The organism is Colwellia sp. BRX10-4 (genome assembly GCF_014077465.1).
GTDB lineage: Bacteria > Pseudomonadota > Gammaproteobacteria > Enterobacterales > Alteromonadaceae > Colwellia_A.
The window spans coordinates 1-88,463 of record NZ_JACGVZ010000018.1; the positions used below are offsets into that span (position 1 = coordinate 1).

General features: G+C 37.6%; 82 protein-coding genes and 1 pseudogene. 52 read left to right on the forward strand and 31 right to left on the reverse strand.

What is annotated here, in order from left to right:
• From infB to H4J67_RS13820, 7 genes are all read left to right on the forward strand, one after another.
• Positions 1-2,115: translation initiation factor IF-2 (gene infB / locus H4J67_RS13790; protein WP_182204049.1), on the forward strand; the 2,115-nt coding region annotated here is incomplete at its 5' end.
• A gap of 169 nt (positions 2,116-2,284) precedes the next feature.
• A complete protein-coding gene (rbfA, locus tag H4J67_RS13795) occupies positions 2,285-2,719 on the forward strand; it encodes a 30S ribosome-binding factor RbfA (RefSeq protein WP_182173304.1) in 435 nt (144 codons plus the stop codon).
• A gap of 11 nt (positions 2,720-2,730) precedes the next feature.
• Positions 2,731-3,693, forward strand: coding sequence for a tRNA pseudouridine(55) synthase TruB (gene truB / locus H4J67_RS13800; protein ID WP_182173301.1), 963 nt, complete (start codon positions 2,731-2,733; stop codon positions 3,691-3,693).
• A 244-nt stretch (positions 3,694-3,937) separates the two neighbouring features.
• Entirely contained in the window at positions 3,938-4,207 is a 270-nt protein-coding gene (gene rpsO / locus H4J67_RS13805) for a 30S ribosomal protein S15 (RefSeq protein WP_070376186.1), read from the forward strand.
• Positions 4,208-4,554: 347 nt separating this feature from the next.
• Positions 4,555-6,672 carry a polyribonucleotide nucleotidyltransferase gene (gene pnp / locus H4J67_RS13810; RefSeq protein ID WP_182173298.1) on the forward strand — a complete coding sequence of 706 codons (2,118 nt, stop codon included), beginning with the start codon at positions 4,555-4,557 and terminating at the stop codon, positions 6,670-6,672.
• A 96-nt stretch (positions 6,673-6,768) separates the two neighbouring features.
• Positions 6,769-7,665, forward strand: coding sequence for a lipoprotein NlpI (gene nlpI / locus H4J67_RS13815; protein ID WP_182173295.1), 897 nt, complete (start codon positions 6,769-6,771; stop codon positions 7,663-7,665).
• 30 nt (positions 7,666-7,695) lie between these two features.
• Positions 7,696-9,078, forward strand: a complete 1,383-nt coding sequence (locus H4J67_RS13820) for a hypothetical protein (RefSeq protein ID WP_182173292.1) — start codon at positions 7,696-7,698, stop codon at positions 9,076-9,078.
• A gap of 48 nt (positions 9,079-9,126) precedes the next feature.
• Here H4J67_RS13820 and H4J67_RS13825 read toward each other — a convergent pair whose 3' ends face one another.
• Positions 9,127-9,390 carry a hypothetical protein gene (locus tag H4J67_RS13825; protein WP_182173290.1) on the reverse strand — a complete coding sequence of 88 codons (264 nt, stop codon included), beginning with the start codon at positions 9,388-9,390 and terminating at the stop codon, positions 9,127-9,129.
• Positions 9,391-9,569: 179 nt separating this feature from the next.
• Here H4J67_RS13825 and H4J67_RS13830 point away from each other — a divergent pair, with 179 nt between their 5' ends.
• Positions 9,570-11,249, forward strand: a complete 1,680-nt coding sequence (locus H4J67_RS13830) for a SufS family cysteine desulfurase (protein WP_182173287.1) — start codon at positions 9,570-9,572, stop codon at positions 11,247-11,249.
• On the opposite strand, the gene tcdA is transcribed toward H4J67_RS13830, so the two are convergent.
• Together tcdA and H4J67_RS13840 are read right to left on the reverse strand one after the other, a co-directional pair.
• A complete protein-coding gene (tcdA, locus tag H4J67_RS13835) occupies positions 11,246-12,046 on the reverse strand; it encodes a tRNA cyclic N6-threonylcarbamoyladenosine(37) synthase TcdA (RefSeq protein ID WP_182173284.1) in 801 nt (266 codons plus the stop codon). The genes H4J67_RS13830 and tcdA overlap by 4 nt on opposite strands.
• 676 nt (positions 12,047-12,722) lie before the next feature.
• A complete protein-coding gene (locus tag H4J67_RS13840) occupies positions 12,723-14,009 on the reverse strand; it encodes a citrate synthase (protein ID WP_182173281.1) in 1,287 nt (428 codons plus the stop codon).
• A gap of 409 nt (positions 14,010-14,418) precedes the next feature.
• Between H4J67_RS13840 and sdhC the strand changes: the two genes are divergently transcribed.
• The 13 genes from sdhC (at position 14,419) to H4J67_RS13905 (ending at position 31,755) form a co-directional block, all read left to right on the forward strand.
• A complete protein-coding gene (gene sdhC, locus H4J67_RS13845; protein WP_182173278.1) occupies positions 14,419-14,793 on the forward strand; it encodes a succinate dehydrogenase, cytochrome b556 subunit in 375 nt (124 codons plus the stop codon).
• Positions 14,787-15,134: a succinate dehydrogenase, hydrophobic membrane anchor protein gene (gene sdhD / locus H4J67_RS13850; protein WP_182173275.1), complete on the forward strand. Its 348-nt coding sequence runs from the start codon at positions 14,787-14,789 to the stop codon at positions 15,132-15,134. The genes sdhC and sdhD overlap by 7 nt, the downstream gene beginning before the upstream one ends.
• On the forward strand, positions 15,135-16,907 hold the full coding sequence (gene sdhA / locus H4J67_RS13855) for a succinate dehydrogenase flavoprotein subunit (RefSeq protein WP_182173272.1): 1,773 nt from the start codon (positions 15,135-15,137) through the stop codon (positions 16,905-16,907).
• Positions 16,908-16,920: 13 nt separating this feature from the next.
• On the forward strand, positions 16,921-17,631 hold the full coding sequence (locus H4J67_RS13860) for a succinate dehydrogenase iron-sulfur subunit (protein WP_182173269.1): 711 nt from the start codon (positions 16,921-16,923) through the stop codon (positions 17,629-17,631).
• A gap of 159 nt (positions 17,632-17,790) precedes the next feature.
• Positions 17,791-20,598 (forward strand): 2-oxoglutarate dehydrogenase E1 component, encoded by a 2,808-nt coding sequence (locus H4J67_RS13865; protein WP_182173266.1) that lies wholly within the window; start codon positions 17,791-17,793, stop codon positions 20,596-20,598.
• A 19-nt stretch (positions 20,599-20,617) separates the two neighbouring features.
• Positions 20,618-22,093, forward strand: coding sequence for a 2-oxoglutarate dehydrogenase complex dihydrolipoyllysine-residue succinyltransferase (gene odhB / locus H4J67_RS13870; protein WP_182173263.1), 1,476 nt, complete (start codon positions 20,618-20,620; stop codon positions 22,091-22,093).
• Between the two features lie 200 nt (positions 22,094-22,293).
• Complete coding sequence (gene sucC / locus H4J67_RS13875) at positions 22,294-23,460, forward strand: ADP-forming succinate--CoA ligase subunit beta (RefSeq protein ID WP_182173260.1); 1,167 nt, start codon at positions 22,294-22,296, stop codon at positions 23,458-23,460.
• On the forward strand, positions 23,460-24,332 hold the full coding sequence (sucD, locus tag H4J67_RS13880; protein ID WP_182173257.1) for a succinate--CoA ligase subunit alpha: 873 nt from the start codon (positions 23,460-23,462) through the stop codon (positions 24,330-24,332). The genes sucC and sucD overlap by 1 nt, the downstream gene beginning before the upstream one ends.
• A 1,234-nt stretch (positions 24,333-25,566) precedes the next feature.
• Complete coding sequence (locus tag H4J67_RS13885; RefSeq protein WP_182204050.1) at positions 25,567-27,558, forward strand: hypothetical protein; 1,992 nt, start codon at positions 25,567-25,569, stop codon at positions 27,556-27,558.
• 658 nt (positions 27,559-28,216) lie between these two features.
• Positions 28,217-28,984 (forward strand): ABC transporter substrate-binding protein, encoded by a 768-nt coding sequence (locus H4J67_RS13890; RefSeq protein ID WP_182204086.1) that lies wholly within the window; start codon positions 28,217-28,219, stop codon positions 28,982-28,984.
• Positions 28,985-29,342: 358 nt separating this feature from the next.
• Complete coding sequence (locus H4J67_RS13895; protein ID WP_182204051.1) at positions 29,343-30,077, forward strand: DUF2785 domain-containing protein; 735 nt, start codon at positions 29,343-29,345, stop codon at positions 30,075-30,077.
• Between the two features lie 114 nt (positions 30,078-30,191).
• Positions 30,192-30,779, forward strand: coding sequence for an LURP-one-related/scramblase family protein (locus H4J67_RS13900; protein WP_182204052.1), 588 nt, complete (start codon positions 30,192-30,194; stop codon positions 30,777-30,779).
• A gap of 22 nt (positions 30,780-30,801) precedes the next feature.
• Positions 30,802-31,755: a glyoxylate/hydroxypyruvate reductase A gene (locus H4J67_RS13905; protein WP_182173239.1), complete on the forward strand. Its 954-nt coding sequence runs from the start codon at positions 30,802-30,804 to the stop codon at positions 31,753-31,755.
• An 85-nt stretch (positions 31,756-31,840) separates the two neighbouring features.
• Here the strand turns inward: H4J67_RS13905 and H4J67_RS13910 are convergent, their stop codons facing one another.
• The 4 genes from H4J67_RS13910 to lgt form a co-directional block, all read right to left on the reverse strand.
• Positions 31,841-32,773 (reverse strand): exopolyphosphatase, encoded by a 933-nt coding sequence (locus tag H4J67_RS13910; protein ID WP_182173236.1) that lies wholly within the window; start codon positions 32,771-32,773, stop codon positions 31,841-31,843.
• A gap of 312 nt (positions 32,774-33,085) precedes the next feature.
• Positions 33,086-33,190 carry a DUF2789 family protein gene (locus tag H4J67_RS21275; protein WP_404842798.1) on the reverse strand — a complete coding sequence of 35 codons (105 nt, stop codon included), beginning with the start codon at positions 33,188-33,190 and terminating at the stop codon, positions 33,086-33,088.
• A 204-nt stretch (positions 33,191-33,394) separates the two neighbouring features.
• Entirely contained in the window at positions 33,395-34,231 is an 837-nt protein-coding gene (locus H4J67_RS13920) for a ribonuclease H family protein (protein WP_182204053.1), read from the reverse strand.
• A 13-nt stretch (positions 34,232-34,244) separates the two neighbouring features.
• On the reverse strand, positions 34,245-35,033 hold the full coding sequence (gene lgt / locus H4J67_RS13925; RefSeq protein ID WP_182204054.1) for a prolipoprotein diacylglyceryl transferase: 789 nt from the start codon (positions 35,031-35,033) through the stop codon (positions 34,245-34,247).
• Positions 35,034-35,142: 109 nt separating this feature from the next.
• Here lgt and H4J67_RS13930 point away from each other — a divergent pair, with 109 nt between their 5' ends.
• From H4J67_RS13930 to H4J67_RS13945, 4 genes are all read left to right on the forward strand, one after another.
• A complete protein-coding gene (locus H4J67_RS13930; protein ID WP_182204055.1) occupies positions 35,143-36,060 on the forward strand; it encodes an aldo/keto reductase family oxidoreductase in 918 nt (305 codons plus the stop codon).
• 160 nt (positions 36,061-36,220) lie between these two features.
• Positions 36,221-36,802: a DUF2975 domain-containing protein gene (locus H4J67_RS13935; protein WP_182173224.1), complete on the forward strand. Its 582-nt coding sequence runs from the start codon at positions 36,221-36,223 to the stop codon at positions 36,800-36,802.
• Positions 36,802-37,011 carry a helix-turn-helix transcriptional regulator gene (locus tag H4J67_RS13940; protein ID WP_070376211.1) on the forward strand — a complete coding sequence of 70 codons (210 nt, stop codon included), beginning with the start codon at positions 36,802-36,804 and terminating at the stop codon, positions 37,009-37,011. The genes H4J67_RS13935 and H4J67_RS13940 overlap by 1 nt, the downstream gene beginning before the upstream one ends.
• Entirely contained in the window at positions 36,995-37,597 is a 603-nt protein-coding gene (locus H4J67_RS13945; protein ID WP_182173221.1) for a hypothetical protein, read from the forward strand. Before H4J67_RS13940 ends, H4J67_RS13945 begins: the two co-directional genes overlap by 17 nt.
• Positions 37,598-37,623: 26 nt before the next feature.
• On the opposite strand, the gene H4J67_RS13950 is transcribed toward H4J67_RS13945, so the two are convergent.
• Positions 37,624-38,892: an MFS transporter gene (locus H4J67_RS13950; protein WP_182204057.1), complete on the reverse strand. Its 1,269-nt coding sequence runs from the start codon at positions 38,890-38,892 to the stop codon at positions 37,624-37,626.
• A 141-nt stretch (positions 38,893-39,033) separates the two neighbouring features.
• Between H4J67_RS13950 and recR the strand changes: the two genes are divergently transcribed.
• Positions 39,034-39,639, forward strand: a complete 606-nt coding sequence (gene recR, locus H4J67_RS13955; protein ID WP_182173215.1) for a recombination mediator RecR — start codon at positions 39,034-39,036, stop codon at positions 39,637-39,639.
• Positions 39,640-39,817: 178 nt separating this feature from the next.
• Positions 39,818-41,779 (forward strand): molecular chaperone HtpG, encoded by a 1,962-nt coding sequence (htpG, locus tag H4J67_RS13960; RefSeq protein WP_182204058.1) that lies wholly within the window; start codon positions 39,818-39,820, stop codon positions 41,777-41,779.
• Between the two features lie 64 nt (positions 41,780-41,843).
• Here the strand turns inward: htpG and H4J67_RS13965 are convergent, their stop codons facing one another.
• Both H4J67_RS13965 and H4J67_RS13970 read right to left on the reverse strand, forming a co-directional pair.
• Positions 41,844-42,290, reverse strand: a complete 447-nt coding sequence (locus H4J67_RS13965; RefSeq protein WP_182173209.1) for a DUF255 domain-containing protein — start codon at positions 42,288-42,290, stop codon at positions 41,844-41,846.
• Positions 42,291-42,606: 316 nt separating this feature from the next.
• Positions 42,607-45,156, reverse strand: a complete 2,550-nt coding sequence (locus H4J67_RS13970; protein WP_182173206.1) for an ATP-binding protein — start codon at positions 45,154-45,156, stop codon at positions 42,607-42,609.
• Positions 45,157-45,797: 641 nt separating this feature from the next.
• Here H4J67_RS13970 and adk point away from each other — a divergent pair.
• Both adk and H4J67_RS13980 read left to right on the forward strand, forming a co-directional pair.
• Complete coding sequence (gene adk / locus H4J67_RS13975; RefSeq protein WP_182204060.1) at positions 45,798-46,442, forward strand: adenylate kinase; 645 nt, start codon at positions 45,798-45,800, stop codon at positions 46,440-46,442.
• A 211-nt stretch (positions 46,443-46,653) separates the two neighbouring features.
• Positions 46,654-47,055 carry an MAPEG family protein gene (locus tag H4J67_RS13980; protein ID WP_182173200.1) on the forward strand — a complete coding sequence of 134 codons (402 nt, stop codon included), beginning with the start codon at positions 46,654-46,656 and terminating at the stop codon, positions 47,053-47,055.
• Between the two features lie 117 nt (positions 47,056-47,172).
• Here H4J67_RS13980 and H4J67_RS13985 read toward each other — a convergent pair whose 3' ends face one another.
• From H4J67_RS13985 to hisG, 11 genes are all read right to left on the reverse strand, one after another.
• Complete coding sequence (locus H4J67_RS13985) at positions 47,173-47,634, reverse strand: GNAT family N-acetyltransferase (protein ID WP_070376220.1); 462 nt, start codon at positions 47,632-47,634, stop codon at positions 47,173-47,175.
• 244 nt (positions 47,635-47,878) lie between these two features.
• Positions 47,879-48,175: a hypothetical protein gene (locus tag H4J67_RS13990; RefSeq protein ID WP_182173197.1), complete on the reverse strand. Its 297-nt coding sequence runs from the start codon at positions 48,173-48,175 to the stop codon at positions 47,879-47,881.
• A gap of 147 nt (positions 48,176-48,322) precedes the next feature.
• Entirely contained in the window at positions 48,323-49,207 is an 885-nt protein-coding gene (locus tag H4J67_RS13995; protein WP_182173194.1) for a hypothetical protein, read from the reverse strand.
• A gap of 150 nt (positions 49,208-49,357) precedes the next feature.
• Entirely contained in the window at positions 49,358-49,978 is a 621-nt protein-coding gene (gene hisIE / locus H4J67_RS14000; protein WP_182173191.1) for a bifunctional phosphoribosyl-AMP cyclohydrolase/phosphoribosyl-ATP diphosphatase HisIE, read from the reverse strand.
• Positions 49,972-50,748 (reverse strand): imidazole glycerol phosphate synthase subunit HisF, encoded by a 777-nt coding sequence (gene hisF / locus H4J67_RS14005; RefSeq protein ID WP_182173188.1) that lies wholly within the window; start codon positions 50,746-50,748, stop codon positions 49,972-49,974. Before hisF ends, hisIE begins: the two co-directional genes overlap by 7 nt.
• Positions 50,749-50,809: 61 nt before the next feature.
• On the reverse strand, positions 50,810-51,547 hold the full coding sequence (gene hisA / locus H4J67_RS14010; protein ID WP_182204062.1) for a 1-(5-phosphoribosyl)-5-[(5-phosphoribosylamino)methylideneamino]imidazole-4-carboxamide isomerase: 738 nt from the start codon (positions 51,545-51,547) through the stop codon (positions 50,810-50,812).
• Complete coding sequence (hisH, locus tag H4J67_RS14015) at positions 51,544-52,167, reverse strand: imidazole glycerol phosphate synthase subunit HisH (protein ID WP_259368611.1); 624 nt, start codon at positions 52,165-52,167, stop codon at positions 51,544-51,546. Before hisH ends, hisA begins: the two co-directional genes overlap by 4 nt.
• Positions 52,167-53,249, reverse strand: coding sequence for a bifunctional histidinol-phosphatase/imidazoleglycerol-phosphate dehydratase HisB (hisB, locus tag H4J67_RS14020; RefSeq protein ID WP_182204064.1), 1,083 nt, complete (start codon positions 53,247-53,249; stop codon positions 52,167-52,169). The genes hisH and hisB overlap by 1 nt, the downstream gene beginning before the upstream one ends.
• A 1-nt stretch (position 53,250) precedes the next feature.
• Positions 53,251-54,357, reverse strand: a complete 1,107-nt coding sequence (gene hisC, locus H4J67_RS14025) for a histidinol-phosphate transaminase (protein WP_182204066.1) — start codon at positions 54,355-54,357, stop codon at positions 53,251-53,253.
• Positions 54,358-54,359: 2 nt separating this feature from the next.
• Complete coding sequence (gene hisD, locus H4J67_RS14030) at positions 54,360-55,658, reverse strand: histidinol dehydrogenase (protein WP_182173176.1); 1,299 nt, start codon at positions 55,656-55,658, stop codon at positions 54,360-54,362.
• A gap of 92 nt (positions 55,659-55,750) precedes the next feature.
• A complete protein-coding gene (gene hisG / locus H4J67_RS14035) occupies positions 55,751-56,650 on the reverse strand; it encodes an ATP phosphoribosyltransferase (protein ID WP_182204068.1) in 900 nt (299 codons plus the stop codon).
• Between the two features lie 476 nt (positions 56,651-57,126).
• On the opposite strand from hisG, the gene H4J67_RS14040 reads away from it, so the two are divergent.
• From H4J67_RS14040 to fadD, 8 genes are all read left to right on the forward strand, one after another.
• On the forward strand, positions 57,127-57,471 hold the full coding sequence (locus H4J67_RS14040; protein WP_182204070.1) for a hypothetical protein: 345 nt from the start codon (positions 57,127-57,129) through the stop codon (positions 57,469-57,471).
• Between the two features lie 97 nt (positions 57,472-57,568).
• Positions 57,569-59,497 carry an ATP-dependent DNA helicase gene (locus H4J67_RS14045; RefSeq protein ID WP_182173167.1) on the forward strand — a complete coding sequence of 643 codons (1,929 nt, stop codon included), beginning with the start codon at positions 57,569-57,571 and terminating at the stop codon, positions 59,495-59,497.
• Between the two features lie 45 nt (positions 59,498-59,542).
• Positions 59,543-60,244: a tRNA (adenosine(37)-N6)-threonylcarbamoyltransferase complex dimerization subunit type 1 TsaB gene (gene tsaB / locus H4J67_RS14050; protein ID WP_220471655.1), complete on the forward strand. Its 702-nt coding sequence runs from the start codon at positions 59,543-59,545 to the stop codon at positions 60,242-60,244.
• Between the two features lie 66 nt (positions 60,245-60,310).
• Positions 60,311-60,790 carry a hypothetical protein gene (locus H4J67_RS14055; protein ID WP_182173161.1) on the forward strand — a complete coding sequence of 160 codons (480 nt, stop codon included), beginning with the start codon at positions 60,311-60,313 and terminating at the stop codon, positions 60,788-60,790.
• 57 nt (positions 60,791-60,847) lie between these two features.
• Positions 60,848-61,528, forward strand: coding sequence for a M50 family metallopeptidase (locus H4J67_RS14060; RefSeq protein ID WP_182173158.1), 681 nt, complete (start codon positions 60,848-60,850; stop codon positions 61,526-61,528).
• Positions 61,515-62,093, forward strand: a complete 579-nt coding sequence (locus H4J67_RS14065; RefSeq protein ID WP_182204073.1) for a Slp family lipoprotein — start codon at positions 61,515-61,517, stop codon at positions 62,091-62,093. The genes H4J67_RS14060 and H4J67_RS14065 overlap by 14 nt, the downstream gene beginning before the upstream one ends.
• Before the next feature lie 5 nt (positions 62,094-62,098).
• A complete protein-coding gene (locus tag H4J67_RS14070) occupies positions 62,099-62,971 on the forward strand; it encodes an alpha/beta fold hydrolase (RefSeq protein ID WP_182204074.1) in 873 nt (290 codons plus the stop codon).
• Between the two features lie 237 nt (positions 62,972-63,208).
• Positions 63,209-64,873, forward strand: a complete 1,665-nt coding sequence (fadD, locus tag H4J67_RS14075; protein WP_070376238.1) for a long-chain-fatty-acid--CoA ligase FadD — start codon at positions 63,209-63,211, stop codon at positions 64,871-64,873.
• Positions 64,874-64,933: 60 nt separating this feature from the next.
• On the opposite strand, the gene H4J67_RS14080 is transcribed toward fadD, so the two are convergent.
• Positions 64,934-65,680 carry a YciK family oxidoreductase gene (locus H4J67_RS14080; RefSeq protein WP_070376239.1) on the reverse strand — a complete coding sequence of 249 codons (747 nt, stop codon included), beginning with the start codon at positions 65,678-65,680 and terminating at the stop codon, positions 64,934-64,936.
• 270 nt (positions 65,681-65,950) lie between these two features.
• On the opposite strand from H4J67_RS14080, the gene H4J67_RS14085 reads away from it, so the two are divergent.
• A complete protein-coding gene (locus H4J67_RS14085; protein ID WP_182204076.1) occupies positions 65,951-68,371 on the forward strand; it encodes a VolA/Pla-1 family phospholipase in 2,421 nt (806 codons plus the stop codon).
• A gap of 179 nt (positions 68,372-68,550) precedes the next feature.
• The gene (gene sohB, locus H4J67_RS14090) at positions 68,551-69,612 is read left to right on the forward strand and encodes a protease SohB (RefSeq protein ID WP_182204077.1); all 1,062 of its coding nucleotides are present in this window, start codon (positions 68,551-68,553) and stop codon (positions 69,610-69,612) included.
• 167 nt (positions 69,613-69,779) lie between these two features.
• On the opposite strand, the gene H4J67_RS14095 is transcribed toward sohB, so the two are convergent.
• Positions 69,780-70,049, reverse strand: coding sequence for a hypothetical protein (locus H4J67_RS14095; RefSeq protein ID WP_182173141.1), 270 nt, complete (start codon positions 70,047-70,049; stop codon positions 69,780-69,782).
• A 296-nt stretch (positions 70,050-70,345) separates the two neighbouring features.
• On the opposite strand from H4J67_RS14095, the gene H4J67_RS14100 reads away from it, so the two are divergent.
• The 4 genes from H4J67_RS14100 to rlmM are packed head-to-tail and all read left to right on the forward strand — an operon-like array spanning position 70,346 to position 73,454.
• Positions 70,346-71,254 (forward strand): transcriptional regulator GcvA, encoded by a 909-nt coding sequence (locus H4J67_RS14100; RefSeq protein WP_182204079.1) that lies wholly within the window; start codon positions 70,346-70,348, stop codon positions 71,252-71,254.
• The gene (locus H4J67_RS14105) at positions 71,244-71,912 is read left to right on the forward strand and encodes an alpha/beta family hydrolase (protein WP_220471656.1); all 669 of its coding nucleotides are present in this window, start codon (positions 71,244-71,246) and stop codon (positions 71,910-71,912) included. The genes H4J67_RS14100 and H4J67_RS14105 overlap by 11 nt, the downstream gene beginning before the upstream one ends.
• 19 nt (positions 71,913-71,931) lie before the next feature.
• Complete coding sequence (locus H4J67_RS14110; RefSeq protein ID WP_259368612.1) at positions 71,932-72,354, forward strand: DUF423 domain-containing protein; 423 nt, start codon at positions 71,932-71,934, stop codon at positions 72,352-72,354.
• An 11-nt stretch (positions 72,355-72,365) separates the two neighbouring features.
• Positions 72,366-73,454, forward strand: a complete 1,089-nt coding sequence (gene rlmM, locus H4J67_RS14115) for a 23S rRNA (cytidine(2498)-2'-O)-methyltransferase RlmM (RefSeq protein ID WP_070376245.1) — start codon at positions 72,366-72,368, stop codon at positions 73,452-73,454.
• A gap of 93 nt (positions 73,455-73,547) precedes the next feature.
• Here the strand turns inward: rlmM and H4J67_RS14120 are convergent, their stop codons facing one another.
• The 6 genes from H4J67_RS14120 to queF form a co-directional block, all read right to left on the reverse strand.
• The gene (locus H4J67_RS14120; protein ID WP_182204082.1) at positions 73,548-74,555 is read right to left on the reverse strand and encodes an isocitrate dehydrogenase; all 1,008 of its coding nucleotides are present in this window, start codon (positions 74,553-74,555) and stop codon (positions 73,548-73,550) included.
• Positions 74,556-74,759: 204 nt separating this feature from the next.
• Positions 74,760-75,137, reverse strand: a complete 378-nt coding sequence (locus H4J67_RS14125; protein WP_070376247.1) for a DUF3192 domain-containing protein — start codon at positions 75,135-75,137, stop codon at positions 74,760-74,762.
• 112 nt (positions 75,138-75,249) lie between these two features.
• Positions 75,250-76,050, reverse strand: a complete 801-nt coding sequence (gene xni, locus H4J67_RS14130) for a flap endonuclease Xni (protein WP_182173123.1) — start codon at positions 76,048-76,050, stop codon at positions 75,250-75,252.
• Between the two features lie 10 nt (positions 76,051-76,060).
• Positions 76,061-77,401, reverse strand: coding sequence for a nucleotide 5'-monophosphate nucleosidase PpnN (gene ppnN / locus H4J67_RS14135; RefSeq protein WP_182173319.1), 1,341 nt, complete (start codon positions 77,399-77,401; stop codon positions 76,061-76,063).
• 105 nt (positions 77,402-77,506) lie between these two features.
• A complete protein-coding gene (locus H4J67_RS14140) occupies positions 77,507-79,105 on the reverse strand; it encodes a GGDEF domain-containing protein (RefSeq protein WP_182204083.1) in 1,599 nt (532 codons plus the stop codon).
• A 206-nt stretch (positions 79,106-79,311) separates the two neighbouring features.
• Entirely contained in the window at positions 79,312-80,175 is an 864-nt protein-coding gene (gene queF / locus H4J67_RS14145; protein ID WP_182173116.1) for an NADPH-dependent 7-cyano-7-deazaguanine reductase QueF, read from the reverse strand.
• 61 nt (positions 80,176-80,236) lie between these two features.
• Here queF and syd point away from each other — a divergent pair, with 61 nt between their 5' ends.
• Positions 80,237-80,797, forward strand: a complete 561-nt coding sequence (gene syd, locus H4J67_RS14150) for a SecY-interacting protein (protein ID WP_182173113.1) — start codon at positions 80,237-80,239, stop codon at positions 80,795-80,797.
• A gap of 7 nt (positions 80,798-80,804) precedes the next feature.
• Here syd and H4J67_RS14155 read toward each other — a convergent pair whose 3' ends face one another.
• Positions 80,805-81,125 (reverse strand): hypothetical protein, encoded by a 321-nt coding sequence (locus H4J67_RS14155; protein ID WP_182173110.1) that lies wholly within the window; start codon positions 81,123-81,125, stop codon positions 80,805-80,807.
• Between the two features lie 207 nt (positions 81,126-81,332).
• On the opposite strand from H4J67_RS14155, the gene H4J67_RS14160 reads away from it, so the two are divergent.
• From H4J67_RS14160 to ybaK, 8 genes are all read left to right on the forward strand, one after another.
• Positions 81,333-81,716, forward strand: coding sequence for a DUF3192 domain-containing protein (locus H4J67_RS14160; protein WP_182204084.1), 384 nt, complete (start codon positions 81,333-81,335; stop codon positions 81,714-81,716).
• A gap of 213 nt (positions 81,717-81,929) precedes the next feature.
• Positions 81,930-82,574, forward strand: coding sequence for a GNAT family N-acetyltransferase (locus H4J67_RS14165; protein ID WP_182173105.1), 645 nt, complete (start codon positions 81,930-81,932; stop codon positions 82,572-82,574).
• A 296-nt stretch (positions 82,575-82,870) separates the two neighbouring features.
• The gene (locus tag H4J67_RS14170; protein WP_182173102.1) at positions 82,871-83,416 is read left to right on the forward strand and encodes a DUF7010 family protein; all 546 of its coding nucleotides are present in this window, start codon (positions 82,871-82,873) and stop codon (positions 83,414-83,416) included.
• Between the two features lie 125 nt (positions 83,417-83,541).
• A complete protein-coding gene (locus H4J67_RS14175; protein WP_182173099.1) occupies positions 83,542-84,135 on the forward strand; it encodes an HD family hydrolase in 594 nt (197 codons plus the stop codon).
• Between the two features lie 116 nt (positions 84,136-84,251).
• A complete protein-coding gene (locus H4J67_RS14180; RefSeq protein WP_182204085.1) occupies positions 84,252-84,848 on the forward strand; it encodes a glutathione S-transferase family protein in 597 nt (198 codons plus the stop codon).
• Positions 84,849-84,956: 108 nt separating this feature from the next.
• Positions 84,957-85,334, forward strand: coding sequence for a PH domain-containing protein (locus tag H4J67_RS14185; RefSeq protein WP_182173093.1), 378 nt, complete (start codon positions 84,957-84,959; stop codon positions 85,332-85,334).
• A gap of 95 nt (positions 85,335-85,429) precedes the next feature.
• Positions 85,430-85,744: a DUF2007 domain-containing protein gene (locus H4J67_RS14190; RefSeq protein WP_182173090.1), complete on the forward strand. Its 315-nt coding sequence runs from the start codon at positions 85,430-85,432 to the stop codon at positions 85,742-85,744.
• 93 nt (positions 85,745-85,837) lie between these two features.
• Positions 85,838-86,305, forward strand: a complete 468-nt coding sequence (ybaK, locus tag H4J67_RS14195) for a Cys-tRNA(Pro) deacylase (RefSeq protein WP_182173087.1) — start codon at positions 85,838-85,840, stop codon at positions 86,303-86,305.
• 57 nt (positions 86,306-86,362) lie between these two features.
• Here ybaK and H4J67_RS14200 read toward each other — a convergent pair.
• Positions 86,363-88,330, reverse strand: a pseudogene (locus H4J67_RS14200) (LTA synthase family protein).
• Between the last annotated feature and the right edge of the window lie 133 nt (positions 88,331-88,463).

Consider the following 88,463-nt stretch of genomic DNA (forward strand, 5'->3'; position numbering starts at 1 on the left):
GAAGAAGCTAAAAAAGTTCGTCTTGCTTTAGAAGCTGAAACAAAAGCTAAGCTTGAAGAAGAAGCTAAAGAAGCAACAGCCGCCGCTAAAAAATTAGCAGAAGAAAATGAAGCGCGCTGGAAAGAACAAGAAGCTGAGCGTAAAGCTAAAGAGAAAGAGGTTGTTCATTTAACTTCTTCTAAATATGCTCAAGAAGCTGAAGATAAAAGTGACTCTGCTGATGAAAGTGGCCGTCGCCGTAAGAAGAAAAAAGCACCTGCAGACCGTAATGCTCGTGGCCGTAACAATGGCCGCGGTAAAGGTAAAACTTTATCTTCACCTGATAGCTTAAAACATGGTTTCACTAAACCAGTAGAAACAAAAGTACAAGATATTCGCATTGGCGAAACTATTTCGGTTGCTGAACTTGCCAATAAAATGGCTAAGAAAGGCGCGGAAGTTGTTAAAGCTATGTTCAAACTAGGCGCAATGGCAACGATTAACCAAGTTATTGACCAAGAAACAGCCGCGCTTGTTGCTGAAGATATGGGTTTTGAGGTTGTACTTGTTAAAGAAAATGCCTTGGAAGAAGCCGTACTTGCTGACCGTCATCATACGGGCATAGAGATTACTCGTGCACCTGTTGTTACTATTATGGGTCACGTTGATCACGGTAAAACATCATTACTTGATTACATTCGTAAAGCGAAAGTAGCAGACGGTGAAGCCGGTGGTATTACTCAGCATATTGGTGCTTATCACGTAGAAACTGGTCATGGTATGATCACATTCTTAGATACTCCTGGTCATGCTGCCTTCACTTCTATGCGTTCTCGTGGTGCTAAAGCAACGGATATCGTTATCATTGTTGTTGCTGCAGATGATGGTGTTATGCCACAGACTGTTGAAGCAATTCAACATGCTAAAGCCTCTGATGCGCCTATTATCATCGCCGTAAACAAGATGGATAAAGAAGGTGTTGATATCGAACGTGTTAAGAGTGAATTATCTCAACACGGTGTTTTATCTGAAGAGTGGGGCGGTGAAGTTCAATTTTGTCATGTCTCAGCTAAAACAGGTTTAGGTATTGATGACTTACTTGATTCAATATTGTTACAGTCTGAAGTTTTAGAGCTAACTGCTGTTGTCGATAAAATGGCAAGTGGTGTTGTTATTGAATCTAAATTAGATAAAGGCCGCGGCCCAGTAGCAACTATCTTGGTTCAAGAAGGTACTTTAAAGCAAGGTGATATTGTACTTTGTGGTTTAGAATATGGCCGTGTTCGTGCAATGCGCGATGAAAATGGTAAAGATATTCAATCAGCAGGTCCATCTATCCCAGTTGAAATTATTGGTTTAAGTGGTGTTCCACAATCTGGTGATGAAGCGACTGTTGTTAAAGATGAGAAGAAAGCACGTGAAGTTGCTTTATTCCGTCAAGGCAAATTCCGTGATGTGAAACTTGCTCGTCAACAAAAAGCTAAACTTGAAAATATGTTTGCAAGTATGGCTGAAGGCGAAATTTCTGAAGTAAATGTTGTAATTAAGTCAGATGTTCAAGGTTCACTTGAAGCTATTAGTGACTCATTACTCAAGTTATCTACTGATGAAGTTAAAGTCAGAATCATAGGTTCAGGTGTTGGTGCTATCACTGAAACTGATGCAACATTAGCGGCGGCTTCAAATGCCATCGTGGTTGGTTTTAATGTTCGTGCTGATGCATCTGCGCGTAAAGTGATTGAATCTGAAAACATTGATTTACGCTACTATAGTGTTATTTACGCATTAATTGATGAAGTTAAGCAAGCCATGAGCGGCATGTTAGCGCCAGAATTCAAGCAAGAAATCATTGGTCTTGCACAAGTTCGTGACGTGTTTAAGTCGCCTAAAATCGGCGCTATTGCTGGTTGTATGGTTACTGAAGGTATCATTAAACGTAGTGCTCCAATTCGCGTATTACGTGACTTGGTTGTTATATACGAAGGTGAGCTTGAATCACTTCGTCGTTTCAAAGATGATGTTGCAGAAGTTCGTAACGGTACTGAATGTGGTATCGGTGTTAAGAACTACAATGATGTTCGCGTTGGTGACCAAATTGAAGTATTCGAAACAATAGAAATTAAGCGTACGCTATAACTTTAGATTATTGCTGATTGACTGCTTTTTAGGTTAATCGGCTTCAATGTAATGAGATAGCTCACTTACTGTTGTACAAATATTAAATGGGGGCTTTGCCTCCATTTTTGTTTATATATTAAAAGTTATCAGGTAAAAGTCCTCGATAATTTTATTAGGAGAATTTCCTATGGCAAGAGAATTTGCTCGTACCGACCGTGTCGGACAAGAAATACAAAAAGAAATCGCGACTATTTTAATGCGCGAAGTTAAAGATCCACGCTTAGTCATGACAACAGTTTCTGCTGTCGAATTGACACGTGATCTAGCTTACGCAAAAATATTCGTAACTTTTTTTACTAATGAAGTTTCAGAAATAAAAAGCTCTATTGAAGTCTTAAATGAAGCTGCTGGTTTTATTCGCTCGTTATTAGCGAAGAAATTACGTGCCCGTATTATGCCGCACTTACGTTTTGTTTATGACAGCTCTATGGCTGAAGGTGTTCGAATGAGTTCATTGGTTGATGAAGCTGTCGCTAGCGATAAGCATATTGCTGAAAGCTCAGAGCGAGATGCTACTGCTTCTAACGAAGCAACTGATATCAACAACGAAGAAAATTCATAGGGTACAGCTAGATGGCTAAACGCAGAAAAGGTCGCCCAATTAATGGGGTGATCCTACTTGATAAACCGTATGACATGTCATCGAACAGTGCTTTACAAAAAGTTAAGCGTATCTTCTTTGCACAGAAAGCCGGGCATACTGGGGCATTAGATCCACTTGCTACCGGTATGTTGCCGATTTGTTTAGGTGAAGGGACTAAGTTTTCTCAATTTTTACTGGATACCGATAAAACCTATCAAGTAACAGCAAAATTGGGTGTGCGTACTACAACCAGTGACGCTGACGGTGAAGTTGTTGCGGAAAAACGGGTTGATGTTTCAAGTGAGCAATTAGCAATAGCACTTGAGTCTTTTCGCGGTACCACACAGCAAATTCCTTCCATGTACTCAGCGTTAAAATACAAAGGCCAGCCTTTATATAAATATGCGCGAGAAGGTGTTGAAGTCCCTCGTGAATCACGAGACATTACGGTTTTTCGTTTAGACTTATTACGCTTTGAAGGTGACGAAGTTGATTTAGATATTCATGTATCTAAAGGCACCTATATTCGTACTATTATCGACGATTTAGGTGAACTGCTTGGTTGTGGCGCACATGTTGCTAATTTACGCAGAAGTGCCGTGGGAAATTATCCCACAGATAAAATGGTAACACTGGAACAATTACAAGCATTAGTTACACAAGCAGAAGAACAAGAGATAGCGCCATCTACGTTGCTTGACCCTTTATTATTACCGATGACGACAGCCTGTGATGGTATCCCTGAGGTTTTTATCGATGATATGTCTGCTAACTTTTTGCGCCATGGTAATCCAGTACAAGCAGCTAATGTTCCGGCTGAAGGTTTAGTGCAGGTTTTTGTTGGAGACAATATCAATGATGGGGAGTTTATTGGTGTTGGTCATATAGACGACAACGGTTTAATTGCACCAAAACGCATTATTGTTTTAGACGAATTTTTGAAAACGCTGTAATAAATTATTTAACATTTGAGGATATTGGCTGGTTATCGCCTATATCCGTAAAATAAAACAGCGTTTACTCCGGGTTAAATGTTATTGAGTCTAACGGCAAGTTAATAATGGCCTGACACAAATATCAGTTGCAATTTCGTCTGTCGCTGATACAATGCGCGCTCTTTTGTCACCTTAGCTGAATTAGTGTTTGGCGAGGTGCGAATTTTAAGTACTTTCGGGTACATCACACTAAGGATTTATTATGTCTTTAAATGCTACAGAAAAAGCTGCAATCGTTGCAGAATATGCTCAAAAAGAAGGTGATACTGGTTCACCTGAAGTACAAGTTGCTTTGTTAACTACACAAATCAACCATCTACAAGGTCACTTCAAAGAGCACATCCATGATCATCACTCACGTCGTGGTTTATTACGCATGGTTGCACAACGTCGTAAGTTACTTGATTACTTAAAAGGCAAAAATGTTGAGCGTTACACAACGGTAATCGCTAAATTAGGTCTACGTCGTTAATATGTGACTTATTTGTTACCTTTTCTCAAAGGTAATATCAAAAAAAAGGAGCTTTATAGCTCCTTTTTTTATTGCTCATTTACCGGGTCACTTGCCCAAACTTAGTCAAAGTACGCTTTTTTGTCTTTTCTTAATAACAATTCCCCTTTCTGGCTAGTAAATAGCGCGTTTGATAGTATAATGTGCCTGCAAATTTTTAGAAAATTTAAGCTTTTGCAAAACTAATCAATCCAAACTGTATAATTTTTTGTTCAACTTAAGCTGTTAAAATTTTGCTCTAAGTGAATAAATAATTGTACAGATTGGTTAATCAATGAAAATTTATATCTAGCTAAAAAGGAACATTTATGTTCAATACTGTTACAAAAACATTTGAATTCGGTCAACATACCGTTACTTTAGAAACGGGTGCTATCGCACGTCAGGCAACTTGTGCTGTTATGGCAAGCATGGACGATACGTGTGTATTAGTGTCTGTTGTTGGTAAGAAAGAAGCAAAACCAGGACAAGATTTTTTTCCATTAACGGTTAACTACCAAGAGCGTACATACGCAGCGGGTAAAATCCCAGGTGGTTTCTTTAAACGTGAAGGCCGTCCTTCTGAAGAAGAAACATTAATCTGTCGTTTGATTGACCGTCCGATTCGTCCACTTTTCCCAGATGGCTTTACTAACGAAGTTCAAGTTGTTATTACGGTTGTTTCTGCTAACCCAGAAATTGCCCCTGACATCATTTCTTTATTAGGTACATCTGCAGCTTTAGCTATTTCAGGTATGCCATTTAGTGGTCCTGTTGGCGCAGCACGTGTTGGTTATACTGACGGCAAATACATTCTTAACCCATTACAATCTGAATTAGAAACGTCTAAGTTAAACTTAGTTGTTTCAGGTACTGATTCTGCGGTACTAATGGTTGAGTCTGAAGCTGATATTTTATCTGAAGAAGTTATGCTTGGCGCTGTTATGTATGGCCATGAGCAAATGCAAACGGCTATCACAGCAATTAAAGAAATGGCTGCTGAAGTTAACAATCCTAAGTGGGATTGGGTTGCACCAGTTAAAAATGCTGACCTTATTGCTAAAATTGCAGAATTGAGTGAAGCACAAGTTAACGAAGCTTACCAAATCACTGAAAAAGCTGTTCGTTACGAAAAAATCAAAGAAATCCGCGATGTTGTTGTTGAAACATTATTAGCAAGTGACGCAGATCTTAACGTTCAAGAAGCGAAAGATTTATTCCATGACTTAGAAAAAACTGTTGTTCGTGGTCGTATTACTAAAGGCATGCCTCGCATCGATGGCCGTGATCCTGAAATGATCCGTGCCCTAGACGTAATGACAGGCGTATTACCAAGAACTCACGGTTCTGCGGTATTTACTCGTGGTGAAACACAAGCATTAGTTACGGCTACTTTAGGTACACAACGTGATGCACAGCGTCTTGATACGATTATGGGTGAGAAGACTGACGCATTTATGCTTCATTATAACTTTCCTCCATACTGTGTTGGTGAAACAGGTTTTGTCGGTTCTCCAAAGCGTCGTGAAATTGGCCATGGCCGTTTAGCAAAACGCGGTATGTTAGCGGTTATGCCTTCACTTGAAGAATTCCCATATGCGGTACGTATTGTTTCTGAAATTACAGAATCAAATGGTTCATCTTCAATGGCTTCTGTTTGTGGTGCTTCATTAGCATTAATGGATGCTGGTGTGCCAATTAAAGCTTCTGTTGCTGGTATTGCAATGGGCTTAGTTAAAGAAGGCGACGATTTTGTTGTTCTTTCAGACATTTTAGGTGATGAAGATCACTTAGGTGACATGGACTTTAAAGTAGCGGGTACTACCGGTGGTATTACTGCACTTCAAATGGACATTAAAATTGAAGGTATCACTAAAGAAATCATGCAACTTGCTTTAAACCAAGCAAAAGCTGCACGTACTCATATCTTATCTGTAATGGATGAAGCTATCTCTGGTCACCGTGATGATATTTCACAGTTTGCACCGCGCATTCATACCATCAAAGTTAGCCAAGATAAAATTCGTGACATCATTGGTAAAGGTGGTGCTACTATCCGCATGCTTACCGAAGAAACAGGTACAACTATCGAGATTGATGACGATGGTACTGTTAAAATTGCTGCAACTAATGGTGAGCAAGCTGAAGATGCGATTAATCGTATTAAAGCATTAACGGCTGAAATTGAAGTAGGTACAATTTACCAAGGTAAAGTAGTACGTATCGTTGATTTTGGTGCCTTTGTTAACGTACTTCCGGGTAAAGATGGTTTAGTTCACATCTCTCAAATCTCTGACGAACGTGTTAATGCTGTAAGTGACGTATTAACTGAAGGCCAGGAAGTTACGGTTAAAGTACTTGAAGTCGACCGTCAAGGCCGTGTACGTTTAAGTATTAAAGAAGCTACTGAGAAAAAAGAAGCACCAGCAACTGACGCTGCTGAATAGCTTACTTAAAAAGTTAGATAAAAAGGGAGCCTGATGGCTCCCTTTTTTATATACTAAAATGAGTCAATACAAAATTTCATTAGGTACATTATTTCTGTGAATAAATTATTTAAAGTAGCGCTTGTCATCGTCATCTCATCTTTACAAGGTTGTGCAAGCAACCCAGAAAATGACGCATCGCTCGCCATGAATCAACTTATTATTGTTGAACCATTAGCCATAAATTATAAAAGTGAAATAGCGATAGCCCGTCTAACTGATGTTATTCAAAGAGCTGAAATAACCGATGCACAACGAGCTGAACTTTATTATGACCGCGGTGTTGTTTACGACAGTGTTGGTTTACGTTCATTAGCCCGTCTTGATTTCAATCGAGCTTTGCGTTTAAAGCCAGACTTTGTCGATGCGTATAATTTTTTAGGGATCCATTTCACCCAATTGCAAGAGTTCAACCAAGCTTATGAGGCTTTTGATTCGGCCATAGATTTAGCGCCTGAACATGAATATGCCTATTTAAATAGAGGGATTGCTTTATATTATGGTGGTCGTGCTGAACTATCTATTGATGATTTTAGTACTTTTCAGCAACGAAAAAGCAATGATCCTTACCGTATTCTATGGATGTATTTAGCCGAGTCAGCGGCAAATAATCTTGATGCGCAAACATCATTAAAGCTCGCTGCAGAGCAAGTTGAAGAGAGTGTTTGGGCTAAAAATATCATTGAACTTTATCTTGGTGAGATCACAGAACAAAAGTTTATTAGCCAATTATCAATAGGCGTAAATTCTAATAAGGCCTTAAGTGAACGTTTGTGCGAGGCATATTTCTACTTAGGTAAATACTATCAACTCAAAGACAATAATGAACTTGCAGCAAACTTTTTTAAATTAGCCTTGAGTACTAATGTCTATGAATTTGTTGAACACAGATATGCCAAACTTGAATTAGACTTAATGCGACAAGAGATTGTTAAAGCCGCTAAATCGTCTTAATGTGATGATGGATGTTATTTACACCTGCAAATGAAATATAAAGCCAGCTTAATCATCATCAGCTTATTGACCGTTATATCAATAAGCGCTTTTTTATCGGTAAACTCATTAATTAAAGCCGTAGAAAATGGTTATGCTAACCACTCACAATTAACGGTTATAAAAGCGCTTAGCTTAAATACTCTTTTGTATAAGCATTTGAATACATATGTTGATAACGACCCAAGATGGCAAAATATTGCTAAATCACTGGCTAAAAGCGATGGTGAAGTGGCAATTAAATTAGCCAATTATTATAAAAATAAGCAAGGTGACAATAATCAAAATATCGAGCTCTGGCTTGCACAAGCCATTCGATTAGGTCATCAGCAAGCGAGAATAGACTTAGCAAAAATTTATTTTGCCCATAACAAACGACTCCTAGCTAAAAAATTATTACTACCAATAACCTCTAATGGATCTGCCTTAACGCTTTTACTTGAGATTTTAATTTCAATAGGAGAAAAACAAGAGATAGACCGATATTTTAAGCAGTTTGAGATGATGAGCGCTGAAAAGCCATCTGAAGAACTTGAGTCTTTTTCGAAAAAACTATTTCGTTATAAGGTCTTAAATCCCCCTAATATATCGTCACAAGCAAATTGTCTGGCAAGCATTGCCCCCTTTGCAACGAATCTACGCGACTTAGCATATTTTGAAGAACTGATATCTTCATCGACGTTAGCAACATTACAACCTTATCTGTGTTTTTCACCGGTACAATACATCAGCAAAATAACACTCGCTTGTCAGCAAAATACTAATGAAGCGATCCGATGTGACGAATCTATCTGGCCAAACAATAAGCGAGTGTTAGCAGACAGGTTCATTGCTGTGCTTGTTGAAAAAGGTGGCGCTAACGTAAACGCGGGTATTTTATATATTGATCGTCATGATAATGCAGAAGTCTTTTATCATGAACTGGCTCATTTGCTTGGTTTTATTGATGAGTACGCGCTACCAAAAAATCATTCTCGTTGCTTGGCTGTGCAAAACGCTATGTTCTCCCATAATGTTGCAATTTTGCCACGCTTTTATCAAGGCTCTCGTGAGAAAGTCCGTGCGATAATTCTCAGCGAATTACCTTGGGCTAAATATATTTCAAGGGAAACATCGTTAGTGACTCATACTGCGCAAGGTTGGAAGTTAGGGACTGTTTCTAAAGAAGGTGATAGCGTAGGTGCTTTTATTGCTGAAAGCTGTAATGAAAAAGACTTTGTTGCAATAAAGCCTTTAAAGCAAAGAACTAGGATGCGTTATTATCAAACAGGCTTTCCAGTTTTATACTTAAAATTGCTAGCCGATAACCCCGAAAAGTTTTTAATGCCACACTATTTACATAATGTGAATCTAGCATTAAAAGCAAAAAAATAACGCTTTCGCGCTATTTTGATCAGCCAGGTTAGTTGAGAAAAGCTCTGCCTAACCTAAAGGAATAGGGCCAATAAATGCCTTACTCGCTTTAGTGGTCTCGTATTTATGGGGACTTTGAGACGTATTCATTTTCTTCTTTGGCTTCTTAATAATCATAGTCGCGGTTTTAACTTTTGCTATTGGCCACATAGTATTGTGATTAAGTGCACTTATCTCTTCATCTGTGATGTTATTTGAAACGGCTGTTGTAAAACCTTCTTGTGCTGGTTTTGGATGCTTATTTACTTTAATGAACCATGAAAATAACTTCATACTTTTCACCCTTTATTTTCTTTACTGTTTAACTTTAGTTTAAAATAGACAAATTCACCCATTATTTTGGACTTTTGTCTAAATAAATTAGCGAGACCGTTGATTGTTTAAATGATCAATTTTTATCGTATTATCAGGTATAATTGTGTCAGTAATATTATCTTTGCATGTAATCTCTTATGAATAAATTCGATGTCAGCACATTTCGCCAGCATTTTCCTTTGCTCAGTAATACCGTCAACGACTTGGCGTTAGTTTATTTCGACAATGGTGCTACCACTCAAAAGCCTCATGTGGTTATCGATACCGAAGCTGAGGTATATCAGCAATATAATGCTAATGTTCATCGTGCCTCACATGCTCTGAGTGCTAAAGCTACTTTGGCTTTTGAGCAAGCTAGAGCTAAGGTGCAACAGTTTATTCAAGCCAAATACTTAGAAGAAATCATTTGGACTCCAGGTACAACGGGAGGAATTAATTTAATTGCTCAGAGTTGGGGGCAGAAAAATTTACAAGTGGGCGATGAAATATTATTAAGCCATGCTGAGCATCACGCTAACATAGTGCCTTGGCAGATGATTGCCGAAAAAACTGGCGCTATTATTAAAGTTTTACCTTTAGATGCTAGCGGCCGGATCGATGAAAATGGCTTAGCGGATTATTTTAATGAAAAAACTAAGGTGGTCAGTTTTACGCATATTTCTAACGTGATTGGTAAAGTGAATCCCGTTAAAAAAATCATCACCTTAGCAAAAAAATATAAAGCCATAACCGTTATTGACGGTGCTCAAGCTTGTGCCCACTTAACACTAAATATGCAAACCCTAGACTGTGACTTCTACGTTTTTTCAGCACACAAAATGTTTGGACCAACCGGCGTTGGTGTTTTATACGGTCGACGTGACTTATTAACGGCTATGCCTCCTTATCAGGGCGGTGGTGAAATGATTAAAAAAGTCAGTTTCCAAGGAACATCATTTAACCAACTCCCCTTTAAATTTGAAGCTGGGACACCGAACTATGCTGGTGTTATTGCTTTCTCTGCCAGTATTGAATTCATTAATTCATTTGGAGTAACTCAGTTAGCAAAATATGAAAGTTTGCTGACATCCTACTGTTATGAAAAATTAACACAAATTAAAGCGGTTAAATTTGTTGTTGAGGAAAGACCTGATATTAGCGTACTTTCATTTACCGTCTGTGGTGCACACAATTACGATATTGCCAGCGGGCTAGATGCATATGGTATTGCCATTAGAAGTGGACACCATTGTGCGATGCCCTTAATGGATTATTTAAAATTAAGTGGCTGTATTAGAGTTTCATTAGCGGCTTATAATACTTATGCAGAAATTGATTTTTTTATTGAAAAACTAAACTTACTGATCCAAGGCGCGGATGACAATGTTGATAAAATTATTATTGAGCCACTTCACTTAGCACAGCCGGTCAATAAAACTAATCACTCAGCTATGATAGCAAGATTTAGTTTATTAAAAGGCTGGGACTCTCGTCATCGAGAAATAATGATGCTGGGTAAGTCTTTAGTTAGAATGGATAAAAGCTTCCGTAACAACACGACTTTAATTGTAGGATGCGAAAGCCATGCTTGGTTAATGGCAACTAAAAATACTCAAGATGAGTTTATTTTTAGTTGCGACAGTGACGCTAAAGTCATTCGAGGTTTAATGGTGATTATATTAGCTGCTTTTCAGCAGCTTACATCAGCACAGATATTAGCGTTTGACGACCAATCTTATTTTTCAACGTTGGGTTTGTTACAGCACTTGAGCCCATCACGTAGTAATGGCGTTAAAGCCATTGTTGAAAAAATTAAAATGATGGCAAGGCAACATTAAAGCTGACGCTTAGCTAAATATTTCTTAATCGCACGGCTGGTTGCAAAGAAAGCAAATGTGGCTGTAACGTGAGTAACCGCGCCAAAACCTGAGCTGCAATCTAACCGAACCGAACCATTTTGTGTTTGCTTTGCGTGACAAACATTGCCATTTTCGTCAGGATAAACCAGTTGTTCTGTAGAAAAAACAGCATCAATTGAAAACTTTCGCTTATTGCTTGTTTTCGCATCGGCTTTCGGGAAGTTAAATTCACGGCGCAGTTGATTTTTTACCTTAGCGAGCAATGGATCTTGATAAGTTTGGCTTAAGTCACACAGTTGAATCTTGCTTGGATCTGTTTGCCCTCCTGCGCCACCAATAGTAATTACCGGTATTTTATTACGTTTACAATGAGCAATAATAGCCGTTTTTATTTTCACTGAGTCAATAGCATCGATGACATAATCAAAATCGTTAGTTAATAGTTCACGCAAATTATCAAAAGTGACAAAATCTTCAATAACATTGACCTGACAGCTTGGATTAATTTGCTTAATACGTTCAGCCATCACATCGACCTTACTTTCTCCAATCGTTTCAGTAAGGGCATGAATTTGTCTATTGATATTGGTTGTACAGATATCATCTAAATCAATTAATGTTATCGAACCAATCCCTGTTCTTGCTAAAGATTCAGCAGCCCAAGAACCAACACCACCAATGCCTATTACACAGAAGTGCGCTTTTTCTAATAAAGCAGCACCTGCAACGCCGTAAAGACGTGCAATCCCACCAAATCTCATTTGATATTCAGACATACCGTTATCATTAACTCATAAAATTTTTAACATTATAAGGGTGAATTAACAGTGAATACAGCAAATCCCGTAAGCAATTAACTTTTTTCGTTATCTCGCTATTTTTACCCTGACCAATGACGACTTTATCCGCTGGCTGCAGTTTAATTTAAAGTGTTGAGGTACCGGAATTATCATGGCTTGGATGATCTATTAATAAATTAATGATTGAGAAGGGTAAGGTGATACTTAAAGTTGATTTAGCTGGGTATAGTGTTGAAAAATAAATATGCAGTGGCAAGGTATTAATTATTTTGCTTATAATTGATAAATCATCAGTATTTAAGAAAAAATATTGTAGTAATTTTTCGCTATTATTGGTACAGATATAACCCAGTATTAAGCTAAACCATCAGTTTTTGTTTTTTTAACTCTTTATTTATTAACACTATTTTTTATGTGTATAGTTGATATTTTTTATTTTTATAACGTGCAATTATTGAGCTTTCTATGTTTTTATCAAGGTAATGTTGGTTTTATTACAGCAAAGGGAACATTTATATTAGGTTGATGCAAAAAATCTCCTAATAGTGGAAGAAAAAAGGGTTATTAACTGTTTTTATTTTGTGACTAAAATTGAAGAAATAAAAAAGGTAGCGTGAGCTACCTTTCAAAGAGTGATTTATAAAATAAATAATTATCTTTTATTTAATGGGATAAATTCACGGTCAATTTCACCAATATAGTTTTGACGAGGACGACCAATTTTTTGACCCGCTTGACCCAACATTTCATCCCAGTGAGAAATCCAACCCACGGTACGAGACATAGCAAATACTACTGTGAACATGTTGGTAGGAATACCGATAGCTTTCAATATGATACCTGAGTAAAAATCTACATTCGGGTAAAGTTTTTTCTCAATAAAGTATGGGTCTTCAAGGGCTACTTTTTCAAGAGCCATTGCCACGTCTAAAAGAGGATCTTTTATGCCTAACTCTTTTAATACTTCATGGCATGTTTCACGCATTACTGTCGCGCGTGGATCAAAGTTTTTGTAAACACGATGTCCGAAACCCATTAAGCGGAACGAATCACTCTTATCTTTAGCACGAGCAACAAATTCGTCAACACGATCTAATGTACCAATTTGCTCAAGCATTTTTAAACAGGCTTCGTTAGCGCCACCATGTGCAGGGCCCCACAAAGATGCCACGCCTGCAGCAATACATGCATAAGGGTTAGCACCAGAAGAGCCGGCTAAACGGACTGTTGAAGTTGAAGCGTTTTGCTCGTGATCTGCATGTAATGTAAATATTCTATCCATGGCACGGGCAACAGTAGGGCTAACAACATACTCTTCTGCAGGTACAGAGAACATCATATGCAGGAAGTTTTCCGCATAGCTCAATTCATTACGTGGATAAACGAATGGCTGACCAATGCTGTATTTGTAAGCCATCGCTGAAATAGTTGGCATTTTAGCAATTAAGCGATGCGCACTACGCATACGTTGCACAGGATCTTCAATGTCTAAATCGCTATGATAAAATGAAGACATAGCACCAACAACACCACAAAGCATTGCCATTGGGTGTGCATCAGGTAAGAAACCTTGGAAAAAATGAGCCAGTTTCTCGTGAACCATAGTATGGTTGGTAATAATATTAACAAACTCATCATATTGAGTCATTGTTGGTGCATCACCATTTAACAAAATATAACAAACTTCTAGATAATTAGCTTGTTTAGCTAAACTGTCAATTGGATAACCACGATGTTGTAAAATACCTTTCCCACCATCGATATAAGTAATAGCTGATTCACATGAAGCGGTTGCTAAGAAACCCGGATCATAAGTGAAATAACCATACTTACCCAAAGTTCTGATGTCTATTACGTCGTTACCGGCGCTACCTGAAAGTATTGGTAAATCTGCAACTACGTTACCATCAATACTGAGAGTGGCTTTAGATTCAGCCATATGTTTAATCCCCTATAAATTATTTAATTCGCTTTGCTGAACTTACTTTTGAAAAGTTAGTCAGTTTTTATGAATATAAAACTAACCGTATTCTACTTCATTATACCCCCTTAAAGTCAAACCAATTGTTTCTACCTTAGACTAAAGTTAGATAATTGCTAAAGTAGCTCAAATAATAGTCTAATATCTTTAAAATAAAGGTGAAATTCTCGCGTAAGAAAATTGTAATTAAAAATGTTCAGCTATATAATCAAGCTGATTTAATTTTTTATTTGTAGGCTATTCCATTAACAGACAAATATTAACTAAGATCACTAGGGGATTGTTCAATTAATGGTAAATATGTTTAGTTATCTCATTGGGCAATAGTAAAAAAGTTGAAGACTCAAAAAACTCTTTAGGCGAAATTGTGAAAAAACAACGTCCTGTAAACCTAGATCTGACTACAATCAAAATGCATCCTTCGGCAAACGCCTCGATATTGCACCGTATTTCTGGTGTCATTATGGTATTTGCTATTGGTATTTTATTGTGGACACTTTCATTATCTCTATCTTCCGCTGAAGGATTTGCTCAAATTCAAGCATTTCTTGATGGCTTCCTATTCAAATTCATTTTGTTTGGCATAATCTCTGCGTTAACCTTCCATATATTAATGGGTGTTCGTCACTTATTCATGGATTCAGGCTATTTTGAAGAATTAGCTTCAGGTAATTCCAGTGCTAAATTTGCTATGGCTCTTTGGTTTGTGTTAACTGTAGTAGTAGGAGTATGGTTATGGTAAGTAACATTGCTACTGTAGGCCGAAATGGCGTACATGATTATATGCTGGTAAGAGCGAGCGCTATAATCTTAACAATATATACATTAATAATTGCTGGCTTTTTTGTGGTTACCCCAGAAGTTACTTTTGAAACATGGCATGGGTTTTTTAGCCTAATGTCAGTGAAAATTGCAACACTGCTTGCTCTTTTATCACTTGTTGTACATGCATGGATTGGTATTTGGCAAGTATTGTCGGATTACATCAAACCAGTATTTTTACGTGGGTCATTACAATTTCTCTTTTCTGTTACTTTGTTAGTCTACCTTGCGGCAGGCTTTTTAATTGTGTGGGGTGTATAAGTGGGCGTTCCAATTCGTGAATTTGACGCTATAGTTATTGGCGCCGGTGGTGCAGGTATGCGCGCTGCATTAGCTATTTCTGAATCAGGTAAATCTTGTGCCTTGATTTCTAAAGTTTTTCCTACTCGTTCTCATACAGTATCTGCCCAAGGTGGTATCACTGTTGCGCTAGGTAATGCGCATGAAGATCATTGGGAACAACATATGTACGATACCGTTAAAGGCTCTGATTATATCGGAGATCAAGACGCAATCGAATACATGTGTAAAACGGGTCCTGAATCTATTATTGAGCTAGAGAAAATGGGTTTACCTTTTTCTCGTACTGAAGAAGGTAAGATTTATCAACGTCCTTTCGGTGGTCAATCTAAAAACTTTGGTGGCGAACAAGCGGCACGTACAGCAGCCGCAGCCGATCGTACTGGCCATGCTTTATTACATTGCTTGTACCAACAAAACGTTAAAAATAAAACTAATGTCTACTCTGAATGGTATGCACTAGATTTAGTTAAAAATAGTGACGGTGCTATCGTTGGTACAACCGCTATTTGTATCGAAACAGGCGAGATTGTTTACTTTAAAGCTCGTGCTACGGTATTAGCTACCGGTGGTGCTGGTCGTATCTATGCATCAACAACTAATGCTCACATCAATACTGGTGACGGTGTTGGCATGGCAGTTCGTGCTGGCATACAGATGCAAGACATGGAAATGTGGCAGTTTCATCCAACAGGAATCGCTGGTGCAGGTACGCTTGTTACTGAAGGTTGTCGTGGAGAAGGTGGTTACCTGCTTAACAAAGACGGCGAACGTTTCATGGAACGTTACGCACCAAATGCTAAAGATTTAGCCGGTCGTGACGTAGTTGCTCGTTCTATGATGACAGAGATCCGCGAAGGTCGTGGTTTTGACGGTCCTATGGGTCCTCATCTTAAACTAAAACTTGATCATTTAGGCCGTGAAACGCTTGAAAAACGTTTACCAGGTGTTTGTGATTTATCTAAAACATTTGCACACGTAGATCCAGCAGTAGAACCTATTCCAGTTATACCAACTTGTCATTATCAGATGGGTGGTGTTCCTTGTAATGTGAATGGCCAAGCGATTAACTTTAACCCAGAAACGGGTAAAGAAACTATCGTTGAAGGGTTGTTTGCCGTTGGTGAAATCGCTTGTGTATCTGTTCATGGTGCAAACCGTTTAGGTGGTAATTCTCTTCTTGATTTAGTGGTCTTTGGCCGTGCAGCGGGTAATTTCTTAGGCACTTACCTAAATGATACGCAAAGCGGAAAAGATGCCTCTGAGTCTGACTTAGAAGCTTCATTAGCACGTAATAATCGTTGGGAGTCATCTGTGAAAGGTGGAGAAAGTCCAACTGAAATACGTAAAGATTTGCAAAAATGTATGCAATTTAACTTCTCGGTATTCCGTGAAGGTGATGCTATGGCTGAAGGCATGAAAGAGTTGACTGATATCCGTGAACGTCTTCAGCATGCGAGCCTCGATGATAAGTCTTCAGAATTTAATACGCAACGTATCGCGTGTTTAGAATTAGATAACTTGATGGAAACAGCTTATTGTACAGCTAAAGCGTCTAATTTCCGTACTGAATCACGTGGTGCTCATGCGCGCGCAGATTTTGCTGTTCGTGATGATGAAAACTGGTTATGCCATAGTATTTATACGCCAGAGACACAAGCTATGTCTAAGCGTAAAGTAAATATGGAACCCGTTCACCGTGAAGCTTTCCCACCGAAAGCCCGCGTATATTAATAGGAGCATTGCAATGAAACAAATTTTTTCGATTTATCGTTACAACCCTGATGTTGATAATGCACCTTATATGAAAGATTATGAGCTGGATATTCCAGAAGGCTCAGATATGATGGTACTTGATGCACTTATTTTATTAAAAGAGCAAGATACTACTATATCTTTCCGTCGTTCATGTCGTGAGGGTGTATGTGGCTCTGATGGTATGAATATTAACGGTAAGAATGGTTTAGGTTGTATTACACCATTATCGGCTGTTCCAGCAAAGAAAATAGTGTTACGCCCTTTACCTGGTTTACCGGTAGTACGTGATTTAGTTATTGATATGACGCAGTTCTATAATCAATATGAAAAAATCAAGCCGTTCTTAATTAATGATGGTAAAAACCCTCCAGCACGTGAGCATCTTCAGTCTATTGAAGAGCGTGAAAAGCTTGATGGTTTATATGAGTGTATTTTATGTGCTTGTTGTTCAACTTCTTGTCCGTCTTTCTGGTGGAACCCAGATAAGTTTATTGGACCAGCAGGTTTGTTGCATGCTTATCGCTTTTTAATTGATAGCCGTGATACTGCAACTGAAGAACGTTTAGATGGTTTGCAAGATGCCTACAGCGTATTCCGTTGTCATGGTATTATGAACTGTGTTGATGTTTGTCCAAAAGGATTAAACCCAACGAAAGCTATCGGCCATATTAAGTCGATGTTGATTTCACGCGCAGTATAAAATTAAATAGCAGAGTGTTAGATGAAATTATCTAGCACTTTGGTGTTTTAAAACAGGAATAGTCATCATTAGCAGATGACAATTAGCCATTAGTCTAGTTGACTTGCTAACGATAATTGTTTATTTTTTTATTGCTTTTATCCCATAAAGGAACAGGCAATGCCCGAAGGTACAATGAAGGCTTGGTTAGAGTCTTCTCATTTAAGTGGTGCTAACGCTACTTACATTGAAGAATTATACGAATCTTATTTGGATAACTCCCAATCTGTTTCTGCAGAATGGCGAACGTTATTCCAACAACTTCCAAAAATTGAAGGTGCTGACTTAGAATTCAGGCACTCTGAAATCCGCAATGAATTTAAAGAATTAGCTAAGCAATCCCATAAAACTGTTGTTGTTTCTGGTAGCAGTGATGCCAAACAAGTTAAAGTTTTACAACTAATTAATGCTTTTCGTTTTCGTGGACATCAAAATGCCAACCTTGACCCATTAGGTTTGTGGAAGCGAGATAAGGTACGCGATTTACAACTGTCGCATCATGAACTTTCAGAAAACGACTTTGATACAGAGTTCAATGTCGGATCATTTGCTACTTCCCAAGATGCGATGAAGTTAGGTGACTTATACAATGCCCTTAAAACTACTTACTGTGGTTCTATCGGTGCTGAATATATGCACATTACTGACACCGATGAAAAACGTTGGATCCAACAACGTTTAGAGTCTGTTCAGTCGCAAGCAAAATTTTCTGTCGAGCAAAAAGAAGAAATTCTTAAAGGCCTTATCGCTGCTGATGGTATTTGTAAATACCTTGGTGCAAAGTTTCCAGGCGCTAAACGTTTCTCCCTTGAAGGTGGTGATGCGTTAATACCTATGCTGAAAGAACTTATTTCTCGTGCTGGCACACAAGGCACTAAAGAAGTTGTTATTGGTATGGCTCACCGTGGCCGATTAAATGTCTTAGTTAACGTGATGGGTAAAAATCCATCAAAGCTATTTGATGAGTTTGGCGGTAAACACGATGAAATTTTATCTTCAGGTGATGTTAAATATCACCAAGGTTACTCATCAGATTTTGTAACGCCTGGTGGCAATGTTCATTTAGCTTTGGCCTTTAACCCATCGCATCTAGAAATTGTTAACCCCGTTGTTATTGGCTCAGTCCGTGCGCGTCAAGACAGACGTGGTGATAAAGTCGGTGATACGGTTCTTCCTGTTACTATTCATGGTGATGCTGCAATTGCCGGTCAGGGTGTTGTTCAAGAAACTTTTAATATGTCACAAGCGCGTGCATTTAAAGTTGGCGGAACGATACGTATCGTTGTTAATAATCAGGTCGGTTTTACAACGTCTAATCCTGCAGATACGCGCAGTGGTGAATATTGTACTGAAATTGCAAAAATGGTTTCAGCACCGATTCTTCATGTTAATGGCGATGACCCAGAAGCTGTTATCTTGGCAACACAAATTGCCCTTGATTATCGCAACGAATTTAAGCGTGATGTCGTTATCGACCTTGTTTGTTACCGTCGTCATGGTCACAATGAAGCTGATGAGCCTAGTGCAACGCAGCCATTGATGTACAAAAAAATTAAGAAACACCCGACACCTCGTCAATTATATGCACAGCAACTTGATACAGAGGGTTCAATCAATTTAGATAAGTCGAATGAATTAACCCTTTATTATCGTAAATTGCTAGACGAAGGTCAGTGTACGGTTGAACAATGGCGACCTATGACAGAACATTCTGTCGATTGGACTCCATACCTTGGCCATGAGTGGGACGATGATTACGATAAAGAAATTTCTGTTGAAAAGCTGAAAGAACTTGCCAGTAAATTGTCAACATATCCTGAGACTCATCCTGTACAAGGTCGTGTTAAGAAGATATATGATGATCGTGTTAAAATGGCATCGGGTGAAAAATTACTCGATTGGGGTATGGCAGAAAACTTAGCTTATGCCTCGATTGTTGATTTAGGTAAACGTGTTCGTATTACTGGGCAAGACTCTGGTCGCGGTACTTTTTTCCATCGTCATGCTGTTTTACATAACCAAGATGATGCGAGCAAATACTTACCTTTGCAAAATATTCGCGAAGGACAAGGTCCATTCGATATTCATGACTCAGTGTTGTCAGAAGTATCAGTAGTTGCCTTTGAATATGGCTATACCACAGCAGAGCCTGCAGGGCTTACTATTTGGGAAGCGCAATTTGGTGATTTTGCTAACTGTGCACAAGTAGTCTTTGACCAATTTATTAGTTCGGGTGAGCAAAAGTGGGGCCGTTTATGTGGTTTAACTATGTTGTTGCCTCATGGCTATGAAGGTCAAGGTCCTGAGCATTCATCTGCACGATTAGAGCGCTTCTTACAACTTTGTGCCGATCATAATATGCAAGTTTGTGTGCCATCAACACCTGCGCAAGTATTTAACATGCTACGCCGTCAAGTTGTTCGTCCTATGCGTCGTCCATTGATTGTTATGTCGCCTAAGTCATTATTAAGACATCCTTTAGCGGTCTCTTCATTAGAAGAGTTATCGACAGGTGTGTTTCATAATGTCATTGGTGAAGTTGATGATATCGACCCGAAAAAAGTCACACGCGTCGTTTTTTGTAGTGGTAAAGTTTACTATGAATTACTTGATCAGCGTCGCAAGAGTGAGCAAGAAAATGTTGTTATCATTCGAATCGAGCAGCTATATCCATTTCCAGAAGAAGAGCTTCAAGCAGAGTTGGCCAAATACCAGCATGTTAAGCAATTCGTTTGGTGTCAGGAAGAACCGCAAAACCAAGGTGCATGGTATTGTTCACAGCATCACTTTAGAGCGGCAATACCTGAAGGTACTTATTTGACATATGCTGGTCGTAAGGCCTCTGCAGCACCAGCTGTAGGTTATATGTCTGTCCATGTAAAAGAACAACAAGCGCTAGTCAATGACGCGCTATCTGTTGAAGACTAGTGAGTAAGGAATAAAATAAATGACCACCGAAATTAAGGTTCCCGTTTTACCTGAATCTGTTGCTGATGCAACCGTAGCTACTTGGCATGTTCAAGTAGGTGATAAAGTTTCACGTGACCAAGTATTAGTAGATATTGAAACTGACAAAGTTGTGCTTGAAGTACAAGCTGTCGTTGACGGAGTGATCACTGAGATTTCTCAAGCCGAAGGCGCAACAGTATTAGGCGAGCAAGTCATTGCAATCCTCACTGAAGGCGATGCATCAGCTGATGTTTCAGCTCCTGCAGCGGCAAAATCAGCTCCAGCGACAACAGCAGTGAAAGTTATCGACATCATAGTACCGGTTTTACCTGAGTCTGTTGCAGATGCAACAGTTGCTACTTGGCATGTTGCTGAGGGTGATACAGTTTCTGTTGACCAAAACTTGGTTGATATCGAAACGGATAAAGTTGTTCTAGAAGTTGTTGCTCAAGATAATGGTGTGATTGGTAAGATAATCCACGTTGAAGGTGACACGGTATTAGGTTCACAAGTTATTGGCCAACTTAATGCGGGCGCAACAACAAGTGCTCCTGCAGCTACTTCAGAAGATGCGATTAGCTCTGATGAATTAGCTAGCCCTTCTGTTCGTCGTTTAATGACAGAAAAAGGCTTAACAGCCGCTAATGTTAGAGGTACAGGTAAAGGTGGACGTATTTCTAAAGAAGATGTTGAAGCAGCGGCTAATAAACCTGCAACAGCAGCTCCAGCGGCAAAAACTGCTGCTGCGACACCTGTTGCACAAGATTTAGGCGAACGTACGCAAAAACGTGTACCTATGACACGTTTACGCAAGACAATTGCCAAACGTTTATTAGAAGCTAAAAATTCAACGGCAATGCTAACAACGTTTAACGAAGTTAACATGAAGCCAATTATGGATCTTCGTAAGCAATATAAAGATCTTTTTGAGAAGACGCATGATACGCGCTTAGGCTTTATGTCATTTTATGTTAAAGCGGTTACTGAAGCATTGAAACGCTTTCCAGCGGTTAATGCATCAATAGATGGTGACGATATTGTTTATCATAACTTTTTTGACATCTCAATTGCTGTTTCCACGCCACGTGGCTTAGTAACACCAGTATTACGTGATGCAGATCAATTAGGTATGGCAGCGATTGAAAATGGTATTCGTGACTTAGCAATAAAAGGTCGCGACGGAAAGCTTTCAATTGAAGATATGACCGGCGGTAATTTCACTATTACTAACGGTGGTGTTTTTGGTTCATTACTTTCAACACCTATTTTAAACTTACCGCAAGCGGCTATTTTAGGTATGCATAAAATCCAAGACAGACCTATGGCTGTTGATGGAAAAGTTGAAATACTTCCTATGATGTACTTAGCACTTTCTTATGATCATCGCTTAATCGATGGTAAAGAATCTGTTGGCTTTTTAGTGGCAATTAAAGACTTGTTAGAAGATCCAACACGTCTACTTCTTGATATATAATCGAGAATATTAAATCTTTTGATTTAGACTATAGTATTAGCTCTGGGGACTTTGTTCCTTAGAGCTTTTATACTATAATCGATCAAATTTTTTCGATGATAGCGAATTTTATTTATATTTATGATTAAAATTAAGATTTTACTTATATTTATAACTAAGAACAGCTGTCATCATCATTCACAGATAAATGGAAATACACCATGAATTTGCATGAGTATCAAGCGAAACAATTATTCGCTGAATATGGTTTACCAGTTTCTGAAGGTTTCGCTTGCGATACACCTCAGGAAGCTGCAGAAGCGGCTGATAAAATCGGCGGCACTATGTGGGTTGTTAAAACTCAAGTTCACGCAGGCGGTCGCGGTAAAGCGGGCGGCGTTAAGCTAGTTAAATCTAAGCAAGAAATCAAAGATTTTGCTCAAAACTGGTTAGGTAAGAACTTAGTGACTTACCAAACTGACGCGAACGGTCAACCAGTTGCTAAAATTTTAGTAGAAAGCTGTACTGATATTGCTAACGAATTATACCTTGGTGCTGTTGTTGACCGCGCAAGTCGTAAAGTCGTATTCATGGCCTCTACTGAAGGCGGTGTTGATATTGAGAAGATTGCTGAAGAGACTCCTGAGTTAATTCATCAAGCTGAAATCGATCCACTTGTTGGCGCTCAACCTTACCAAGCTCGTGAATTAGGCTTTAAGTTAGGTTTAAACCCAACGCAAATGAAGCAATTTGTTAAGATCTTTTTAGGTCTTGCAAAAATGTTTGAAGATTTTGATTTCGCCTTATTAGAAATCAACCCGTTAGTTATTACTGACGAAGGTAATCTTCATTGTTTAGATGGCAAAATTGGTATCGATGGTAATGCTTTATACCGTCAACCTAAAATGCGCGCGTTCCACGATCCATCTCAAGAAGATGAACGTGAAGCACATGCAGCACGCTTTGAATTAAACTACGTAGCCTTAGACGGTAACGTTGGTTGTATGGTTAACGGTGCAGGCCTAGCAATGGGTACTATGGATATCGTAAATCTACACGGCGGCAAGCCAGCTAACTTCTTAGATGTTGGCGGCGGAGCGACGAAAGAACGTGTTTCTGAAGCATTCAAAATCATTCTTTCTGACGACAATGTTAAAGCTGTTTTAGTTAACATCTTTGGCGGTATCGTACGTTGTGACATGATTGCTGAAGGTATTATTGGTGCGGTTAAAGAAGTAGGCGTTAAAGTACCAGTTGTAGTACGTTTAGAAGGCACTAATGCTGAATTAGGTCGTGAAGTTCTTAAAAACTCTGGCTTAGATATCATTGCTGCTGAGTCATTAACTGATGCAGCGACAAAAGTTGTAGCAGCTGCGGAGGGCAAATAATGTCTATCTTAATTAACAAAGATACTAAAGTAATCTGTCAAGGTTTTACCGGTGGCCAAGGTACATTCCATTCAGAACAAGCACTTGAATACGGTACACAAATGGTTGGTGGCGTAAGCCCAGGTAAAGGCGGTCAAACGCATCTAGGCCTACCAGTATTTAACACAGTACGTGAAGCTGTAGAAGCAACTGGCGCAACAGCAACAGTTATTTATGTTCCAGCTCCTTTCTGTAAAGATGCAATTTTAGAAGCAATTGATGCAGGCATCGAGCTTATCGTTACTATTACTGAAGGTATTCCTACTTTAGATATGGTTGACGTTAAAGCTAAGCTTGATCAATCAGGCGTTCGTATGATCGGTCCTAACTGCCCAGGTGTTATTACTCCTGGCGAAACTAAGATTGGTATCATGCCTGGTCATATCCATTTACCAGGTAAAGTAGGTATTGTTTCACGTTCTGGTACGCTTACTTACGAAGCCGTTAAGCAAACAACTGATGCAGGTTTTGGCCAATCTACTTGTGTAGGTATTGGTGGCGACCCTATCCCAGGTACTAACTTCATCGACGTATTGGAAATGTTCCAAAACGATCCACAAACTGAAGCAATTGTAATGATTGGTGAAATTGGCGGAACTGCTGAAGAAGAAGCGGCTGAATATATCAAAGCACACGTTACTAAGCCTGTTGTATCTTACATTGCTGGTGTTACTGCACCAGAAGGTAAGCGTATGGGTCACGCTGGCGCGATTATCGCCGGTGGTAAAGGTACAGCTGATGAGAAATTTGCAGCATTAGAAGCGGCTGGTGTTAAAACTGTTCGTTCTTTAGCTGATATCGGCGTAGCACTTAAAGAAAAAACAGGTTGGTAAGCTAACGCTGCTCATTTGTAATTCTTAATAAAAACCCGCATTCTCAATAAGAGAGTGTGGGTTTTTTTAAATACCTGTTGTGCTCTATATTTCGATAATTCAATGCAACTGAATATTTTTCTTGAATCTAAGTAACAACATTAAACCATTCAACATCAAGCAACAGTATTCTAATATTACTTTCATATAAACAGATATCAGCTTAACCTTACCATATTGTTTTTCTATCCCTATTTGCCTCTTTTTGAAAATACTTATGCATTGTACATTCTAGTCTTCATAAACTCTCTCTTGCTTGAACTTTCATCTTTAATACTGTGTAAATTTACTCATCCATCATTTGACCGTATAAAAAAACCTATTAAAGTCCCGATAATCTTGAAATTAACTAACATATTGTCTTACTGTATTTATTTCAGTATCCACTTTTGTCGTTCTGAATTATTTCATTTCCATTGTCGTCATGCTGAATTTATTTCAGTATCTGGGGTTTGAGTTGTTAAGGTCGAGATCCTGAAAAAAGTTCAGGATGACGGAGTTTGAGTTCATGCTGAATTTATTCAAGTTACCATTCTCATCGTTCTGAATTATTTCATTTCCATTGTCGTCATGGTGAATTTATTTCAGTATCTGGGCTTGGAGTTGTAAGGTCGAGATCCTGAAACAAGTTCAGGATGACGCCGTTTGAGTTCATGCTGAATTTATTAAAGTTACCATTCTCGTCGTTCTGAATTATTTTATTTCCCACTCTCGTCATGCTGAATTTATTTCAGTATCTGGTCTTGGAGTTGTTAAGGTCGAGATCCTGAAACAATTTCAGGATGACGGAGTTTGGGGGTAGGAGAGATTAAATGGACACTCACTTTAATTTACTAGCTTTGATTTTGTTAAAGGGTTTGATTGTCAGTAGGCTGACTTCTCCAAAAGAAGGGATGAACGCCTAAGCCTCTTTAGGCTCAGAGAGCGCTTTTGCATAAGCTCGCATTAAACCATATCGCAACCCCCAAGCCGTTATTCTATAATTTTTTATACGGAACTAGGGAGATAATTAGTATGTTAATTAACTATTCTGATATTAAATCCTATTTTATTTCTTATTAACATCAATAATCACACTAAGCTTGTTAAATTTTGCTTGATTTTATGTTAATATTTTTACTCTATTGAAGGGAATTCGATACGACAAAGATTGTTTAATTTTATTTCCCTTCTAAATTTTAAAAGGAAAGTAAAATTGAAGTATGTAAATCTAGTGATGATAAGCGTTTCTTTATGTTTATTAACAGCATGTTTAGAAGTAGAAAACGACAATAATAACGAAGATGTAGTGCAAGTAATCCAAGCACAAAATGAAATTCTTAGTGGTACTAACAATTCTATCATTCCTGGTACTCCTGCCGCTTCTGTTACATTAACGGGTATCGTTGTTAATGCATTGGATAACCAAGCCGTATCAACCTCGAACATTACAATTATTGCCGCTGATGTTGTCCTCGTCGATAGCGTTAGCTTCAACGGTGGCGAGTTTAAATTAGAAAACCTTCCTGCTAATTCTGATATTGAAATGATTATTGAAAGTAGCAATAATGAATTTTTATCACGTGCATATTTCATTAATACGGGTCATTCAAATGCAGTCAATACGGCCAATGATTTTGGTCAATTTGAAGTTTCTACAGCTAAAGATATGCAAATAACGGTGATTAATAAAACATCAGGATTGCCTCTTACTGGATTAGCGTTTAAAGCTTCATCTCATTACGGTACCAGTTCAAGATCGAATAAGTATCAACATCACTCAACTTATAATGAAGCCAATGGCGTTTACCATATCACCATACCAAAGTTTCTCAATATTATGGTTAGAGCCAACTTAGATCTCAATAAAGATGGTGAAATAGATTATAATCCTGAGTTAAATAACAACATTAGTAGTAATGAATTATATTTTTTATCATCGAATAGTGATGAATCATTAACGCTTTATGTTGAAGAAAAAATGCCGTTAAAAGAGATTGAATTTCGCATTACAATGATTGATGCAAGTGCGAATGTTCTTTTAGGTGCTGAGTTATTCTCAACAGACTCTGCGGGTACGCAGACGACTTCTACTTTTGATGCTGCAACACAACAATATGTAATATCAGCAATGTTTGGTGATTACTCACAAGTAGAAATCCCTTCATTTATGGCAAACGATATCTCTTATCAAAGTGCTTCAATATCACTGAATAAGAACGATGATGACAGCTTAAGAGTCAACATTTCAGGTGCTTTAGAAAACTGTTGTTATAATATCGCTAATACTGACGTTGTTGAGTTAGCCGTTATGCCAAGAATTGTGACTAATGATAGTTCTTCTTTAGAGGTCGTTATTGCGGCAAATGAAGTAAACTATATAGATAAAAGTTTCAGTATATTCTACTCTCAAGCTATCACCACATCAGTAAATAGCTTGTCACTTATTAATACTTCTGGTTTTACTGTTGTTAAAGGTAATGATTCATCGACTGATGTTATTTTACCCGGCACTACAGTTGTTAGTGGCATGGTAGATATTCCTGTTTCATTTGAGACTAGTTTAAATGACACTAAACTTACGATTACGCCGGTTAACTCTTTGTCTAAAGGCCAAAATTACCAATACAATGTCGGTAACTTAGTTGTGAAGTCTACAGAAAAGTCTGTCGATGTTTATAATGATTCACTTTCGTTTTATATCGAAAATAATGATGACTTTGATATTAATGACGTGCATTTAGATAACAATAACTTTACCAGCAACGGAAATGCGATTACTCTCTCCAATTCAGCGGGTGATAGTTCTTCACCTTCAAATTATGATCGCAGTGTTTATTTATATCTACCATCATCAATTGAAACGTTGCAAAGCTTTTCAATGCGTCTTTACTCGGTAACAGAAGACGGCGTCAGTTATAATTCAGTAAGAAACTTTACTCTTGTTAGAGATAGTAATACTAATAATGTTTCACCATTGGGACTAGTCAAGCTTGCTGAAAATGAAACATTAATTACCGAAAGTCTTCAAACGTCGATTGAAACAGGAACCGCTCAATTAGACAATCAGAAAGTTTACCGCGCCTCAACGTCTATATACGCTTCTGATAATTTAGATAGCTCGGAAAATAGTCTAACGTTTGAATATGCTTATCAAACAAAAGCGGGTGATATTGTTACGGGTACTATTAATCTCCCGGTACAATAAATATCAGTGATGATTATTTTATATCAGTAAGTTTAGTCTGATTAATTTACCTTTAAAACCCGCTATCTAGCGGGTTTTTTTATTTTAAATGTAGCTTGTCTTATTGCCGCTGTAGCATTGCTAATAAAATGCCAGGGCAGTGTGTAAAAACGTTAAGTGTTGTTCATTGCGTAAGTCTCTAATATGCAACCTAGAGAATGAAAAAGCAGACCCATGAATAAGTCACGACTGGTATGACGCGAAGTCGCGCCTTTGTGAAACGAGTTTCACCGGACCGGGCTAATTATATCGAGTAGCAGGTCTATGTGTTTAAATTCTGACCAGATTGTTTGCATTTCACCCCGATTGTTAACGTTTTTCAATATTGTTATCTGCCACTAGATAGCCATTATATTGGAGTGAGCAAGCTATGCGGGGGCGCAGTTTAAGGTTTTACCTGTCATTTTACTCGCTAATTTATATTATAGTCGTATCGAATAGGCTGTGCATAAGCGTTTAACATCGCTAATGTTGCTGCTATTAAGTCAATTTTGCAAAAAAAACAAGGAGGTAGTTACCAATAACCTTATATTTTATAAGCATTAATTTGAAGGTGGTAGTCTAAGTGAAGGTAATATTCAGTCTTTATTTTTTACTTAGTGGTATATGCTTCATTTTGATGGTGTCTCCAAATGTACTTGCTCAATCGATTGTTACCCCTACTTATATTTTATATGAAAATTCAGCAATTAATCCAAAAAATAGTCCTCTAGTACTGCCTATAACTCTCCACTACAATTTTGCTTCTATTGAATTACTGATTGAACAAGAAGTCGGTCGAATCGTTTTACCTCAAATTTATAAAAATATTGGAATAGATATTACTATTAAGCCTTTACCTGCTAAAAGAGCGGAATTATTAGCGAGTATAAAGCAAAGTGATGGCGAAATAATGAGAATTTGGTCCTACGCAGATGAGAACAAAGAAATGATCAGAGTTCCTACTCCTTATTATTCTTTGCAAACTATGCCATTTAGCCTCGCAAGTAAGCAGCTCAATATTGTCAGTAAAGATGATTTAAAAAGATATAAATTGGCCAAAATTAGAGGTGTAAAACACACCGATAATATAACGAATGGCTTAAGTCATGTTGTCGAAATGAATAGCACTGAAAATATGTTTAAAATATTACAAAGTGGCTTAGTTGATGTTGTCTTGACCAATACTACAGGCGGTCAGCTAATCTTGAAAAAGTTGGGTTACCAAAACATAATTCCTGCAAAAATGCCATTAGCTGTTTTTCCTCTTTACCATTATATACATCAGAAAAATAAAAAATTAGTCCCTCTTATTAACCAAGAAATAATGCGTCTGCGACAAAGTGGTGAATTAGAAACGTTAATTGCATTAGCTGATAAGCAAGTGATCAGTTTAATCCACCAATAATTGCTATATGTAACTCTGTTAATTACTATCGTTCTTAAATCCTTTCTCAATACTCCTCACTAACGTCTTCATTTTATGTTTTTTTTGCAGATGTGATGGTATCCTGATGTGCTTATTTTTAAGATAATTAAATAACTTTAAAAGGATGTTAAATGAAATTTTCATTAAAAATTCCAATAATATTGATGCTTTTTATCAGTAGCTCTGCCTTTTCTGCTAATGAAGTACAGATCAATGCGCAGCAAGTCAATACAGAGTGTTTATCGAAGCAATGGCATAAAAAAATCTACTGCAACTCAAAGAAGATAAATTTATCCTTGAAAACAAAGCAGAGAAAGAAGCTTTAGCACTACAATTATTGGCTTGTTTAGCAAGCCCAGATGCTGAAATAATAGATGGTGTCGCTTTTGAAGCATTAAGTTATTGGTTGCGAAACGAACACCTTAGCCAAGCAATACATATTGAAATGTTTAACTACTTAACTCGTGTTTTAGAATCGAAAGTAGCTGACACTTCTGGTGTCTATCAGTCATTCTCAATCTTGGTCTTAGCTGAAGTGGTTCGTGTCGATAGGCACTCACCTTTTTTAAGCGCTGAGCAAAGAGATTATTTAGTTAATGTAGGTACAAGTTTTTTAACTAATGTAAAAGATTATCGCGGTTTTTCAACTAAAACTGGTTGGCAACATAGTATAGCTCACGCTGCAGACCTTATGCTGCAATTGGCGTTAAACCCTAAAGTTAACAAAGCGCAACTCGATAAGATACTGGTCGCTTTAGCTAGCCAACTTACTGCTAATGATCAACATTCATATATTCAAGGAGAGTCAAAACGTATCGATATGGCTGTTATATATGTTTTTTTACGAGCACAATACTCTGCTGATGATTTTAACCTTTGGCTTAGTAAAGTGGTTAACCCTGCTCCTTTCAATCAATGGCAAGATGTTTATCAAAGTGAACAAGGGTTAATTAAATTACATAACACACAGAGTTTTTTATACGCGTTATATGCCACAATTAAACCCAGTCAGAATAAAGTATTAACTGAAATGTCTACCTATTTAGAGCAAGTCATTAAAGCGACTAAATAACGTCAAATTGTACAGTTTAATGGTCATTTTAATCAATGTAAAAGCAAAGATAACCATTATCATCAATGATTTTCGTAATATCAACAATAGCTAAACTCACGGAGTGAGCGTTTAATGAATACTAGAATTAATAAGAATACTTATATAATCAAAGAGCATGTTGGCCTATTTAAAGCGGCAAATAATTACGATATTTATGATCCTGAAACAGGGAATATCATCATGGAATGTCGAGAGCCGAATTTAGGCTTTTTTACTAAAATGCTGCGTTTCACTGACTATAAAACCATGACACCTTTTGATGTTCAAATACGAACGCCTGACGATCAGCGTATTATCCGAATTCAGCGTGGTATCTCTTTATTTATTTCAAAAGTAACTGTTTTTGATTGTGACGGTAATGCGGTTGGTTACTTTAAACAAAAATTATTTTCAATCGGCGGAAAATTCGATATCTTTGATAGCCAAGACCAACTTGTCTGTCAGTTAAAGGGCAACTGGGTTGGTTGGAATTTTCGCTTTATGGATGGCAATGATGAACTTGCTCATATATCGAAAGAATGGGGTGGCATAGGTAAAGAGTTATTTACCAGTGCAGATAATTACGCATTAAAAATTTCTGCTGATGTTCCTGAAGATCACCCGATTAGAAAGTTGATCCTTGCTGCCGTAATGTGTATTGATATGGTTTTAAAAGAATAATGGTAAGAGGAAACATTTAATAATGGCAGTTATTACTTTTGTGAGTCAACTTGCCCAGCAAGAGCAAGATGCTTGGTTAGCACTATTATCCACTAAGCTTCCAAATGAAGCTATTAAGCTTGATAAAGACTTATCTGTTGAGCAAAAACTTCAATGCGAAATCGCTATTGTTGCTAATCCAGATGCTGATATCTTGTCACAATACCCCAAACTCATATGGGTACAGAGCCTATGGGCAGGGGTCGATGCGCTAGTTTCGCAATTAAGCGATAATAGACCAACGCCAAGCTTTAAGCTCGTGCGTTTAATTGATCCAATATTAGCGCAAACCATGAGTGAGGCGGTATTAACGTGGGTGCTTTATCTACATCGTGATATGCCAAAATACTTACAACAACAAAAATCAGCACAGTGGCTACAACATCGCTATTTACTGCCACAAGAGCGCACCTTAGGTATTTTAGGTTTAGGTGAATTAGGCAAGTTGAGCGCGTTACGTTTACATGATAATGGCTTTAATGTGCTTGGTTGGAGTCAAAGTGATAAGTTAATTAATGGCATTACATGCTATTCAGGAGACGAGGGATTAGTGACTATGGTTAAGCAAACAGATATTTTAATTTGTTTACTACCCCTTACTTCAGCCACCTACCAACTCATCAACGATGATCTGCTGACAAACCTACCACCAGGCGCCAGTATTATTAACTTTGCTCGAGGGGGGATCGTCGCTAATCACGACCTTATTATTCACTTAGCCAATGGCAACCTTGAACATGCAATTCTAGATGTTTTTGAACAAGAACCTTTAGATAAAAGTGATGATTTATGGTTGAATGAAAAAATTACGGTTCTTCCCCATATTTCTGCGCCGACACATTTTGAAAGTGCCGGTGAAATTGTGACCCATAATATTAAACAATATCGAAGTAACGACCAGATACCTTTTTATATCGACTGGAATAAAGGTTATTAATATTTTTGATTAGCGATTTGCTATTGCCATCATTCTTGATGGCAATAGTTAACTATTATTGAGCCGTGAGTCTGACTAATGCGACTTAGCCATCGGCATTAATCGTCGCAATAAGTTCGGCAAGACAAGCTTCATTTTGATCATGTGGAACTTGACAGGTTCCCGCCGCATTATGTCCACCACCATTGTATTTCAACATAAGTTCACCGACATTTGTTTTTGCACTGCGATCAAAAATAGATTTACCGGTAGCAAAAACAGTATTTTGTTTTTTAAGCCCCCACATAACATGTATTGAAATATTACATTGTGGAAATAAGGCATAAATAACAAAACGATTACCCGAGTAAATAATTTCTTCTTCTCTTAAGTCCAGCACAACTAAGTTATTGTGTATGGTTGCACAGCGCTTAATTTGCTCTATAAATTTTTCTTCATGCTCAAAATAAAGATCGGTGCGTTCCTTAACATCAGGGAGTGCGAGTAATTGGTCAATGTTGTGATCTTTACCAAAATCAATTAAGTCCATCATCAGTTCATAGTTCGAAATCCGAAACTCTCTGAAACGACCTAAACCTGTGCGTGAGTCCATAATGAAATTAAGTAATTCCCATCGCTTGGCATGCAAAACTTCTTCTTTATTAAATTGTGCTGAATCTCCCTTATCTACCGCTTCCATCATGCTTGTCCAGCTTGCGGGAAAAGTTTCTAGGCCACCGTAGTAGTCATAAACAACGCGAGCAGCTGAAGGCGCATCAGGGTCGATAACATGGTTATCTCGTTTCTTATTACGAAGTGTCTCACTATGATGGTGATCAAAAGCGATATGAACACCGTCAACATAAGGTAAGTTGGTGGAAATATCATCTGGCCCAACCGCTATCTTTCCATCTTGCATATCTTTGGGGTGAACAAAGAGAATACCGTCAACTAAATTAATATGTTTGAGTAAAATAGCACAAACTAAACCATCAAAATCACTACGTGTTACTAAACGGTATTTTTTATTATCCGACATTTATCATCTCCACTATATAGATTTTTACACTCTGTTATTTAACACTATATTGTTTATATAAGCATAATTAAAGTAGATTAATGCGCGGAATCAACTTTAAGGTTAAATAAAGTGCTCTATGTGTAGATTCTTTTATCTCGATTCTTTTATCTCAATTCTATTTGAAAAGTCTATGCCTAGGCTTAATTTCCTATGTATTGCTCTCGCATTAACCTAATGAACAAACCAAGCTATTAGTCATTTCAGACCAGTTAGCGTTCTCCTGCATGGTTTCTGTTAAAGTAAGAACTTGTCAGCGGCTTGATATTTTGCTTAATGCAAGGGTAATTTTGCTGGAATACCTTTATGAGTCTTTATAAAACTTCCTATACCTGCTTGAACGTTATTCATACCTAATTGGGAGAATAAACAAGTTATTGTATAATTTTAGCGATCGATAAAAGCTACGTTTCTGATAAGAAATACAGTGTTGAGTAGAGCTTGGATTGAGCAAAGTACCTCAAAATAAAAAGGAAAAAAGAAACGATTGAATATCGTTACATTTTTCCTATTTATTTTGAGGTAAGGCGGCAGTTAACCAATGAGAACGTTGACTATCTGGCGGCATTATATATTGATCTATTATCCCGCTTCGGTTGCTAATATTTCGCGAATATTTATTGTTTGCTGATATTGTACAAAATTTATTTCTTGTGACGTTCTGGCAAGAACAGCCATGCGATCGGCGAGCTCATTACCTTCAATATTCGCGTGACCTTTAACATGAGTGATAGCAATATGTTTTTTAATTTCTTGATAGAGTGTATAGCAAACCTTGACTAACTCTGGATTTTTAATCGCTTCGCCATTTGCTTTTTTCCAACCTTTATTTTTCCATCCTGTTGCCCATTTCGTGATGCTGTCGATGGAATATTTTGAATCCGACAGTACTTGAATGGTTTTATCAGGATTGGCTTCAATATAAGCTTTTGCCAATTTAAAGGCTTGTAACATACCAATTAACTCAGCGGTGTTATTAGTACCATTGGCGTTATAGGCTCCATACCAAAGGCTATGAATTTCACCTTGATGATAAACAGCGACACCAGTCCCTGATTTTCCAGGGTTGGGCGAACACGCACCGTCACAATAAATATCGATATTAGCCTTAGTGACTTCACGATCGCTGCGTACTGTGCTGCTAGCAGGTTTTGCTGAAGCTGTTGCTCGACTTAATGATGAACTTGCAGTTTTAGCCGCAGCGGGGTATTTAGCTCCGTTGCGTGGTGGTGTTTTTAAGGATCGCTGGGTTAATGCTTTGGTGTAAGTTGACTTAAAAGCGGCTTCTGCTTCAACTTGTGAAGGAAAGCCCATAAATTGAGCATCAGCACGCCCTGATGTTACTGATTGAACCGTTGTCCAGTTGTCAAAGACACCCGTTTTTGAACCTTTCCAAACCACGTAATATTTTTTACTCATTATGCTACTCAGCTTATTTTAGTTTGTTCTTGGCAGATAACGACCATATTAATAAAACGATACCAGCGATAAAGAATGGAATACTCAGCATTTGCCCGGTATTTAACGCCCAAATCGACTCGTAGGCAGCTTGTTTAACTTTTACTGACTCGATTAAAAATCGAGCGGTAAAGGTTAATATTAAAAATAAGCCTAATAATGAACCCTTTGGCGTTTTATCTTTTGATTTTTTATAGATAAAGAAGAGAATAATAAAAATCAGTAAATACGCAATCGCTTCATAAAGTTGCGCAGGGTGGCGAGGTATATTATCAATACGCGCGAAAATAATAGCCCAAGGCGTATCACTGGCAACGCCTAATATTTCAGAATTAACAAAGTTAGCTGAACGAACAAATACACCAAAGAGTGCGGTACAAATAGCTAATCGGTCGAGCAGCCATAAATAGTTTTCTTGATACTTTCTTGCGTATATACCTAATGCAATAATAAGTCCTAAACCGCCGCCATGGCTAGCAAGACCACCTTCCCAAATGGCCAGTATCTTTAAAGGATTAGCAAAGTAATATTGAGGATCGTAAAAGAAACAATGGCCTAAGCGAGCACCAATAATTATACCAAATACAGAATACATCAGTAAGTTGTCCAGAGCCTCTAGGTTTTTGTGCTCTGTTTGATACACCCATTTCATCACCTGTAAACCCGATATAATAGCAGCAGCAAATAGCGCGCCATACCAATGAACGCTTAAAGGACCTATAGAAAGTAAAACTGGATCAATATCCCAAATAAAATGTTGCAATGAAAAAAACCTTATTTATACGTATGCAGTGATTGAGTTGTTGATGAATAACAACCATAAAGTCGCTATTATGTCAGTCAATTAGCGATAAAACGAGAGCAAAGTTGTAATGAAAAATTATAGTTTAGGTAAGAGTGAACTCCAGTCATCACGATTAATCTATGGTTGTATGCGAATTGCAGGTGATCAATCAGTTAATGCTATCGATAAAGGCAAACGTGCGGTGCAGAGCGCGATTGATGCTGGCTACAATCATTTTGATCATGCTGACATTTATGGTGAAGGGGCAAGTGAACAATTATTTGGTGAATTGTTAAAGCAATTGCCGCACCTGCGAGAAAAGATGATTCTTACCTCGAAAGCAAGTATTCGTCCAAAAAACAATGAAAATACTTATGCGCCAACACGCTATGATTTTAGCAAAGCATATCTTTTATCGAGTGTAGAAGGCTCTTTAAAGCGTTTGCATACCGAGCAACTCGATCTTTTTTTATTACATCGCCCTGATTATTTATTTGATATCAATGAAGTCGCCGAAACGTTTAAGGAACTTAAAGATAGCGGTAAAGTTGCGCATTTTGGCGTAAGTAACTTTAAACCCTCACAAGTAGCGATGTTACAAAGTGCATTAGATTTGCCGTTATTGGTGAATCAGATAGAAATTAATATTCATAATGTTGATGCATTAAATGACGGCACTTTGGATCAATGTCAACAAGATAAACTATCGCCAATTGCCTGGTGCCCGCTAGGTGGCGTTGCATATTCTGCATGGGGGAATACCTTTTCAGTTGAAGATGAACAACGTATCGCCGAGGAGTTAACTTCGCAAGCACAAGTGTATAACTGTCAACCTTGGCAAATTATTCTTGCTTGGTTACTAAAACACCCCGCAAAGATATTTCCTATTATTGGTTCGACCACACCAGAGCGAATTATTGCTGCAAAAGTAGCACTAGAGCTTAATTATAGCCGTGAAGATTGGTATCGATTATTTGAAGCGAGAAATGGTAAAGCTGTTCCCTAGCGAGGAAGATGAATCGATATTGAATCGTTTTTCGCGCTAACTAAAGTAAGTGGGCAATTATATAACAGTATTTATTTATCGTTTATCGATAAAAATAGATTGATAAGCATATTTCTTCTGCTATATTAGGCTTATTGAATGAATTTAGGTTATAAATTTTATGTTAGCGCATCATAGGATTAACAAAGTAAGTAAAATAGTTAGGGCACTCGTTGCACTGTTTGTTGTTATGCAAGTTTTCAGCTTTACGTTTTTATTACTATTTGGGGTTAATAATGAAGGCACTTTTGAGCTAACTGACAATTTTTCATTTATCTCTTCAGCGGTCAATATCGACTTTTCAGGTAGCTGGGAAAATTTAGCGTTAGCCTTAACCGATGAAGGTTTTAACGTTTTGCTTATACTAGGCAGTGCAGATTTGTTGCCAAGCCTTTTAATTTATTGGTCTTTGTTTAAGTTATTTGGTTTATATCAGCAGGGTTTAGTATTCACTGTCGCCAATATTCAATGTATTAAAAATATTGGTACTGTGCTATTAGCTTGGATTGCCTTAAAGCTTCTTTATCCAATAGTGGTAACCTTAGTCTTACGATTTTCAGGAGCTTCTGATACGTTATCGTTATACATAAGCTTAGGCTCTGATGAGTTAAGATTTTTATTAATTGGTTTAGTGATATACGTGATAGCTTGGATAATGAGCGAAGCGACTAGCTTGCATCAAGAGCAGGAGTTAGTTATCTAGTGGCTATGATTATAGAACTGGACGTTATGCTCGCAAAACGTAAAATGAAATTAAACGATCTTGCTTTGTCAGTAGGCATAACGCCACAAAACTTATCTGTACTTAAAAGTGGTCGAGCAAAAGCGATACGGTTTTCAACGCTTGAAGCCATATGCCAAACACTAGATTGTCAGCCAGGAGATATTTTACTTTATGAAAAAGATCAATAAACAAGGAATGATGATGAACAAATCTATAGCGATAATGATTACCTGTGGAGCCTTAGTGAGTCACCTAGTAAGCTTTTCGGCATTAGCAACTGATGATGAATCGTATGCTTTTGTTGGTTTTGGTCTAAGCCATTATGATAATTTGGCCAACTTAGCCTTAAGTGAAACTCAAATTGATCTTGTTCCTGAAGTTTATCTTGGTGTCGGTAAGCGTTATCAATTGAATGAAGACTGGCAGCTAGTGACAGAGGTTTCAATTCATTATGCCAAAGCACATTTTAGTGGCTTAGCTGAAAATGTTGACGCCAATCATTTATCTAAAGAACTGCAAGTTTCTTCGGGTAATTATCAATCACTGGGATTATGGGCAACTTCTCGTTTTAACTATGTTAGCCTAAGTGATAATGTATCACCATTTATTGAACTAGCCCTTGGTGCGGTGCACACCAACCAGAGTGCACTTTTTGGTGAAGAAAAAAATCAGCAGGTTGCTTATAAAACCATCGCTGGTCTAGAGTTTGAGGTAGCTGACAAAATGACTTTTTCTATTGGCGTTGGTCTTTCAGACAACGATGACCACCTGTAAATAAGTCGATGCTATTATTGGTATCGCTAAGATTGAGTTGCCTTGTTGGTGGCTTTTTTTCTGTCTTTAATATAGTAAAACCAAGTTACCACAAAGAGTATGGCAATAAAGGGCATACTCGTAAGAACTACTGTATGCCAACCCGCTTTAAATAAAACCCAACCAGCGAGTAACGATGCAGTTGCTTGTAAGCCAAAAATAATAAAGTCATTAATTGCTTGTACTTTGTGTCGTTCACTAGGCTTATAACTTTGCGGCAGTAAGGTTGTACCGGTCAAAAATAAAAAATTCCAACCTATGCCTAATAAAATCAGTGCCCACCAATAGTGCATAACCTGCTCGCCAGAAAGTGCCACAACAGCGACTAACGCATAAATCACTGTGCCAATTAACATTAAGCTTTTCAAGCCGATCCTTTTTATTAACCAAGCGGTAAAAAATGAAGGGATAAACATCGCGGCAATATGGCTTTGAATTACCCATTTTGTCTCGTGTAAGCTATGACCGCTCATCTGGTGCATGCTCAAGGGGGTTGCTGTCATTAAGTAACTCATTAAGGCAAAACCAATGGCCGCTGATAATATTGCAATAATAAATATAGGTTGTTTGATAATTTCACTCAATGGGCGAGTGTCGCCCACTTGTTGATGAGATTCAATCTGGGTGTTTTTAAAATTCAGCATAATAATCATCGCACAAACGATTAATCCAGCCAACACTAAAAATGAGCCCGCATATCCATAGGGAGATGCTAACCAATCTTTTGCGACTACGGCTATTTCAGGGCCTAGAAAAGCCGAAAAAATGCCACTTAGCATTAAAATCGACAACACGGTTGGAATATCTTTATCGTCCTTAATACTCTCAATTGCTGCAAAACGTAATTGCTGGATAAATGAGGTACTAATACCAAAGAGTAAACCAGCAAAGACAAAAAGTTCAAAATTAGCAATAAGTGCAGAGACCATTGCCGTTAAGGTCGCAACTAAACCAACACTATAACCGGTAAAAATCGCAAAGCGGCGACCTTTGTTTTTTGCCAACATAGCCGCAGGAATAGCACCACAGGCTACCCCTAAAATCATCACGGTAACGGGTAGAGTCGCTAAAGAGGGATCACTTGCCATACGGGTCGACAATATACCACCAATAAAAACAATCACAGGTGATGCCGCCATAACAAGGGGTTGGGCAATAAAAAGCAGCCAAATATTTTTAGGTAAAGTGAAATATCGTGATAAGAAAAAAGCGCTGACCATGAGTAAGGCTAAGGTAATATAGATATTGGATAACATAGCGATTCGTTTTGAAAATTATTCTTGAACTATCATAGCGTATTATTTTTAGTGACGAGAGAATAATTTATCTTGGTTTTTATGCTTCAACTGATAAACTGCCTGCGTTGAAAATTAGCTAAACATTGTTTTAAGGTTGTTATGAAATTTAGTCCACTGGTTCAAGAATTAATCAATTCACTAAAATGTTTACCGGGTGTTGGCGCTAAATCGGCGCAGCGTATGGCGTTTCATTTACTTGAACGTAATCGTATTGGCGGCGCTAAGCTAGCGGGTACATTAAAAGTGGCGATGGAAAATATTGGTCATTGTTCACAATGCCGAAATTTTACTGAAGATGATACCTGTGAAATCTGCCAAAGTGCTAAGCGGCTTATAAACCAGCAGCTCTGTATTGTTGAAAGTCCTGGTGATGTTATTGCTATAGAACAAACAGGGGAGTTTCAAGGACGTTATTTTATATTAATGGGGCACTTATCGCCTCTAGATGGTATTGGCCCCGATGATCTTGGCTTAGATATATTAGAGAAACAGCTGGCGACAGATAAGTTTAAGGAAATCATATTAGCAACCAATCCAACGGTTGAAGGAGAAGCTACCGCACATTTTATTGCCGAACTGGCTAAAAAATATCAAGTGGTTATTTCTCGAATTGCTCATGGTGTGCCTGTTGGTGGTGAACTTGAATATGTTGACGGTAATACCTTATCTCATGCCTTATCAGGACGTAAGAGCTATTCATTCTAATATTGAGTAAATTTATGCTTTGAACTCATATTCAAAGCATATTTATAAATTTATTTTACCTAAGAAACATCACATTCCCTTGAAATAATTTCTCTTAGCCCCACATGTTATCTATCAACGTGAGCATCATATTTGCATGCTCTCTTTTAAACACCGATAAATGTAGGATATATTTCAAATGTCAGAAACAGGCCAAAAAGAAAATCATCAGTTTGCAACTGATAACGCTAAATTACTTAAATTAATGATCCATTCACTTTACTCAAACAAAGAAATATTCTTACGTGAGTTAGTGTCAAATGCGGCCGATGCTGCTGACAAACTTCGCTTTAATGCACTTTCAAATGCTGAACTATACGAAGGTGATGGTGATTTACGCGTACGTGTTAGTTGCGATAAAGAAAATAATACGCTTACCATTTCTGATAACGGTATTGGTATGACGCATGATCAAATTATTGATCATTTAGGTACTATTGCTAAATCAGGTACGGCTGAGTTCTTCTCGCAACTTTCTGGCGATCAAGCTTCAGACTCACAACTTATTGGTCAATTTGGTGTTGGTTTTTATTCGGCATTTATCGTTGCAGACTCAGTAACTGTGCGTTCTCGCGCTGCTGGTGTTGATGCATCCGAAGGTGTTGAATGGACAAGTGCTGGCGAAGGTGAATTCACCACAGCTAAAATTTCAAAGACTAATCGTGGTACCGATATTATTCTTCACTTAAAAGAAGAAGAGCAAGAATATGCTGATGATTGGCGCTTAAAATCAATAGTAACTAAGTACTCAGATCATATTTCTGTTTCTGTTGAAATGTTAACACCAGCAGTTCCTGGTGTTGAAGCTGTTGCTGAAGTTAAGGATGACGAAGACAATGTTACTGTTCCAGCGGCTGAAGCGGTTGCTGAAGTACCTGCAAAATGGGAACCGGTCAATAAAGCCACTGCATTGTGGACTCGTGAAAAATCAGAAGTTTCTGATGACGAATATAAAGAATTCTACAAGCATGTATCACATGACTTTGGCGACCCACTTGTCTGGGAGCACAATAAAGTAGAAGGTAAAACAGAATATACATCATTACTCTATATTCCAAGTAAAGCGCCATTTGACATGCATAACCGTGAAAAACAACATGGTTTAAAACTCTTTGTTCAACGCGTATTTATAATGGATGACGCTGAACAGTTTATGCCTACGTATTTACGTTTTGTAAAAGGTTTATTAGATTCAAATGATTTACCGTTAAACGTTTCTCGTGAAATTTTACAAGATAACAAAATTACCCAAGCGATCCGTAAAGGCTGTACTAAACGTGTACTTAAAATGCTTGAAAAACTAGGTAAAAAAGACAAAGAGCAATACCAGTCATTTTGGAACGAGTTTGGTCAAGTATTGAAAGAAGGCCCAGCAGAAGATCAAGGTAATAAAGAGCAAGTTGCAAACTTATTACGCTTTGCCTCAACAGAGCATGATACTGCGGTTCAAAGCGTTTCAATTCCTGAATACGTAGCACGTATGAAAGAAGGACAAGAAAAGATTTACTATGTTGTTGCAGACAGCTTTGAAGCGGCTAAAAACAGCCCGCATTTAGAAGTTTTCCGTAAAAAGGGCATTGAAGTATTATTAATGTCTGACCGTATCGATGAATGGTTAGTGAGCCACTTAACAGAAGTTGATGGTAAGCAATTACAATCGGTCACGCGTGGTGGTTTAGACTTAGGTGATATGGAAGATGAAGAGTCAAAACAAGCGCAAGAAAAACTTGAGCAAGAGTTTGATTCTGTTGTTACCCGTATAAAAACATCATTAGCTGGTAAAGTGAAAGATGTTAAATTGTCGCAACGTTTAACTGATTCTCCAGCTTGTATCGTTGCTGATGAGCACGACATGAGCAGCCAGATGATGAAGCTTATGCAATCAGTTGGACAAGAAGTACCTGATGCATTACCTATCTTCGAAATCAATGCAGAGCATGAGTTAGTAAAACATGTTGCCAATGAAACTGATGATGAAAAATTCAATCAGTGGACGCAAGTATTGTTTGAACAGGCGATGTTAGCTGAGCGAGGTAGCTTAAAAGACCCAGCAAGTTTTGTTGCACGTTTAAACAAATTAATGTTGAGCCTTACTAAGTAAGCTTTTAATGTTTTTCAGTGTACAGATTAAGAAAAAGGAGCTTCGGCTCCTTTTTATATTTAAATCAGTCTACTTTATTTGTGGCTTTATTAAACAGTGTTTGTAGTTGCTCGATACTTTTATAACCATGACTCAATGAATATTGGTCACCGCGAACGATCATCACTGCTGGAAATCCTCTAAAAGTAAGCTGCTCGCCTTTGTTATCTTTGAGATCGTCAAAAACAAAACTTGAAAGCATAAAGTTGATGGTTTCTCTGACAGGAATAAACTGCTCATTCAATATTTTAGCTAGGGCGGGATCAGTAAAAACATCTTTTTCCATTGCAGCACAAGTGGTACAAAAGCGCATTTTAGCAAAGACAAAAATTGGTTTTGTCGAGTCCATCGCACGCGCATCTTGATAACTATGCCATTCAACTTGAGAGGTATATAAAGTTGATGAAATAGCCGCATAGAGGCTTGGTATTAAAATAATGGCAGCAATTATTGCGATAAAAAATTTATTCATGGGCTTTTCGATAATATAATTGAACAAGTAACCACTAGACCCACTATTTTAGTATATGCTTTCACTTGAGTTCATTCATTTAAAGCTGAACGTTAATACTCAATTCAATATCAAGGAGAACGCTAGCAGAGCCTGTTATTTTGACCTGTAACAATTATATTATCCCATCATAAAATTGGCGTTATCGTATGGGGTATTTGCAGCCTAAAGGCATTAACAGTTAACTAAGCATGTAAGTATGCATAAGTTACTTGTCTCTATAGCTAAGTGTGTTAATTTTTAAAGAAGCGTTATCAATATCATTTGTTTTATTGGTCTAGGCACTTGTTAAAAATTTTTGCAATAGTGTATAAATTTCCTGAACGTCAATGGGCTTGCCTAAACAATCATCAAATCCTGCTTGTTTGTACTTTTTAATATCGTGAGCCATAACATTCGCTGTTAAGGCAATAATTGGGATATTTGGATTGCTTTTTTTAATCGCCTTACACGCTTCAACGCCATCCATATTTGGCATTTGAATATCCATAAAAATTAAATCAGGTATTAGTTTGCCAATTTCTGCTATTGCCTCTATGCCATCATTTGCAATACGAATGTTTGCTTTAGTCGGGCGTACAACAGCATTAAAGACTTTTTGATTTATTTTGTTGTCTTCTGCCAATAGAATATCAAATCCCTGTGCTTGTGGGGCTTGCGTTTTATTCAATGTTAACTTGCTATGACTTTTTAATGTAGTTTTCTTTAATGGCAATACTACACTAAAAACAGATCCAACATTTTCTTTACTAATGACGTTAATGTCACCTCCCATCAAGTTTGTTAATTGCTTGGCAATAGACAGACCTAGACCTGTACCACCATAATTCCTTGTTGTGGAAGTATCTGCTTGTTCATAACGGATAAAGAGTTTTTTAATTTGAGCTGGTGACAATCCAATCCCCGTGTCCTTGACTTCGAAAACCACTTTCTCATGTTTCTCCATAAGCGTTATGCTAACTTCACCTTTAAGGGTAAATTTAAGCGCATTAGAAATTAAATTTACAATAATTTGTCTTAACCTTATCGGGTCTGTTAACCAGTAAGTACAAAGATCTTCTTCTATAGTAAAAGTTAAGTCAATACCTTGTTGTTTTGCTAAAAAAGACAGTTCTAAAATAATAGATTTGAACAATTCGCCAATGTTAGTTGGCAGCGATTCTAAGCTAATATTGTTTGATTGTATTTTTGATAAATCTAAAATATCATTAATAATGGTAATAAGATTTTTAGAGGAAATAATGCCGATATCAACTAACTCTTTTGATGAGTCAGATAAATCTTCTTGTTTTAATACTTGTAATGAGCCTAAAACACCATTCATTGGTGTGCGGATTTCATGACTCATGTTTGATAAAAATTCGCTTTTAGCTTGATTCGCCTTTTCTGCTTTCATCGTTGCTTTTTCTGCATCTATCTTAGCTTCTATTGCCAATGATTTTGCCTCACGCAAACCCACCTCAGCTTTAACTCTTGTTTCTACTTCATGTTTTAGTTTTAGATACATTTTGTATTGAAAGATAACTAAGATAAAAATAATAAATAATACCGTCGCCAATGTGATACTGGCTTGCTCAGACTTCAATAACAGTTGTTCGACAACTATTCTGCTTTTTTGTTCTTCATCAATGACCTTCTTGAGGGTATTTCTAACATCAATAATATTATTTTGTTGGTTGGTTTTTATTGTTAAGTATTTTTTCCACCAAAATTTATCTTGTAAAGCTTTTGCCTTGCTATAGTCCTTCCGGTTAAAGGCGAGTATTGATTCAATCTCTATAAATTCATCAGGGGTAGCTAAGTCGGGTTGTGCATCAAAGTAGTGCTTGGCTACATCGAAATAATACCGTGACATTTGCTCGTTTTGTTCAGTTGCATAATAAAATGACAGGACAGTATTTAACCAAGCCTGCCAAAATTCATCATCGGTGGTTACTGATTTGATATAGTTTATTGTCTCAGCAGAAACATTTTCTTCAAGCCGGGCTTTATTATCTAAGTAGGCTAATAAAAGTAGCACTTTACTGCTTTTATCTGTTTCTTTTTTTGCAAGTTTTAATAACTCATTAGCCACATAATTGGCAATAATAATTTCGTTAACACCGGTTAAATGCCATTGTAAATTATATAAAAAAGAAGCTTTATTAATTACGTAATTATGTTTGTTTGATGAGCGTAATAACCGCAGAGTTAAATTAACATATTCATTTGCATCTTTAGAAATAGCAGAGAGTGCCCAAAGCATGGCAAATTCTTCGAAAGAATAATTTGATTGTCCAATTATTTTTTGCAGACTATTACGCAGTATCTGATTTTCTAAAATAGGAAAATCTTCTCTAATAGCTGCCATAGCAAAGGCTATATCATAATGAATTTTTGCGCGCGTGCTCATTAACCTTGGGTAAAGTGCACTTAATTTTTTATGTGCGACGTCGGATGAGTCTCGTAAGTTTACTTCACCAACGATTAAATAAATTGTGGCAATCTCTATCGCACTTTTATTTTTAATTTGCTTGGCTAAAATACGGAGACGCTGACTACAGATTTTTACCTCACTGTATTGATCGGCAAACATGCTGTAAACACAGGATTGAATCAGTAAGCTTATTTTTTGGTTATCGTCATCAATAGTGGCTAGGCGTGGCAATAGTTTTTCTTGAAAATAGTCAGTTGAATATTGTTGTTGGTTTAACAAACTTATTATTTCATCAACATCTTTACCCGCTATGTTTTGTGCAAGAACAGAGGTTATCGTTAATAAATTCGCGACAAAGCAAAATATAATGATGAAAAAGGAGTTTCTACAACGTTTATGTATTTGATTCATCGCTGCTTTCCATAAAGCTGATTGTGGAACTACTTATTATTACTACATGAATTTATAGCGTTAATATTATAAACAAGTAATAGGGCTGACCATTTAGAAGTAGAAGTGTGAATACTTTAATTTTTTTTGCCCAGCCACAATGACTCATCAGTAGGTTACAACGCAAGCTTTACTTTTACTGATTCTAGTGAAGGTAAATCATTGAGTGTTTAATCATTTTTTTGGTGGCTCTAAGCTATATGGTTAATGTAATGCTTATCTATGAAGTGGCACACTAGTGAATGGTCATTTAAATTTAACTCGTTATCCAAGTGCTTGGAGATTATATTTGTATCGCAAGGTTTGTTCTTTATATAAGTAAGACTCATTAGTCTTTATTTACTTGTCCCTTTATTGATTATATTTTTTGGAATTATCTTTAAATGCCTTATATAACCACGATAATCGCATAGACTTTAGTATGAAAAATAGCTTTTTAGTACCTTTTTTGATGATAGAGCGGTAATGCTACTTGTTTGACTACAATTGAACTTGTATAGTGTTGCACAATCGAAAAATACTCATTTGGCTGTTATATTCGAGAAGTTTTGACGCCAGTACAACAGCCTAATTAGTATATTAAACATATAAGGCAAGATTTTATGCGCATTATTTTATTAGGTGCTCCCGGCGCTGGGAAAGGCACTCAAGCACAATTCCTAATGGCTAAATTTGGTATTCCACAAATATCTACTGGTGACATGTTACGTGCTGCTATTAAAGCAGGCACTGACTTGGGTAAGAAAGCTAAAGCAGTGATGGATGCTGGACAATTAGTTTCTGATGATCTCATTATTGGTTTAGTTAAAGAACGTATTGCACAAGATGATTGTAAAGCAGGTTTCTTGCTTGATGGTTTTCCTCGTACGATCCCACAAGCAGATGCGATGAAAGATAACGGGGTTTCAGTTGATAGTGTTGTTGAATTTGAAGTTCCTGATGAAGTCATTGTAGATCGCATGAGTGGTCGTCGTGTTCATGCCGGTTCTGGTCGTGTCTATCATTTAGTTTATAATCCGCCTAAAGTTGAAGGTAAAGATGATGATACTGCTGAAGACTTGTCTATTCGTCCTGATGATGAAGAAGCTACAGTCCGCAAACGCCTGGGTATCTACCATGAGCAAACTAAGCCATTAGTGGCTTACTATCAAGATGAAGCAAAAGCGGGTGCATGTTCGTATTTAACGATTGACGGCACTAAGCCTGTAGAAGAAGTCAGTGCTTTACTTGCTAACGAATTAAATTAACTCGGTTGATGTTATAAGTCCTTTATTAATAAGTAGCTAATAACGAGCTTATAAATACCTAACAAAAAATTCGCTTCGGCGAATTTTTTTTTTTATTGGCTGTGAACATTACACCGGGTAATCTTTCTTAAAAATATGGTCTTTAAGCTATCAAAATTAATTTTAGAACGTAAACTATATTCACTCATCTATAAATATAAGAAGAAATTTCATGGTAGTAAGTTTATCAATAACAGGGCTCTACACGAGTTTGTTGGCGCTTTTATTTGTTGGTTTAGCCATCAATATTATTCGCCTACGTTTACATTTTAAAGCCGGTATTGGTGACGGTGGTCATCAACCCCTTGCTAAAGCAATTCGCGTACATGGCAACTTTGCTGAATATATTCCTATGGTTTTGATAATGTTAGGTATTTATGAGGTTAATGGGGCAAGCCCAATAGTGTTGCATGCTTTAGGTGCGATATTATTTATTGGTCGAATTTTGCACGCCGTAGGGCTTTCAAAAACTACAGGGGTTTCTAAGCAGCGTCAAGTAGGCATGTTATCACTATTCCTTGTTATGCTTATTCTAGCTGTTGAGAATATCCGCTTATTTATCACTGCAGTTTAGCGAGTACTACCCTCTTTTGAACTAATACATAACTCAAATAAGCATGCATACTGCAATGCTTATTTGAGCGCTATGCCTGTGCTATGCATGTAATAAGGGTTGAAAATATCCGCTTATTTATTGGTCAGCTTTTAACATAGCGATGTGCGGAATATCATCTTCGAGATACATGGCAGAGACACGTTCAAAACCGTGATTGCCATAAAAGCTTTCAAGGTGCTCTTGGGCTGATATTTTAATTTGTTGATCTGGAAAATATTGCTGACAAACGGTTAACGCCTCAGCCATTAACTGGTGACCCAAACCTGTCCCTCTCGCATGACTTGCAACAATAACTCGGCCAATAGCAATATAGTCTTGGTAACTTTGGCCCTTTGCTAAAATACGCAAGTAGCCGGCGATCTTACCCTCTAGGTAACAAAAGAGGTGAATGGTATCTTTGTGCCGGTCAATATCATCAATATCAGCATAAAAACAAGTTTGTTCAACCACAAAAACATCAATACGAAGCTTTAATATTTCATACAGTTCATCGATATTGAGCGCTTTAAAATGCTTCACTTGCCAAGCTATTTTCATTAAACCTTACCTATTGTGATTATCAGGAAACAGTTTATTTTTTCATGATTTATCTACTAGGTAAAGTTAATAACACCCATTTCATTAATTAGCGGGTTTACTTTATTAGCAAAGCTAATGCTCAAGATAAGCTTACTGACTTTAATGCTGAGATATTATAAATATTAAATATCTAAGGTACTAATAGCTGGTTTCATCGGTAGATGTTTTCAGATAATGAGACATATTGGCATAACACAGAGATTTAGTGATGAAGTACCTGTAAGTAGCCATGATAACTTTTACTGATTAAATAATTTGAAATTTCTTGTCGATATTCATTAATATCTATGTGGGGGAACTCGATATACATCGTTTCTTTTAAAGAGATCTCATCAAGAAAGAGTATGTAACCTAAAGGTAAGTAGGTGGGGGAGAAGTTATTTTTAAAGATTGTTATGCGAATTTCAGCGGCGCTATAGTATTCTTTGCAACCAAAATCACGTTCTAGTGTTGGCAATAATTTTGTGCCATAACTTTTTATTGACCAGTATTTAAACATTGCTATTCCTTAGCTGTTTTTAACATCCATTTTCTGCTGGAAAAATATACGCTCTTCTCTGTAAATGTCAATAGCAATAATGAATTACTGAGTTTTTAATCATGTAGAATAAGGGCTGTAGGACATAATATGTAGATATTACTAAGATTAGTTTCGGTTTAATATTTTGACTGTATCAGGGCTTACAAAAAATCCGGCTTGTGTAAAAGCTTGTACAATTCTATGTTGATTTCGTAATTTTTTTAACCCGATATTAATGGCTTTAAATGCGATTTTTCCGTGAGGGTGTTTCGTACTAATAACAAAGTGGCGACTGTCTTTGAGCTCGATAGCAACACCTTTTACCGGTACTAAATGAATTTTATCCATAGTAAAAGATTGATCGGGTGTCGAATTAAAAGGCATTAATAAAAAGTCTATCCAACCTAGATTTACCATGCGAGCTTGGCTTAACCACTCATCTTCTTGGATCAGCTCTTTTAAAGACAATAACTTTAGCGTTTGCCAGTCAGTACGCCATTTTGGCGTAGAAACGGCAGTAAATTTTTGCAGATCTTCAAATTCTGTTATTGCTAAAACAGCACTATTACTTGGGCTGGTGTATATGCCGGCAATGTATTCGCCTTGACGGATAACTGCATCAGAAGTATAAACACTGTCATTAAGTGCTTTGGCATCAGCAAGCCAATAAGAGTCAAAACTAATGAGTAAGCGTCCTGATGCCAACATCTTGGTATTTCTGAAGTTAATTTTACCAGTAGCATATTTAAAGCTGTGTTCAAAACCACCTATTTTTAAAGCTTGCTGAGCGATAATCATATCGACAACATCGCGGCGAATTTTTTTTCCTGAAAAATTTTTAATTGTATGCACATCCCGACCATCTAAGAAGCTCATATAATCTTGGTAAACATCATCACGAATGAAGATTAAGATATCTTCTGCTTTTGTAAGGGGACTAAATAATGAACTCTGTATAAAGAGCAAGGGAATAATAACCGTTATTAATTTTGTAAATATTTTTAATATCATGAGTGTTAAATATCTCTATCTTGGGCGCGTATAAAAATTCCTTTTCTAAAAAATTACCCTTAAACGTAAAATTGAGTATAGCCGCTTAATTAAAGAAAGATAGCTGTTGATAAAGCGTTTTATAAACAACTATCTTAAAGTTAACTCAGTTTATTTGTTATGTCGTTTTTGTAGTACTGCCATTACCTCAGACACTTCAATATTTTTATCTTGAAGTAAGACGAGTGTGTGATAGAACAAATCAGCACATTCACCAAGTAAGTCTTCTTTGGTTTCAGCAACTGCAGCCAGTGCAACCTCAACACCTTCTTCGCCAACTTTCTGTGCTATTTTAGTGGTGCCTCGCGAAAATAAATGCGCGGTATAACTGCTTTCAGGATCGCAACCTTTTCGACTAGCAATCACTTGCTCTAATTCGCTAAGGAAGTTTTGCTGAGTTAATTTTTGTTCAGGAAAACATGACTCAGTCCCTAAATGGCAGCTTGGTCCCAGTGGTCGACAAGCAATTAACAAACTATCGTTATCACAATCAGTTAAAACCTGACTAATATTGAGAAAGTTTCCTGACGTCTCACCTTTCACCCAAAGTGCTTGTTTTGAACGACTAAAAAAAGTAGCTTTACCCGTTGTTAACGTTGCTTTGAGGGAGGCTTCATTCATATAACCTTGCATTAGAACGGCACCCGTATCTTGATGCTGAATAATTGCTGGTATTAAATTTTCCATTTTAGCCCAAGCTAATTCGTTGATGTTCTCTAGGGTAACTAGCATAATCTTATCTCTATATTTTGATTCTTCAATGTTTGTTTTAATTGGTTTATCTCAATGATACCTTTATGGAAAACACTTGCAGCAAGCGCGCCATCTACATCGGCTTGTTTGAAAACGTCAGCAAAATGCGATATTTCACCGGCACCACCTGATGCTATTAAAGGAACATTACACACCGCACGCGCTTTTTGTAATTGCTCAATATCATATCCTTGGCGAACACCATCTTGATTCATACAATTTAAAACAATTTCACCGGCACCGCGTTGCTGAACTTCTTTGATCCAATCAAAGGTTGTCCACTTGGTTTGTTGAGTGCGATTTTCATCCCCAGTAAATTGATAAACTTGATACAACCCCGTTTCTTCATCATAAAAACTGTCAATGCCGACAACAATACATTGTTGACCAAAAACATCAGCCAAACGAGAAATCAAATTAGGGTCACGTAAGGCAGGGGAGTTCACTGATATTTTATCCGCACCCATCATTAAGATTTCTTTTGCGTCTTGCTCTGTTTTTATACCACCGGCAACACAAAAGGGAATGTCGATGACTTCAGCAATACGACTAACCCAGCTTTTATCAACCACTCTATTATCAGAGCTAGCGGTGATATCATAAAAAACTAATTCATCAGCACCAGCTGCTGCGTATTTTTGGGCGAGTGGTACAATATCACCAATAATTTCATGGTTTCTAAATTGAACACCTTTAACTACTTTGCCATCACGCACATCGAGACAAGGTATAATTCTTTTTGCTAACATAAAACTTCAACCTTTGTACTTTGCTCGGACAATAAAAAATTCACGGTTTCAAACCCATAATTTAAGCGTTTGGCCAGCATGCAATTGCCTCCTCAAGCGTGAATTTACCTTCAAGTAATGAACGACCTAAAATAACACCGCTAACACCGGTTGGAATTAAAGCCTTAATATCGTCAAGGCTGCCAATACCGCCTGAAGCTTGCCATTGAATGTCAGGATATTTTGCACAAACCTCGCGATACAAATCTACATTGGTGCCTGTTAACGTGCCGTCTTTACTGATATCAGTACAAAGTACGTGTTTGATGCCAGCGTTTTGGTATTGAGCAAGTAGGTCTTCTAAATTAACGCCACTGTCCTCAATCCAACCGTGTGTAGGGAGTGTTTTATTGCCAGCAGCATCAATTTTAATATCTAGTGCTAAGACAATTTTTTCACATCCATAGGTTTTTAACCACTGAGTCACAAGTTCAGGTTGTTTAATCGCTAAACTACCAATGACAACTCGGTCTGCACCTAATGCCAGTAGCTGTTTAACATCGTCTTCACAACGAATTCCACCACCGACTTGAATCGTCATCGTTGGATGTTTGACGACGGTCTTTAAGGTTTCAAGTTGACGCTTTGTTGAGTCTTTAGCGCCGTCTAAATCAACGAAGTGCATTACGGTTGCGCCTGATTTAGCATAGGCTTGTTGGCGCTCTTGCACTGTGTATTGGTAATTAGTTTTTTGGCTGTAATCACCTTGAAATAATCGTACGACTTGGCCATCGATTAAATCAATTGCTGGGATCATCATAGGGCTAACTCCAAAAAATTCTTAATAATTTTACTGCCTAATTTACTTGAACGCTCGGGATGGAACTGGCAGCCAATGAAATTATCTTTGGCAATCACCGCGGAGAAGCTAGAGCCATATTGACAAGTTGCTAAGGTGTATTCACTTATTGGCGCGGCAAAGCTATGAACAAAGTAAAAGTAGTCACCTATATTTATGCCTTTAAATACTGGGTGATCGTCAACAGATGTTAATGTGTTCCAGCCCATATGCGGTAATCTATTATTTTCAGCATTGAGCGGTATAATATCGGTATGAATAATACCTAAACAGTCAACTTTTTTGCCATCGCTACTTTCTACTGACGAGTCACACATTAACTGCATACCTAAACAAAAGCCCAATACGGGTTGAGTTAAGTTTTGCAAGGTTTCAACCAGTCCTTTAGCGCGAATGTTTGCCATAGCATGTTTTGCTGTGCCAACACCTGGCAGTATCACTTTGTCGGCATTTTTAATAAGAGTAATATCGTCAGTGATGGTCACTTGAAAGCCTAAACGTTCTACAGCAAACTTAACCGAAGAAAGATTGGCACAACCAGTATCAACAATAACGTTCATCATTGCTTTTTCAACAGACATCACAGGGTACCTTTCGTGCTAGGTAGCACATCACCACTTACCGTAATGGCTTGACGTAATGCTCGACCAAACACTTTAAATAAACTCTCTACTTGGTGATGGCAATTACCTTCGGTTGTTGAAAGGTGCAGGGTAATAGCCATAGAGTCAGCAAGTGAGCGGAAAAAGTGTGAAACCATTTGCGTCGACATATTGCCTACTCGGTTATCAGTAAAATCAGCATCAAATTCAAGCCACGGACGACCCGATAAATCGATAGAACATTCAGCTCGACATTCATCCATCGGCAGAACAAAGCCAAAACGACCGATACCACGTTTGTCGCCCAATGCTTTCCTTAGTGCTTGACCAAGTGCCAGTGCGGTATCTTCAACGCTGTGGTGCTCATCAATGTGGTAATCACCATCGACACTGACTACCAATGAAAAACCACCATGGGCAGCAATTTGCTCAAGCATGTGATCGAAGAAGCCTAATCCGGTGTTAATTTTTACCGTACCGACTTTGTCTAAATTAACCGCAACGTTAATATTGGTTTCTTTAGTGGTACGAACAATTTTAGCTTCACGTTCTTGTTGGTTCAATAATTGTACTGAAATTGCCAACCAATTTAAGCTTTCTTTATTATATTTTATGCCGCGAATACCCATGTTAGCAGCAAGTTGTATATCGGTATCACGATCGCCAATCACAAAAGAGTTTTCGAAGTTTACTTTTCCTTGCTGTAAGTAATCACTTACTAAGCCAAGTTTAGGCTTACGACAACTGCAATTCTCATTGTCAAAATGCGGACAAAGTAACACATCGTCAAATATAACGCCTTGTGAGGAAAAAATATCCATCATCTTGTTATGAGGTAAATCAAAGTCGGCTTGTGGATAACTAGTCGTTCCTAAGCCATCTTGGTTTGACACCATAACTAAGCGGAAACCCTTTTTTTGCAGTGCTAATAACACTGGAATAACGTCAGGCTCAAAAACCAATTTTTCAAGTGTATCTACTTGCTTATCAGAAACAGGTTCTTCAATTAAAGTGCCATCTCTGTCGATAAATAGTATGTTTTGTTTTTTTGTATTGAGCATTTTATATCTCTTTTACTGCATTAATAATCGTTTGTTTTAAGAGCGATAATTCACGTTCGCTACCTATGCTAATACGTAAACAATCGGCTAATTGTTGTTGCGCAGATTGGTCGCGAATTAAAATACCTTGTTGTTTTAGGCAATCGAAAATAAAGTTTTTAGTGTCAGTATCTACGGCGCGAAATAAAATAAAGTTTGCATCACTGTTAAAAACTTTAGCACACCATTCTTGGTCTTTCAGCCAATCAAATAATTGGCGACGTAAAATCACCGTTTCTTGAACACGGATACTTACTTGTTCAAGCGCTAATTTTGCTAATGCTTTACTGGCAATGTCTGCTACTGGTGCAGAGATAGGGTAAGGGGCGATGACCTTACTCAGCATAGTGATAATATCAGCATTAGCTAAAGTAAAGCCACAGCGTAAACCCGCTAAGGCAAATGCTTTTGATAACGTTCTAAGAATCACTAATTGCGGGTAGTCTTTTAACCAGCTTGCGGTACTATTTTCAGGACTAAATTCAATATAAGCTTCATCAACAACAACAATTGCGCTATCACCAAACACATCAAGTACGGTTCGAATTGAATCTGTGGTTAATACATTACCCGTTGGGTTACCGGGTGAGCATAAAAAAATAACTTTAACTTTACCCACTTGAGCTTTTATAGCCTCAATATTAAGTTGGTTATCAACTAGCGGTACTCGCATTATATTTGCGCCGTGATTCTCTGCGCTAATGGCATACATACCATATGTCGGTGGACAAATTAAAATACTGTCTTGATAGGCTTTACAAAAGGTACGTATGATCAATTCAATACCTTCATCAGCACCGCGTGTAGCAAGAATATTAGCAGGGGACAATCCGGCATATTCACTATAAGCATTGATTAAGTTGTCAGGTTGAAAATCAGGGTAGCGGTTAATGCAATTGCTATCTATAGCATATATTCCTGGACCTGATGCTTCATTGGCATTAAGCCAAATCTTATTACTATTTGTAGACGATGTGTCACTTCCACTTGCATAAAGTCGCCTTGCTGATTGATATGGCACCATATCAACAAGTTCCTCACGGGCAAGTTTATCAGCTATTGTTGACATGATTATTCCTCTAACCTGATGGTTACTGCTCGTTTGTGACCGTCTAGTCCTTCGGCATCGGTGAGCTCAGTGATACATTCGGCAATATTCAACAAGCCTTGTTTAGTGATTTCTTGTACAGTAAATCGTCGAGAAAAATCGGCCAATGATAAACTAGAAATTACTTTAGAATAACCGTAAGTTGGTAATACATGATTAGTACCGCTGGCGTAATCGCCTGCAGACTCTGGCGTGTACTCACCAACAAATATTGAACCTGCGTTGCGTAATGTTTTTAATAACTCTTGGGCATTATCGGTTTGAATAATTAAATGTTCAGGAGCATAAATATTTGAAACCTCAACCGCTTGCGACAAACTTTTTACTAAAATCAAACGACTTTGTGTAAGTGCTTGTTCTGCTATTTCTCGACGAGAAAGTACTGCGACTTGTTTAAGTAACTCATCTTGAACGTTAGTAATTAATTCGGCACTGTCAGATAATAAGATAACTTGGCTATCTGGTCCGTGTTCAGCTTGAGAAAGCAAGTCAGCTGCGACGAAGTTTGCTTTTGCATTGGCATCGGCAATAATTAACACTTCAGAAGGACCTGCTGGCATATCAATAGCAAAACCATTCACTTGTTGAGCAAGTTGCTTTTTGGCTTCTGTAACGTATTTATTACCAGGACCAAATATTTTATTGACCGGTTTTATTGTTTCTGTGCCAAAAGCCATTGCTGCACAACCATGCGCGCCACCGACTGTGTAAATTTCATCAATTTCACATAATTTCGCGGCCACTAGAATTTCGTCAGCAAGGTTACCATTGATGTCGGGAGGGCAAACTAAAACAGTACGTGGACATTGGGCTAACTGTGAAGGTACACCAAGCATTAGAACCGTAGATGGCAAAGGAGCAGAGCCTGCCGGAATATATAAACCAACACTTTCGATTGCTTCAGTTTTTAAGGTACAACGAACGCCTGGGGATGTTTCTACAGTAATGTCGTCACATATTTGTGCTTGGTGAAAGCGCCTGATCTGACCATAAGCCGTTTCAATGGCTTTTAATCTTTTAGTCGACAATGCTGCTCTGGCTGCAGTTATTTGTTCATCAGTAACGGTTAATGTGGTTAGTTTTACACCATCAAATTTTTCCGTTAATTCATAAAGCGCTTTGTCACCATTTCGTTTCACGTTATTTAATATGTTTTCAACTTGCTGTGAAAGTAAACCACTCTCACTTATCGCGGGTCGAGCAAGTGCTGTTTGTTGCTCTCTTTTTGATAATGCTTGCCAATCGATCATTTTATTTATCATTACTTTTAACCTTAATACTTTACTTACCGTGAAAGGTACCCTAAATTTTTGGGATCACAGCCGTGGCGATGAAATCCCAAAGATGACGTGCATTAGCCCATCATTTTTTCAATTGGCATAACTAATATGGAGTTACAACCGAGTGCATTGAGTTTTTCCATTGTTTCCCAAAAAAACGTTTCGGTAGCAACAACATGAACAGCAACTAAATCATCGCGACCCGCTAAAGGTAAGATTGTTGGCGTTTCCTTACCTGGCATTAAGGCACTTACTTCGGCAATTTTATCTTTTGGCGCATGCAACATAATGTATTTGCTTTCTTTTGCTTTCATAACACCTTGGATGCGTGGCAATAAGGTATCAAGAATACTCTGTTTTTCGCTACACAAAGTACTCGCTGTTTGAATAAGCGATGCTTTAGATTTAAAAATCTCTTCTACTTCAACTAAACCATTGGCTTCTAGTGTAGCGCCAGTTGAAACTAAATCACAAATACCGTCAGATAAACCGACTCGCGGAGCGACTTCAACAGAGCCTTTCAATAAACAAAAATCAACATTGATGCCTTGTTCTTTTGCATAACGATTGAGTAGTTGAGGGTAAGTCGTTGCAAAACGTAAACCGTCTAAACTTTTGACACCCCGATAATCAAAGCCTTCAGGCATCGCAATTGATAAACGACAACCACCAAAATTAAGCTGTGAAGTACGAATGTATTGAGACTTTTGCCCCATCAATTCACGTTCTAATGCCGCCTCTTCTAAGGTGTTGTCACCAACAATACCTAAGTCACAAACCCCGTCCATCACTAAACCTGGAATATCTGAGCTACGAACGCGCATTATATCGATAGGCATATTAGCAACATGTGCTAACAAACGTCGATCAGTAACATTGAGTGTTAAACCACAACGTTTGAGTAAGGCTTGAGTGTCGTCACTTAAACGACCTGATTTTTGCATAGCGATGCGTAAGCGAGTTTCTGTTGTCATGTTTGTATTTCCTTTAATAAAGCGTTGGCCAAAATTCTAGTACGTGTATATACAATTTCAAGGCCTATAAAATGCGAAAAACCCCCGAGAGAGGTAGACTCTTTCGGGGGTTAAATCTGAGTTATACAACTCGCCGAAAGGTCACAGCCCCTCAGCGAATAAACCTGAGCAGCTAATCGATATGGTGGTGATGACGATGTAATGTGCTTAGGTTAATGTTCATATTATACTCATAGTTTGTTTTGTTATTTAACGAGCAAGTGTCATTCACTTTACACATTAAATGAGTTAAATAACCCTCACGAAAATTTTATTTCGTAACGGTCAACTCCTAATGCCATTTACAGTACTGATTATTTTTATAATGAGCAAGTAATAAATAAACACTTCTTATAAAATAATCGCATAAGGTAATAAAGAATTGTCTAAAGTAGTCGATACTTAAGTAACGAGTTTAATAAAAGGATCTATAACTGATGGATATTTTTACCACCGTGTTAACACGTGTTGTATCGGTGCCGATTAAACCTGAACGTCTGCGCGTAAAACCACTAACTAAAGAAGCTGCAATTAACAAGCTGACTGATGACTTGGATCACCTTGAAAATGATGAGCATTACGTTGTTTTAGCTAAAAAAGATTCTGATCAAAAAGAACATCAGGAAAATAAAAATAAGCATCAATCAGCGTCTGCTGTGATTGCCGATACTATTGTGGATGAAACCGATAACGTGATCACTCATAAAGATGAACTGACTCACCCGAAGAAAAATCATGATGAACCCGATGAAGATATCACTCATTTGGATATTTTTGTTTAAGTTTTTTACTGGGCAACTCGCTCATTAATCGAATGTATATTTCTCTCTGGCTTTTTATTCTTTATACTGGTGGTAATATTTATCAGTAGTATTTTCTATGACTCTAGTTGAACAAGCATTTTCACCCTCAGGTATTCTCGCTAAAGTACTTAACGGCTATTCTCCTAGGCAGGCGCAAATTGATATGGCGATAGATGTTGAACGCGCCATCTCACAAAAGAGTTGCTTAATTGTAGAAGCGGGCACAGGAACAGGAAAAACCTTTGCTTACTTGATCCCATCTTTACTCTCTGAAAAAAAAGTCATTATTTCTACCGGGACTAAAAACTTACAAGAACAGTTGTTTCATAAAGATATACCGCTTATTCGTAATGCTATGGCAACCAATACGCAGATTGCTCTATTAAAAGGGCGGGCCAATTATCTGTGTATATATCGCCTCGAACTTTATGTAAAAGAGCGTGGTCAACTAGATGCGGCAATGTTGACAGATTTTGTCAAAATTCGTACTTGGGCAACGTCGACTCGCAGCGGTGACATCGGCGAAATAGTCGATGTAGCTGAAGATTCTGGCATTTTTCCTTTTGTTACCAGTACCACAGATAATTGCCTGGCAAAAGATTGTCCTAACTTTGATGACTGTTATTTAGTGCAAGCTAGAAAAAAAGCCATTGATGCAGATGTTTTGGTTGTTAATCATCATTTGTTTTTTGCTGATATGGCTTTAAAAGACACTGGATTTGGTGAACTTATTCCCAAAGCAGATGTGGTGATTTTTGACGAAGCCCATCAAATACCTGATATTGCCAGTGAATACTTTGGTGACGCTTTTTCTACTAAGCAAATTCTCGATTTATGTTCTGATGTTATTCAAATATACAAAACAACCTTAACCGATGTGAAACAATTAGGCCGAGCTGCAGAGAAATGCCAAAAAGCGGCGCAAGAATTTCGTTTACTCTTTTTTCATGATCCTGAACGTGGCAACTGGCGAGATAAATATGCCCAGCCAAGGTTTCAACAGGCCTTTGCTGCACTAAAAACAGATTTAGACTTTCTCTATCAAGTGATCAAATTATGTATTTCTCGTAATGAAGCCATTGATAATTGCTACGATCGTGCCGTAGACATACTCGCTAAATACGACATTATGGCAAACGTTGATATCGATGGTATGAGCTTTTGGTATGAGACAACACGTCGGCATGTGGTTTTACATTTAACACCATTGAGTGTTGCCGACAAATTCAGTGACTATATTGCTAAGTCTGAAGCGGGTTGGGTTTTTACCTCAGCTACACTGGCGGTAAATGGTGGTTTTGAGCACTTTTCTCAGCAATTAGGTTTAAATATAGCGAAAACGAAAGCCGCGACCTTACTTGTTGATAGCCCGTTTGATTATCAATCGCAGTCACAGCTAATTGTACCGCGCTATTTACCTGCTGCTCAGCACCATAGTCGAGCACTAGCACTCGCTGAGTTAGCGATACCTTTAATAATGGCAAGTAAAGGAGCTTGCTTCTTATTATTCACTAGCTATCGGATGTTAAACCAAGTTGCAGATATCTTAGCGGAAAAGATTGAATCACCCTTATTAGTTCAAGGGCGAATGAGTAAAGGACTTTTGTTAGCCGCGTTTATTGATAACCCGGAAGCGATTTTATTAGCAACCGCCAGTTTTTGGGAAGGGGTTGATGTTAGAGGTGACAAATTAACTTGTGTCATTATAGATAAACTTCCGTTCGCTTCACCCGATGACCCGATGTTGCAGGCGCGCTGTGAAGATGTTCGACGACGCGGAGGAGATCCTTTTGCTGAAATCCAATTACCACAAGCCGTTATTGCATTAAAACAAGGTGTTGGTCGTTTAATTCGAGATGTTACCGACCAAGGTGTCATGGTAATATGTGATGATAGATTAGTGAATCGCCCTTATGGCGAAGTTTTTTTAAAAAGTTTACCTATGATGAAACGCAGTCGAGATATTGAGCAAGCGAGTGAATTTCTTACTTCACTATCAGAGTAATAGTTAATTTAAATAGTAATAATGATAAGTATTAGAGAGAATAATTTGAATTTTTTGGCAATAGACGCTTCAACGGAAGCATGTTCAGTAGCATTAACGTTTAACGACCAAACGTTCAGTGAATTTGAGCTAGCACCACAATCGCATAGCTTAGTGTTACTGCCGATGATTGACCGCTTACTTAAAAAAGCCGATATAACGTTAGCACAATTAGATGGGCTTATTTTCGGACAAGGGCCGGGAAGTTTTACCGGCGTTCGAATTGGCGTTGGCGTCGCACAAGGCTTAGCTTTTGCTGCTGATTTAAAAGTTGTTGGGGTATCAACCCTGCAAGCTATGGCTCAACAAGCTTACAGTCGGCATCAGCAAGTAGAGGTTATTGCAACGATCGATGCTCGTATGTCAGAGGTTTATGCCGGCTATTATCGATTAAATGAGCAAGGTATTATGGAAGCTGCGCTGCAAGATACCGTACTAGCACCTGAAAAATTAGCTGAGTATTTAAATCAGTCTTTAACTGAAAATCAACAGGTCTATGGTGTCGGTACTGGCTGGGAAGCTTATAAAAGTGAACTTGAACCTTTAAAAATTAATGCGGGAACACCAGAGATACTTTTTCCTAATGCGGAAGAACTATTAGAAATTGGTCAGTATTACTTTTCCCAAGGAAAGGCGGTTAGTGCTGAAAACGCTCAACCGGTTTATGTACGTGATACTGTTTCATGGAAAAAGCTGCCGGGTAGGTAATCGATTTTATTTACGTGAAAATACAAAAAGTTTTGTAATTTGGCAAAACTTTGGTAAATTTAAACTATGCAAATAAATAGTACGAGTTCGTTCACGCCTCAATCAAGCGCATCGTTGTCGGTTGATAATCAAAATCAGGTTGCTGAGCAACGTGATCGCTTTCGTGTCCAACAAACTCAGCAAAGTACAGAGCAAACTGAAAAAACCAACAAAGACAGCACGCAACAAACCCAAGATCAAGACCAACAAGCGAGTCAAATTGCACGTTTTGATATTGATGAGCAAGCACTTGCTTTAGTCGAACAAGCTCAATTTGAAAATCAGCAAGCACAACTCAATTCAAGTGCATCTCAAACTGTTTCAACAAGTAATATTTCTTTTTCAGGCCAAACTAACCAGCAAGTCGGCAATAAGAATAATAGCCAAGCAAGTTATGACAGCCCATCAAAGCAAAACCAAACCGCAATTGCAGCATATTCTTCAGTAGATAATATCGCTCAACGTGAAAATATTCAGCAGGTATTTGGTATCGACTTACTTGTCTAATTAACACTAATCGCGTTTTGTCATATATTCTTCTTTTATCATAATGAAAAATAATCCATGAATAGTAAGCCTTCGTCCTTTTTGAAAAAATATCACTTTTGGTTAATATTGATTACCGCATTAATTATTAGCCAAATCCCCATTGTTTCAATACCTTTCAAATGGCTTGAAAGTTATTTTCATGAAATCAGTCATGGCCTAGCTGCGCTCTTTACCGGGGGGACTATCGTACAAATTCAATTGTTTTCTAACGGGGCAGGGCTATGCACAACTCGTGGAGGAATGAATTTTTTTATTAGCTTTATGGGTTATGCTGGCGCGGCGTTATGGGGAATAGGGATTTACTTTATCGCGAGTATGCACCAACGGGCAGCACAAATATTAAGTGGTATTATCGCATTATTGTTACTAACCACTTTGATTTTTTGGGCTAGAGATATTTTAACGCTAATGATTATTAGTGTTTTGCTAGCACTCGTTTTATTGAAATTTAAATATAAAAAATTAAGTTACTTACAGATAAGTTTGCAAATAACAGGGGCAATTATTTTACTTAACAGTGTAAAAAGTCCTTGGTACTTGGTTGATGGACGTAACTTTGGCGATGGTGCTGCATTAGCACAACTCACTGGCATACCTGAATTTTTATGGGTCGTTATATGGTTTAGTATTGGTGTTGGTGGTATTGTTTGGTTAGCGAATATATCTAGAAAAGGTAAATATGATGAAAAAACGTAATATAATCTTAATGCTACCCTTATGGGTAAGTGCAATATTTATAAGTGGCTGTTCATCAGTTCCAGAAGCATTGCAGGTACCTGATAATACGGTATTAACAGACTTTGTCGTTGTTCGAGATAATGCTAACACAGAACAAGGAAATGCAGCTCGCTGGGGTGGCGTTATTGCAAAAGTAACCAATAATGCTAACAATAGTATGTTAGAAATTGTTCACTTTCCGTTAAAGTCGTCTGCGATACCCAAGCAAGGTAATGAAACGTTAGGACGATTTCGTGTTTATTTCTCAGGTCTACTCGATCCTGTTATTTATAAAGAAGGTCGCAGTATAACCGCATTAGGCACTGTCGCCGCTTCCGAAGAAGGAAAAATTGGCGAGCACGAATATAATTATCCGGTCCTAACCGCGACAAAAATACACTTGTGGAAAGAAAAAAAGCAAGTCGATGTGCGCGTTATCCATAATCCATTTTGGTCGTCCCCTTCTTTCTGGCAGCCTCGCTATTCCAATTACCCAAGAAGAGTTGTGGTAAGAAAAGCACCAGCACCTGTCAAAAAGAAATAGTCACTTTGCGTATCCCTGATAACGTCGAAGAGGTGAGTTTTAACTTAGGTGAACTCACCCTGACTGGTCTAGCTTGTGGTGACAAAAACGACGAGCTAGTCTTGTGTCTACATGGTTGGTTAGATAACGCGGCTAGTTTTTTACCTATGTTACCTTACTTTAAAGGTAAGCGTGTTATCGCCATAGATTGGCCGGGGCACGGCTTATCGTCCCACAGAAGTGCTGATGCCCATTATCATTTTATCGATTACGTTTATGATTTGTTATTGCTGTGGGAAGTAAATCACTGGCAAAAAGTTGATATAGTTGCCCATTCAATGGGTGGGATGATTTCATCAGCATTTTCAGCCGCTTTTCCTGAAAAGGTTAAGTCATTAACCTTACTTGATTCAATTGGCTTTATTAGCGGTGAAGCCGAGGAAGCGACCGAGCATTTACGTAAGGGGCTGTTAAGTCGTTTAACGTGCAATCAACAACTATCGCCCTCAGCAAAAAAGAAAAAATTTCACCCCAGTTTAGATTCTGCAATTAAGGCTAGAGTACAAGTCTCTGATTTAAACTTTCAACAAGCAAAATTGTTGGTTGAACGGGGGATTATTGAAAATGATAATGGCTTCATTTGGCGAACTGACCGTCGTTTAAGGAATACATCGCCATATCGGCTAACGTTGGCGCAAGCAAAACAGTTTATTGAAGATATTACTATTCCTGTGCAATTAATTTATGGTGACAAAGGTTTGTCTTTTGTACAAACTGGTTTGAAAGAGTTTGGTCCCTTGTTTGATAACTTTACTAGTTATAAATTAATTGGAGGACATCATTTTCATATGGCTGAGCCTGAGCAGACTAGTAGACATATTTTAGAGTTTATTAGCTGATTTTTTCTAAATGTTACCGTTTATAAAGAGAAAACGGTAAACGTGGCTAAAATTAATAGACATCAGACCAGTAATCACGTAAAAAGAAAATTCAAACATCCGTTTTAAAAATAAAAATTCATTCATATAGAGTAAAATGACGATATCGATTAAAAAATAATACATAAAATATAAAAGTATTAATCGAATAAAACCAATAATCGTCTACAGTTAAGCTATTATTAGAGGAGTCGCAAAGTGCAACAAACGCAAAAAATTTGGCTTGAAAAAAGTTATCCACCCGGTGTCCCATTTGAAATCGATGCAGATAAGTACTCCTCGTTATCTGATATGTTCAATAAATATGTTGATATTTATGCTGAACGCACTGCCTTTATTAATATGGGCGCAGAAATCAATTACCGAGATCTAGAGATACAATCAAAAGCGTTTGCTGCTTATTTACAAAATGATTTAGGTTTAGTTAAGGGCGATAAGTTTGCCATTATGGTACCTAATTGTTTGCAGTATCCTATTGCATTGTTTGGAGCTTTACTTGCTGGTTTGACCGTGGTTAATGTTAACCCGCTATATACCGCGCGTGAACTCGAACATCAATTAAAAGATTCAGGCACTAAAGCAATGTTAATCATTGAAAACTTTGCTAGTACCTTAGAAAAAGTCATTGATAATACCTCGGTTGAGCATGTCATTCTTACTTCATTAGGCGACCGACTGGGTACTGTAAAAGGTGCGCTAGTTAATTGTGTGGTCAAGTATGTTAAAAAAATGGTACCAGCCTTTAAATTATCAAACACCATTAGATTTAATAAAGTTGTCTCTCAAGGGATGCTCAAAACTTACCAGCCAGTAGAACTTTGTGGTGAAGATCTTGCTTTCTTGCAATATACCGGTGGTACAACAGGTGTGTCAAAAGGGGCTATGCTGACCCATCGCAATATGATTGCAAACTTATTACAAGCAAAAGCCGCAATAAAGCCTTTGATGGAAGACGGCAAAGAACTTGTGGTCACCGCATTACCGCTTTATCATATCTTCGCACTAACGGCTAACTGCCTAACCTTTTTAACGTTAGGTGGTACCAACTTATTGATCACCAACCCTCGTGATATGCCTGGTTTTGTAAAAGAGCTGGCTAAATATCCTTTTACCGCAATTACTGGCGTTAACACTTTATTCAATGGCTTATTAAATACTCCTGGTTTTAAAGACCTTGATTTTAGTACGTTGAAAATGTCGCTTGGCGGCGGTATGGCAGTGCAGCGTTCTGTGGGTGAAGCATGGGAGCGTGTCACAGGCACACGTTTATTAGAGGGCTATGGCTTAACTGAGTGTGCACCTTTAGTAACATTATGTCCTTATGATCAAAAAAGCTATAGTGGCAACATTGGTTTACCGGCGTCATCAACAGATATACGCATCATTAAAGATGATGGCAGTGATGCTGAGATTGGTGAACCAGGTGAGATGTGGGTAAAAGGTCCACAAGTCATGAAAGGATATTATCAGCGCGAAGCGGACACGGCTGAAATTCTAAAAGAAGGTTGGCTGGCGACAGGCGATGTAGCTCTTATGGATGATAAAGGTTTCTTTAAAATTGTTGACCGTAAAAAAGATATGATTATCGTTTCAGGCTTCAATGTTTATCCTAATGAAATTGAAGAAGTGGTCATGATGCATGAAGGTGTATTAGAAGTCGCTGCTATTGGTATAGATAATGACGCAACAGGTGAAGCGGTCAAGATATTTGTTGTGCTAAAGGATAAAACATTAACGGAAAAAGATCTGATTAAACATTGTCGCGCCAATTTAACCAGTTATAAAGTACCGAAGTATGTTGAGTTTCGAGATGACTTACCCAAAAGCAACGTAGGTAAAATTTTAAGAAGAGAATTACGATAATTCTTAATTGATAAAACATAAAGGTTGTAAGTTTATTCTTACAGCCTTTTTTTTAGCTGCTTATTTTGCTTTTTGCGCGTTAACTCGTTGGCCATTAACAGCCAAACTATCACTCGTCATTAAATACACATAGGCTGGCATTATATCTACCGGTTTTGCTGAATCGTTTTCATGTTCTGCTGGGTAGGCAGTGTTACGCATATTAGTGCGTGTTGCGCCTGGGTTTATCGCATTAACACGTAACGTGGTATTTTCGTATTCGTCAGCAATAACTTGCATTAACCCTTCTGTTGCAAACTTTGAAACGCTGTATGCCCCCCAATAAGCTTTACCACTATTACCAACACCAGAGGTGGTAAAGACCAATGACGCATGATCACTGAGCAGTAATGCAGGGATTAACGCTTGAGCCATTAGATGCTGAGCAGTCACATTAACTTGCATTACATCTTGCCAAATTTGTTGATGTATCTGCGTGTAAGGTGTTAACTCACCTAGCATTGAGGCATTGAGTAACGCGCCATCAAGTTTACCAAATTGATTAACAATGGTCGCGGTCATATCTATATAGTGCTGTTTGGTCGCACCCTTTAAATCAAGGGGGATAATGGCAGGTTCAGCGGAACCTTGTGCGATGATTTCGTCGTAAACTGACTCTAATTTAGCGGTTGTTTTTCCTAATAAAATAACCGTAGCACCTAATTCAGCATAGGTTAATGCCGCTTGGCGACCAATACCATCGCCTGCACCGGTAACTAAAATGATTTTATTGGCTAAAGAATTTGCTGTTATTTGGTAATTAAACATAGTATCAATATAAATTATTTGAAGGTAAATAAGGCCGTAATTCTACTACTTTGACCTATTGACTGACGAGTAATATTTAAAAATTTTAGCTAAAATGTCAGTTAAAGTTATAATAAAAGAAGAAACCGCTAGCACTTAGTCAGTTCTTACGGTAAGTTTAACTGGTCGAACAAGTTAGTTTTGTGAGCTACGCTTCACGAAATTACAGATAAATAAAAAATAAAAGCATAAAAAGCTAAATAATATAAAGCTCGTCTGTGGGGAGATAAAATGAAAAAGCTCGTACTTAGTGTTGCTATTGCCAGTGTTCTTGGACTAACGGCATGTGATGATGAATCAATTAAAGATGTTCAAAATGAAGTGGTTGAAAACGGCAGTGCCGTAACACCAACCGCTCGTGTTAAATTTAATCCAAGTGCAGGTGCTGCCGGACTTTCTATTCCAAACGATTTGATTTTTCAAGGCACCGTTGACGGTACTTTAGAAATACCCGTTGCAGACCCTACTGATGGCTCAGATCCTTTTGTTGCTATTAGTGCGCTTGACGGTTGGTCTATTTCTCAACCATTTCCCCTTGGAATTGAATTCCCAGCGGGTACCTCTTTAGATGCAAGTAGTGCTTCTGAACCTGGTTCGGTAAGAGTTTTTGAAACCGTAATGGGTGGTGACGTAAATGACGCTGATTGTACTGCTGTAACACGCGGCTTCGCTTGTAAAGTTGTTAGTGAATTAGTGTTTATGCAAGACTTTGTTACTCAAAAGTCTGGCGATAATGTATTATTTATCCCAATTCAGCCACTTAAGGCAGAAACGACTTATGTCATGGTGATGACCAATAATCTCCGTGACAACAACGGTAAAGCGATTGCTGGTTCTAGTACTTATGAATTAGTACGTCAAGATATAAAAACATTACCTCTAGGTAGTGCTTCACAACTAGGTTTGCAAGCTGTTATTAACAGTTATGAAGCTGCTGTAGTCGCAGCAGGGGTTGGTAGTGATAGTATTGTTTATACCGCTGCAATGACAACACAATCAACGACACGAGTATTAAGTACGGTTAAGTCTTTGATGGCTGCGGGCGTACCTCAAATGGTTGCTAATGCTCAACAAGGAATTCCTGCAATTGGCGTAGCCGATACCGGTATTTCAGTTGCAAACGTATTAACGGGTTTAATTCCAGAAAGTTTAATCCCATTATATTCAGCAGCAAACTATATTCGTGGTTCAATTACACTTCCTTATTACTCAGGTGTACCTTCTGCCGAAAACCCATTAGCTCCTGTTAATGATTGGTGGCGCGCACGTTGTGATTCTGGCGCTACACTTGCTGGCTTAGCAGCAGCAAACCCAGCGGCGATTCCTGCTGATGCGTTAGATGCAAATGATGGTTTTTGTATGAATTTTGGTTTACGTGATTTAAGCTCAAGCGAAAATCCAGCATTAGCCACTCTTGATACTGAACGTAATTTAACTAAGTTTAACCCTATCCCAGCAACAAGCGTCATGATGCCGATTGATGTACAAATGACCACTCCTGATTTAGCTTGGGCTAACCCAGTGCGTGCAAGTATGGATTTAGAGCCATTAGTAGAACCTGCTAACGGTTGGCCAGTAGCAATATTAGTGCATGGTATTACCTCAACCAAAGAGCAAATGTTGCCAATCACTGGCATATTATCTTTATTTGGGATAGCAACTGTTGCAATTGATCAGCCATTGCATGGTAGCCGTGGTTTTGATTTAGACGGTGATGGCACTGATGAAATTAATACCAGTACAGTATCTACATTACACTATGTTAATTTGGGAAGCATGCTGAGTATGCGTGATAATACGCGTCAAAGTACGGCTGATTTATTAGGTTTGCGTTTAGGTATGAACTTTTTAGGTGGTGCTGACAGCGATGGTAACCCAATTAAAATTGATAGCAGTAAAGTACACCTTCTAGGACATTCATTAGGCGGTATATACGGTATGAATGCTGTTGGTTTAGCAAATACCGAACTAAATCCACAAATTGATGGATTATTCAAAATTGCTAGTACCTCTTTAGCTATGCCAGGTTTAATGTTAGCTAACTTTGGTTTAGACTCTCCAGCATTTGAAGGCTTGGCTAAATCTAATTTAACCATGCAGTTATCGCCTGACTTTGCCGCAGCAGTTGCAGCAACATTACCTGCTGATTATACTCAAGCCGAACTAAGTGCTTTCTATTTTGCTTTCTATGATGGTTTATCTATTGAGCAAAAAGCAACATTAAATGCTGGTTTTGCGCAGTTTACGTTTGCCGCGCAAACCGTTACTGATTCTGGTGACCCTATTGCTTATGTACAAGCCTTAGCAGCAACACAAACACCTACACACTTCATTGAAGTTGTTGGTGACGGCGCAGACAACCTTTCAGACCAAACAGTGACTAACAGAGCACCGTTTACACCTATGGGTGGCACTGAACCTGCTATTGCTTTATTAGGCTTGGAAGCTGTTAGTGAAACTACTGCTGGGTCTGGTGTGGTAAGATTTGTTCACGGTCATCATAGTTCAATACTTGACCCTCGTGCTAATGCTGCTTCACCTGACGCTGCGTTAAGTGCTAGAGCAACACAAGAGATGCAATCGCAAGTAGCCGTATTCTTTGCGACTATGGGACAATTAATTCAAGTAACAGACACAGCTGTTGTTAAATAACTTTAGCAATAACTAAAAAAACCCTCTTAGGAGGGTTTTTTATTGCCTTTTTTTTGCCTTTTTAACTTATTAACTTTATTTATTGACAATATGCCCCATATAGCTAATAGATAAATTTATATATTAGCTTCAAGTCAATAAACGACTTAGACATATGATGTTAATAACAGGAGAATGTATTGGAATTTTTGTATGAGTACGGGTTATTTTTAGCGAAAGCGATCACCTTAGTTATTGCGATTGTCGCAATTGTCACGGTTATTGCTTCTTCAGCAATGAAACCCGCCGGTAAAAAAGGTGAGTTAGAGCTTAACGACTTATCTGAAGAGTTTATCGATGTTGAAGAAGATATTATTCATTACCTCTTATCTAAAGATGAATTAAAAGAAAAAGATAAGAAAGATAAGAAAGCAGCGAAAGAAAAAGCTAAAGCCGATAAGAAAGCAGCAAAATTATCAGCCGATAATGAAGGTTCCATAGTTAAAGCTGAAGCTAGGATTTTTGTTGTTGATTTTAATGGCAGCATTGACGCACGAGAAGTGAGTGCACTACGTGAAGAGATATCAGCAATACTAACGGTTGCAACCCCTGAAGATGAAGTGTTTTTACGTTTAGAAAGCGGTGGTGGCATGGTTCACGGTTATGGCCTAGCAGCTTCACAACTTGACAGACTTCGTCAGCATAATATCCCGTTAACTGCATCAGTTGATAAGGTTGCGGCAAGTGGTGGCTATATGATGGCATGTGTTGCCAATCATATTATCTCTGCACCGTTTGCAATTGTTGGCTCAATCGGTGTTATTGCGCAAGTTCCTAACTTTCATAAACTGCTCAAGAAAAACGATATTGATTACGAACAATTTACTGCTGGCGAGTTCAAACGTACAGTGACTATGTTTGGTGAAAATACCGACAAAGGTCGTGAAAAGTTTTCTGAAGAATTAGAAGAAACACATGTGCTATTTAAAGACTTTGTTCGCGAACGTCGTCCAAGTTTAGATATTGATAAAGTCGCAACAGGCGAACATTGGTTTGGCAGTACCGCGAAAGAGCTTGGTTTAGTTGATGAAATTCAAACCAGTGATGATTTCCTTCAGTCTCGAAGTAAGTCGCACAAAATTATTGCTTTAAGATACGTAATGAAAAAAACCTTAGCGGAAAAGTTTTCAAAAGCTGCATCAATGTCTGTTGATTCTATCTTTAGTAAACTTTGGCAAAATAATCGTATATTTCCAAGTTAACGCATGCATTTTGAGTAAATAAGATCTAAAAAAGGATGCTAATGGCATCCTTTTTTGTTTCTTTACGCTGGGCTATTACAGGTTATTATTTAATTATCCACTTGAGAGAAGTTCTAGAGAAACTTCCTTAAAAGCTTTTAAAGTATACCTATAATTAAGATATGCGCTTACTCAGCAATCAATAGCGACTTTTCAAAGTCATGAGTAGACTTTACTTCTTTATCGCTTATTTGTGTCACTGGCACATTAATATTAGCTGATGCCAACATGGTACTAAAGGTACTCAATTTCATTGAATCAGCGAGACTTTTTTCAGCCGCTAATGTTATTGAAAATTCAGCGACTGTTTCTACTTCTACCAATTCTATGGCTTGAACTTGTGCTACCATCATGGTTGCTGCTACTGTTAATATTGCTACTTTATTAAAAAATTTCATAGGGTCACCCTTAAATTAAACGTTATATCCATATAGATGTTCTGGGACCTTTCTTACTTAATTCTTGAATATGGGTTGGGAATCATACTCAATAGTTAGCCCAATATGTTTGGGATAAAGATGAAGTCCTTCATCTATGAAATGAATTCTACGTTAACTCTGGTAACTTTTGAAATGACAATTTATAATGTTTATCATTAGAAAAACTAATGAATAATAGTTATTTATCATTGTTGCTTATTTATGCATTTATTTTGAATGTCATTACACATAAAAGTTAAGGTTAAAGGTGAATTTTGTCTAACAGGCTACCGCCACTAAAAGCTTTAAGAGTATTTGAGGCATCAGCAAGACAGTTGAGTTTTACTCGCGCTGCTGAAGAATTATTCGTCACTCAGGCGGCAATCAGTCATCAAATAAAATCGCTTGAAGATTTTTTAGGCATAAAGTTATTTATGCGTAAAAATCGTGCTTTGTTGCTTTCGGAAGAAGGACAAGCCTACTACCTTGATATTAAAGATGTCTTTAATGCCATTAACGAAGCAACTGAACGATTGTTTGCCCGTGGTGAAAAAGGCGCGATAACCGTTAGCACCCAACCAAGCTTTGCTATTCAGTGGTTGGTGCCAAGATTAAATGCTTTTTATGCTTTACATCCTGATATCGATGTTCGCATTAAAGCGGTAGATCAACCTGAGAATTCATTGACGGGTGATGTTGATGTAGCGATATATTTTGGCCGCGGTCATTGGGCCGACATTGATGCAGAACAATTACAAAAAGAATACCTTATACCTGTTTGTTCACCTTTATTGTTGCAAGGTAAAAAGCCACTCGATAAAGTCGAAGATTTGATCAACCATACTTTATTGCATGATACTTCTCGCCGTGACTGGAAACGATGGTTCAAACAAGTAAACGTTAAAGCAACCAACGTCAATCATGGACCCATATTCAGTCATTCCGCTATGGTTGTTCAGGCTGCAATGCATGGGCAAGGTGTCGCCTTAGCGCATAGTTTCCTGGCGAAACCTGATATTGATGCCGGTAGGCTTATATGTCCTTTTGAAGATGTTTTAGAAAGTAAAAATGCCTACTACGTCGTGTGTCGAGACCGGCAAGTTGATTTAGGTAAAATTGCAGCATTTCGTGAATGGGTGCTTGATACGGTTGCCCAAGACCAAGAAGAATTAAATGACCAATAAGATGATTAATCTTACTCCAGATATTTCAACTATTATCAGTACCGTAGCAAAGCCTAAAGCTTTGGTTGTTTTTGCTCATGGTGCGGGTGCCGATAAAAGTCATGAATTTATGGAACAAGTCAGTCTGGCTTTAAACCAAAAAAATATCAATGTATTGAGATTTAACTTTTCGTATATGGATGTTCGCTTGGCGCAAGGTAATCGTAGACCACCCGATAGAATGCCAAAATTACTGGAATGTTTTTCCACCGTTATTGACGGGTTAGAAAGTGATTTACCCCTCTTTATCGCGGGGAAATCAATGGGTGGACGTGTCGCTGCGACATTGGCTGGAGATAAAACCGCTAAGTTTTTAGGGGTAATGTGCTTAGGTTACCCGTTTCATCCACAGAAAAAACCTGAAAAATTAAGGTTGGCACCTTTGCAAGAAACACAAATACCTATATTAATTTTACAGGGCACTCGAGATGCTTTAGGTAGCCAAGAAGAAATTGCACAATATGAATTTTCAGAGCGTTGCCACTGTATATTTTTTACCGATGGTGATCATAATTTGAAACCACGAATAAAGTCAGGTTTTACCCACGCTCAACACATACAATCGGCGGTTAATGAAATGGTGAAATTTATTGATGAGCATAAACCAGATGAAACATAGTTGTGTTTATAGAAATTACTTGACCGCCATTATGATATTTATTGGTATCAGTGGCTGTTTTTCTGTATTATTCGGCGCTTGGTTTGCTCATGCTGGGGCAAATTTGCCAAATGAAGTACAATCACGCCTTGCCAATGCATTGCAATATCAATTTTTTCATACTATAGCACTACTTACCGTGGCCATTTGGTTACAAGTTCTAATGAGTAAGCGTCATGGCGCTAAAGTAATTAATCTTTTATATTTATCAGCAAGCTTTTTTATAGCCGGGATTTTATTTTTTAGTGGTGTTTTGTATATAAAAACATTTTTTGATTTTACTGTTATTGGAAAAATAGTTCCATTTGGTGGTATATCATTTGCGCTGGGTTGGTTGTGTATCAGCTGGGCGGGAATTAATAGTACTCTGTGTACTTCAAACACAGACCAAGATCGTTTGTAGGTAAATTAGTTATGACCTCTATTATATTATATTGTCGCCCAGGCTTTGAAAAAGAGTGTGGTGCAGAAATCCAAGAAAAAGCCGCGTGGAATGAAGTGTTTGGCTATTTACAGCTCACTAAAAACGAAGGTTTAGTCTATTTTCATTTAAACAATCCTCAAGACGGTGAAGTTTTAATGGAAAAAATCCCATTGCGCCGTCTGATATTCGCTCGTGATTGGTTTGTTACCGTAACAGATAAAATTGATTTACCTGATTACAATCGTGTTGAAGCTATTACCGAAGTTTTAGGTACCGAATGGCAATATGCTGATTTACGAATGGAAATGCTCGACACAAACGAAGGCAAAGAACTTTCAAAATTCTGTCGTAAGCTGTCAGTACCGCTACGCCAGGCATTACGTAAGAATAAAATTCTTATGGAAAAAGGTGATAACGATGGCGCTATCTTACATGGTCTTTTTCTAAGTGGTAAAGAAGCTATTTTTGGTTTTTCATTAGCCGATAATAGCTCTGTTTATACTATGGGTATTCCAAGGTTGAAGTTTCCAAGCGCTTCACCGAGCCGTTCAACATTAAAATTAGATGAAGCTTTTCTACACTTTGTACCTCGCGATGAGTGGGACGAACGTTTAACATCAGGTCTTAAAGCCGTTGATTTAGGCGCTGCTCCTGGTGGTTGGACTTATCAATTAGTACGTCGTGGTATGATGGTGACAGCTATTGATAATGGCGCTATGGCTGAGTCATTAATGGATACAGGGCAAGTTAAACATCGCATGATGGACGGTTTTAAATATGTACCGATGAAGCAAAATGTTCATTGGTTAGTATGTGACATGATTGAAAAACCTCAGCGCGTTGCTAAGCTAATGGCTGAGTGGTTATTAAAAGGTTACTGTAAAGAAGCTATATTTAATTTAAAGTTGCCAATGAAAGGTCGTTATCAGGAAGTCACTAATGACTTACAAATACTTAAAGATGCTTTTAGTGAGCATAAAGTGAAGTATGAACTCTACGCTAAGCATCTTTATTATGACCGTGAAGAAATAACTGTTCATGCAAGATTATTATCTCCACCGCCAATGAAAGAAGAATAGCACGACTCTTCTTGCATTAAAAAACCGACGTAATGTCGGTTTTTTAATGTCTGTTACAAGCAGGTATTTCTAACAACTTCTAACCCGTTAGGTTTATAAGCGCTCTAATACCGCTTGGGTAAAATCAGTGGTGCCGTGAGTGCCGCCTAAATCGCGAGTTGTTCTATCACCTGTAGCAATGACATCTGTAATTGCATTACGGATCTTACTGGCTTTATCACCCATGTTTAAATATTCAAGCATTTGAATAGCGGCTAATATCACTGAGGTAGGGTTAGCTAAGTTTTTGCCTGCAATATCCGGTGCACTACCATGCACAGCTTCAAAAATAGCGCAGTCGCCACCAATGTTAGCGCCAGGAGCCATACCTAAGCCACCAACTAAACCTGCACACAAGTCAGATAAAATATCACCAAATAAGTTGGTTGTTACAATGACATCGAATTGCTCTGGGTTCATCACTAATTGCATACAACAATTATCAACGATCATTTCTGTCGATTCTATTTGTGGATAGCGGGCAGCAACCTCACGTGCAACTTTTAAAAACAAGCCAGAAGTTGATTTTAAAATATTCGCTTTATGAACAGCTGTTACTTTTTTTCTACCTTCTTTGATAGCCGTTTCATAGGCAAAAATAAGAATGCGTTCAGCACCTTCACGGGTAATTAAACTTTTTGCTTCAGCAACTTCGCCATCATCAGACAATATTTGTCCTAAGCCTGAATACATACCTTCGGTGTTTTCACGTACCGTTATAATGTTTATGTCTTCGTAGCGGGCTTTAGTGCCTTTAAACGATATTACAGGACGAACATTTGCGTAGAGTTGGAAATGCTTACGCAAGGTAACATTGATAGAAGTAAAGCCTTCGCCAACTGGCGTGGTAAGTGGGCCTTTAAGGGCTATTTTATTTTTTTGAATAAGCGCTAAGGTACTTTCTGGGATCAAGTCACCATGATTTTCAAGAGCAGTAAGACCGGCGTCAGCATATTCATATGCAAAATCACATCCGGCTTTGTCTAGTATTTTAATTGTAGCATCGATAATATCGGGACCAATGCCATCGCCGGGGATCACTGTTATGGTTTGTGTAGCCATTTTTCTGCCTTTCAAAAGAGTTTGTCAAATTAGGAAACGGGTGCTGTTATAGCACGCGGTACTTATGTAATCTAGGATAAAACCTTTCAGGAACCCTACATCGTTTGGTTTTACCTGATTGTGTTTTATAGTTGTTAGTATAAAGGATCGTTTAATAAAACGTTATTAGACTTTTGTTTTATTAAAGCTGCTTTCAGCGTTAGTTTATAGTTGCTGAAACTGTTCGTAAGCTGTGTTGCCAATAGCGATAAGTGACCCATTTTTAAATAAAAGTGCGGTACATTCGTCTTGGGTAGTAAACCCATCAGATTTAACGTGCTGAGTACGATAAAATGTCACTTGAAAACTGTTTTCATTAACTTTTTTCGCCTCTGTTATATCTGGGCTGCCTAATTCTTCGATCGCTTGGTCGAAATTAAACTTTTCTAAGGTTAATTTACCTATGTACTGCTTGTTATATGATTCGCGGTCACCCCATTCCATATCAGATGGACTGTCATCATAAAAGTTTACCACTAGGGCAACAAAAACACCGTAAATGGCTAATGCGATTAAGATACGAGAGATGACTTTCTTATTCATTTATTAAAATTTCCGTTAAATTGTTGATCAATATTGAAAGATGAAGCTTAACAACCGCTAATGATTTTAGTTAATTTATACAACGTTTAATACAAATATTTTGTTCACCCCCCTAAGAAGAAAGGCGAATATCTTTCAAATTAAAGCCCAGTGGTATGTCTTTTTTGAGCGTAATAAGCTCTTGGCTGAGTGTAATTTGTTCTTTATGTTCAGCAAGCTTATTGGCTAATGTTGCTTTAATATCAGTTGCTTCAAGTATACTTTTTAATGAGCCATACTGATTTAGTAACTGTGCAGCAGTGACTTGTCCAATCCCCGCAACCCCTGGAATCTTATTGGTATTGTCACCGGTTAATGTCCATAAATCCATAAGCTGTTGTGGCTTAACATTGAATTTACTTAGTACAAAGTTAGTATCAAGATGGCGACGATTAAAGTGATCATAAACACCGATATGTGGACCCAGTAATGAGAGAAAGCCTTTATCTGTCGAAACGATCGTGACATTTTGATCTTTTAATGCCATTTTTACTGCCAATGTCGCAATGATATCGTCAGCTTCATCTTCTTCTGGTATTAATGAATCGACTTGTTGCTTCATTAACTCATCTTGAATATCAGGAAGGCTGGCAGCCAAATGCGCTGCCATTTTTTTTCTGCCTTTCTTATAATCAGGGAATAGTTCGTAACGCCAACAAGGCTTGTCACTGTCAAATACCGCTAAAACATGACTAGGTTGTAGATGTGCAAGTATTTTTGTTAACGCTTGTCCGCAAGCGATCTGGGTATTAAACAGGACTTGTTGTTTGGTGTTTTCTGCAAGCTCGTTATTAAAAAGAAAAGGACGCTCTTGTACTGCGTATATTCTCCTAATTAAATTCAACGCATCAATTAATACAAGATGTGCGGACATTCATTTACCCTTAAATTACTTTATAGCATGGTAGATATTTACTGCCAGGTAGTTTCATTCGCTGTTGCTCAACAAATGACGCCAGTAAATTATCCATTAGTTTCATTATTTTTTTATCGCCAGATATTTCAAAGGGACCATTCTCTCTGATCGCTTTAATACCCTGCGATTTTACGTTACCCGCTACTATAGCAGAAAAAATACGGCGTAAGTTTGCTGCTAATGTCGCTTTGTCTAAATCATAGTTAATTGGCAGGTTAGCAATGTTTTCGTGCGTAGGTTCAAAAGGCTGTTGAAAGTCGGGCTCAATCACTAAAGACCAGTTAAAATGGAAGGCATCACCCGTTTTTTTGCGATAAGTTATGACTTCATTTAATTTATGACGCATGGCTTTAGCTACCGCAATTGGGTCATCAACAATAATTTCATAAAGGTTTTGTGCTTTTTCACCTAAAGTTGCGCCAATAAAGCGATCAACTTGAATAAAGTATTCTGCGCTCTCTTTAGGTCCTGTCAAAATAATAGGCAATTTTTGAGCTTCATTTTTGCTATTAAGCATAATACCTAAAATATAAAGCAATTCTTCGGCGGTTCCTGCGCCCCCAGGGAAAATAACAATACCATGTGACATTCGAACAAACGCTTCTAAACGTTTTTCGATATCAGGCATGATAACTAATTCATTAACGATAGGATTAGGTGGCTCAGCCGCAATAATACTTGGTTCTGTTAAACCAATATAACGACCGTCTTTATTACGCTGTTTTGCATGAGCTATAGTTGCCCCTTTCATTGGACCTTTCATTGCACCAGGGCCACAACCTGTACAGATATTAAAGCCTCGCAGGCCCAATTGATAACCCACTTCCTTAGTGTACTTGTACTCATTGTCGTTTATAGAATGCCCCCCCCAACAAGTGACCAGATTAGGATCGCTTTCAGGGATAATAACATTCGCATTTCGTAAAATATCAAATGTAAGATCTGTTATTTGCTGAGTATGTTTAGCATCGGCTTGGTATCTATTATGGGTAAAAAGAATATCGCGTAACACCGCTGATAAAAGCTCTTGTATACCTTTTATTATTTTACCATCAACGAAGGCATCACCGGGTGGGTTTGTTAAAGATAATTTTACCCCACGTTCGCGGCGCAGAACTTGTATCTCAAAATCTTGAAATTTTTGATATATTTGTTCGGCATCATCGGTATGGCTGCCGGCATTTAATACGGCGAGTGAACAATTTCGATAGACTTGATAAGTTTTACTGTTCGCTGATTTTTGAAGTTGCTCTATTTCTGATTGCGAGAGCAGGTTCATATTGCCAACAGGGTTTATTTGCGTATTCATCATTGAGCTCCTTCAGAAAAATGTAAAGCTAATAACTTGAAACGTGCCAAGATTATTAGCTTTTTATGGGTAATTGCAGAAATAAACGGAATTTTTAGGCGATATTTATAGGTAGACAACGTTGTTTTTGCCTTTTTCTTTTGCTTGATAAAGTGCACCATCTGCTCGTTCAAAAGCCATATGGACATTATCATCTTGTTGGATATGTGTAACGCCAATAGAAATGGTGATGGTCACTTTATTACTTTTAAATTTAAAGGGTAATTTTGCGACTTGTAAGCGCAGTCGGTTAAGTTTCTCAATTAAGTTTTCTTGATTGGTACCAGAGAATACGAGTACAAACTCTTCTCCGCCATAACGTGCAATAAATGCGTCACTACCTATGTGTTTTTTTAAGGTACTAGAAATGACTTGTAAGGTTTTATCGCCAGCAGTGTGGCCGTAGGTATCATTAATACGCTTAAAGTTATCAAGGTCCATAACCACAATAGCCAAATCGAAATTTTTATTATGAAAACTCACCATTTCTCTAGCGAAGTATTCATCAAATGCGGCGCGATTGTTGAGCTTAGTCAAGGCGTCTTGTAAGCTTCTGGCTTGTTGATCTTGAATGCGTTTTTCAAAGTTTCGGCTATGTCTTTCTAATAATTTGACCTTTTCAGTCATTGACGATAATTGGCCGTGTAAAGCATCTTGTTGTTCATGTTCAAAGGTTGTTTTCTTTACAAGTGTGCTGGCAATAAGTTTTAACTTAGCATTAATATCAACTTTTATATCCGCTAGAGACGTGGCTTTATCTAAACCATTAGCCATATCTACAATCTGTTTTTGCAACTGTTCATTTAATAAATCATGTTGTGATTGAGATGCTTTGCAACTGTTTAGTGTTGTCTTTACTGCGGACTGCACGGTTGTTAAGGTTTCGCTTAGTGTTGAAAGAAATACTTTTGCAGTATTTCTTTCATCGTTCAAATCTTCAATGATCACATCAAATACGGCCAAAAAACTGTCCAATAAGTTGTTGTTTGATAAACCTTCATTGAGCTGAGACTTTATCACAGCGATATCTTTTGCATGTTTATCTGAGACAACTAAGTCGGCAATAATTGCTTCAAAACGAGCGATGTATTTCAACTCGGCATCGTTATTAACTTCAACCGTTTTTGTTGTTAAATTCTGTTGTCCTGATAATCCCCCCACAGGAGCAGCGTCAAGAAACTTTGCTGCTAAGGCGTCATCGTAAAAGGTTAATAACTGACTTAACAAGGGAACATATTGTATAACAGCATCTTTGGGATCTTTTGACTCCGTGATAAAACTGCGTAATTTACGTCGTAAGTCAGCAGGTAAGCCATTGATTTTTTGCAAAGCTAAACCAGCGATATGGAATTTTTCGTGCAATTGGTTAAGATTTGAAATATTTATTTGAGATTGCTGTTGTAGTAAAAGTGAAGTTGCGGCTATGTGTGCTTGAATGTCAGCAAGTGGCGCCAACTGTTTGAGTAAAAGTCGTAACTTAGCCAACTTATGATCTAACGTAATATCCATGCCCTTGCATACAAGAGAAAGCTTTTCAATAAAGGTTATTAACAGTGAAGACTGTGAGCTCAGGTCTTTTTCTACGTCGGCACGTGAAGTAATGGCGAGTTCGAGTTTTTTCTTTAGTAACGCTATTTCTTTGTTGGCGGCTGGGTTATTGCTCATAAAAAACGGTCTTCCGTAAAGTACTTTATCGGCTAATGGACTTGATACATTTGCATTGAGTATAGCTAAATATAGTTAATATAAAAATGAATACACTTTTAAATTATATGACTTAATAGTAAACCTAAGATGCTAAAAAGTCAGCATTGATAATGATTTATAATTGATTTATAGTTGATTTATAGTTGATTTAACTCAAATAATGCTTATTGTCTTAGCGTTCTTCCGGTTGGTGCGTGTAAGGTAGACGTCGATCGAAATGGATTTATGTCTAAACCGCCTCGTCTGGTGTAGCGTGCAAAAACAGTCAACTCAGTCACTTGACAATATTTCATTAAATCACAATATATTCTTTCAACACATTGTTCGTGAAACTCATTATGTTGCCTAAATGATATTAAGTAAGCTAGCAAAGCGCTTGGTGAAATTTTTTGACCGCTGTATTGAATATAAATACTTGCCCAATCGGGTTGATTAGTAATTAAACAGTTAGATTTTAATAAATGGCTGACTAAAGATTCATTCTTGACCGTTTTTCCTGCAATATTTGCATTGTTGAGCAGCTTTGGATCAAGTTGATAGTTATCAATATCAAGTTCAACATCATCTATACATAGAGTGTTTTCAGAAAAAATTTGATGATTTATTTCCAGAGCAGGGCAATTATCAACAGGAAATAGCTTTACGCCCGCTTTGCCTTTAGCGGTATTGGATAGATCTTTAATTAAGCAATCTTCAACCTCTTGCCAAGATGAAAACCGACTCTGATTAAAGCTATTTAAATACAATTTAAATGACTTTGACTCAACTATGTTTGTGCTGGTGCAAGGAAAACGAAATTCTGCAACAGCAACAACGGGTTTACCTGTGCTATTGAGCCACGAAATTTCATAGGCATACCAGACATCTTCGCCAATAAAGGGTAAGCTTTCAGCGTGAATAGCTAAACTGTCTCTATTTAAAGTTCGAGGTACCGCTTGCAAGAGTTCTGGGTTATATTCACTACAATAATTAGTGGCTTTTCCAAGTGTTAATTGGCTTAATACTTTTGCGTTTTTATAATTTGTCATACAATGGCTAGTCTAGTCTATTGGTTATGTGTCATTACATTTTAAAGGATCTTTTTAACAGATGAAATCATCACCATGCGAGTTAATGCAATCTTTATCATTATTTTCACAAAAATATTTATCACAATACCAAGAACGCTACCAACATTTACCGCTTATAGAAAAAGACGAGGAATGGCCTTCTCCATGTTTATCAGATGATTATGATGAAAATCATCAATATTGGCAACCTTGTGAAATCAGCGACCCGATTAACTTTGATAATGTTGAAAAAGCGTTAGAAATAACAATACACGCTGATTTTAAAATCTATTTCACCAGTTTGTACAGCGACACCTTAGATGCGAGCTGTGAGGAAGGCGCTTTATCACTACTTTTTGCTTGGAGCAAAGATGACTTCCAACGTTTACAAGAGAATGTGATAGGGCATATATTAATGAAGCAGAAATTAAAACAACCATTGACTTTATTTTTTGCTTTGACCGACGACGATAATATGATTTTAAGTGTCAACAATGACAACGGGGAGATCTGGGTCGAAAAAGTAGGTGCTAAAGCGCATAAGAAAGTGGCCGACTCACTGGTTAGCTTTATTAATATGCTCAGCCCTAGAATTCCTTAACTTATACTTATTTTAGGCTAATGATCAGGGCTTTTAGCTCTGCTAATTCAGTTTCTATTGGCGCTAATGCCGTTGCTATTGCTTTAGCTATCACCATCTCTATTTCTGGAGAGTTCAAGGCTAGCGTTTTATTTTCTTCAACAAGCTTCTCAGTTTCACCGGTTAATTTGCTCAGCTTAGGGTCATGGGTCCAATTTCTTAATATTGATATAAGGGTTGGCAGTGGAACTGGTTTTTTTAGCCTGGTTTTAAGTAAGGCTACCGTTGGCTTTTTACCTTGATTAGCTAATTGATTAGCGATGATTGTTATTTCGTCAGTTATGGTCATAAATTTATAATTACTTGTCAAAGAGGCTATGTTTTAGCGAATATCACAAGATATGTTCGCTGTGTTTACTTGATTTTTATTTTATTTATATATATATCAATGTGTTGCCAAGTTGGTTTGTCACTTGCTATTAAGTAAGTTGTAGACCAATAACGTTGTTTAAATTATATAAAATAATTATACATAAAATATCAATTAGGGAAACTTATGAAAAAATCAATTATAGCATTACTTATTGTGGCACCTTTAACTTTATCATTAACGGGATGTGTTATTGCTGTTGGTGGCGGTGATGAAGGGCATTCAATGTCAACTTCGTTTGGCGATCGTGAATATGAAAACCGTAAGAAAATTGACAAGATTCCATTAAATGCCAGCTATAGCGATGTTAAGCAAAAGCTAGGGCTTGGCGACTTCAATGAAAAATATCAAATAGGCGGTAAAGAAATACAGGTTCTCTTTTATCGTACTCATCGCGTACATAAAGATGATTTAACCACTAAGGACGAGTGTACATATTTACATTTTGTTAATGGTGATTTATTAGAAACAGGTAATGGTGCAGATTATAGGCGCAAAATTTCAGGTTAATCGTTATTGCTAAATAGTATAAAGGTAACCGCTAGTGTTACCTTTATAACTAAACCCTATGTTTTTACTCTAGCTGCACTTGCTATAGACGGTTTATTATTAAATATTTGTCTTAATAAAATAGCTTCAAAGCGTTGGAGTTTTGTTTGACCTTATTCGTTTTTTACTGCTATGGTGATGTAATAAAAATAATAAATGCAAGGATGACAAGGTATGTCAGAAGTAATACGTGATAAAAAAAATCTTGATATAAAAGCCGCTTATTTGTCAGGTGAAGATTTAAAACTCGCTGCCTCTTTACTGTATCAAGCTTATCATGATGATCCTGTTTTTTTAGAAATATTTTCCAATGAAAACAATGATTACGAACAAAAATTGCGCGCAGCCATTCGAGAAGAGTTAAGTGCTTTTTGGCATGCTAAACAACCTATGGTTGGCTTATACTTGGGGGAGGCAATGGTAGGTGTTGCTTGTTTAAATAGCCCAGACGAAAGTGTTAGTTCAGAGCGATTTTGGCACTGGCGTTTGAAGATGATGTTAGGTGCTGGCTACTTTAGTACCAAACAGATGATTGAAAAAGAAAAAATAGTACTTGCTGCTGTACCAATGAAGAAATTTCATATGCTTGCCTTTATTGCAATTCATCCCTTACATCAACATCATGGTTTTGGTCATTACCTTATGGCAGCCGTCAATACAATATTAGAAGAACACTCTGCAAGTGAGGGGGTTGCTGTTTATGCGACAACAAAGAAATATCAACAATTTTTTAAGGAAGTTGATTATGAACTGGTTAAAGAGCTCTCTATTGGCAATGTTTCGGGTTCACTGATGGTTCATTACAGAAGTAAAAGTTAAACCGAATCTCTTCATCAACTTTAGATAAATACCGAATTAATATTTGGTATTTTTTTATTTAATTTAAGGTGTTTTTTTACCTGTTCTAAAAATTTAGCGGTTGTATTTTAAAAGTAGCCAATGTTATATTTTACTGACTAATCGAATTTTTGTACCTTAACTATCTATTTTAACTAACAAAAAATGTTCAAATACTAAGTGTAAGCTGTAGCGTTTTGCTCAATATTTTTGTTAAGGTCATTATTGTCAGTGAATAGCAGTTAATAGGACATGCATTGCAAAATTAAGGAGTTTATATGAAGTTTGAAGCAGCACAGGAAAATATGCGCTTTTCATATTTTGGTGGTGGAGTCGGTGTATTAGTTTCTGGTTTAATTTGGTGTGCTGCAGGTTCAGTTGCATTAATGCATTCGAATCAATTGAGTATGCTAGCATTGTTCTTTGGCGGTATGTTTATCCATCCGTTAGCGATGCTATTGTCAAAATACTTTAAACGTCCTGGCAATCACCATCCTAAAAATCCGCTTGGCAAACTGGCATTAGAAAGTACGATTATCTTATTTGTCGGTTTATTTTTGGCTTTCTATGTAGCAAAGCTGCAAGTTGAATGGTTTTATCCAATCATGCTGATGATCATTGGTGTACGTTATTTAGTGTTTAATACGCTGTATGGCTTAAAAATATATTGGCTTTTAGGAAGCGTGCTGATATTTTCAGGTATGCTATGTATACTGTTAGGTGCTAATTTTATTATTGGCGCATTTATTGGTGGAGCAACAGAAATTGTCTTCTCACTTGTGATCATTAATCAATCGAAATGTTTGGTTTTAAACGCCACTTAGTTGCTCACTCCCACCTCGCCATTATTTGATGATTTGTTGATCTCCACTAAGCACGAACTTTTATGCTATAGGCGGCGAACTGTCGTCAAATTATGCTTCATTTACCTTATCATTTTGGAAAAACAATGGAAGAACTCAATAAACAATTAGATTTTATTATTGAATTAGATAGGCTCAAAGGAATTTATCGACAAGCGCTGGTCAAGTCTGATAAAAATAGATTTGAGAACAGTGCAGAGCACAGTTGGCATATTTCATTAACGGCTGAAATACTTCAAGAATATGCGGTAGAAAAAGTCAATATAGCACGAGTGATGAGTATGTTACTTATTCACGATATTGTCGAGATAGATGCAGGGGATATGTTTGCTTTTTCCGATAAACAAGCACTAGCAGAGCAACAAGAAAAAGAAATTGCTGCAGCAACCCGTATTTTTGGTTTATTACCAGAGAAACAGTTTCAAACTTTTAATGCCTTATGGACAGAGTTCGAAAAAGCTGAAACTGTTGATGCTCGATTTGCTAAAGCCATGGACAGCGTCTTACCCTTTTTACAAAATATAAAGAATGAGGGGGGCAGTTGGGTTAAGCACAAGGTTAAAAAATCACAGGTACTAAAACGTAATAGTTTTCTTGAAGGGCTCGCTCCTCAGTTATGGTTATATGTTTGTCAGCAAATTGATAATGCGGTAGAGCAAGGTTGGTTGTTGGACGAGTAATCAGCATAGCTAATCAGTAAAGTATTACGCTGTTTAATTACACAAGCTATTATTTATATTGTCGATAATAATTGTTCGAGCAATTATTACAACGTGGCATGCTCAAGGATAATGTAGTGAAAATATATGCGGATATTCAGTTAGGTAATTGTTATAAAATTAAGCTTGTTACCTCGATTTTACAGATAGAGCATGAGTGGATTAATATTAATATACTTGCAGGCGAGAGTGGCACAACGTCGTTTTTGAAAAAGAACCCAACAGGAAAAATCCCGTTACTTGAGCTTGATGATGGACGTTTTTTATCAGAATCTAACGCTATTTTGAATTACCTTACCTCAGGTTCATCACTGTTACCTAAAGATAGATTTGAAAATGCAAAGGTACAGCAGTGGCAATTTTTTGAACAATATAGCCATGAGCCATTTATTGCTGTTGCTAGGTTTATTGCTAAATATCTTGGTTTACCTGATAACCGTAAAGCGGAATATCAATCCAAACAAGAAGGGGGTGATAAAGCACTAAGAATTATGGAAAAGCAATTGAAAATAACACCCTATCTTGTCGGGAGCACATTGACTACCGCTGATATTTCACTTTATGGATATACACACGTAGCAGAAGAGGGTGGTTTTAATCTGCTTGAATATCCTGCTATTCAAATGTGGATCAATAGGGTACAAGCACACCCCAACTATACAGCTATGGCGTAACATCATTGTGGAGAACCATGAAGTTTGAGATAAAGATAACGTTTGTCAACACTGCAAAGCTATGCTGTTTATTACGGTATTCGAAAATTATTTACACAAGGATTAACTATGATAGATTTTAAAAACTCTTCGGTGTTCAAATTAAAACCAATAGAAATCGAAGATGCGAGAGAAGACTTTCACAAGTTTATGATTGAGGGTGAGTCAATTTTTGCCGCTTTTAAAAGTATTAGAGATCAAGTGGTATTCACGAATAAACGCATTATTGCCGCCAATGTTCAGGGAATTACCGGCTCTAAGGTCGACTATACTTCTTTGCCTTATAGCAAAATACAGGCTTTTTCAGTTGAGTCATCAGGCACTTTAGATTTGGATTGTGAAATAGAAGTCTATGTCAGTGAACTCGGTATGGCTAAATTTGAGATTAAAGGTTCTTTCGATCTTATCCAATTTAATCAGCATATTAGTCAACACGTACTTGCGTAAATTCATTGTTATTGACAAATTAATAGTGAGTTTGTTGGTTAATATTTTAGCTAACTGCCCCTCTAACTATTAATAGCTATCACTAAGGCGAAATTATGAAACTGCTTTATGCTCACGAAAACCATTTTATGGTTAACAATGTTAAAAACCTTATTGAGGCACAACAAATAAGTTGCTTTATTAAAAATGAATTTGCTCAAGGAGCCGTAGGTGAAATATCAGCGTTTGACGCTTGGCCAGAAGTTTGGCTTGTTAATGAGGCTGATTTTGAACGTGCAACGACGATATTAACGTCATATCAGCAGGCTAATAAAGGCGAAGACTGGCTGTGTAAAAGCTGCGCTGAAACAAATGATCCCTCCTTTGAGATATGCTGGAACTGTCAGCATGAACATAAAGGGTCGCTTTAAAGAAGCTCTTTAAGTTCGAACATTGTTTTTATAATAATATATTAGCCAACAATTATCAGCGACTTCTTTAGGCTACTCACTTAGGATATTGAAATGACACCAGGAATCAATGTAGCTAAAAAAAACAAAGTTTCACATAAAATACATGAGTATTCTCATGATGAAACCACGGAGTCCTATGGACTCGAAGCGGCCGAAAAATTAGGTGTCATCGAACAACGAATATTCAAAACTTTAGTGGTAATGCTAGATGATAAAACCTTAGCCGTAGGCATTATTCCGGTTTCCGCTATGCTTAGTATGAAGCTTATTGCAAAAGCTGTTGGAGCTAAAAAAGCTAATATGGCTGATAAGTCTGATGTTGAACGTTCAACGGGGTATGTTCTTGGAGGAGTAAGTCCACTTGGGCAAAAAAAAGCACTGAAAACAATTGTTGACGCCTCAGCTAACCATTACGCCTCTATCTATGTCAGTGCAGGTCGGCGAGGATTAGAAATAGAATTGAGCCCCGCCGACTTAATAAAGCTCACGAATGGAATGCTAACGAAAATTTGTCAGTGATAACATTAATAAATTATTAAAAATAATAACTTAAGTCTCGATTATTCAGCTTTTCATTCAGTTTTTACTGGTATACCACTGATTCTCATAGGCTAAACTTCCCCATAAAGCATGGGCTGAAGCGATTTCAGCAAGTTTCGAGTTAATTGCTTTAGGTACTAGTTTCTTTTCCTTTAAAGAATAGCCAAAATTTACAGGTGGCTTTTGTGGTTGCAGTATTGTGACATCATCATCGGTCATATAGGCAAAGTTATCGGCATATTGCATCATTGCCCTTCCTCGGGCCAGGGTATTGTTTAAATCACGGCCAATCATAGGGGAATCGTTAGTTACCCGCATTAATGACAGCAAGGTCGGAGCAAGGTCGATTTGACTTACTATTCTTTCATCAGATAAATGTTTATTGCCTGAATTAAGAATAACAGCTGGAATATGAAAGTTTTTAATAGGAACAAGGTCGTTTCCTAACGCTCTAGCATCATGGTCAGCAACAATAATAAATATAGTGTCTTGCCAATAAGGTTGTTTTTTTGCTTGGTCGATAAACTTACCCAAAGCATAGTCTGCATATTGGATCGCTTGATGGCGCAATAGTTCTTTTGAGTCGTACTGAGCTAATTGCGCTGGTGAATATGCCAGTGGGGTTATTTTACCTGAGGGTATTTCAAAAGGATCATGATTACTGGATGAAAAAATAAAACTTAAAAAAGGCTTATCACCTTTGTGTAATTTACTTAATTCGATATCTGCTTGATTAAACAAGTCTTCATCACTGGCTCCCCACGAACCGACAAACTGAGGGTTTTTTATATCTTTAAAATCAACTATATCGCTAAAGCCATTACCTAAAAAGAAACCTTTCATATTATCAAAATGGCTTTCACCGCCATAAATAAATTGTGTAGTGTAATTATTTCTTTCTAGTAAACTTGCGATGGTGAAGAAGCCATGCTGAGATTTATCAAGCTTGACTACTGCTCGAGCTGGCGTTGGTGTGAACCCAGTAATAACCGCTTCAATGCCTCTTACAGACCGTGTACCGGTAGCATATAAATTTTTGAACGTTCAGCCTTCAGTATTTAATTTATCAATTTCAGGCGTAAGTGGTAACCCTCCTAATGAAGAAACAAATTGTGCGCCTAAACTCTCTTCTAAAATTATCACTAAATTTTTAGGTTTTCCTTGGTAAACCGGTGCTCTAGCACTAAAAGAAGGTTGCGCATTATTATTAAAAACTTGTGTATTTCAGCCAGTCTCCTGGCGAACAAGTTTAATTACTTGTTCTGTAGCCATAGTGCCATAAAGTTTTGACGCATATTTTTCATTACCAAATTGTTTATAAGCATGAGCAACACTATAGATTGAATTTAAGGTTAATGAATTAATCAGTGGGTCGGTAGAAAAATAAACGAATGACGGGTTAATAGGACGATGACCTACAGTACCTCTGGCGCAGAGAAAAAGGATAATAAAGAGCATAATAAATGATACGGATGATGATGGCAGCGTTACAGCAATGATGGGTTTGTTGGTACGAGTGAGTTTACCGACCGTGCGCCAAATGAAAGGACTAGGCACTATTATTAAGGTACATACCACGACTATGGTCAATAAGTGTCCATTGAATAACATTTTCATGACTTCATCAGGATAAGCTAAATATTCGATGAATAACCTGTTAGGTCTAAATCCATATTCATTAATAAATGCAGGCGTGGCAAGCTCAAAAAAGAGCACGGCCATAAAAATAAAGAAAAACATTGCTCTTAACGCGCTAAGCCATCTGCTTTGCAACTTAGACCGCATTAGCAAGGGATGAACTATTCCAGGTAAAATTAATAGATAACCTAGCGTGCTTAAGTCGATTTTTAGCCCATTAAGTATCAGGGTAACCATACTGCCAAAATCGGTAAAACGCTCAATTTGCCAAACCGCAAAGCCAAGCCTAGCGACAAAAAGTGTAAAAATTAATAATAATGCAAACAATAAAAATGGACGAACTAAAGCGGTTGTAGAGGTAAACATCGTTATTAATATCTCTAATAAAACACGATACTTACCTTAAAATATAAAACTTAAGGAAAGCTTAAGTTAAACTGAAGTTAAGCTTTATGAGCATTACAGAATTATTATTAGCTAAATGCTAAATGCTAAATGC

Bases quoted from the DNA above. Each gene is read 5' to 3' on its own strand.
- rbfA (WP_182173304.1), top strand. From the start codon at position 2,285: ATGGCAAGAGAATTTGCTCGTACCGACCGTGTCGGACAAGAAATACAA.
- truB (WP_182173301.1), top strand. From the start codon at position 2,731: ATGGCTAAACGCAGAAAAGGTCGCCCAATTAATGGGGTGATCCTACTT.
- rpsO (WP_070376186.1), top strand. From the start codon at position 3,938: ATGTCTTTAAATGCTACAGAAAAAGCTGCAATCGTTGCAGAATATGCT.
- pnp (WP_182173298.1), top strand. From the start codon at position 4,555: ATGTTCAATACTGTTACAAAAACATTTGAATTCGGTCAACATACCGTT.
- H4J67_RS13820 (WP_182173292.1), top strand. From the start codon at position 7,696: ATGAAATATAAAGCCAGCTTAATCATCATCAGCTTATTGACCGTTATA.
- H4J67_RS13825 (WP_182173290.1), bottom strand. From the start codon at position 9,390: ATGAAGTTATTTTCATGGTTCATTAAAGTAAATAAGCATCCAAAACCA.
- H4J67_RS13830 (WP_182173287.1), top strand. From the start codon at position 9,570: ATGAATAAATTCGATGTCAGCACATTTCGCCAGCATTTTCCTTTGCTC.
- tcdA (WP_182173284.1), bottom strand. From the start codon at position 12,046: ATGTCTGAATATCAAATGAGATTTGGTGGGATTGCACGTCTTTACGGC.
- H4J67_RS13840 (WP_182173281.1), bottom strand. From the start codon at position 14,009: ATGGCTGAATCTAAAGCCACTCTCAGTATTGATGGTAACGTAGTTGCA.
- sdhD (WP_182173275.1), top strand. From the start codon at position 14,787: ATGGTAAGTAACATTGCTACTGTAGGCCGAAATGGCGTACATGATTAT.
- H4J67_RS13860 (WP_182173269.1), top strand. From the start codon at position 16,921: ATGAAACAAATTTTTTCGATTTATCGTTACAACCCTGATGTTGATAAT.
- H4J67_RS13865 (WP_182173266.1), top strand. From the start codon at position 17,791: ATGCCCGAAGGTACAATGAAGGCTTGGTTAGAGTCTTCTCATTTAAGT.
- odhB (WP_182173263.1), top strand. From the start codon at position 20,618: ATGACCACCGAAATTAAGGTTCCCGTTTTACCTGAATCTGTTGCTGAT.
- sucC (WP_182173260.1), top strand. From the start codon at position 22,294: ATGAATTTGCATGAGTATCAAGCGAAACAATTATTCGCTGAATATGGT.
- sucD (WP_182173257.1), top strand. From the start codon at position 23,460: ATGTCTATCTTAATTAACAAAGATACTAAAGTAATCTGTCAAGGTTTT.
- H4J67_RS13890 (WP_182204086.1), top strand. From the start codon at position 28,217: ATGGTGTCTCCAAATGTACTTGCTCAATCGATTGTTACCCCTACTTAT.
- H4J67_RS13900 (WP_182204052.1), top strand. From the start codon at position 30,192: ATGAATACTAGAATTAATAAGAATACTTATATAATCAAAGAGCATGTT.
- H4J67_RS13905 (WP_182173239.1), top strand. From the start codon at position 30,802: ATGGCAGTTATTACTTTTGTGAGTCAACTTGCCCAGCAAGAGCAAGAT.
- H4J67_RS13910 (WP_182173236.1), bottom strand. From the start codon at position 32,773: ATGTCGGATAATAAAAAATACCGTTTAGTAACACGTAGTGATTTTGAT.
- H4J67_RS13920 (WP_182204053.1), bottom strand. From the start codon at position 34,231: ATGAGTAAAAAATATTACGTGGTTTGGAAAGGTTCAAAAACGGGTGTC.
- H4J67_RS13930 (WP_182204055.1), top strand. From the start codon at position 35,143: ATGAAAAATTATAGTTTAGGTAAGAGTGAACTCCAGTCATCACGATTA.
- H4J67_RS13935 (WP_182173224.1), top strand. From the start codon at position 36,221: ATGTTAGCGCATCATAGGATTAACAAAGTAAGTAAAATAGTTAGGGCA.
- H4J67_RS13945 (WP_182173221.1), top strand. From the start codon at position 36,995: ATGAAAAAGATCAATAAACAAGGAATGATGATGAACAAATCTATAGCG.
- H4J67_RS13950 (WP_182204057.1), bottom strand. From the start codon at position 38,892: ATGTTATCCAATATCTATATTACCTTAGCCTTACTCATGGTCAGCGCT.
- recR (WP_182173215.1), top strand. From the start codon at position 39,034: ATGAAATTTAGTCCACTGGTTCAAGAATTAATCAATTCACTAAAATGT.
- htpG (WP_182204058.1), top strand. From the start codon at position 39,818: ATGTCAGAAACAGGCCAAAAAGAAAATCATCAGTTTGCAACTGATAAC.
- H4J67_RS13965 (WP_182173209.1), bottom strand. From the start codon at position 42,290: ATGAATAAATTTTTTATCGCAATAATTGCTGCCATTATTTTAATACCA.
- H4J67_RS13970 (WP_182173206.1), bottom strand. From the start codon at position 45,156: ATGAATCAAATACATAAACGTTGTAGAAACTCCTTTTTCATCATTATA.
- adk (WP_182204060.1), top strand. From the start codon at position 45,798: ATGCGCATTATTTTATTAGGTGCTCCCGGCGCTGGGAAAGGCACTCAA.
- H4J67_RS13980 (WP_182173200.1), top strand. From the start codon at position 46,654: ATGGTAGTAAGTTTATCAATAACAGGGCTCTACACGAGTTTGTTGGCG.
- H4J67_RS13985 (WP_070376220.1), bottom strand. From the start codon at position 47,634: ATGAAAATAGCTTGGCAAGTGAAGCATTTTAAAGCGCTCAATATCGAT.
- H4J67_RS13990 (WP_182173197.1), bottom strand. From the start codon at position 48,175: ATGTTTAAATACTGGTCAATAAAAAGTTATGGCACAAAATTATTGCCA.
- H4J67_RS13995 (WP_182173194.1), bottom strand. From the start codon at position 49,207: ATGATATTAAAAATATTTACAAAATTAATAACGGTTATTATTCCCTTG.
- hisIE (WP_182173191.1), bottom strand. From the start codon at position 49,978: ATGCTAGTTACCCTAGAGAACATCAACGAATTAGCTTGGGCTAAAATG.
- hisF (WP_182173188.1), bottom strand. From the start codon at position 50,748: ATGTTAGCAAAAAGAATTATACCTTGTCTCGATGTGCGTGATGGCAAA.
- hisA (WP_182204062.1), bottom strand. From the start codon at position 51,547: ATGATGATCCCAGCAATTGATTTAATCGATGGCCAAGTCGTACGATTA.
- hisH (WP_259368611.1), bottom strand. From the start codon at position 52,167: ATGTCTGTTGAAAAAGCAATGATGAACGTTATTGTTGATACTGGTTGT.
- hisB (WP_182204064.1), bottom strand. From the start codon at position 53,249: ATGCTCAATACAAAAAAACAAAACATACTATTTATCGACAGAGATGGC.
- hisC (WP_182204066.1), bottom strand. From the start codon at position 54,357: ATGTCAACAATAGCTGATAAACTTGCCCGTGAGGAACTTGTTGATATG.
- hisD (WP_182173176.1), bottom strand. From the start codon at position 55,658: ATGATAAATAAAATGATCGATTGGCAAGCATTATCAAAAAGAGAGCAA.
- hisG (WP_182204068.1), bottom strand. From the start codon at position 56,650: ATGACAACAGAAACTCGCTTACGCATCGCTATGCAAAAATCAGGTCGT.
- H4J67_RS14040 (WP_182204070.1), top strand. From the start codon at position 57,127: ATGGATATTTTTACCACCGTGTTAACACGTGTTGTATCGGTGCCGATT.
- H4J67_RS14045 (WP_182173167.1), top strand. From the start codon at position 57,569: ATGACTCTAGTTGAACAAGCATTTTCACCCTCAGGTATTCTCGCTAAA.
- H4J67_RS14055 (WP_182173161.1), top strand. From the start codon at position 60,311: ATGCAAATAAATAGTACGAGTTCGTTCACGCCTCAATCAAGCGCATCG.
- H4J67_RS14060 (WP_182173158.1), top strand. From the start codon at position 60,848: ATGAATAGTAAGCCTTCGTCCTTTTTGAAAAAATATCACTTTTGGTTA.
- H4J67_RS14065 (WP_182204073.1), top strand. From the start codon at position 61,515: ATGAAAAAACGTAATATAATCTTAATGCTACCCTTATGGGTAAGTGCA.
- H4J67_RS14080 (WP_070376239.1), bottom strand. From the start codon at position 65,680: ATGTTTAATTACCAAATAACAGCAAATTCTTTAGCCAATAAAATCATT.
- H4J67_RS14085 (WP_182204076.1), top strand. From the start codon at position 65,951: ATGAAAAAGCTCGTACTTAGTGTTGCTATTGCCAGTGTTCTTGGACTA.
- H4J67_RS14095 (WP_182173141.1), bottom strand. From the start codon at position 70,049: ATGAAATTTTTTAATAAAGTAGCAATATTAACAGTAGCAGCAACCATG.
- H4J67_RS14105 (WP_220471656.1), top strand. From the start codon at position 71,244: ATGACCAATAAGATGATTAATCTTACTCCAGATATTTCAACTATTATC.
- rlmM (WP_070376245.1), top strand. From the start codon at position 72,366: ATGACCTCTATTATATTATATTGTCGCCCAGGCTTTGAAAAAGAGTGT.
- H4J67_RS14120 (WP_182204082.1), bottom strand. From the start codon at position 74,555: ATGGCTACACAAACCATAACAGTGATCCCCGGCGATGGCATTGGTCCC.
- H4J67_RS14125 (WP_070376247.1), bottom strand. From the start codon at position 75,137: ATGAATAAGAAAGTCATCTCTCGTATCTTAATCGCATTAGCCATTTAC.
- xni (WP_182173123.1), bottom strand. From the start codon at position 76,050: ATGTCCGCACATCTTGTATTAATTGATGCGTTGAATTTAATTAGGAGA.
- ppnN (WP_182173319.1), bottom strand. From the start codon at position 77,401: ATGAATACGCAAATAAACCCTGTTGGCAATATGAACCTGCTCTCGCAA.
- H4J67_RS14140 (WP_182204083.1), bottom strand. From the start codon at position 79,105: ATGAGCAATAACCCAGCCGCCAACAAAGAAATAGCGTTACTAAAGAAA.
- queF (WP_182173116.1), bottom strand. From the start codon at position 80,175: ATGACAAATTATAAAAACGCAAAAGTATTAAGCCAATTAACACTTGGA.
- syd (WP_182173113.1), top strand. From the start codon at position 80,237: ATGAAATCATCACCATGCGAGTTAATGCAATCTTTATCATTATTTTCA.
- H4J67_RS14155 (WP_182173110.1), bottom strand. From the start codon at position 81,125: ATGACCATAACTGACGAAATAACAATCATCGCTAATCAATTAGCTAAT.
- H4J67_RS14160 (WP_182204084.1), top strand. From the start codon at position 81,333: ATGAAAAAATCAATTATAGCATTACTTATTGTGGCACCTTTAACTTTA.
- H4J67_RS14165 (WP_182173105.1), top strand. From the start codon at position 81,930: ATGTCAGAAGTAATACGTGATAAAAAAAATCTTGATATAAAAGCCGCT.
- H4J67_RS14170 (WP_182173102.1), top strand. From the start codon at position 82,871: ATGAAGTTTGAAGCAGCACAGGAAAATATGCGCTTTTCATATTTTGGT.
- H4J67_RS14175 (WP_182173099.1), top strand. From the start codon at position 83,542: ATGGAAGAACTCAATAAACAATTAGATTTTATTATTGAATTAGATAGG.
- H4J67_RS14185 (WP_182173093.1), top strand. From the start codon at position 84,957: ATGATAGATTTTAAAAACTCTTCGGTGTTCAAATTAAAACCAATAGAA.
- H4J67_RS14190 (WP_182173090.1), top strand. From the start codon at position 85,430: ATGAAACTGCTTTATGCTCACGAAAACCATTTTATGGTTAACAATGTT.
- ybaK (WP_182173087.1), top strand. From the start codon at position 85,838: ATGACACCAGGAATCAATGTAGCTAAAAAAAACAAAGTTTCACATAAA.